The sequence below is a fragment of the Pseudomonas sp. Z003-0.4C(8344-21) genome (genome assembly GCF_900104975.1).
Taxonomy (GTDB): Bacteria; Pseudomonadota; Gammaproteobacteria; order Pseudomonadales; family Pseudomonadaceae; genus Aquipseudomonas; species Aquipseudomonas granadensis.
The window spans coordinates 4328013-4442687 of the sequence record NZ_LT629756.1 but is presented as its reverse complement, the minus strand read 5'-3'; the positions used below and the strand labels follow the sequence as shown (position 1 = coordinate 4442687).

Here is a 114675-nt window from a genome sequence, read left to right as displayed (position 1 = left end):
TGAACGGACGGCAAAGTCCGAGAATCACACCGAGCACACCAGCGAGAATAAAGTGCAGGCCCATCAACAACATACGAAACACGAGCAGCATTTTCAGGCCCATCGGGACAAAAGGTGGCGCAGTGTACGGATGTGCACTGTTTTCGGCAATTGCCACTATAGAGTGCGGAGATAGGCGATGTTTAAGCGCATGTTTCAGTGGTGGCTGTCAGGCGCGTCCTAGAGCCACTCGGAAATATTCAACAACGGGCGTAAGAAAAAGCCCGACACGACGGTCGGGCTTTTCTTGTGCTCTGCATTCGCCGAGGGTCAGCCCAGATGCTGCTGATCCATCGCGATGGCGTTATCGAGGGTTTCCAGCAGCGCCTTGCGGACTTTCAGCTTGGTGTTCTTGTGCGCCGTCATGTTGATCTTCTTCAACTGACGCGCGGCGGCGAGGGCCGCCCCTTGCAACTCCTCGGCAGAGACCACCTTGTCGAGGAAACCGGCGTCCACCGCGCTTTGCGGATCGAACATCTCGCCGTTGATCACCGAACGGTGGAACGCCGAGCGACGCAGGCGATCACGCGCCAGCTCAATACCCGCATGGTGCATGGTCATGCCAATCTGCACTTCGTTCAGACCAATACTGAACGGGCCATCGACGCCAATCCGGTAATCGGCCGACAACAGAATGAACGCGCCTTTCGCCACCGCATGCCCTGGGCAAGCGACGATGACCGGGAACGGGTGAGCGAGCAGGCGACGCGCCAATGTCGAACCGGCCGTCACCAGCGACACCGCTTCCTTCGGCCCGGCGGTCATGACTTTCAGATCATAACCACCCGACAAAATACCCGGCTGTCCGGTGATGATCACCACGGCCCGATCAGCCACCGCTTGATCCAGCGCCGCGTTGAACGCCGCAATCACATCCGGCGAGATGGCGTTGACCTTGCCGTTGTTCAGGGTCAGGGTCGCGATACCGTCTTCGAGGTGGTAGGCAATCAGCTCACTCATGACGCTATTCCTTATTAGAAAGATGGGCAGACGTTACCCACCGCCGCAGGCCAGGTAAAGCGCCGTGACTGACCCGGCAGTCACCGATTCCCGTCTCTACCTGCGCAACGAGGCGTTTGCTTCTATAAGGAAGCACGGAGCCCACCGGAGATTGGCCGGTTTGGCATGGCCTGCTGATAGCCGGAAATGTTTTCTCGCTTAACCGCATGAAAATTCTGAAAAAAAATTTGCCATCGCAAAAGCTTTCGACTACATTAGCGCGCCTCGACAGACAGAACATGTTTGAAGAGATACGGTGAAGTGTCCGAGTGGCTTAAGGAGCACGCCTGGAAAGTGTGTATACAGGAAACTGTATCGAGAGTTCGAATCTCTCCTTCACCGCCACATTCAGTAAACACAAACCCCTGATTTTCCTGGAGAAAATCGGGGGTTTGTGGTTTTTGGTGTCTGGAAAAAGGCGACACTTAGCACCTACCAGTTAAGAGTAGAAGCCGTACCTCCTTACTCAACTCACAGATTTTTCCTACAACTCCGATCCGACGCACCCGATATTCTCATTGCGGTGCCAAACAGGGCGCGAGCCAGCAGGAGTCTTCTTTGAGTGTTATGAACCACAACGGCTACGCCGCCCGAATCGAATACAGTGACGAAGACGGCCTCTTTGTCGGCCATATCGCCGGTATCAAAGACGTCGTTGGATTCCATGGTGAGTCGGTCGCAGAACTACGACACGCGTTTCAGGAGGCCGTCACTGATTACGTCGAAACCTGCGCCAAGCTCGGTCGTGCGCCGCAAAAGCCCTATTCGGGAAATCTAAGCCTGCGTCTGGCTCCAGCCCTGCACGCGTCCGTTGCCGTAAAAGCACAGCTGGCGCACAAGAGCATCAATCAATGGGTGGCAGACGTTCTTGATCGTGAAGCGCACGCCTGATGGCAAAATCCGTCCTTCCCCAAAAGTTATACAAAACCCTGTCACCCGTCGAAATCTCCTACACACCTCATTGACCAACCTCAGCGCCCCGCGTTTACTGTATACGCATACAGTAAACTCACTATCAGGTTCGTCACATGAGCGTCACCCTCCTTGGTTCCCTTGCCGACGCCGGCGAAAAGCTTCCGCTGTATTCGTTTCAGATTCCTGCGGGTTTTCCTTCGCCGGCGGCCGATCACATCGAAAAGCACATTTCCCTCGATGAGGTTTTCGAGATTCGTGCGCCGCACGTTTATCTGGCGAAGATCGAAGGGGAGAGCATGCGCGATGCCGGGATATTTTGCGGCGATCTGGTGATTGTCGATCGCAGCCGCACTGCTGAGCATGGCGATATCGTTATCGCTGGGCTCAACTCCGAGCCGGTCTGCAAGCGCCTGCACCTGCGCGACAACACTATTATCTTGCTGTCGGCCAACAGTAAGTACCCGCCGCGCTATGTGATGGAGGGCGACGAGCTGGTTATCTGGGGCGTGGTGACCTACAGCGTGCGCGATCATGGCAAATCGTGACCAGGTCTTTGCGCTGATCGATTGCAATAGCTTCTACGCAAGCTGCGAGCGGGTCTTCCGACCTGATCTGGCGAAGACGCCGATCGTGGTGCTGAGCAATAACGACGGCTGCGTTATTGCGCGTAGTTACGACGCCAAACCTTTTGTGAAAATGGGCGCGCCGTACTTTCAGATTCGCGATGATCTGCGCCGCCACGGCATCCAGGTGTTCAGCAGTAACTACGCGCTGTATGGCGACATGAGCGAACGGGTGATGACGATCATCGAGTCCATGGTGCCCGCCGTCGAGGTGTACAGCATCGATGAAGCCTTCGCTGATCTCAGTGGCATTCCTGGCGATCTGACGGCGTTTGGCAGGTCCATTCGTTCTGCCGTGTTCAAACGCACCGGTATCCCGGTCGGCGTCGGCATCGCGCCGACGAAGACGCTGGCCAAGCTCGCCAACCACACCGCAAAACGCTTGCAGGCGCACACCGGCGGCGTTGTCGATATTTGCGACCCGGTCAAACGTGACTGGGTGCTGCGCAACACCGACGTGGGTGACGTGTGGGGCGTCGGTCGGCGGATGAAGGCTCATCTCGAAAGCATGCAGATCAGAAGCGCGATGGACCTGGCGAAGGCCGATCCGTGGACATTGCGGCGCAAGTTCAGCGTGGTGATCGAGAAGACCGCGCGCGAACTCTGTGGGACATCGTGTCTGGAACTGTCGGAAACGGAGCCGCCGAAGCAGGAAATCTGCAGCAGCCGCATGTTTGGCAAACGCCTGACCACAATCGAACCGATCAAGGAAGCGGTGGCGACCTATGTGCATCGCGCGGCAGAAAAGCTGCGTGCACAGAACTCGTTATGCAAGAAGATTCGCGTGAGCATTCGTACCGGCATGTTCAATCCGGAGGAGGCCAAGTACGCCAATTCCGCGCTGATCGAGCTGCCTTACCCCACGAACGACGTGCGCTTGCTGTGCACGGCGGCGAGCGAAGCGATTGACCAGTTGTTCAGGCCGGGCTTCAAGTACAGCAAGGCAGAGGTGTTGTTGATGGACCTGCGTCAGCCCGGAGAATTTACCCAGGACCTGTTTGCTGAGGCACAACCGCAGGCGGCGGAGAAGGTGATGGGCGTTCTCGATCGGATCAATCAGCGCTGGGGCAGCGGGACGCTGCGCGCGGCAAGCGTGCCGGCGGATCCGGCCTGGGGGATGCGGCGGGAAATGATGAGTTCGAGTTTTACGACGAGGATCGATCAGTTGTGGGTGGTTAAATGCAATTGAGGCCACAAGGATCCCGGTTTGGTGTCGCGTTGCTTCAATCGAGTAGATCGGCCTTACAATCGCGGCTTTCACTTTCGCAGTAAAAGGACGGTTCTCATGATCATTTCCACCACTCATTCCGTCGAGGGGCGGCAGATCACAGCCTATCTGGACATTGTCAGCGCCGAGTCTGTGCAAGGCGTCAACGTTATCCGCGATATGTTCGCGGGCATGCGCGACTTCTTTGGCGGGCGGTCGCAGACCTTGGAACGAGCGTTAAAGGAAGCTCGCATTCAGGCAACCGATGAACTCAAGGATCGTGCGCGGGCATTGCAGGCTGACGCCGTGGTGGGCGTAGATTTTGAGATCAGCATGCCGGCAGGCAAGGGTGGCATGGTGGTGGTGTTTGTCACCGGAACGGCGGTGAAGCTGCGCTGATCATCGCCGTCAGGGCCAAGCCCATTCACATAAGGAATGGGCTTGGCCGCGTCGATCAGCCTTGCGGCTTGAGAATCACCGTACCTTTTGCGTCATAGGTCAGCGGTGTATCAATGGCGACAAGAGGCGGTGAGCCGTCAGGTTGAGCCGATGGGGCTGGCTCGCTGGGGTGATAGACGACGCCCGGCTGCAAGAGCGGTTTATCCGGGTATTTGATGGTGATCTCGCCCGAGGCGATCTTTTCCTTGAGTTTTTCCGCAGCGGCTTTGCCGGCTGCGATCTGCTCGTCCGTGAGTTTGACGACTGGCATGTTCGGGAATCCGTTGATCTGCATGATCTCTCCTTGAGATTCATTTGTAGGAATCAGGGCAACGGCCGTTTAAAGAAAATCTTTAGGGGATGATCGCTGTCGTCATAACGCTTGATCCACTCGTCGGTGATCAGCATTGTTGAACGGCAAGTCCAGTAGTGACCGACTAGTCTCAAAAGCGCTGAGGGTCGATTTTTTCAGGCAAAACTGTTTTGCCGGTATCGGCCTGGTATGCAGGGGAGAGGCTATGACAGGTCCGTATGTCGAAGATGATGGCGCTGAGTTTTCATTTAACAACTGTGTGCGCTGCGGTCAGTCGGAGTATCAGTCGGGTTTTGGCGAAGATCCGGTGAGCATTGGCAAAATCAAATCTGTGGTCCCCAAAGGGCCCAAGGCGAAGTTCCTGCCCAAGGTCACGGCAAGGACCCGAAAGTGACTTTGCCCCGTAACCCCGTCATCGAACGGGGTTTTTTACGATCGCAGAAATGTGCCCATGGCGTTGACATAAATGTGGGTTTTTTTTCACAAACTTTTCACGTTGGTCAACGTAGGGTGAAGCCATCCGTTAGAAAGCAAGTCTCCAGCCCGTCTCCCCAGCGGGCTTTTTTTTGCCTGGCATAAAACCTTTTCTCTGATCGCGGTCCAAACGACGCTGTCGCGTGCGTCTGGACTTTCCCGCGCCGAGCGCATTAAATCCCCGCCCTTCTTGTTCATCCCGTTTATTTGAGGTTTTCGTCATGCGTTTAACACTGCCTGCTCTGGTTCTTGGCCTTCTGGTTGCTCAAGGGGCGATGGCTGCCGGCGACGGCACCGCTGCGCTGGGCGGTGGCCTGGGTGGCGCGCTGGGTAACGTAGTCGGTCAGAAAATGGGCGGCAGCACGGGTGCCGCAATCGGCGCTGGCGTCGCGGGCGCAGCGGGCAGCGCAGTCGCCGCACGCAAGGGCAGCCGCACCAAAGCGGCGATCGGCGGCGGTGTCGGTGCAGCCGGTGGTTCGGTGATCGGCAATAGCCTGGGCGGCCGGAACGGTGCCACTATTGGCGCAGGTCTGGGTGGTGCCGCCGGCGGCGCAGTGGGCAGCAACCTGGGCAAAGGTCACAAGCGCCACTGAGCCTGCTGGCTGGTCAGAAGAAGCCCGACTTGATGTCGGGCTTTTTCATGGCTGAACGTTTCGCCAGAAATCATCTCCAATCTGCATACGCCCCGCTTGGGCGGAACGTCCCGATTCGGGAACTGCGAGGTTCAAATGCGATTGTCATTATCTGCACTGTTTTTCGGTTTGTTCGTGGCGCAGGGCGCAATGGCGGCCGGAGACGGCAGCGCTGCCGTGGGCGGTGGTCTCGGCGGTGTGCTGGGTAATGTGGTTGGCGGACAACTCGGCGGCAGCACGGGCGCAGCGGTCGGCGCGGGTGTTGGCGGCGCGGCCGGCAGCGCTGTCGGCGCGGACAAACGCAATCGCACCGAGGCCGCGATTGGTGGCGGTCTTGGCGCCGCAGGCGGCTCGGTCGTCGGCAACAGCCTCGGCGGTTCTACCGGCTCTGCTATTGGCGCCGGTTTAGGCGGCGCAGCGGGCGGTGCGGTCGGTAACAACCTGGGCGACGACGACGGTGGTTCTCATTCCGGCGGCCATAAGCACAAGAACAAACACAAAAATAAACATCGCTGATTGATCAACGGAAACCCGGCCTGGCGCCGGGTTTTTCGTGTCTGGCAGTTGGAAAGAGGAACGATTGGCGGCAGGGCGTTTCGAACGTCATACATCCACGCGATCAAAGAGGTTCGCCATGACTCCTGAAACCGAAGGCAAAGAAGAGAAGGGCCCGAATGGACAGCCGTTTATCAATGATCCGGGGAACGAGGATCCGGGGTCGTTGATGGATGATGCGACGGTGCCGTTGAATGATTCGGATGAGGCGGATATGGAGTATGAGGAGGATGGGGATGAGCAGTGAGGGGATGTTAAGAGTTTGAGTTATGGTTTAAGGGCCTGACTCAGCAGGCCCTTCAGAAAATCAGCTCTTCAGAACGAGACGTCGATTCTTTGTGCTCTGATTTTTACATACTGACCATTGAGGTGCGGAAAATCGAAGTGGATATCTTGATCCGCAAATTCGACGAACGACTTGAGCGTGTCGCCTTCTAAGCGCCCGTGGATCTCGCATGAGAAACCGTCGTCAAGCATCTCGACACGTGTTTCGCTGCCATCACATTTTGAGATGTCTATTTCGTCCGGCAACACCATTTCGAACTCGGCTGAGTAGGTCTCACCTACTTCGATGACTGACGGGCAGTGGCCTGCGAAACATCTCACAGTCACACCGTTGACGCTGAGCAGTAGCATTTCCTCAATGATTGGGTCGATTTCGACAATATGCGCGGGATATTTCTTAGTCATCTGCGAGCCATGCTGTTCTTTCTTTCAGAGATTGAAATGATCAGTGAGGTTTTTAACAATTGAACTTTGGCATAAACGCCAGAGACAGCAGGTGCTTAAGTCTCGTTTTCAGAGTTTTCAGGCGGGGCGATTAGTACATAGAGGTCATCGGCGGGCGACATTTTTTCGATTCTGCCTGAAGCTATATAAGACTTGAACTCACTCTCAAGAAAGTTTCTGTCAGTGTATTTTTTGTACTCTTCAGGCCTGTCGGTGGCGTACATATAAATACGCCACACGTCAAAGCCGTCGGTCCTGTTATTTGGGCCGTAATCGAAATCTACTAACTCTGTGGGAAAGTGGATGGCACAGCCTACACCGTGCAACTCATACTCAACGCTATCGTTAATTCCCCCGCAGCGCTCTATTTGGCCACTTCGCCAGAGTCTAAGAATGTTTTTTGTACCAAATTTTTTCTGTAGAAGCGTTGTTCCTTTCTCAACTTTGCTGAGGAAGTCTTTTATCAAATCTTCTAAAGACTTATCATTATTGTTACTCATGGTCTTTTATGATTATCCAGTCGATCGGTATCGAGTCTTTTCGGCTGACATGTTTCGTTCGCTCTTGTCTCAAAAATAGTTTTGCCAATATTTCTAATGATTTTTATGTTGCGAAGTTTGGTGTTTGTCTCGTAGGCAGATGCGGAAGTCGGCATGATTATATGTGTTTTATTTTTTTTCGGTTTCTTTCAGGTGGCCAATATATATAAGTTGCTAACGAAAGAGATTTTCTTAATCTTTTTTTGAGTTATATGTTCGGCGAATTCTTTTTTGATTGTTTCTTTGTCGCAATATTTTCTATATTTAGATGGTCTTTCACAGGCAAAAATGTATAAACGCCAAATGTCAAACCCATTGATTTCACCATTAGGTCCATAGTCAAAATCTACGGTTCCTGTCGATAGATTGATACGGCAGCCAATGCCGTGCAATTCATATTTAACGCCTCGAGTGACTCTTCCGCGACGCTTTATCGCCTTGGTATGCCAAAGCCTTCGAATGTCTCGAGTGCCAAATTTTTTTTCAAGTAGCAGCGTGCTTGTCTCTACCATAGAAATAAAGTCATGTATCAGAGTATCCAAAGTTTCATTTTGTTCACTCATCCTTTTCTCCGGGTTTAAAAAATATCTAGTCCAATGATTTGATTAGCTAGCTGGATTGCATTTTTTTGTTTAAAAAATGCTTCGTGCTCTGTGGGGGTGGTAATAGTTTTTAGCCTTGGTGATATTGCCCTTGGTCTTGCTCATGTGTTTCTTTTACACTGCCGATCTATTTCTAGAAAGCGTCTTTACGTAGTGTTGGTTAAGGCTCGGCTTGCGTCTTTCTTAAAATTTATATGGGCGCCATTTGTCAATTTTGTCGTGAAAATTATATCTTTCTCCCCTAAGACCCTATCCACTGTAAGAAAAATTCTCTCTGTAGTTCAGGTGAGTTTGTTAGGTTTTCATTTTCGTATTCAAATATCGATACCACGTCTTTCAGTGATGGTTCTGCTCCATTTGTCAATTCATAAGCTTTTAATCCAAGAGACATTTGTGATGACAAGCTCGAGGGGTGAACATTCAACTTTGAGCCTTTGCAAAAGAAAGTTACTAGAGGGTTGTCCTTGCGGATTAAGCCGAAACAGTGATAAAAATTTTTGCCGGTGTATGTTTTTGGCGATAATCCGTCCAGGCTTAGAGTTATGCTCATTTTCTCGCTGTCGCAAAACAGAACTACATCTTTGATTGTATGTTCTTTTTCTACGATAATTTTGAACTCCGAAATCATTTGTCAATTTTCCTATATGGATTCGGGATGGAGTAACCAAAGTCACGCCCATCATCAATAATTATCGTGGCGCCTAGAATATCTTCATTTTTGATAACTTTTGGAACGGCGAATTCCTGTTCTCGGGAAAATTTGTACCGGTTTCCTAATTCTTGCTTCAAATCATAACCCTCTACTCTCTTCAAGGTATAAAGAAACCCGGTTTTTGTAAAAAAGCTGGTAGCAAACTCTTTTCCCACGTCTCTAGAGGGGGAGGTGCTGATATAGCCGCTTGGAGGAAAATCGCTATCAATGGAGTGGAGGAATAAGTCCTCGCTGTCTCCCTTGCTTTTGAATCCGTTCACAAAAACATCGGACGGGTCTCTTGAGTCTCCTCGGTACAGGTATTCCTGCTTTTTCTTAGGCGTTGGTGCATCAGGCTCCCCCTCATCAACCTTAACCCCAGCAATCCCACCCGGCACCTCACAACCCGGCGTTCCCGGCGGCGGGCAGTTGGAGTTCAACCCCAACGGATCCACCCACCCCGTCGGATTCGGCACGTACTGGTACTGATTCAACCCACCGGCCAGCTTGATCGGGTCCGGTGTCAGGTATCGCCCTAAACGTGGGTCGTAATACCGGTGACGGTTGTAATGCAGGCCACTCTCGGCATCGAAGTACTGTCCCTGAAACCGCAGTGGCTGGTTCAGGTAGTCGTCGCCCGCCAGGGTCAGCGCGGCGGTTTTGCCGTAGGCGTCGTATTGGGCGGACCAGACGATGTCGCCGCCGTAGTCGGTGAGTTCTTGCGGCGTGCCGAGGTGGTCGAGCTGGTAGTAGAACGGGCAGGCTTTTTTCGGGCCTTTGCCGTCGAGCAGCGCCAGTGGGCGGAAGGTGCCGGGTTCGTAGACGTAGCTGCGGTATTCGTTCTCGCTGCTTTCGGCGACGATCTGGTCGCCTTGCCAGAAGAACTCGGTGGTCTGGCCGTCGACGGTTTTGCGGATGCGCCGGCCGAAGGCGTCGTATTGATAGGTGGCGGTTTGACCGTCGGGGCGGGTCAGGCCGATCAGGCGGTGCTGGCTGTCGTAGCGGTATTCGGTGACGAGTGTTTGGGCTTTGCCGCGGCGTTCGCGGATCAGGTTGCCGAAGGCGTCGTAGTCGTAATGCCGGTCGCCCTGCATCAGCAGGCGGTTACCTTGAATCCGGCTCGGGCCGGGGCGGTCCTGCATGAGCAGGTTGCCGGCCGGGTCGTGGGCGAAGGATTCCGGCAGTTCGTCGCGCGAGTGGCGGACGCGGATCAGTCGGTCGAGGGCGTCGTAGCCGTAGGTGCGTTGGCCGTGGCGGCTGTCGGCGATGTGGGCAAGGTTGCCGTTGGCGCTGTAGGCATAATCGCGGCGGTACACCGAATCGCGTTGATGGCCTACGGCGTGAGCCAGTAACCTTCCCTGTTCGTCGTAGGCATATTCGCTGAGCAGCAGGCCTTGCTGGCGCTGCACTTCGCGGCCGAACTGGTAGACGTGGCGGGTCAGCGGCGTGCCGTTGAGGTCGATCGCCGTCAGCGCGCCGCCCTTGGCGTAGTGGTAATCGAGTTTGCTGTTGTCCGGCAGGCGCAGACGTTTGAGCTGGCCGCAGGCGTCATAGGCGTAACGCAGGGTGCCCCAGCCCTGGTGCTCGGTGATCAGCCGATCCTGGCGGTCGTATTCGAAGGCCAGCGGGTGGTTGTGGCCGTCATCGACGGCTGTCAGACGGCCGAGGCGGTCGTAGGAATATTTAACCTTGATGCCGTCAGGCAGGGTCTTGACCAGTAGGCGTCCGGCCGCATCGCGCTCATAAGCAGTCAGCAAACATGAGCCGTCATCACCAAACTCGGTCTTCTCCAGCAGATGCCCATTCAGGTCGTAGGCATACGCGGTCCGGCGTCCATCAAACCCGGTTTCCTGTCGGATCAATCCGCTCGGCGTGTAGTCCAGCCGGTACCTTTCCCCGGACTCGTTCTCGATCTCGGTGAGCAGCAGTTGCGCATGGTCGTAGCGGTACTGCACCTGCGTGCCGTCGGGGTTGATCCGCCGTGAAACCAGATGCAGGTCATCGTCGTACTCGTAACGGGTAATGCGTCCGAGCTCGTCGCGTTCGGCGGTCACCTGGCCGTAGGCGCCGTAGCTGTAAGCGCGGGTGTTGCCGGTAGGAAAAGTTGTCTGGATCAGTCGGCCAACGGCGTCCCACTGCTGACGGGTGACGGCGCCGTGTTCATCGGCGGTCGTCGTCCTTCGCCCCAATGCGTCGTAGGAAAAACGCCGTACACCACCGTCGGGCAGGGTTTCTTCGGTCAACTGGCCGAGCGGATTCCACACCAGCTTATGGCGACTGCTGTCCGGGTAGCGGATCGACAGCAGTTGCCCGCGCACGTTGTAGTAGTAATGGGTGACCTGACCGTCAGGATCGACCGCTTCGGTGATATCGCCCTCGGCGTTGCGCCGATAGATCCACACGGCATCGCCGCGAGTGCGCCGATAAAGAAAACCGTTGCGGTACTCGTAGGACGTTGGCGCGTCGTCCGGCGGAATCAGCGCGATCAGCCGTCCGACTTCGTCGTAGCGGTATTCGGTGACGGCGCCGAGCGGGTCCTGTTCGGCGATCAAGCGGCCTTCAGCGTCATAGGCCTTGAGGTGTTCGCCGCCGTCCGCCTCGACCTTGCGCACCAGCCGTGCGCGGTCGTCGTGGACGTAGGTTTCTTCGGTGCCGTCGACGTACTGCACCGCGACGCTGCCGTCGTCCGCCCAGATGTAACGGGTGTTCATCTGCGAGAACGAAGCCCAATGGCGGACGCAGCGTGCAGCCTTGCCGGAGCGTTCCCACTCCCAGAAAAAACTCGCGCCGCCGGCCAGTTGCCGCTGCAGGATGACGTGAGCGTCGTCGTAGTCGTAACGCTCGCTGTCGCCGACGGCGTTGGTGGCTTCGATCAGATTTTGATAAGCGTCGAAGCGGTAGCTGACGAGGGTTTGCTCAGTCACCCATTCCGCATGCTGAAAAACCTGATAATCCAGGCCAACCAACTGCGCGCGGTCATAACGCAGCGACAAAGCCCGACCGGCACCGTTTTCTAAACGGCTGATACGGTCATGACGATCGCGAACAACACACAAGCGGTTGCCATACACATCACTGATCGCCGTCAGCCGCCCGGCGCGAAAGTGATAAAACCGCGCCGCCTCGCCGGCCAGCGCCAGAATCAGCTCTTCCGGTTCGTCGCCAAGAAAAATCGCCGCCCGCGACAGACTGTTGTGAATCGCCGGCCGGGTCGCACTGGGCAACGGAAACCGCGTACGCCGGTTTTCGTGATCGACCCAGACCACTTCATCAGCGCAAAACTCCAGCCGATGCGCCAGCGAATGGCTCCAGCCAAACCCCAATCCAACATCGATTTCAGCCGCACTGCTGCGATACAAACGGCTGAACTCAAACGGCAGCACACCATCAAGCACCGCATCCGTCAGCGTCAGCAGCTCTTCGCCGGTAGCCATCGACACCGGACAGCCATTGGTACAGGTCAGCGGCACGCAATCGGCGCTGTCGCCGTTGGGGTTTTTCGCCTGGTCGGGGGAGTCGTCGCGAGGTTCGTGGCGCTCCATCCGCGTCGAGCCGCCAGTCTTGCCCCGCGCAAGCGGCGCCGGATTCGGCACGGTCAGTACCTGCGAATCGGCCTGACGAATCTTCAGCGGAACGGAGGGCGCCGGTTTCAGCGCCACCTCACGCGCATGCAACATCAACGGTTTCAACGCGCTGGCATGCTTGTTCAGTCCCGGCGTCGACGTCAGCTCCGTCAGACGCAGCGCCGAGGCCGACAGCCATTGCCGCGCCCGTGGCGACTTGACCTTGTCCAGCACCTTGCTGCTCAAACGCAGCGACACACCGGCACCGCCGGCCACGCGCATCAGCAGAAAACTGACCAGCAGTTCGACGCGCACCTCGGCCACCACTTCGGCGAGGTACTGCGGCGGCAGCATCTTCAGCCAACTGGTAAACGCGGCCAGATGAATGAACAGCAGCGGCTCGTCGCTAAGCATCAACAGCGCGTTGGCGATGGCCTCGCTGGAGGCTGCGAGCAACGCCTCCAGCTCAACGTCGCTCAGGTACTCAAGGAGTTTTTCGCTATTAACCTGCAAGTCGGCGAGGAGGGCGAAGACCTGTTTAATGTCGTCCCAAAAGCCATTGAGCGCATTCTCGAAACCGCGCCAGTCGGCCCGTTGCAACTGCCCGTAACGCTCAAGAAACCCGGCGCTGGAAAACTCCGTCCACTGCGGCTGAAACCCGGCCCACTCGCCGCGCAACCAGCCTTCCAGGTCCCCGATAACCGCTTCATAAGAGGCATACAACGCCCGCACCTGCGCAGTGGAAACATCGGGAAAGAAGGTGATGCGATAACGCTGGCCCCGCTCGCAGTCGGTGACTTGCAGAATGCCGCTGGGGCCAATGGTATGGCGCAGCGGTTCGCCGAACGTCTGGACGCCGTCAACCTCACTGAGCAGCGGTTCAAGCGTCACCGGTGTATTGCCGATCGGCACAAAACGCGCGGCTTCGAACAGGTGCACCAGGGTCAAAGGACCGCTGGCCGGGCACATCACTACCGACGAACTGAGCGGCTGGCGCGAGGTGATCGGCGCACTGAGGCGCACGTCGTTGCCGACGCTAAACACCTGCTCGATGTCGAGCGCAGTGCCGGCCCAGAACTGCTCGGCCCAGGCGTCGTAGTTGTTCAGGCACAGGCGGAATTCGCCGATCAAGGCTTCGAAATCCGGTTGCTCGGGATTGAGCGCGGCCACCACCAGCAAACCGATGCTGTTGTTCAGGGCCAGGAGCCGATCAGGTTCAAACATTCGCAGTCGCTCGCGCACATCAAAAAGGGTGCGAGGACTTTGCGGGGGATCAAACGAGAAAGAAGTCGGGGAAGTAGGCAGTGTCTGTAGGATGTTTCGCTAATTTTTCGCGAGTGTTTCAGCGCCTCGCGGACATTGGCCGTTGCTCAATGTCTGTCGGGCTCGCTATGCTGCTGAACCCTTTAATCCGATCCGAGCAGCGGCGTCTTCGCCGCCTGGGATGTCATTGATAACGGATCCGAGATGAATGCACCGCTGAAGGCGTTAGGCCCGATCAAGGCCGTGATTTTCGATATGGACGGTTTGCTGCTGGACACCGAGGGTATCTACACCGAAGTCACTTCGCTGATTGTCGGGCGCTACGGGCGCACCTTCGACTGGAGCATCAAACAGAACATCATCGGCCGTGGCGCCAATGACCTGGCGAACTACGTGGTGCAGGCGCTGGAGCTGCCGATCACCGCTGAAGAGTTCCTGCAGATCCGCGAGCCGTTGATGCGTGAGCGTTTCCCCAAGGCGCAAGCGATGCCGGGCGCAGAGGAATTGGTCCGCCATCTCAAGGCGCACAATATTCCGATCGCCGTGGGCACCAGTTCCTCGCGTCAGTCGTTCGGCCAGAAAACCACGCTGCACCGCGACTGGTTCGCATTGTTCGATTTCATTGTCACCGCCGACGATCCGGAAGTCGGCGCGGCGAAACCGGCGCCGGATATCTTCCTCACCGCCGCCCGACGTCTGGGCGTCGCGCCGCAGGATTGTCTGGTGTTCGAGGATTCGCCGTTCGGCGTGACCGCCGCGAAAGCCGCCGGGATGACCGCCATCGCGATCCCCGATGCCGCGATGCCCGATGAAAAATACGCACACGCCGATGGGATTCTTCGTACCTTGAAAGGCTTCACCCCGAGCGCTTTCGGTTTGCCGATGCTGGAATGGGCCTGAACACCTGAAACAAAAAACGCCGCCGCTCTATGAAAGGAGCGGCGGCGTTTTACTGTCACTTAACAGTGCGATCAGGCGCCGAAACCACCGTCGATGGTCAGGCTGGCGCCAGTGATGTAACCGGCTTCCGGCCCCGCCAGATAAGCGACGAAACCGGCGATTTCTGCGGCAGTGCCGTAACGCCCAACGGCCATCAACGGGATCAGGCTGTCGGCGAAGTCACCGTGCGCCGGGTTCATGTCGGTGTCGACCGGGCCGGGCTGTACATTGTTGATGGTAATGCCGCGCGGGCCGAGGTCGCGAGCCAGGCCTTTGGTCAGACCGACCAGCGCCGATTTGCTCATGGCATACACACCGCCACCGCCGAAGGGCATGCGGTCGGCGTTGGTGCTGCCGATGTTGATGATCCGCGCGCCTTCGCCCATGTGCTTCGCTGCTTCCTGCGAAGCAATGAACACGCTGCGCACGTTGATCGCCAGCGTCCGGTCGAAATCTTCCAGACTGAAGTCTTCCAGTGGCGCAATGGCCAGCACGCCGGCGTTGTTGACCAGAATGTCGAGGCGCCCAAAGGCTTCGACGGTAGCGCTGACGGCATGGCGGATGGCCTCGGCGTCGGCGCTGTCAGCCTTGATCGCCAGGGCTTTGCCGCCGTTGGCGGTGATGCTGTTCTGCAGTTCTTCGGCCTTGGCGGCGGAGCTGACGTAAGTGAAGGCAACAGCAGCGCCTTCAGCAGCCAGGCGGTTGACGATGGCTGCACCGATGCCGCGCGAACCGCCTTGGATCAGAGCGACTTTGCCGCTGAGGTGTTGAGTGGTCATGTTCGATCTCCAAATGTTCAAGGCGGGATGCCTTGGTGTTGGTGCCGAGTATCGGCGTCGCATCGACCACCGTGTAGACCCTGATTGCTATAGTCTGTGTAAACCAGAAGTTTATAGTGGTGATCATGGAAACGTTCAGCAGTATCGAATGCTTCGTGCGCAGTGCCGAGGTTGGCAGCTTCGCCGAAGCCGCGCGCCGCTTGAGTCTGACCCCGGCGGCAGTCGGCAAGAGCGTGGCGAAACTGGAGGCGCGGCTCGGCGTACGGCTGTTCCAGCGTAGTACACGCAGCCTGACGCTGACCGAGGCCGGGCAACTGTTTTTGAGCGAAGTCAGCGCCAGCCTGACAACGATCCAGAATGCTGTGGCGAATCTGGCCAGCGCCGGGGGGCAACCGGCCGGGACGTTGAAAGTCAGCATGGGCACGGTGTTCGGGCGCCTGTATATCGTGCCGTTGCTCGGTGAGTTTCTGCAGCGTTACCCGGCGATCAACCCGGACTGGCATTTCGATAATCGACAGGTCGATCTGATCGGCCAGGGCTTCGATGCGGCGATCGGCGGTGGTTTCGAACTGCCCCAGGGCGTGGTCGCACGCAAACTGACACCGGCCCATCGGGTGCTAGTCGCGTCACAGGACTATCTGTCGGCGCACCCGGCGATCACTCATCCGGACGACCTCAAACCGCACGACGGCATCCTGATTCGCTCGCCGCAAACCGGGCGCGTGCGTTCCTGGCAACTGACCCACCGCGACCGGCAACACAGTCCGCTGACGCTGCAGGCGCGGATGACCATGAGCGATTCCGAAGCGGCGTGTGCGACGGCGATGCAAGGGTTGGGGATTGCGCTGGTGAGCATGCCGTTTGCGGTCGGGTATCTGCAGGCGGGGACGTTACAGCGGGTGCTGCCGGACTGGTTTGTCGACGACGGCAATATTTCGATTTACTACGCCGAGCATAAATTGTTGCCGGGCAAGACTCGGGCGTTTGTCGATTTTGTGATTGAGCAGTTTGCGGAGCGGGGATTGGCGGGGCGGTTCAGTGCCATTTGAGCAGGGATTGAGACCGAGATGCGGCCATCGCGAGCAGGCTCACTCCTACATTTGGAATGCGTTCCCCTGTAGGAGTGAGCCTGCTCGCGATGAACGATAACGCGGTCTATCGGGCAAACCGCCCCGGCCAGCCTACAATGTTCTTCGGCCGCGGCGTCGCATAAGTGCGCACCTTGGACGTCGACAAACGCAAGCGCACCAACGCTTCGGCAATCGTCACCGCCGCTGTCACGCCATCCACCACCGGCACTCCAGTCCGCCGACGAATCTGCTCATCCAGGCCGGCCATGCCCCCGCAACCCAGGCAAATCACCTCGGCCTTATCCTGGGTCACCGCCAGTTCAGCCTGATGCACGATGGCTTCCAGCGCACGCTGCGGCTCGTGTTCCAGCTCCAGCACGGCCAGACCACTGGCCCGTACCGACGCGCAACGATCCCACAGACCGGACAGTTTCAGACGATCCTCGATCAGCGGCACGGTGCGGTCCAGTGTGGTCACCACCGAATACGCGTGGCCGAGAAACATTGCCGTGCTCGCCGCCGCATCGGTGATGTCCACCACTGGCACGTTGAGCAGTTCCTGCAAGCCTTCGCGGCCGTGTTCGCCGTAGCCGGCTTGAATCACCGCGTCGAACGGCTGGTCGTAGGACATCACCCGGTCCATTACGGCGATGGCGGCGAGGTAGCTTTCGAAGTTGCCTTCAATCGAATCGGCGCCGAAATGCGGGGTCAAGCCGACGATTTCGGTGCCGGGAGCAGCGACAGCCTGGGCCGAGCGGGCGATGGCTTCGGTGATGGATTCGGTGGTGTTGACGTTGACCACGAGAATACGCATGGGGACATCCTTATTGCGGGCAGTAGTGCGGCCCGAAAACCGGGCCGCGAAGGGATTAATGGCAGACGTTGTCGACGGCGATGGATTCGCCACTGACGTCGGCGTAGTGCGGCTGACGTTGGGCGATGATCAGATAAAGCATCCCGGCGATCCCGGCGCCGATCAGCCAGGAAAACGGTGAGACGCTGTGGAAACCTGGCACCAGCGCCAGGACGATGGCGATCAGCGCCGCAGGAATGAACGCCGCCACGGCGCGGAAATTGACGCCACGGCTGTAGTAATAAGCGCCATCGGCTGCTTCGCTGTAGAGCTGCGGCACGTTGATCCGGCCTTTGCGGATCAGCCAGTAGTCGACCATGATCACCCCGTACAACGGGCCCAGCAGGGCGCCGAGACCGGAGAGGAAATACACGATCACCAGCGGGCTGTTGTAGAGATTCCACGGCAGGATCAGCACCGCGATGGTCGCGCTGATCAACCCGGCGCGGCGGAAGGTCAGGTACTTCGGCGCCAGATTGCTCAGTACGAAGGCCGGCGCGACGAAGTTGGCCATGATGTTCACCGCTACGGTGACGATCAGAAACGCCAGGCAACCGAGCACCAGGAAAAATGTGTTGGGAATCGAGGCGATGATTTCGGTCGGGCTTTCGATGATCCGCCCGTTGATCTGAAATTGCGCGCCGCAGAGCAGGACCGTAATCGCGGCGAACAGCAGAATATTCACCGGCAAACCCCAGAAATTTCCCACCTTGATGGTCTTGCGGCACGGCGAAGATCGGGCGAAATCGCAGAAATTCAGAATCAACGTGCCGTAGATCGCCAGCCACAACGCGCCGCCGGCAAAGATATTGCGCCACATTTCGGCACCGGTCAGCGGTTCGCGGATCGACCAGGCGATGGTTGCGTTGGCCTGGAGGTACATCCAGGCGGCGAGGGCAGCGACGGTCAGCAGAATCACCGGACCGGCAAACGCTTCGTATCGACGCACCATCTCCATGCCGTAAGCAAGAATCGCCAGTTGCACCAGCCAGATCGCCACGAAACACACCCAGCCCAGACTCGACAGGCCAAGGATCGAGTCGTGATCGTACTCGGCGAAACCGGGATGCACGGCGGTCAGCAAAACGCGGAATACCACCGAGGCGAGGTACGTCTGAATACCGAACCAGGCAATGGCGATAACTGCCCTGATCAATGCAGGAATTTGCGCCCCGTGAATGCCGAAACTGATCCGGCTGATCACCGGAAACGGCACCCCGGTTTTCTGCCCCATGTAACCGGACAGGTTCATGAAGAAATACACCAGCGCCGCGCCGATCCCCAACGACAGCAGAATCTGCCAGCCGCCCAGACCCAACGCGTACAGGCCGATGGCGAACGAGTAGTTGGCGATGTTGTGCACGTCATTCGTCCACAGCGCGAAAATGCTGTATTTGCCCCAGCGCCGGCCTTCGACCTTGGTCGGCGCCAGGTCGCTGTTGTGCAGACGCGGGCTCAGTTGCAGCGGCTCGCTCAGTCCGTCGTCGGGCAACGGTTGATCAAGCGTGGAGGAGGGCAGATTCAGCGCGATGTTATTGGAGAGACTTGTACGCATTCCGGCAGGCTCCTGATGTTCAGGCCGCGATGACTGTGCATGAGCCGGCGGGCTCGACATATCTTCGTCGCGACGGTGACAACATCACTGGTTACGGGGCATCTGCAGCCTGTACGGGATAGGGCGCTTCAGGCTTGCGGATCGAAAGTGGATTCATGCTTTGCAGTTTTGTATACAAAACATGTATGCACTAAAGCGAGATCTGTGCCAGCTGCGGGTCTATGGGAAGCGTTGCTGATTTCGAAAAGTTATCGACGGACGATAAGTGGCTGAAAACCGGGCGGTAAAAACTGACCGATTGCACAGGTAATTATTTTCTGCCGAAGTTTTTGCGCTGGGAGGTGGCGGTGAGGATTTGAGCGGGGATGTAACTTTTCAGGGCGTGAAAACGAAAAGTGCACACATAAAAGGCACCGATGGTGACATTTGTGTGTACACATTTTTCGAGTCGCTGGGGATTTAATGTAGAAGTGAGCCTGCTCGCGATAGCGGTGTGTCAGTTCTAAATATTTGGCAGACACACCGCTATCGCGAGCAGGCTCACTCCTACAAGGGAGATCAGTGTGGCTGAGGACTACGCCTTGCTCTTGCTGATGATATTCCCCGCATGCAACCCGCATTCTTTCTGCGTCGCTTCTTCCCACCACCAGCGACCTTCGCGCTCGTGCTGGTTGGGCAGGACCGGGCGGGTGCAGGGTTCGCAGCCGATGCTGATGAAGCCGCGTTCGTGCAGGCTGTTGTAGGGCAGCTCGAGCATGCGAATGTAGCCCCAGATTTCCTCGCTGGTCATCTGCGCCAGGGGATTGAACTTGTACAAGGTGCGCTCCGGCGTGGAGAACGCGGTGTCGATTTCCAGCACCGCCACAGCACTGCGCGTGCCCGGGCTCTGGTCGCGGCGCTGGCCGGTGGCCCAGGCCTTGACGCCAGCGAGCTTGCGCCGCAGCGGCTCGATCTTGCGGATGCCGCAGCATTCGCCGTGGCCGTCGCGGTAGAAGCTGAACAAGCCTTTTTCCTTCACGAACGGTTCAAGTTTCGCGTGGTCCGGCGAGACGATTTCGATGTCGATCTTGTAGTGCTCGCGCACCTGCTCGATGAAACGGTAGGTTTCCGGGTGCAGGCGACCGGTATCGAGGCTGAACACCTTGACGTTCTTGTTGAGCTTCCAGGCCATGTCCACCAGCACCACATCCTCGGCGCCGCTGAAAGATATCCACAGCTCATCACCGAACTCGGCAAAGGCGAGTTTGAGGATGTCTTGTGCGGATTTGTTGGCATAGGTCGTGGCGAGTTCCACGACGTCGAACGTTGGGCTCATCAGGGCGGCTTCCTACAGGTCGGTGGCGCTGGGCGCTCTATATGGCACCGATGGTAACAAAAAGCAGCAAGGCTCGGGGGCGTGCCGTGCGTTGCGCGTCGGCAGTCGAGTCGCTAGAGTTCGGCCTCGCTCGACTCAATAATCACTACAAACGGGAGTGTCTTGTGGAAATTGCTTGCCTGGATCTTGAAGGGGTACTGGTACCGGAAATCTGGATCGCGTTTGCTGAGAAAACCGGCATCGACTCGCTCAAGGCCACCACCCGGGACATTCCCGACTACGACGTGCTGATGAAGCAGCGTTTGCGCATCCTCGATGAGCACGGCCTGAAACTGTCGGACATCCAGGAAGTGATCGCCACGCTCAAGCCGCTGGGCGGCGCGGTGGAATTCGTCGACTGGCTGCGCGAGCGTTTTCAGGTGGTGATTCTGTCGGACACGTTCTACGAGTTCTCTCAGCCGTTGATGCGCCAGCTGGGCTTTCCGACGCTGCTTTGCCATCGCTTGATTACTGACGAGAGTGGCCGGGTGACCAGCTATCAGTTGCGTCAGAAAGATCCCAAGCGCCAGTCGGTGCTGGCGTTCAAGAGCTTGTACTACCGGGTGATCGCAGCGGGGGATTCGTACAACGACACGAGCATGCTGGGCGAGGCGGATGCCGGGATTCTGTTTCATGCGCCGGAGAATGTGATCCGCGAATTTCCGCAATTTCCGGCGGTGCATACATTTGCCGAGCTGAAGCAGGAATTTCTCAAGGCCTCCAACCGCGACCTTAGCCTGTAAACCCAACCACCTGACGATCGTTCCCACGCTCTGCGTGGGAATGCCTCAATGGACGCTCCGCGTCCGGTTGGGACGCGGAGCGTCCCGGGCTGCATTCCCACGCAGAGCGTGGGAACGATCAAAATGTATTCCAAATGTGGGAGCGAGCCTGCTCGCGATGCTTTTAAAGGTTCTGCAGGGTATCGAGGAGGATCCGGACCTTGGTAATCGACTCCTGATACTCTGCCTGCCAGTCCGAATCGGCGACGATCCCGCCGCCGCCCCAGCAGCACACCTGTCCATCCTTGACCAACAGACTGCGAATGGCGATGGAGCTGTCCATCTCGCCGCGCACGTCCAGATACAGCAACGACCCGCAATACAGGCCGCGCCGCGTCGGCTCCAGTTCGTCGATGATCTGCATCGCACGAATCTTCGGGGCGCCAGTGATCGAGCCGCCGGGGAAGCTGCCGGCGATCAGGTCCAGTGCGTCGCGATCCTCTGCCAGTTCACCGGTCACGCTGCTGACCAGATGATGCACATTCGGATAGCTTTCCAGGCTGAACAACTCCGGCACTCGCACCGAGCCGATGCGGCAGGTGCGACCGAGATCGTTACGCAGCAGGTCGACGATCATCAGGTTTTCCGCACGATCCTTGGGGCTGGCCAGCAGTTCGGCAGCGTTTGCGGCGTCTTCGGCAGGCGTCAGGCCGCGGGGGCGAGTGCCTTTGATCGGGCGGGTTTCGACCTGACGCTGGCTGACTTTGACGAAACGTTCCGGTGACAGGCTCAACACCGCGCCGCCATCGGCCAAGCTCTGGAAACCGGAGAACGGTGTCGGGCAGGCTTCGCGCAATTTGCAGTAAGCCAGCCATGGATCACCCTGGCACGACGCGCGAAAGCGCTGGGCGAAGTTGACCTGGTAGCAGTCGCCGGCCTGGATGTACTGCTGAATGCGCTCGAACGCCTGACGGTAATCGTCGGCCGAGAGGTCGGCGGTCATCGGCTGGTTGAGTTTGAACGGGATCAACGCGCTCACCACCGGCTGGGTGAACAATCTGATCAGGCGCTGCTGTTCACTGTCGGCAAGGGACGGGTGAAAGACCAATTGGCTGGTTTGAGCCTGGTGATCGCTGATCAACGCCCAGTCGTACAATCCGAAGCGCGCATCCGGCAACTGCAGATCATCCTGGGCCTGATTTGGCAGGTGTTCCAGATGCCGACCGAAGTCGTAGCTCAGGTAACCGATCAGACCGCCGGCGAATGGCAACTCGCAACCCGCTGGCAAATCAGCCTCGCCCAAGCGGTCGAGGTTATCGCGCAGGCGCTGCAGAAAATGCGCACCGCTTTCATCCGGCAACACCGCCAATTGTTCCAGCGGCCAGGCGCTGAGCAAATCGAAGCGGCCACGCTCGGCACTCGGCCGGCCGCTGTCGAGCAGCACGGCACCGGGCGCGTTGCGGATGGCCGCGAAGTAGTCGGCGGGATTGGCACGGTAGGGTAGCGGGTGTACGGAGCAGGTCAACATGGGCGGGGCAGATCGGCCGTGGAGGCGGGGTGGGGATTGTAGTCCTCTGCGCTGCCAGATCAAAGTCAAAAGCCTCCCCCTCACCCCAGCCCTCTCCCCCAAGGGGGCGAGGAGGAAAGGGAGCCGATCTCCATGGCTTTCAAGGCCTGAGTTCGACTGGATATTTCAGGTCGGTGAAACGCTTGCAAACAACTCGGTCAATCCCCTCTCCCTCCGGGAGAGGGCTAGGCGGGCGGCGTTCCGATGAGGGGCTTTTGCTCTTGGCTTTTAGGCTTGTCAGCCCTCGACCGCCGGAATATGCCCAAACATTTCCTGGGTAAACGCCACCCGCTCTTCAACCGACTCCATCACACCACGCGCCTTCAGCTCTTCCAGCCGCGCTTCCACTGCATGGGTGCGCAAGGTCAGTCCGCAGTCATTGGCAATCTGGATGTTCAGCCCCGGCCGTGCATTCAGCTCAAGAATCAGCGGGCCTTTTTCCTGGTCCAGCACCATGTCGACACCGATGTAACCCAGCCCGCACAGCTCATAGCAGCCGGCAGCGAGTTTCATGAAACCGTCCCAGTAGGGCAGTTGCACACCATCCACCGCGTTGGTGGTGTCGGGGTGTTTGGTGATGATGTTGTTCAGCCAGGTGCCGCGCAGGGTCAGGCCGGTCGCCAAATCGACACCGACGCCGATCGCGCCTTGGTGCAGGTTGGCCTTGCCGCCGGACTGGCGGGTTGGCAGGCGCAGCATGGCCATCACCGGGTAGCCCATCAGCACGATGATGCGGATGTCCGGCACGCCTTCGTAACTGATGCTTTTGAAGATCTGGTCCGGCGTGACGCGGTATTCGATCAGCGCGCGGTCACGGTGGCCGCCCAGCGAGTACAGGCCGGTGAGGATGCTCGAAATGTGGTGCTCGAGCTCTTCGTGGGCAAGTATCTTGCCCGACACCGTACGATACCGGCCCTCGAAACGGTCGGCGATGACGATGATGCCGTCGCCACCCGCGCCCTGGGCCGGTTTGATCACGAAGTCGCTGCGCCCGCCGATGATCTCGTCGAGCTTGTCGATTTCCTTCTCGGTGGAGATCACCCCGTACAGCTCCGGCACATGGATGCCGGCGGCGATGGCGCGCTCCTTGGTGAGGATCTTGTCGTCGACGATCGGGTAGAGGCTGCGCTTGTTGTACTTGAGCACGTAGTCGGCGTTACGCCGATTGATGCCCATGATGCCGCGTGCCTCGAGGGCCTTCCAGGTTTTCCAGAAACCGAACATCAGGCGTCAGCCTTCTTCAGGAAAGCCTTGAAACGCACCAGCTCGGTCAGGCGGTAGCCGCGATAGCGACCCATCGCCAGCATGAAGCCGACCAGAATCAGCAGGATCGCCGGGAAGGTAAACACGAAGTACACCAGCTCCGGCACGGTCATGATCAGGTGCGCCAGGGAGGCGGCGAACAGCGTGCCGATCGCCACTTTCAGCGCATGGTTGGCACCGCGTTCTTCCCAGGTGATCGACAGACGTTCAATGGTCATGGTCAAAATCACCATTGGGAACAGCGCCACCGACAGGCCCCGTTCCAGACCCAGTTTATGGCTGAACAGACTGATCGCCGCGATCAACACCACGACAAACGTCAGCACCACCGACAGGCGCGGCAGCATTTGCAGCTTCAGGTGTTCCAGATACGAGCGCAGCGACAGCCCCAGCGCGGTAATCACCGTGAACAGCAGAATGCCGAAGCCCAGTTGCGTTTCGCGGAAGGCGAGGGCGATCAGTACCGGCGTGAACGTGCCGAGGGTCTGCAGGCCGATCAGGTTGCGCAGGATCAGGATTACCAGCACGCCGATCGGGATCATCACCATGATCATGAACGTCTGCTGGGTCTGCAGCGGCAAGCCGTACAGCGAGTATTCGAGGAAGTTGGCGTCGGTGTTTTCGTCGGTCAGCTTGGCCAGGCGAATCGCGTTCATCTCGCTGTTGTTCAGGCTGAAGGTCACGTTGGCTTTCTTGCCGCCGTCGACGGTGATCAGGTTTTCGTCGCCGGTCCACCACAGCAGGCGGTCGGTCGGCAGGCCTTGCTCGCCGGTTTCCGGGTTGAAGTACAGCCAGTCATTGCCGTTGAAACTGCGCAGCCACAATTCAGGCATTTGCGGCTGGTCGGCGACGAGGCGGATGGTGTGGACTTTTTCCACCGGCACGTGGGCGATGGACAGCAGCAGTTCGACGATTTTGGCTTTGTGCGCGGTCGACGGGTCGCCGGCCAGCAGCAGCTTCACATTGTCGTCATTGAGATTGTTGACGCGTTTGATCGCCTCGCCAATAAAGGTTTCAACGTCCGCCGAGTGCTGGCGGATCGGCGCGAGCAGGGCTTCGGCAGCGATCTTTTCCGGGCCTTCGATGACCATGCTGTCGCGGAACGTCGGGCCTTTGACCTTGGATTTTTCCGCGGTGTAACGCTTGGTCAGGACCAGGCGGTAATACAGCGTTTGATTGCCTTTGGCGCGGCGGGCCGACCAGGTCACCTTGCGGTTGCCGTCGACGCGGTTCACCGCCACCCCGTAATTATTGGAGATGAAGCTCTCGTTGAGGCTGACGTAATCGCGGCTCAGCGGCGGCACGAACATCTGGATCTTTACCGGGTCCTTGGTGCTGGCGACGAACTCGACCTTGGCGTCGATGTTCCACAAGTCGTCGGTGGCGTCTTCGGTCACCGGAATGCCGAGCACGAAAATCTGATAGGCCGTAACCGAAACGCCCAGCAGCACCAGAACGGCGATCAGGATTTTCAGGTGGAAGGTTAGAGAACGCATGGAAATTACTCGGCGGTATGAGCGGCGATGGTGCAGGCGGGTTTGCCGGCAGCGTATTTAAGACTGGGGTCGACCAGCGCGTCGAAGCGTTTCAGCGCCTCGGAGCCGATCAAAAGCGGATATTGGAACGCACTTCGGTCGGTCAGGTTCACTTCGATGCTGCGCATCGCCGTACCCATGCAGATATCCAGCTCGATCACCGGACGGGCGGTGTATTTCTTGCCTTCTTCCGGGTCGTAGTCGCCGGCGCGGCGCTTGATCTTGCTGACCCGCGCCAGCGGCCGTTCGATCGGGTGCGAGTGCGCGGCATCGATCGCCAGGTAGAAACGTACCCAGGACTCACCGTTGCGTTTGAAGCGTTTGATGTCGCGGGCACTCAGCGAGGCGGTTTTCGCGCCGGTGTCGAGTTTGGCCGCGACTTCGAGATTGATGCCGTCAAGCGAAGCGTATTCGTTGAGGCCGTACACGGTTTTTTCCCCCGCGGCGGCGAGGCCGGGCAGGCAGAAAAGGGCAAAAAAGGCGGGATAAGGCTTGAGTCTCATAAATCCTGGTGCGCAGCGTTCCGTGGTCGGTTCAGGCCTTTGGCAGTAGTTGCCCAAGACCTTTCGTGTGCCTGGCAGCTTTTTATGACAAGCCGTACAAATGGCCAGCAAATGCGGGCGGCATTCTAGCACGGTGGTTTTATGGCGCCAGCGCCACAGCCGGTCTATAACCCCTGACGGGTTCCCCTTGTGGGAGCGAGCCTGCTCGCGAATGCGGTGGGTCATTCGAAACATCTTTGATTGACACACCGCATTCGCGAGCAGGCTCGCTCCGACGGGTATCAAAGCGTTCTATTAATCTGGTTATTAGACGATTGTCGACAATCTGTATTTATCCTTTGACGTATGGCGTTCGATTGGCTAGTTTTTGCCGCATTGGATTTAAAGGTGTCGACAATCATGCTGGATCAACTCGATCCCCCGGTCATCAGCGGCGACGATTCGGAAACGCTCTCGGAGAATGTCTTCCGGCGTATTCAGGCGGCTATCGTCAAGGGCGAGATCGCCCCGGGCAGCAAGATCTCCGAACCGGAGCTGGCGCGCACCTACGGCATCAGTCGCGGGCCGTTGCGTGAGGCCATCCATCGTCTGGAAGGCCAGCGCCTGCTGGTGCGCGTGCCGCATGTCGGCGCGCGGGTGGTGTCGCTCAGCCACGCCGAACTGCTTGAACTCTACGAAATCCGCGAATCCCTTGAAGGCATGGCCTGCCGGCTGGCCGCCGAGCGCATGAGCGTCGAAGAAATCGACGAGCTGCGCCGGGTGCTGGAAACCCACGAGCGCGACGCGGCGTTTCAGGCCGGTGTCGGCTACTACCAGCAGGAAGGTGATTTCGACTTCCACTACCGGATCATCCAGGGCAGCGGCAACCGCACACTGACGCAAATGCTCTGCGGCGAGCTGTACCAACTGGTGCGCATGTACCGCATCCAGTTTTCCACCACGCCGAACCGCCCGCGCCAGGCCTTTGCCGAACACCACCGGATTCTCGATGCCATCGCCGACCGTGACGGCGAGCTCGCCGAATTGTTGATGCGCCGTCACATCGGCGCCTCGAAACGCAACATTGCCCGTCATTACCAGGACGGCGCCCATAACCAGACAGCCACTGAACGAGGTGAGTCATGAGTTCCAACCCGAACACTCCCGGCCAGCGTTTCCGCGATGCGGTCGCCAGCGAGCACCCTTTGCAAGTGGTCGGCACGATCAACGCCAACCACGCGCTGCTGGCCAAGCGCGCCGGTTTCAAGGCGATCTACCTGTCCGGTGGCGGGGTGGCCGCAGGTTCGCTCGGCGTGCCGGATCTGGGCATCACCGGTCTGGATGACGTGCTGACCGATGTGCGGCGCATCACCGACGTCTGCGATCTACCGTTGCTGGTGGATGTGGACACCGGTTTCGGTTCCTCGGCGTTCAACGTCGCGCGCACGGTCAAGTCGATGAGCAAGTTCGGCGCGGCGGCGATCCACATCGAGGATCAGGTCGGCGCCAAGCGCTGCGGTCATCGTCCCAATAAAGAAATCGTCAGCCAGCAAGAAATGGTCGACCGCATCAAAGCCGCGGTCGATGCGCGCACCGACGACAGCTTCGTGATCATGGCGCGCACCGATGCGCTGGCGGTGGAAGGGCTGGAATCGGCACTTGATCGCGCCGCCGCGTGCATCGAGGCCGGTGCCGACATGATTTTCCCCGAAGCCATCACCGAACTGGACATGTACAAGCTGTTCGCCAGCCGCGTGAAAGCGCCGATTCTGGCCAACATCACCGAATTCGGCGCGACGCCGCTGTACACCACTGAGCAACTGGCCGGCGCCGACGTATCGCTGGTGCTCTATCCGCTGTCGGCGTTCCGCGCGATGAACAAGGCTGCGGAAAACGTCTACACCGCGATCCGCCGCGACGGCACGCAACAGAATGTCATCGACACCATGCAGACTCGCATGGAGCTTTACGATCGCATCGATTACCACGCCTTCGAACAGAAGCTCGATGCGCTGTTTGCACAAAAGAAAGGCTGATCAAAACCCTGTGGGGGTCTGCTCCCACCTGTTTCCCCTACAAATTCAAGAAAACTGGAGACAACAATGGCCGAAGCAAAAGTACTCAGTGGCGCCGGGCTCCGTGGCCAGGTGGCCGGGCAGACCGCGCTGTCCACCGTGGGCCAGGCTGGTGCCGGGCTGACCTATCGCGGCTACGACGTGCGTGAACTGGCCGCCGACGCGCAATTCGAGGAAGTCGCCTATCTGCTGCTGTACGGCGAACTGCCGACCCAGGCGCAACTCGCTGATTACCAGCAAAAGCTCAGCAAACTGCGCGACCTGCCGCAAGCCTTGAAGGAAGTGCTCGAACGCATCCCGGCCGACGCCCACCCGATGGACGTGATGCGCACCGGTTGCTCGTTCCTCGGCAACATCGAACCGGAGAAGGACTTCTCCGAGCAGCGCGACAAGACTGACCGTCTGCTCGCCGCGTTCCCGGCGATCATGTGCTACTGGTATCGCTTCAGCCACGACGGCAAACGCATCGATTGCGTCAGCGACGAGCCGACCATTGGCGGCCACTTCCTGCACCTGCTGCACGGCAAGAAGCCAAGCGAGTTGCACGTCAAAGTGATGAACGTCTCGCTGATCCTCTACGCCGAGCACGAATTCAACGCCTCGACCTTCACCGCCCGCGTGTGCGCCTCGACCCTGTCCGATCTGTATTCCTGCGTCACCGCGGCGATCGGTTCGCTGCGCGGCCCATTGCATGGCGGCGCCAACGAAGCAGCGATGGAAATGATCGAGCGCTTCTCGTCGCCGGAAGAGGCGATCAAAGGCACCCTAGGCATGCTCGAGCGCAAGGACAAGATCATGGGCTTCGGCCACGCGATCTATAAGGACAGCGATCCGCGTAACGAGGTGATCAAGGGCTGGTCGAAAAAACTTGCTGACGAAGTCGGCGACAAGGTGTTGTTCCCGGTCTCGGAAGCCATCGACAAGACCATGTGGGAGCAGAAGAAACTGTTTCCGAACGCCGATTTCTACCATGCCTCGGCGTACCACTTCATGGGCATTCCGACCAAGCTGTTCACACCGATCTTCGTCTGCTCGCGCCTGACCGGCTGGGCCGCGCACGTGTTCGAACAACGCGCCAACAACCGCATCATCCGCCCAAGCGCCGAGTACACCGGCGTCGAACAGCGCAAGTTCGTGCCAATCGAACGTCGCTGAATGGTGAGCTGACCCGAGAACACCGCAACCCCCTGTAGGAGTGAGCCTGCTCGCGATAGCGGTTTTTCAGTTGATATCAATGTTGACTGACACACCGCTATCGCGAGCAGGCTCACTCCTACAAGGGACGGTGTGAACCCTGAGTCTGGTGTTTGCCCACCCTTTGAAACCACCGTGACCCGAGTCCTGACCCGATGAACACACAATTTCGTAAAACCCTGCCCGGCAGTCCTCTGGATTATTTCGATGCCCGCGCGGCTGTCGAAGCGATCCAGCCCGGCAGCTACGACACGCTGCCGTACACCTCGCGCGTGCTCGCGGAAAACCTCGTGCGGCGCTGCGATCCGCGCACGCTGACCGATTCGCTCAAGCAACTGATCGAACGCAAGCGCGACCTCGACTTCCCATGGTTTCCGGCGCGGGTGGTCTGCCATGACATTCTCGGCCAGACCGCACTGGTCGATCTCGCCGGTCTGCGCGACGCCATTGCTTTGCAGGGTGGTGACCCGGCGCAGGTCAACCCGGTGGTGCCGACGCAACTGATCGTCGACCACTCGCTGGCCGTCGAGGCGGGCGGTTTCGATGCTCAGGCGTTCGAAAAGAACCGCGCCATCGAAGACCGTCGCAACGAGGACCGTTTCCACTTCATCAACTGGACCAAAAAGGCCTTCAAGAACGTTGATGTGATCCCGCCGGGCAACGGCATCATGCACCAGATCAACCTGGAGAAAATGTCCCCAGTGATTCAGGTGCGTGACGGCGTGGCGTTTCCCGACACCTGCGTTGGCACCGACAGCCACACCCCGCACGTCGATGCCCTGGGCGTGATCGCCATCGGCGTCGGCGGCCTCGAAGCCGAGAGCGTGATGCTCGGCCGCGCCTCGTGGATGCGTCTGCCGGAAAGCGTCGGCGTCGAGCTGACTGGCAAGCTACAGCCGGGCATCACCGCCACCGACATGGTCCTGGCGCTGACCGAATACCTGCGCAAACAGAAAGTCGTCGGTGCCTGGCTGGAGTTCTTCGGCGAAGGCGCCGCGGCGCTGACCCTCGGCGACCGCGCGACCATCTCCAACATGGCCCCGGAATATGGCGCCACTGCAGCGATGTTCTACATCGACCAGCAGACCATCGATTACCTGAAACTCACTGGCCGCGAAGACCAGCAGGTTCAGTTGGTCGAGCAATACGCCAAGCTGACCGGCCTGTGGGCCGACAGCCTGAAAGGTGCGCAATACGAGCGCGGTTTGACCTTTGACCTGTCGTCGGTGGTGCGCAACATGGCCGGGCCGAGCAACCCGCACGCGCGCGTTGCGGTGTCGGACCTGGCCGCCAAGGGCATTTCCGGGCAGTGGGATGAGGTGCCGGGGCAAATGCCCGACGGCGCGGTGATCATCGCCGCCATCACCAGTTGCACCAACACCAGCAACCCGCGCAACGTCATCGCTGCGGGCCTGCTCGCACGCAACGCCAACCAGCTCGGCCTGACCCGCAAGCCGTGGGTGAAATCCTCGTTGGCGCCGGGCTCTAAAACCGTGGCGCTGTACCTCGACGAAGCAGGGCTGACCACTGAACTGGAGCAGCTCGGTTTCGGCGTGGTCGCCTTTGCCTGCACCACCTGCAACGGCATGTCTGGCGCGCTCGATCCGGTGATTCAGCAAGAGATCATCGACCGCGATCTGTATGCGACCGCCGTGCTTTCCGGCAACCGTAACTTCGACGGGCGCATTCACCCGTACGCCAAGCAGGCATTCCTCGCTTCGCCGCCGCTGGTGGTCGCTTACGCCATCGCCGGGACCATCCGTTTCGATATCGAAAAGGATGTGCTGGGCGTGGTCGACGGCCGAGAAATCCGCCTGCAAGACATCTGGCCGAGCGATGAAGAAATCGATGCGGTGGTGAAATCTTCGGTCAAGCCGGAGCAGTTCCGTCAGGTCTACATCCCGATGTTCGCCGTCCACGAAGACACCGGCCCGAAAGTCGCGCCGCTGTACGAATGGCGCGAGATGAGCACCTACATTCGCCGTCCGCCGTACTGGGAAGGCGCACTGGCCGGCGCGCGTCCGCTTAAAGGCATGCGCCCGCTGGCGGTGCTACCGGACAACATCACCACCGATCACCTGTCGCCGTCCAACGCGATCATGCTCGACAGCGCCGCCGGCGAATACCTGGCGAAAATGGGCCTGCCGGAAGAGGACTTCAACTCTTACGCCACTCACCGTGGCGACCACTTGACCGCGCAGCGCGCAACGTTTGCCAACCCTAAACTGTTCAACGAAATGGTCGTGGAAAACGGCCAGGTCAAACAGGGTTCGCTGGCCCGCGTCGAGCCGGAAGGCAACGTGATGCGCATGTGGGAAGCCATCGAAACCTACATGCAGCGCAAGCAGCCGCTGATCATCATCGCCGGTGCCGATTACGGTCAGGGCTCGTCCCGTGACTGGGCGGCAAAAGGCGTGCGGCTGGCCGGTGTCGAGGCGATTGCCGCCGAAGGCTTCGAGCGCATCCACCGCACCAACCTGGTGGGCATGGGTGTGCTGCCACTGGAGTTCAAACCGGGCACCAATCGTCACACGCTGGCGATTGATGGCAGCGAAACCTACGACGTGATCGGCGAGCGCAAACCGCGCGCGGATCTGACGCTGGTGATCAATCGCAAAAACGGCGAGCGGGTGGAAGTGCCGGTGACCTGCCGTTTGGATACCGCTGAAGAAGTGTCGATCTACGAGGCCGGCGGCGTGTTGCAGCGTTTCGCGCAGGACTTCCTTGAAGAGTCGGCGGTTGCCGTTTAAATCAACTTATATGGGCATGGGATTTCCAATCCCGTGCCTTCGGTAAGGAGCAATATGGCTCACGCACCACAGATCAAGATCCCCGCGACCTACATGCGCGGCGGCACCAGCAAAGGCGTGTTCTTCAGCCTCAAGGATCTGCCCGAAGCCGCGCAGGTTCCAGGCCCGGCCCGCGATGCTCTATTGCTGCGGGTAATCGGCAGCCCCGACCCGTACGACAAGCAGATCGACGGCATGGGTGGCGCCACGTCCAGCACCAGCAAAACCGTGATCCTGTCGAAAAGCACCCGCGCCGATCACGATGTCGACTACCTGTTCGGTCAGGTTTCCATCGACAAGCCGTTTGTGGACTGGAGCGGCAACTGCGGCAACCTCTCGGCGGCGGTCGGTTCGTTCGCCATCAGCAACGGCCTGGTCGACGCCAGCCGCGTCCCGCAAAACGGTGTCGCGGTGGTGCGCGTGTGGCAGGCCAACATCGGCAAAACGATCATTGCCCATGTGCCGATCACCGATGGCGAAGTGCAGGAAACCGGTGACTTCGAACTCGACGGCGTGACCTTTCCCGCTGCTGAAGTGCAGGTGGAGTTCATAGACCCGGCGGCGGAAGAAGAGGGCGGCGGCGGTTCGATGTTCCCTACCGGCCATCTGGTCGACGAGCTGGAAGTGCCGGGCGTTGGTACGTTCAAGGCGACGCTGATCAATGCCGGCATTCCGACGATTTTCGTCAACGCCGAAGACATCGGCTACACCGGCACCGAACTGCAAGGCGCAATCAACAGTGATCCGAAAGCGCTGCTGATGTTCGAGACGATTCGCGCGTATGGCGCGCTGCGCATGGGCCTGATCGCCAACATCGAGGAAGCGGCTAAGCGTCAGCACACACCGAAGGTGGCGTTTGTCGCCAGGCCAGCGGATTACGTCGCGTCCAGCGGCAAGGCCGTTACCGCTGACGACGTTGATCTGCTGGTGCGCGCGCTGTCGATGGGCAAGCTGCACCACGCAATGATGGGCACGGCCGCTGTGGCGATCGGCACGGCGGCGGCAATTCCCGGCACGCTGGTCAACCTTGCCGCTGGCGGTACCGAGCGCAACGCCGTGCGCTTTGGCCATCCGTCCGGCACGTTGCGCGTCGGCGCCGAGGCCAGTCTGGAAAACGGCGAGTGGGTGGTGAAGAAAGCCATCATGAGCCGCAGTGCGCGGGTTCTGATGGAAGGCTGCGTGCGCGTGCCCGGAGATTCTTTCTGACCCGGCACAATACCCTGTAGGAGTGAGCCTGCTCGCGATAGCGTCATACCAGCGAGTATTTATGTCGACTGATACACCGCTATCGCGAGCAGGCTCACTCCTACAGTTTTGCATTCCAACAATAAAAATCGTTAGCCCTGAACCGAGGTCCCATCAACGAACCACTTCAAGAGTGAATCGAACATGAGCGCCAACGTCGACCTGAACAACCGCCCCGAATACGACGATGTCCTGCAGGCCATCGCCGATTACGTCCTGACCTTCAAAACCCCCTCCGCCGAAGCCCTCGACACCGCCCGCAACTGCCTGATGGACACGTTGGGCTGCGGCCTGCTGGCGCTGCGGTTTCCCGAATGCACCAAACTCCTTGGCCCGATCGTCGAGGGCACGGTTGTGCCTTTCGGTGCGCGAGTGCCCGGCACCAGCTACCGCCTCGATCCGGTGAAAGCCGCGTGGGACATCGGCTGCATCGTTCGCTGGCTGGATTACAACGACACCTGGCTCGCCGCCGAGTGGGGCCATCCGTCGGACAACCTCGGCGCCATTCTGGCGGTCGCCGATCACTTGTCGCAGAAACGCATCGCCAACGGAGACGTACCGCTGACCATTCGCGACGTGCTCGAAGCGATGATCATGGCTCATGAAATTCAAGGCGTGATCGCTCTGGAAAACTCTTTCAATCGCGTCGGCCTCGACCACGTGATGCTGGTCAAGGTCGCCTCGACCGCCGTCAGCGCCCGACTCATGGGTGCCCATCGCGAGCAATTGCTGTCAGCGCTGTCGCATGCTTTTGCCGATGGTCAGGCATTGCGCACCTACCGTCACGCGCCCAACGCCGGTTCGCGCAAATCCTGGGCGGCGGGCGATGCGGCGAGTCGTGGTGTGCGTCTGGCGGATATCGCCATGCGCGGCGAGATGGGTATTCCCGGTGTCTTGAGCGCAAAACAGTGGGGCTTTTACGACGTGTCGTTCAGCCACACCAACAATGATCTGGCGCTGAAACCCGATGACAAGCGCGCCTTCAGTTTTTCCCGACCGTTCGGCAGTTATGTGATGGAAAACGTGCTGTTCAAGATCAGTTTTCCTGCCGAGTTCCACGCACAAACTGCCTGCGAAGCGGCGGTGGCCCTGCACCCGCAGGTGCGCAATCGTCTGCACGAAATCGACCGGATCGTCATCACCACCCATGAGTCGGCGATTCGTATCATCTCCAAGGTCGGACCGCTGGCCAATGCCGCCGACCGTGATCATTGCCTGCAGTACATGACCGCGGTGCCGCTGGCGTTCGGCAATCTGGTCGCCGAGCAGTACGAAGACGATTTTCATCAAGCGCATCCGATCATCGACGTGCTGCGCGAGAAAATGGTCATTGTTGAAGAGCCGCGTTTCAGTCGCGAATACCTCGAGCCCGACAAGCGCTCGATTGCCAATGCCGTGCAGGTGTTTTTCAAGGACGGCAGCAGCACCGACAACGTGCTGGTGGAATACCCGATCGGCCATCGGCGCCGCCGGGCTGAAGGCATTCCGTTGCTGGAGGACAAGTTCAGGGCCAACCTGGCGACGCGCTATGTCGGGCAGCGTTGCGCGGAAATTGTTGCCTTGTGCAAGGATCAGGCGCGGCTGGAAAGCACGCCGGTGAATCGATTCATCGACCTGTTTGTGATCTGAACGACCGCGTTATCGTTCATCGCGGGCAAGCCCGCTCCCACAGGGTTTTGTGATGAACACAAAAATTGTGAACGCCTTCAGAACCTGTGGGAGCGGGCTTGCCCGCGAAGGCGTCAGATCAGGCACCGCAAACTACTTGAACCGCCGCTCAACCCCTTTCTCCACCAGAATTTTCGCGGAAATTTCTTCCACGGAAAAATGCGTGGAATTGATGTGCGGGATGTTTTCGCGGCGGAACAGGTTTTCGACCTCGCGCACTTCGAATTCGCACTGGGCGTAGCTCGAATAGCGGCTGTTGGGCTTGCGCTCGTTGCGGATGGCGGTGAGGCGGTCCGGGTCGATGGTCAGGCCGAACAGCTTGTGCTGATGGGCCCGCAGGGCGGTCGGCAGGGTCAGGCGCTCCATGTCGTCTTCGGTCAACGGATAGTTGGCCGCGCGGATGCCGAACTGCATTGCCATGTACAAACACGTCGGCGTTTTGCCGCATCGCGACACGCCGACTAGTATCAGATCGGCTTTGTCGTAATAGTGGGTGCGAGCGCCGTCGTCGTTGTCGAGGGCGAAGTTCACCGCCTCGATGCGCTCCATGTAGTTGGAGTTGTGCCCGATCGAATGCGATTTGCCGACGGTGTACGACGAATGCTCGGTCAGCTCCTGTTCGAGCGGGGCGAGGAAGGTCGAGAAAATGTCGATCATGAAACCATTGGACGTTGCGAGAATCTCACGAATGTCCTGATTGACGATGGTGTCGAAGATGATCGGCCGAAAGCCGTCGGTTTCAGCGGCTTTGTTGATTTGTTGTACCATGGCCCGCGCTTTTTCAACGCTGTCGATGTACGGCCGCGTGAACTTGCTGAAGGTAATGTTTTCGAACTGCGCCAGAAGACTTTGACCCAGGGTTTCGGCAGTGATGCCGGTGCCATCGGAGATGAAGAAAGCGGATCGTTTCATTTGCACCTAGGGCCTTAAGTTAATTGACGCTCTTGGATATGATAGGCGCGATTTGTCGGCCGCGATTGGCCCGCATTCTCACTTATTTTCCAGGTCCAGGCCATACAGCCGGCCAAGGCTCCCCCGGGCCGCCGGCTTCTGAGCTTTTCCAACACAGTTAGTGGAGAGATCACCTTGGTAGAGTACGTAGTTTCCCTCGATAAGCTCGGCAAACACGATGTTGAGCATGTGGGGGGCAAGAACGCATCCCTGGGCGAGATGATCAGTAACCTGGCAGGCGCCGGTGTTTCGGTCCCCGGCGGCTTCGCCACGACGGCTCAGGCCTATCGTGACTTCCTCGAACTGAGCGGCCTCAACGAGCAGATCCACAAGGCCCTCGACGCGCTCGACGTCGACGACGTCAATGCCCTGGCCAAGACCGGCGCGCAGATCCGTCAATGGATCATGGACGCCGAATTCCCTGAAAAACTCAACGCCGAGATCCGCACCGCGTTCGCCGCATTGTCGGCCGGTAATCCTGATGTCGCTGTGGCCGTGCGTTCCTCCGCCACCGCCGAAGACCTGCCGGACGCGTCCTTCGCCGGTCAGCAGGAAACCTTCCTGAACATCCGTGGTGTGGAAAACGTCATCCGCGCCGCCAAAGAGGTGTTCGCTTCGCTGTTCAACGACCGGGCGATTTCCTACCGCGTGCATCAGGGCTTCGACCACAAACTGGTCGCCCTGTCGGCGGGCGTGCAGCGCATGGTGCGTTCGGAAACCGGCACCGCTGGCGTGATGTTCACTCTCGATACCGAATCCGGCTTCCGTGACGTGGTGTTCATCACCGGCGCCTACGGCCTGGGCGAAACCGTCGTACAAGGCGCGGTCAACCCGGATGAGTTCTACGTACATAAAGGCACGCTGGAGGCCGGTCGTCCGGCGATCCTGCGTCGCAACCTGGGCAGCAAAGCCATCAAGATGATCTATGGCGACGAGGCCAAGGCCGGTCGTTCGGTCAAGACCGTCGATGTCGACAAGGCTGAACGCGCACGTTTCTGCCTGACCGACGCTGAAGTCAGCGAACTGGCCAAGCAGGCGATGATCATCGAGAAGCACTACGGCTGCCCGATGGACATCGAGTGGGCCAAGGACGGTGACGACGGCAAGCTGTACATCGTGCAGGCGCGTCCGGAAACCGTGAAAAGCCGCACCCAGGCCAACGTCATGGAACGTTACCTGCTGAAAGAAACCGGCACCGTGCTGGTAGAAGGTCGCGCCATCGGCCAGCGCATCGGCGCCGGCAAGGTGCGGATCATCAAAGACGTTTCCGAGATGGACAAGGTCCAGCCGGGCGACGTGCTGGTCTCCGACATGACCGACCCGGACTGGGAACCGGTGATGAAGCGCGCCAGCGCCATCGTTACCAACCGTGGCGGGCGTACCTGCCACGCGGCGATCATTGCTCGCGAGCTGGGCATTCCGGCCGTGGTCGGTTGCGGCAACGCCACCCAACTGCTGAAGGATGGCCAGGGCGTGACCGTGTCCTGCGCCGAAGGCGACACCGGTTACATCTTCGAAGGCGAACTGGGCTTCGACATCAAGAAGAACTCCGTCGACGCCATGCCGGAGCTGCCGTTCAAGATCATGATGAACGTCGGCAACCCGGACCGCGCCTTCGACTTCGCGCAACTGCCGAACGCGGGTGTGGGCCTGGCCCGTCTGGAATTCATCATCAACCGCATGATCGGCGTGCACCCGAAAGCGCTGCTGAACTACGACGGTCTGCCGCAGGAAATCAAGGAGAGCGTCGACAAGCGCATCGCCGGTTACGACGATCCAGTCGGTTTCTATGTTGAAAAACTGGTTGAAGGCATCAGTACTCTGGCTGCGGCGTTCGCACCGAAGAAAGTCATCGTGCGCCTGTCGGACTTCAAGTCCAACGAATACGCCAACCTGATCGGCGGCAAGCTCTACGAGCCGGAAGAAGAAAACCCGATGCTGGGCTTCCGCGGTGCTTCGCGTTACATCAGCGAATCGTTCCGTGACTGCTTCGAACTCGAATGCCGCGCGCTGAAACGTGTGCGCAACGAGATGGGCCTGACCAACGTCGAAATCATGGTGCCGTTCGTCCGTACGCTTGGCGAAGCCAGCCAGGTAGTGGACCTGCTCGCCGAAAACGGCCTGGCCCGTGGCGACAACGGTTTGCGCGTGATCATGATGTGCGAATTGCCATCCAACGCGATTCTGGCCGATGAATTCCTTGAGTTCTTCGACGGCTTCTCGATCGGTTCCAACGACCTGACTCAGTTGACCCTGGGCCTGGACCGCGACTCCGGTATCATCGCGCACCTGTTCGACGAGCGAAATCCGGCGGTCAAGAAGTTGCTGGCCAATGCCATCCAGGCTTGCAACAAGGCCGGCAAGTACATCGGTATCTGCGGTCAGGGCCCTTCGGACCACCCGGACCTGGCCAAATGGCTGATGGAGCAGGGCATCGAAAGCGTGTCGCTGAACCCGGACACCGTGCTGGAAACCTGGTTCTTCCTCGCTGAAGGTCAGGCCCAGGCTTGATGGATATGTAACGGCCCGCTCTCCTGTAGGAGTGAGCCTGCTCGCGATAGCGTCATGACAGTCAAGATTGATTCGAATGACACACCGCCATCGCGAGCAGGCTCACTCCTACAAGGGGGAGGGGCCTTTTTGATTGAAGTAGGGCGGGCTCTTGTAGATGCCGCCCTTTTTTGTGCAAGAGCATTATGCAAAGCAGCAGCAACCTGTTTCCTGTCGCCCTGATCAGCGCCGAACGGCGCGGTGATCTGAGCGAAGACGTGTATCGACTCAAACCCGGCAACAGCCCCGACTGGTCCGTGGAAATCGCCGTCACCCGCCTGGGCATGGCCGATGACTCGGTGTCGCGTGGCGTGCCGGTGATTCTGCTGCACGGCAGTTTTTCCAATCGACGTTTCTGGTTTTCCCCCAAAGGTCTGGGCCTGGGCGCGTACCTGACCCGGCTGGGTTTCGACGTGTGGATTCCAGAGATGCGCGGCCACGGTCTGTCGCAGCGTAACGAGGACTATCGGCGCAACCGGGTCGCCGACTACGCGCGTTACGATCTGCCGGCGATTGCCGCGTTCGTGCGTGAGCAGAGCGGGCAGATTCCGCACTGGATCGGCCATTCGCTGGGCGGCATCACACTGGCTGCGGCGCTGGGTGGCGAATATCTGGGCGAACCGGCGGTCGCGTCGGCGGCGTTTTTCGGCACGCAGGTCAGCCGCACGTACTGGCCACTGAAGATTCCGCCGCTGGAGTGGGGCAGTCGCTTCATTCTCAAGCGTTTCGCGCAGTTGTCCGGATCACGCCTGCGGCGCGGCCCGGAAGACGAACCGATCGGCCTGGCCATCGAAAGCATGCGCTGGTACGGCTTGTTCGGCCGCTTTGGCGACAAGGACAAGGATTGGTGGGCGGGGCTTGCCGACGTTCGGGTGCCGGTGTTGGCGGTGACGGCGGCGGGCGATCATCAGGACCCGGCATGGGCCTGTCGCAAGCTGTTCGAGCAGATCGGCTCCGAGCCCAAGCAGTTCGTTAATCTGGGGCGCGAGCAAGGCTTCAGCAACAATTTCGGCCATGTCGAAATGCTGGTGAGCAAAGCGGCGCAGACCGAAGTGTGGCCGATGGTGGCGCGCTGGCTGAACGATCAGCAGACGCCATTGCTGGCGCAGACGGCAGATCTGGCCGCTGCGGTGTAAGGGGCGTTCCGTTCGGCCGGGCTAGCGGCTAAGATATGACGCATTGTGCGGTTCTGGTCATATTTTGTGGCTGTTTAGCGATTACGTTTCAGGCTGTGTTCAGGTTCGCTCAGCGACCATGGCGTGGGCTAAGGTAAACAGCGACTGGCCGGACTCGTCTCATCAGAATGCGGCATCCTTGATCGTCTTGCTTTTTACAGGAGTTTTTCGATGAACCATTACCTTACGCCTGACCTGTGCGACGCCTACCCGGAGCTGGTGCAGGTGCTGGAACCGATGTTCAGCAATTTCGGCGGCCGTGATTCCTTCGGCGGCGAAATCGTGACCATCAAATGCTTCGAAGACAACTCGCTGGTCAAGGAACAGGCTGAACTCGACGGCACCGGCAAAGTGCTGGTGGTCGACGGCGGTGGCTCGCTGCGCCGTGCGCTGCTGGGCGACATGATTGCCGAAAAAGCTGCAAAAAACGGTTGGGAAGGCATGGTGATCTACGGTTGCATCCGTGACGTCGATGTCTTGGCTCAAACCGATCTCGGCGTGCAGGCGCTGGCCAGCCACCCGATGAAGACCGAAAAGCGCGGCATCGGCGACCTCAACGTCGCGGTGACCTTCGCCGGCGTGACTTTCCATCCGGGCCACTATGTCTATGCGGACAACAACGGCGTGATCGTTTCGCCGAGTCCGCTGCAGATGCCTGAATAAGCTTTTCGACAAGGGATGCGGATGTTCGAGGAAGAAAACGCGCAGTGGGGGCTGGTGCATGCCCTAGTGCTGGACGGTAAGGGCGGCGCGCGTTCGATAGCCCGGACGGAACTTGACGATCTGCAGCTGCAGGCGCACGAAAGCCTGTGGCTGCATTGGGATCGCAGCCATCCGCAGACCCAGACCTGGCTGCGCAAATCCAGCGGACTCAACGAGTTCACCTGCGACCTGCTGCTGGAAGAGAACACCCGACCACGTCTGTTGCCGCTGCCCGAGTCCGAATTGCTGCTGTTTTTGCGCGGGGTCAATCTCAATCCGGGTGCCGAGCCGGAAGACATGGTTTCGGTGCGGATTTTCGCTTCCGCTCAACGGGTGATTTCCCTGCGTTTGCGGCCATTGCGGGCCACCGATGAATTGCTCGCGCAATTGGCCGAGGGCAAAGGCCCCAGGACGGCTTCCGAACTGATCCTTTATCTGGCGCAGTTCCTCACCAATAAAGTGCAGGATCTGGTCACTTGCCTCTCGGAAATCGCCGATGAGGAAGAAGAAAAAATGGATGCCGACGAACGGTATACCCCTGAGCATGGCTCGGTTTTGCACATCCGTCGCCGGGCGGCCGGGCTCAAGCGTTTTCTCGCGCCGCAACGGGATATTTTCGGCCAGCTGACGCGGATAAAACTGCCATGGTTCGTCGATGACGATGCCGATTACTGGAACGAACTAAACAACAGCCTGACCCGCTATCTGGAAGAGCTGGAATTGACCCGGGAGCGCGTGGGGCTTGTGCTGGAGGCCGAAGACCGGCGGTTGAGCGTGCGTATGAATCGCACGATGTATCGCTTTGGGATCATCACCTGCATCTTTTTGCCGATGAGTTTTTTCACCGGCCTGCTGGGTATCAATGTCGGCGGCATTCCGTTTGCCGAAAGCCCTTATGGGTTCCTGATCGCCTGCTTGACGGTGCTCGCCATGGCACTGGGCCAGTGGTGGTTGTTCCGTCGTTTGCGCTGGGTATGAAGAGGCCGCATGTGACCCGACCAAATCTGCCCGCGTCTTTCACAGACATCACGAGAGGTGCGTATGCACGATCCGTTTGAACAGTCTTTGCGCGACATGCTCAACGCCTCGCCGTCCAGCCGCGACGACGATGCCTGTCTGGGCCGCGTACTCAAAACCGCCAACCGCCAGGTCGGCGCCGGTGACCTGTTCAGCCTGCTGGGCCGCTGGCTGCCCGCGCTGATGATCGCCCTGAACAATGGCTCGGCGCATGTTTCGCCGGTTTCCCGTCTTCGTAAACCTGCTGTTCGCACTGCTGATAAGGCTGATTGAATATGGAACTTGATCTCTGGACTCAGAGCCTCGTCACTGCAATGACTGCGTTGTGGACCAAAGTCGCTAATTTCATTCCGAACCTGTTCGGCGCACTGGTTGTGCTGCTGCTGGGTTTCGTCGTGGCCAAGCTGCTCGACACCTTGCTCTCCAAATTGCTGGCCAAACTGGGCCTCGATCGCCTGATGGGCGGCACCGGTCTGACCAAGCTGATGTCGCGTGCCGGGCTGCAAGTGCCGATCTCGACCCTGATCGGTAAAATCGTTTATTGGTTCGTTCTGCTGATCTTCCTGGTTTCTGCAGCAGAATCCCTTGGCCTTGAACGAGTTTCAGCTACGCTGGACATGCTGGCGCTGTATCTGCCAAAAGTTTTCGGCGCCGCGCTGGTGTTGCTGGTTGGTGTGTTGCTCGCGCAATTGGCCAACGGCCTGGTACGCGGAGCGGCGGAAGGTGTAGGTCTGGACTACGCTTCCGGGCTGGGGCGTATCGCGCAGGGGCTGGTGATCATCATCAGTATCTCGGTGGCGATCAGTCAGCTCGAGGTCAAGACCGACCTGCTGAACCATGTGATTGTCATCGTATTGATTACCGTTGGTCTGGCAGTTGCGCTGGCCATGGGTTTGGGAAGCCGGGAAATAGCCGGGCAGATTCTTGCGGGAATCTATGTGCGTGAGTTGTACGAGGTTGGGCAACAAGTGCGTGTTGGCGAGGTCGAAGGCCAGATCGAAGAGATCGGCACGGTTAAAACCACATTGCTGACCGATGAGGGTGAGCTAGTCTCTCTCTCCAATCGGATCCTGCTGGAACAGCATGTGAGTAGCCGCTAAACCGGCAAACCCTGCTAATGTATGCCGCCGCAAAATGCCAGCCAAGGCTGGCTGCGGTGGACATTGACCTGACTGTCGGCACGACTTGTTTTGAATAAAGCCCAAACGCTATCCACGCGCTACGACCCCCGCGAGCTCTCTGACGAGGAGTTGGTCGCGCGCTCGCACACCGAGCTTTTTCACGTAACGCGCGCTTACGAAGAATTGATGCGGCGTTACCAGCGAACATTATTTAATGTCTGTGCGAGATATCTTGGGAACGATCGCGACGCAGACGATGTCTGTCAGGAAGTGATGCTGAAGGTGCTGTATGGCCTGAAGAACTTCGAGGGGAAATCGAAGTTCAAAACCTGGCTTTACAGCATCACTTACAACGAATGCATCACGCAGTATCGGAAGGAACGGCGTAAGCGTCGCTTGATGGACGCTCTCAGCCTGGACCCTCTTGAAGAAGCGTCTGAAGAAAAGGCGCCGAAACCGGAGGAGAAGGGTGGGCTTGATCGCTGGCTGGTGTATGTGAATCCGATTGACCGCGAAATTCTGGTGCTACGATTTGTCGCAGAGCTGGAGTTTCAGGAGATCGCAGACATCATGCACATGGGTTTGAGTGCGACAAAAATGCGTTACAAACGCGCTCTAGATAAATTGCGTGAGAAATTTGCAGGCATTGCTGAAACTTAGTTCAGCGCAAATATCTCTTACGTGTAGGCAAGTTCTGATAGACTTGCCGCCGAGTTGTCCCCCGGTTTGCGGGACTGCTTCACAATCACCAGATGGGGATTTAACGGATGAAACTGAAAAACACCTTGGGCTTGGCCATTGGTTCTCTGATTGCCGCCACTTCGTTCGGCGCTCTGGCACAAGGCCAAGGCGCAGTTGAAATCGAAGGCTTCGCCAAGAAAGAACAATTCGACAGCGCTCGTAACTTCAAGAACAACGGCAACCTGTTCGGCGGTTCGATCGGTTACTTCCTGACCGACGACGTAGAACTGCGTCTGGGCTACGACGAAGTGCACAACGTACGTGCCGACGATGGCAAGAACGTCAAAGGCGCTAACACCGCTCTGGACGCTCTGTACCACTTCAACAACCCAGGCGACATGATTCGTCCATACGTTTCGGCCGGTTTCTCTGACCAGAGCATCGACCAGAACGGTTCGAACGGTCGTAACCGTTCCACCTTCGCCAACGTTGGCGGCGGTGCCAAGCTGTACTTCACCGAGAACTTCTACGCCCGTGCTGGCGTTGAAGCTCAATACAACATCGACCAGGGCGACACCGAGTGGGCTCCTAGCGTCGGTATCGGTGTGAACTTCGGTGGCGGCTCCAAGCCTGCTGCTGCTCCAGTTCCAGCACCTGCTGAAGTCTGCTCCGACAGCGACAACGATGGCGTTTGCGACAACGTTGACAAGTGCCCGGACACCCCAGCCAACGTAACTGTTGACGCTGATGGCTGCCCAGCAGTTGCTGAAGTTGTTCGTGTTGAGCTGGACGTGAAATTCGACTTCGACAAGTCGGTCGTCAAGCCAAACAGCTACGGCGACATCAAGAACCTGGCTGACTTCATGAAGCAGTACCCATCCACCACCACTACTGTTGAAGGTCACACTGACTCCGTCGGTCCTGACGCTTACAACCAGAAACTGTCCGAGCGTCGTGCAAACGCCGTTAAGCAAGTTCTGACCAACCAGTACGGTGTTGAATCGTCCCGCGTTCAGTCTGTTGGCTACGGCGAATCCCGCCCAGTTGCTGACAACAAAACTGACGCTGGCCGTGCTGTTAACCGTCGCGTAGAAGCGCAGGTTGAAGCTCAAGCTAAGTAATTAGCTGCCGCTCTGAGAAAAGCCCGGCTTAGGCCGGGCTTTTCTTTGTCTGCGATTTGCTGAGACGATGTATCTTCAGGCCATCGCCACCGAAGGCAGATCATTCTGCGCGGACTGAGTTGCGGCTGCGACGGCCCCGATCACCAGGATTGCAGGGCTTTTCAGCTCGAACAGTCGGGCATCTTCGCTCATGGTGTTCAAGTCACTGCGGCATTCGCGCTGCTGCGGCAGTGAAGCATTTTCGATCATCGCCACCGGCGTATCCGCCGCCATCCCTCCGGCCAGCAGTTGCTCGCGAATCTCGCCCAGTTTGGCCACACCCATGTAGATCACCAGCGTCGTCCCGCTCTGTGCCAGTGCCTGCCAGTTCAGTTGGCTGTCGTCCTGAGTGTGCGCGGTCACCAGCGTTACGCCTCTTGCGATGCCGCGCAAGGTTAGGGAAATATCGCATTGCGTGGCGCCGGCCAGGCCCGCGGTGATGCCGTTGACCAGTTCCACTTCGACGCCGCGCTCGCGCAGCCACTGCGCTTCTTCACCGCCACGGCCGAAAATGCACGGATCGCCACCCTTGAGCCGCACCACGCATTTGCCGTGGCGCGCGTAACGCAGCATCAGCCGGTGAATGAACGCCTGCGGGGTCGAGCGACAGCCGCCACGTTTGCCCACGCTGATGATCCGCGCGTCCCGGCAGTGTTCCAGCACCGCTTCGTTGACCAGGTCGTCGATCAGCACCACATCGGCCGCGCGCAACGCGCGTACCGCTTTGAGGGTCAGCAATTCCGGATCACCAGGACCTGCACCCACCAGCCAGACTTTTGCATTCATGGTGTTTTCCTCATCAGATGACCGCGGCCGGCTGCACATCGGCGGCCAGCAAGCGTTTGATTTCCGGGACGCACGAGCCGCATTGCGTGCCGCAGCCCAATTGATTTTTCAGACCCTGCAGATCCAGACCCTGGCGAATGCCAGCGCAGACGGCGTTGAGGCTGACGTTCTTGCAGTTGCACACAGTCTTGTTGGCCGCCATCTGCACGCCGGCATTGCCCGGCGGCGCACTCATCGGCGCCAGCAGCCAACGGCGCAATTGTTCGTCGGCACGACCCTCTAGCCACAAACCTTGCAGCCAGTGCTGCGCGAGGGTTTCGCCGGCCAGACGAATCGCGGTAATCCGACCGTTCTCGATGCGCACGCGTTTGCCAATCGCGCGGCGTGGGTCGTCGTAGGCGAGGACCGGTCCGTCAATCAGTGACAGGCACTGGTCAATTTGCGCGAGCAATGGCGCATCCGGCGCCGCTTGGCTGGCAGCGCGTATCAGCAGCGCCGGACGTTCGCGTCCGACAAGGCTGAGGCTGACGTAGGAAAACGCCTCGCAGAGCGGCCGTAGCGTCTCGAAATGCCGCTGCACATCGCCCTCGATCAGGGCGAACAGTTGCCACGGCAGATTGACCGGCTCCAGGCGCACGCCGCTGTGTTTCAGTTCCGGTTGTTTCGACAGTGGATCGAAGGCCGGCTGAGTCAGGTTGTTCACGCCGCCCTTGAGATAACGATCGCCCCAGTGCATCGGCAAAAACGCCTGACCGGGACGCACGCTGTCATCGCTGCCGACCGCGACAATCACCGCGCCACGACGGCTTTTCAGATTGACCAGATCGCCCGGTTGCAGACGGTGCCGGCGCATCTCCTCGGGATGCAGGCTCAACACCGCTTCGCTGACATGGCCGAACAGTTGCGCAGCGGTGCCGGTGCGGCTCATGCCGTGCCACTGATCGCGCAGACGCCCGGTGAGCAGGGTCAGCGGGAAGCGTGCATCGCGTTGCTCCCTGGCGGCACGATACGGCTCGGCGATGAATTGCGCGCGACCGCTGGCGGTAGGAAAAACCCCGTCGGTGTACAAGCGTGAGGTGCCTTGGCGGGCACCGATCGGGAAGGGCCACTGTTGGGGGCCGATCTGGTCAATCAGCGCATGGCTGATGCCGGACAGGTCGAGATCGCGGTCGCGGGTCAGGCCTTTGAATTCATCGAACAATTGCGCAGGCTCAGCGAAGGCAAACAGACTCGGCTGCTGCGCACGCAGACGGTGCTCCAGCCGCTGTGCGAAATCCACGGTGATCGCCCAGTCCGGCCGTGCTTCACCCGGTGGGAGAATCGCCTGGCGAACGTGGGAAATGCGCCGCTCGGAGTTGGTCACCGAGCCTTCTTTCTCGCCCCAGCTGGCGGCGGGCAGCAGCAGGTCAGCGAAGGCGGCGGTTTCGGTGGTGCGAAACGCTTCCTGCAACACCACGAACGGGCAGGCCTCAAGGGCCGCGCGCACCGCGCTTTGGTCCGGCATTGATTGCGCCGGGTTGGTACAGGCAATCCACAGCGCCTTGATCTTGCCGCTGCGCAGGATTTCGAACAGTTCGATGGCGCTGAGGCCGGGCGTTTCCGGCAAACTTTCCACGCCCCAGTACTCCGCCACTTCGGCCCGATGCTGCGGGTTGGCCGCATCGCGGTGGCCGGGCAGCAGATTCGACAGACTGCCGGTTTCGCGCCCGCCCATGGCATTCGGCTGACCGGTCAGGGAGAAAGGTCCTGCGCCCGGCCGGCCGATTTGCCCGGTGGCCAGATGCAGATTGATCAGCGCACTATTTTTCGCGCTGCCGGCGGTGGACTGATTCAAGCCCATGCACCACAGCGACAGAAAGCTCGGCGACGTGCCGACCCATTCGGCGCACTGCTGCAACTGCTCGACGCTGATCCCGCACAGTTGCGAGACCATTTGCGGGGTGTAGTCGCGGACCAGATTCTTCAGCTCGGCCAGACCTTCGGTGTGGGCCTTGATGAAATCGCGGTCGACCCAGTCTTCCCACAGCAGCAGGTGCAAAATCCCATGAAACAACGCGACATCGGTACCCGGCAGAATCGCCAGGTGCAGATCAGCCAGATCGCAGGTGTCGGTACGCCGCGGATCGATGACGATGACTTTCATCTGCGGACGCCGCGCTTTGGCGTCTTCCAGGCGACGGAAAAGCACCGGATGGGCGTAGGCCATGTTGCTGCCGACGATCATCACGCAATCGCTCAGCTCCAGATCTTCATAACTGCACGGCGGCGCGTCGGCACCGAGGCTGCGTTTGTAGCCCACCACGGCCGAAGACATGCACAGGCGTGAATTACTGTCGATGTTGTTGGTGCCGACCAGTGCCCGCGCGAGTTTGTTGAAGGCGTAGTAATCCTCGGTGAGCAACTGGCCGGAGATATAGAACGCCACGCTGTCCGGGCCGTGCTCGGCGATGGTTTCGGCGAAAACATTGGCGGCGTGTTCCAGCGCGGTGTCCCAGTCTGTGCGGCTGCGCGCCAGACCTTTGCCCAGGCGCAGCTCTGGGTAGAGCGCGCGGGCGGCGAGGTCGCCGGTCAGGTGCAGGGTCGAGCCTTTGCTGCACAGTTTGCCGAAGTTGGCCGGGTGCGCCGGATCGCCGCTGACGCCGAGGATGCGCTCGCCGTCATGTTCGATCAGTACGCCGCAGCCGACCCCGCAATAGCAGCAGGTCGAGGCGGTCGTCTGGCGGTTCATCAGATGGCGTCCCGCAGGGCCAATTGCACCCGACCGTTTTCGACCCGCGCCGGATGGTGATGGGCGCAGCCAACGTCCGGCGCCTGGGCTTCACCGGATTCGAGATCGATCTGCCAGTTGTGCAGCGGGCAGGCCACGCGTTTGCCGTAGATCAGGCCTTGCGACAACGGGCCGCCCTTGTGCGGGCAGCGGTCGTCGAGGGCGAAAACCTCGTCGTCGCTGGTACGAAAAATCGCGATGTCACCTTTCGGCCCGGCAATGATTCGCGAACCGAGGGCATTGATCTCGTCGAGGGCACAGATATCGAGCCAGTTCATGCCGGCACCTCCAGGTTTTTCACGGGGATCACATCGAATTCTTTCTTCAGTTGCGGCTGCGCCAGACGCTCTTTCCATGGGTCCTGTTCGAACGACAGAGAGAATTGCAGGCGCTCGTTCAAGGCTTTGCGGCGCTCGGCGTCCTCGAGCACGTTCTTCTTGATGTGCTCCATGCCGACCCGTTGCAGGTAGTGCACGGTGCGTTCCAGGTAGAAGGCTTCTTCGCGATACAGCTGCAGGAACGCGCCGTTGTATTCGCGCACTTCATCGGCGGTTTTCAGTTTGACGAAGAACTCGGCGACTTCGGTTTTGATCCCGCCGTTGCCGCCGATGTACATCTCCCAACCGGAATCGACGCCGATGATGCCGACGTCCTTGATGCCCGCTTCCGAGCAATTGCGCGGGCAGCCGGAGACCGCGAGTTTGACCTTGTGCGGCGACCACATGTTGAACAGGTCGTGCTCGAGGTCGATGCCCAGTTGCGTTGAATTCTGCGTGCCGAAGCGGCAGAACTCGCTGCCAACGCAAGTCTTCACGGTGCGGATGGATTTGCCGTAGGCGTGGCCGGATGGCATGTCGAGGTCCTTCCACACGCCGGGCAGGTCCTGCTTTTTGATCCCCAGCAAATCGATGCGCTGGCCGCCGGTGACCTTGACCATCGGCACCTGATATTTGTCGGCGACGTCAGCGATGCGCCGCAGCTCCGAAGGATTGGTCACGCCGCCCCACATCCGTGGCACCACCGAATAAGTGCCGTCCTTTTGAATGTTGGCGTGGGCGCGTTCGTTGATCAGGCGCGATTGCGGATCGTCCTTGGCTTCGCCCGGCCAGGTGGAAATCAGATAGTAGTTGAGCGCCGGGCGGCAGGTCGCACAGCCGTTGGGCGTGCGCCAGTTCAGGTAGCTCATGGTGTCGGCGATGGTCAGCAGGTGCTCCTGGCGAATCGCCTGACGAATCTGCCCGTGGTTGAGGTCGCTGCAACCGCAAATGGCTTTTTCGCTTTTCGGTTTGACGTCCGCCGCGCCGCCGACGGTATTGATGAGGATCTGCTCGACCAGGCCGGCGCAGGAACCGCAGGAGCTGGCAGCCTTGGTGTGTTTCTTCACTTCGTCGACGCTGAACAGGCCGTGTTCCTGAATCGCCTTGACGATGGTGCCTTTGCACACGCCGTTGCAACCGCAGACTTCGGCGCTGTCGGCCATGACCATGGCTTTGTCCTGGCCTTGATGTCCTACGTCGCCTAAAGCGTTTTCGCCGAACATCAAGTGGTCGCGGATCTCACCGATGGCGTGATTCTCACGAATCTGCCGGAAATACCAACCGCCATCTGCCGTATCGCCGTACAGACAGGCGCCGACCAGCACGTCATCCTTGATTACCAGTTTTTTGTACACGCCGCCGATCGGGTCGGAGAGGGTGATGGTCTCGGTGCCTTCGCCGCCCATGAAGTCGCCAGCGGAGAACAGGTCGATGCCGGTGACTTTGAGTTTGGTCGAGGTCACCGAGCCCTGATAGCGAGCGAAGCCCAGTTGCGCGAGGTGGTTGGCGCAGACCTTGGCCTGTTCGAACAGCGGCGCGACCAGACCGTAGGCGATGCCGCGGTGGCTGGCGCATTCGCCGATCGCATAGATACGCGGGTCGTAGGTTTGCAGGGTGTCGTTGACCAGAATCCCGCGGTTGCACGGGATGCCGGCCTTTTCCGCCAGTTCGGTGTTGGGGCGAATGCCGGCCGCCATGACCACCAGATCGGCGGGGATGATGTCGCCGTTCTTGAACTGCACCGAGCCGACCCGGCCATTGCCGGCGTCGTGCAAGGCCTGGGTCTGTTCGCACAGGCGAAAGTGCAGCCCGCGCGATTCCAGCGCCGATTGCAGAAGCTGGCCGCTGGTCTTGTCCAGTTGCCGCTCCAGCAGCCATTCACCGAGATGCACCACGGTGACGTGCATGCCGCGCAGCATCAGGCCGTTGGCCGCTTCGAGGCCGAGCAGGCCGCCGCCGATGACCACGGCGTGCTTATGGGTTTTGGCGGTGTCGATCATCGCCTGGGTATCGGCAATGTCGCGGTAACCGATCACGCCCTGCAGGGTGTTGCCGGGGATCGGCAGGATGAACGGCGTCGAGCCGGTGGCGATCAGCAGGCGATCATACTCGGCTTCGCTGCCGTCCTCGGCGATCACCCGGCGCTTGACCCGGTCGATCTCCACCACTTTGCGGTTGAGCAGCAGCTTGATGTTGTTTTCCAGGTACCAGTCGAGGTCGTTGAGCACGATCTCTTCGAAGGTCTGCTCACCGGCGAGCACCGGCGACAGCAGGATGCGGTTGTAGTTGGTGTGCGGTTCGGCGCCGAAGACCGTGATGTCGTACAGCTCGTTGCTCAGTTTCAGCAGTTCTTCGAGGGTGCGAACCCCGGCCATGCCATTGCCGATCATCACCAGTTTGAGTTTTTTCATCAGGTTCTCCGGGGAGCTGCGGCGGGCCTCTGGTGGGCCGTCGGGCCGTGCTCGACAAATTTTGCGCAAACAAAAAAAGGCGTCCCGCTAGTTGCCTAGCGAGGACGCCTTTGTCCTGGTCCCGTTCTCTCGGGGAGCCCAGCCTTCGTCGTTGAAGGTTGGGCTTTATGTGTGTGTTGAGACGAGTAATGCAGTGGTTGTGCCAACTTGGGAAATGGCCGGTTTATTGGGGATCGGTTGAAAATGAAGGGTGGTTTTTGCACCGATTGGAGGCGTGTTGCTCGTTCGTGGCGCATTCAACTGGAGGATCTGCGGTGGCGGAACTGGCGTCATCGCGAGCAGGCTCACTCCTACAGGGGAACGCATTTCAAATTGTAGGAGTGAGCCTGCTCGCGATAGTCGCGGCGCGGTTCAACTGTGGAACAGCAATACAAGCAGCACCACATTCCCCAACAACGCCACCAGCGCTATGGTCCGCCAGACCTTCAACGGCTCCCGCTCCAGCAAAGGTCTGGGCCGCACACTCAAACTGCGCCGCTCGCCCTGTTCCAGCAGCAGCAACCATTCTTCCGCCGTTTCAAAGCGCTGCTGCGGATCGGCCGCGACGCCGCGCTCCAGACTCTGCGCCAGCCATTCCGGCAGATCCGGGCGAAACCGACTGGCGCTTACCGGCACGCCAAATCGCGGCCGCTGAAACGCTTCGATCTCGCCGTAGGGAAAATGCCCGGTGAGCAGGTAATACAGGGTCACGCCGACCGAATAGAGATCCTGCTGCACGCTTGGCAAATCCCCGCGAAAGGCTTCCGGGGCAATGAAGCTGGGGGTTCCCGGCAACGTCGACGGCGCGTCCTGCGACAGACCGGGGCAGTAGGCGAGGCCAAAGTCCAGCAGACGCAATTCGCCGTCATCGCCCCAATGCAGGTTTTCCGGTTTGATGTCGCGGTGCAGAATCTGCCGTCGGTGCAGCAGGCCGACCGCGCGCAGCAAGCGCTCGGCGATGTCCTGCCACTGCGCCAGCGGCAACTGGCCGTGTTGTTGAAACAATTGGGCGAGGGTCGTTCCCGGGTATTCGCGCATCACGTAATACAGATGCTGGCGCTGCGGGCAGGCATGCACTTCAGGGAAGTGCCGACCGGCGACGCGCCGCAGAAACCATTCTTCGGACAGCAGCGCTTGCCCGGCCTGCGGGTCGTCCGCCAGGCGCGCCGGCAGGGTTTTCAACAGCCACGACTGGCCCTGGCCATCGGCGACCCGATACAGCAGCGATTGCTGGCTCTGCGCAACAATGCCTTGCACCTGCCAGCCTTCGAATGACTGACCCGGTTTGAGTGGCGGCGGCAACGGCCATTGCTGCAGATGAATCAAGGCATCGCCAATGCTCGACTCACCGAGCGCATCGACGCGCACCAGCAAGGCGCTGGCGTTGTCCTGACTGCCGGCCAGATGTGCAGCGTTGATCAGCGTTTGTGCGGCGTTCGTCAGATCCGGTTGATCACGCAGAATCGCGGCGATTGCGGTATCGCCCAGCGTCGACCAGACGCCATCGCTGAGCAGCACGAAGCTTTCGCCTTCCTGCAGTTCACCATCGAGAAAATCCAGCACCAGGTGCTGGTCCAGTCCCAGCGCGCGCTTGAGGACATGTTGCATACCCGGCTGGTCCCAGACGTGATCCTCGGAGATGCGCTGCAACGTGTCGGCGTGCCAGCGATACACCCGGCAATCGCCGACATGGGCGAGGGTGAAGCGCCGCCCGCGCAGCACCAGCGCACTGACCGTAGTCAGCAGCGGTTGCCCGCCGCCATTGGCCTGCAGCCAGCGGTTTTGCGCGAGCAACAGACGATCCAGCGCTTGCGCCACGCTCCAGGTTTCCGGCGTGGCGTAGTAGTCCAGCGCCAGCGCCTGCAAGGTCGAACGCGCGGCGAGGCCGCCATCGGCGCACTGGCTGACGCCGTCGGCGATGGCGAACAGATAACCTTTGCTCGCTGCCAGCGCTGGCGCCGGCGTCACCGCACGCAGCGCGTCCTGATTCTCCGCGCGCGGGCCGGTGGCGCTGGCTTCGGCAAAGCTCAGTTGCAGAGCCATCGACGCCTCAGACCCGCGCCGCCGTTACCGCTGCCGAGCCCCAGGTGGTCCTCCAGCGACGCTTGACGCCATGCAGGCCAAACCATGCCAGTACGCCGAGGCTGGCGAACAACCACAGCGCCAGTTGATAGCTGCCGGTGCTCTGTTTGATCGCGCCCATGCCGGCCGCCAAAGCAAAACCGCCGATGCCGCCGGCCATGCCGATCAACCCGGTCATCACACCGATTTCCAGACGAAAGCGTTGCGGCACCAGTTGAAACACCGCACCGTTGCCGGCGCCCAGACCGAGCATGGTGCAGACGAAAAGCGCCAGCGCCGCGTAGGAACTCGGCAGGTTGAAGCCGACGGCAGCGATGCAGATGGCGGCGACGGTGTACATCGCCAGCAAGGTGCGGATGCCACCGAAGCGATCGGCCAGCGCACCACCCAGTGGGCGCATCAGGCTGCCGCCGAACACGCAGGCGGCGGTGTAGTAACCGGCGGTCACCGGGCTCAAACCGTATTGATCGTTGAAGTAGCCGGGCAGGGCGCTGGCCAGGCCGATGAAGCCGCCGAAGGTCACGCTGTAGAAAAACATGAACCACCAGCTGTCGCGGTCGCCAAGGGCTTTGAAGTAATCGGCCATGGCTTTTGGTTTCGGCCGCTGCGGGGCGTTTTTCGCGAGCAAGGCGAACAGCACCAACGTCAGGATCAGCGGGATCAGCGCAAAGCCAAAGACATTGCTCCAACCGAACGCGGCGGCAATCACTGGCGCGAGCAGCGCGGCGAATACTGTCCCGGAGTTGCCCGCACCGGCAATGCCCATGGCTTTGCCTTGATGCTCTGGCGGGTACCATTGCGAGGCCAGCGGCAGGGCCACGGCAAACGACGCGCCGGCCATGCCGAGGAAGAGGCCGAGGATCAGCGCCTGCTCGTAACTGTGAATACCGAGTTTCCACGCACCGAACAACGCGCAGATGACGATGACCTGACCGATCAGCCCGGCAGTCTTCGGCGACAGCCGATCGGCCAGCATGCCCATGGCGAAGCGCAGTACCGCGCCGGCGAGAATCGGCGTGGCGACGACCAGGCCGCGTTGTTGGGTGGTCAGTTGCAGGTCGGTGGCAATCTGCACCGCCAGCGGGCCGAGCAGGTACCAGACCATGAAGCTCAGGTCGAAATACAGAAAGGCCGCGAACAGGGTCGGGGTGTGGCCGGATTTCCAGAAGCTTGAATTCATCGCGCACCTCAGCTGATAAGAGTCTCGGGAGTCATGCACAGCAGGTGGAGCGCCTGCACGGCCGCACCACCGGCCCCGGTCTGTGGGGCCAAAACGCAAAAACGCCGCTACCGGATTCGCAAAAGGGCGAATGGGGTGAGCGACGTCTTTGTCGTGGGTGGGGCAACCGCCGTTGGTTACCTGAGGGAATGCTTAGCGAGATTTGTGCCAAGTGTGTTTAAAAGCAAAAGCCCCTCATCGGAACGCCGCCCGCCTAGCCCTCTCCCGGAGGGAGAGGGGACTGATCGGGGGATGGCCGAGTGATTCATCAATCCGAACGATTTTCAGTGAATCCATAATCGACCCGGTCTTTCAGGTCGGTGGAAAGCGCAAGACAATGCGGTCAGTCCCCTCTCCCTCCGGGAGAGGGCTAGGCGGGCGGCGTTCCGATGAGGGGCTCTTGATTTGCAACGAAGATTTCAGCCCAGCAACTCGCTCATCGCAATAATCTGCTCTGCCACCTGTATCAGCTTCTGCTGCCGGCTCATGGCCTGGCGTCGCATCAGCGTGTAGGCCTCTTCTTCGTTGCAGTCTTTCATCTTCATCAGCAGCCCTTTGGCCAGTTCGATTCGCTTGCGCTCGGCCAGTTGCTGGTCCCGCGCCTGCAACTGCGCGCGCAACGCCTGGTCGCTTTCAAAGCGTGCCATCGCCACGTCGAGAATGGGCTGCAGGCGCTGAGCGTGGATGCCCTCGACGATGTAGGCGCTGACCCCGGACTTGATCGCCTGGCGCATCACCGTCGGGTCATGCTCGTCGGTAAACATCACGATCGGCCGTGGCTGGTCGCGGCTGACCAGCACCACTTGCTCCATCACATCGCGGCTCGGTGACTCGGTATCGATCAGGATCACGTCCGGGCGCACCGTTTCGACGCGTGCGGGCAGGTCGATGGTCAGGCCGGACTCGTCGATCACCTCGAAACCGGCCTCGGTCAATGCAGCCTTGAGACGGCCGACTTTTTTCGCGGTGTCGTTGATCAGCAGAATACGCAACATGTTCGCGGCCTCCGGTCAGCGCTGGGCAAGCAGGGGAGCGTCGTCGTTCAGCGCGTGCAGCTTGAAGCTGCGCGCGTAGCCGGCCGGATCGCTGCCGTCCCAGACCTTGCCATCAAGCAACTGGCTGCTGCGCATGTCGGTGCCCCAGGTGGCCACGCCAACCGCCGTTGCGGCATCGCGATACAGCTGCAGTTGCTGAACCTGACGGGCCACGGCGAGGTAGTCCGGGTCGCTCCGCAACAAGCCCCATCGGCGGAACTGGGTCATGAACCACATGCCATCGGAGAGGTACGGCAAGTTGACTTCGCCATTACCATGAAAGCGCAGCGCGTGCGGGTCTTGCCAGCGATTGCCGAGGCCGTCGGCATAGTCGCCGAGAAAACGCGGTTCGATGCACGCCACCGGCGCATCGAGGTATTCCGTCGCGCTGAGCAGGTGCGCGGTGCTGCGGCGATTTTCCGGGCTGGCTTCGATGAAGCGGCTGGCCTCGAGAATCGCCATCACCAATGCCCGCGCGGTATTCGGGTACTGCTCGACGAATTCACGGGTGCAACCGAGGACTTTTTCCGGGTGATCGGGCCAGATGGTCTGGCTGGTGGCGAGGGTGAAACCGAGGTCCTGCTGCACCGCGCTGGCGGCCCACGGCTCGCCGACGCAAAAACCGTCGATGCGCCCGGCTTGCAGATGCGCGACCATTTGCGGCGGCGGCACCACCACACTGTCGACATCCTGCAACGGATGGATGCCCTGACTCGCCAGCCAGTAATACAGCCACATCGCATGGGTGCCGGTGGGGAAGGTCTGGGCGAAGGTCAGTTTTGCGCGGCTTTGGTGCACGTGGCGGTCGAGCGCTTCAGGACTGTTCACGCCGAGGTTTTGCAGACCGCGCGAGAGGTTCAGGCTCTGGCCGTTCTGGTTGAGGCCCATCAGCACGGCCATGTCGGTCGGCGCGACGCCGCCGATGCCCAGGTGCACGGCGTAGATCAGCCCGTACAGGCTGTGCGCGGCGTCGAGTTCGCCGCTGACCAGTTTGTCGCGCAGGTTGGCCCAGGAGGCCTGGCGCTTGAGGTTCAGGGTCAGGCCGTAAGGCTGGGCAAAGCCCTGCGTGGCCGCGACGACGACCGAGGCGCAGTCGCTCAGGGCCATGAAGCCGAGGTTGATCGCGCTCTTTTCCGGCGCATCGCTGCCATTGACCCAGGCCAGCGGCCCGACCGTCAGTTCATTCATACATCGCCACCTCGAAAAAAAAGCGCCGCCGCGGACTTTGCCCAGGCAAATCCCGTAGACGACGCCATTGTCCGCGCTCGCCGGTCGTCATTGGCCGGCGAGTTGATAACCCGGGAAGTGCAAGGCATATGCCACCGGCGCGATTTGCGCGTGCGCCTCGCGCCGCAGGGCCATGCCCGGCTATAATCGCCGCCTCTTTTCGCCGCCCGAGTCATCGCCGCCCATGTACACCCTGGCCCGTCAGCTGTTGTTCAAACTTTCCCCGGAAACCTCCCACGATCTGTCGCTGGATCTGATCGGCGCGGGTGGACGGTTGGGCCTCAACGGCTTGCTCTGCAAAGCGCCGGCGCAGGTGCCAGTGACTGTCATGGGCCTGGAGTTTCCCAACCCGGTGGGGCTGGCGGCCGGTCTGGACAAGAACGGCGCGGCCATCGATGGTTTCGCACAACTGGGTTTTGGCTTTGTCGAAATCGGCACCGTGACCCCGCGTCCACAACCGGGCAACCCGAAACCACGGATTTTCCGCCTGCCGGAAGCCGAGGCGATCATCAACCGCATGGGCTTCAATAACCTCGGCGTCGACAACCTGCTGGCGCGCGTCGCCGCAGCGAAATACCAGGGCGTGCTGGGCATCAACATCGGCAAGAACTTCGACACCCCGGTCGAGCGTGCAGTCGACGATTACCTGATCTGCCTCGACAAGGTTTACGCCCACGCCAGCTATGTGACGGTCAACGTCAGCTCGCCAAACACCCCGGGCCTGCGCAGCCTGCAGTTCGGTGATTCGCTCAAGCAGTTGCTCGCGGACCTGGCCACGCGCCGCGCCGAACTGGCGCTGCGCCACGGCAAGCATGTGCCGCTGGCAATCAAGATCGCCCCGGACATGACCGACGAAGAAACCGTGCAGGTGGCGCAGGCGCTGATCGAAACCGGCATGGACGCGGTGATCGCCACCAACACCACCCTCAGCCGGGTGGGCGTTGAAGGCATGGAGCATGGCGACGAGGCGGGCGGTCTGTCCGGCGCACCGGTACGCGAGAAGAGCACCCACACCGTGAAGGTGCTGGCGGGTGAGCTGGCCGGGCGTTTGCCGATCATCGCCGCCGGTGGGATCACCGAAGGCAAGCACGCGGCCGAGAAGATCGAGGCCGGTGCCAGCCTGGTGCAGATTTATTCGGGCTTCATCTATAAAGGCCCGGCGCTGATTCGCGAAGCGGTCGACGCCATCGCCGCGTTGCGCTGAGCCATCTGACACACCCGTCCCCCCTGTAGGAGTGAGCCTGCTCGCGATAGCGTTCTTTCAGTCACTTGATGAGTGACCGGTAGACCGCTATCGCGAGCAGGCTCACTCCTACAGGTTTTCATGTGAGGCACAAGCCGCTTTTCAGGCAATAAAAAGGGCTCCTCGAAGGAGCCCCTGGGCCGTAGCCCGCCGTCCGGGAGGGACGTGCGTGGTTAATTCGTTACATATTCAGATTGTCGTGTCGGAATAAATGCCCTGTGTCAGCCGACGGCGTGAAGTTCGTTGAGTCTGTGGATTCCCGCAGTGCCGGTCATACCGTCCCAGTTGTCGCCGCGTCCTTCTCGCCAGCCGTTGATCCAGGCTTGACGTACCGACGGTAGAGTAAATGGGCAAAGCTCACGGGATTTGCCACCAACGCCATATTGATATCCGCGCAAAAACGCTCTTTCCAACGGATCACGCTTAAGTCTTCTCATAGGGTGTTTCCCTCACTTGTTGACTGTAGTGTCGCGTTGACCTCAATTGAGGTCTGGCAGAAAAAACCTGCCATGGTGCGGCTCGCTGCCGGCGTGGCGAGCCAAGGTGTTGACGCCGTTGCGACGTCAACCTGTATGCAGTTCTAACCAATGAGTCACAGCGAGGGAATGACCGTTTTGTCATAAGCACGTAACGGAAAGGATGCTATGGCAATAAGTAACCGAGTATTAATTGAACGTTTGTTGAGCAAACCCCGGTATGATCGGCGCCGCGCTGGATGATGGGGTTAATTCTTTAGTGAGAATGACCCACGTTTGCGCTCAGGTACTAAGCGACGAAGGGTCACTTCAAGACATTTTGTTGCCTCAACTTTTTTATCTGTCCCGGCATCTAAGCTCTTTTAACCCGAGCAGCGGGGATGGAACGGCACACCTTCGTGCCACGCGGGCGCTCTTTCAGAAAAGCGCCTGATTGAAAACCGGATCGGCAATGCGTTGCCGGTCCACTAGCCAAAGGCTTTGGAAATCACCATGTCCGACCGTTTCGAACTCTTCCTCACTTGCCCCAAAGGCCTTGAAGGCCTGCTCATCGAGGAAGCCGTCGGGCTTGGCCTTGAAGAAGCGCGCGAGCACACTTCCGCCGTGCGTGGCATGGCGACCATGGAAACCGCCTATCGCCTGTGCCTCTGGTCGCGTCTGGCCAACCGCGTGTTGCTGGTGCTCAAGCGCTTCCCGATGAAAGACGCTGAAGACCTGTACCACGGCGTGCTCGACATTGACTGGCAAGACCACATGCTCAGCGACGGCACCCTGGCCGTCGAATTCAGCGGCCACGGCTCGGGCATCGACAACACCCACTTCGGCGCCTTGAAAGTCAAAGATGCGATCGTCGACAAACTGCGCACGCCGCAGGGCGACCGCCCGTCAATCGACAAGCTCAATCCGGACCTGCGCATTCACCTGCGTCTGGATCGCGGCGAAGCGATCCTCTCCCTCGACCTCTCCGGCCACAGCCTGCACCAGCGCGGCTATCGCTTGCAGCAGGGCGCGGCGCCGCTGAAGGAAAACCTCGCGGCCGCAATCCTCATTCGTTCCGGCTGGCCGCGCATTGCTGCCGAGGGCGGCGCACTGGCTGACCCGATGTGCGGTGTTGGTACGTTCCTCGTCGAAGCGGCAATGATCGCCGCCGACATGGCACCCAACCTGCGCCGTGAGCAGTGGGGCTTCACCGCTTGGCTCGGCCACGTTCCGGCGTTGTGGAAAAAACTCCACGAAGAAGCTGTTGAACGCGCTGCGGCCGGTCTGGCCAAGCCACCGCTATGGATTCGCGGTTACGAAGCCGATCCGCGTTTGATCCAGCCAGGGCGCAACAACGTTGAACGCGCCGGTCTCAGTGAGTGGATCAAGATTTATCAGGGCGAAGTCGCGACGTTCGAACCGCGTCCGGACCAGAACCAGAAAGGCCTGGTCATTTGCAACCCGCCGTACGGCGAGCGTTTGGGTGACGAAGCCAGTCTGTTGTACCTCTACCAGAACCTCGGCGAGCGGCTGCGTCAGGCCTGCCTGAACTGGGAGGCGGCGGTGTTCACCGGTGCCCCGGACCTGGGCAAGCGCATGGGCATTCGCAGCCACAAACAGTACTCGTTCTGGAACGGCGCGTTGCCGTGCAAGCTGCTGCTGATCAAGGTCCTGCCGGACCAGTTCGTCACTGGCGAGCGGCGCACCCCGGAACAGCGCCAGGCCGAGCGCGAACAAGCGGCCTACGATCAAACCCCGGACGAGCCGCAGGAACGCAAGTTCAACAAGAACGGCAACCCGATCAAGCCGACCCCAGCCCCGGCACCGGTGATCGAACAGCCGCGCTTGAGCGAAGGCGGGCAGATGTTCGCCAACCGCCTGCAGAAAAACCTCAAGGCCATGGGCAAGTGGGTCAAGCGCGAAGGCATCGATTGCTACCGTGTCTACGATGCCGACATGCCTGAGTATGCGATGGCAATCGATCTGTACCACGACTGGGTGCACGTTCAGGAATACGCCGCGCCGAAATCCATCGATCCGGAAAAGGCCTCGGCGCGCATGTTCGACGCGCTGGCAGCAATTCCGCAGGCGCTGAACGTCGACAAGAGCCGCGTGGTGGTCAAGCGTCGCGAACGTCAAAGCGGCACCAAACAGTACGAGCGTCAGGCCGCACAGGGCAAGTTTGTCGAGGTCAATGAAGGCGGGGTGAAGTTGCTGGTCAACCTCACCGACTACCTCGACACCGGTCTGTTCCTCGACCACCGGCCGATGCGCATGCGCATTCAGAAAGAGGCCGCCGGCAAGCGCTTCCTCAATCTGTTCTGCTACACCGCGACCGCCAGCGTGCACGCGGCCAAGGGCGGGGCGCGCAGCACCACCAGCGTCGACCTGTCGAAAACCTATCTGGACTGGGCACGCCGCAACCTGTCGCTGAACGGTTTCTCGGACAAGAACCGTCTGGAGCAGGGCGACGTGATGGCCTGGCTGGAAAGCAGCCGTGACGAGTACGACCTGATCTTCATCGACCCGCCGACCTTCTCCAACTCCAAACGCATGGAAGGCATCTTCGACGTGCAGCGTGATCAGGTGCAGTTGATCGACTTGGCCATGGCGCGTCTGGCATCCGGTGGCGTGCTGTATTTCTCCAACAACTTCCGCAAGTTCCAGTTGGAGGACAACCTCGCCGAGCGTTACGCGGTCGAGGAAATCAGTGCGCAGACCATTGATCCGGATTTCGCCCGCAATACCAGGATCCACCGCGCCTGGAAAATCACGGCTCGTTGACACCTGCCGGGATTGGATCCTCAGAGCCTTGATTTTAAAAGGCTCCGTGGATCCGCCCGCGCTAGCTAAATTAGTGGCTAATAGCTATAACTCACACACGGTCAATGGGGTTTTCCCGTAATGCTCGCGCAGTGAGTGGTCTTTATGTCGTTGCACCCCGTGCGCCCGAAGATACTGGGCTTTATCAGTGAAGACGTCTCGGCCTGGCTGGTCGCGATGCTGGTATTGCTCGCCGGCGGAATTCTCACGGGGTTGCTCGCCTGGGCCAGTTACAACCAGTTTCAGCAACAACTGCGTCAGCGCTTTCAGTTGCTCGCCAACGAGCGCTACAGCCGTATCGAAGAGCGCTTTCAGGATCAGGAACAACGCCTCGATAGCCTGCGGCGGTTCTTCGCCAATTCCGAATCAGTCTCCCGCGCCGAATTCGACGGTTACTCCCGACCGTTATTGCTGCGCACCCAAGCCTATACCTATGCCCCCAGAATCAGCGGCGCCGAACGTGCGCTGTTCGAGCAGAGTGTGCGTGTTGAAGGCCTGAGCACGTTCAACATCCGCGAACTGGACGCAAACGGCGAACTGCAACTGGCCGCGCCGCGCGATGAATACGTGCCGGTGCTGTACACCCAGACGCAGAGTCGCCTGCCGGCGCCGCTGGGCTATGACTTGCTCGCTCAGCCATTGCGCCGCGAAACCCTGCAACGTGCCGACCGGCTGCGCAGCCTGGTGGTGTCGCAACCGATGCATCTGGTCGGGATAGAACCGTCGTATGCGCGCGGGGTGTTGCTGCTGGCACCGGTGATTCGCCCAGACGAGGCACAGCCGTTCGGCTATGTGATGGCGGTGATCAGCATGCGCCAGTTGCTCGCCGACGGCTTGCCGGATGCGCTGCATGATTATCTCTCGGTGCGCATTATCGATCTGTCGACCCATGACCAGCACGAGGTGTTGTTCGAGTCGAGCAATCAAGCGGCGCCGAGCGATCTGGCGGCCACGCGACTGGTGCGCATGGCCGACCACGACTATCAGGTCGATATCCTGCCGAGCGAAGGGTTCATGCAGGCTAATCATTCGTCGGTCAGCAGCGTGGTTGTGCTGGGCAGCTTGCTCAGTCTTTTGCTCAGCGCGCTGCTTTATGTGCTGGTCAGCCAGCGCCAGCGCGCCTTGCGTCTGGTTGAACTGCGCACCCAGGAGCTGCATGCCAGCGAACAGGAACTGCGCGGCACCCACGGCCAGCTGCGCGGCGTGCTCAACGCAGCGACCCAGGTGGCAATCATCGCCACGGACTTGCGCGGTGTGATCAATACCTTCAACCCCGGCGCCGAGCAGATGCTCGGCTACAGCAGTAGCGAAGTCGTCGGGCGCATGACCCTGGAAAACCTGCACCTGCCCCGCGAACTGGCCGCCCGCGCGGCCGAGCTGAGTACGCGCTACGGCAAAAGCATTCCGACCTGTCATGCAATGTTGGTCGAGGGTGGCGAAGTCGGTGGCCATGAAGCCCGCGAATGGACGCTGGTGCGCAGCGACGGCAGTCACCTGCCGGTCAACATGCTCGCCACCCCGGTGCTTGATGAACAAGGTTTGTGGGTCGGGCATCTAGCGATCTGCATCGACATCACCGAGCGCAAACGCGTGCACGAAGTGCTGGCGGCGCGCGATGTGCTGCTAAAGAAGCTCAGCGCCCATGTGCCCGGAGGCATCTACCAGTTCAAGATGGAATTTGATGGGCGCTTCAGCGTGATCTATGCCAGCGACGGTATCCGCGAGATCTACGAGCTGGAGCCGGACGTGCTGCTGTTCAACGCCGAGGCGATTTTCACCCGCATTCATCCACAGGACGTGACCCGTGTGCGCTCCTCGATTCGCGCCTCGGCCGAAAGCCTCAGTCCGTGGCGCGAGGAATACCGCGTACAACTGCCCGAGCGCGGCCTGCGCTGGGTGCGAGGTGAAGCGACGCCGGAGGAGCAGCCGGGTGGGGGCGTGTTGTGGCACGGCTACATCTCGGACATCTCCGACCTCAAACGCGTAGAAGAAGAACTGCGCGCGTTGTCGATCACCGACTCGCTGACCGGCATTCACAACCGCCGCTACTTCCAGGAGCGCCTGACCACTGAAATGGCGCGGGTCGAGCGCGGCGGTGGCGAATTGTCGGTGATCATGCTCGACATCGACCACTTCAAACGGATCAACGACCACTACGGCCACGCCGTCGGCGACCGGGTGTTGCAAGCGGTGTGCGAACGGATTGGCCATCGCCTGCGCCGCACCGATGTGTTCTGCCGCTTGGGTGGCGAAGAATTCATGGTGTTGTGCCCGGACATTGATGGTGAACACGCTTACATGCTGGCCATGGAGCTGTGGGAAGGCCTGCGCAGTGCGCCGGTGGATGTGGTTGGCGTGGTCACGGCGAGTTTCGGCATTGCCAGCTGGCGACCGGGGGAGGGCGCGGATGCGTTGCTGCTGCGCGCTGACTCGGGCGTGTATGCAGCGAAGCAGAACGGTCGGGATCGGGTTGAGCGGCAGTCCGTTTGATAGGGAAGCCAACACAATAACCTGTGGGAGCTAGCTAGCCTGCTAGCGATTGCATTGTGTCAGTCACTGTCTCAGGTGACTGACCCTCCGCTATCGCCAGCAGGCTGGCTCCCACAGGGGTTATGTGTTGGTCAGAGGACCGAAGCGGTCTGCGGCAGTTTCGGCTGTTTGTACAGGTCCAGCAGCACCTGATCGAGCACCGACGATGCGCCGAACGGTGCCTTGTCATTCAGGATCGCCACCACCGCCCAGGTGTTGCCATTCACATCCCGGCTGAACCCGGCAATCGCCCGCACGGTGTTCAACGTACCGGTCTTGATGTGCGCTTCACCGCGCATGGCGGTGGTCTTCAGGCGTTTGCGCATGGTGCCGTCGGTACCGGCGATCGGCATCGAGCTGATGTATTCGGCGGCATACGGGCTGTGCCATGCGGCTTGCAGCATGCTCGCCATTTCACGGGCGCTGACGCGTTCGGCGCGGGACAGGCCGGAGCCGTTCTCCATCACCAGATGCGGCGCGGTGATGCCCTTCTTCGCCAGCCACTGGCGTACTACACGTTGCGCGGCTTTGGCGTCGTCACCATCGGCTTCGTTGCGGAAACGCTGACCGAGGCTGAGGAACAACTGCTGGGCCATGGTGTTGTTACTGTATTTGTTGATGTCGCGGATGATCTCGGCGAGGTCCGGCGAGTAGGCGCGCGCCAGCAGCTTGGCATTGCTCGGCGTTGAAGCGAGACGATCCTGGCCCTGAATGCTGCCGCCCAGTTCTTTCCAGATCGCGCGCACGGCACCAGCGGTGTAGGTGGCGTGGTCGAGCAGCGACAGGTAGGTCTGCGAGCTGCAGCCTTCGCCCAACTGCCCGGCGACGGTCACGTTGACGCTGCCGTCAGCCTGCGGCACCGGGTTGTAACGCACGCCGCCGGTGCACTGCTTGGACGGCAGCGCCTTGACGGTGTTCTGGATATGGATGCTGGCGATCGGCGGTTCAACCGAAATCAGCACACGGCCACCGTCGTTGCGCGCGACGAAGCGCAGCGCCTTGAGGTTGACCAGCAACGAGTCCGGCTTGACCAGGAACGGCTTGTTGTCGTCATTGCCATCGTCGTTGAATTCCGGCAGTTGCGGCTGAATGAAGAAGTTGCGGTCGAGCACCAGATCCCCGGTGATCTGGGTCACGCCGTTGGCGCGCAGGTCGCGCATCAGCAGCCAGAGCTTTTCCATGTTCAGCTTTGGATCGCCGCCACCCTTGAGGTAGAGGTTGCCGTTGAGAATGCCGCCGCTCAGGTCGCCGTCGGTGTAGAACTCGGTTTTCCACTGGTGGTTGGGGCCGAGCATTTCCAGCGCCGCATAAGTGGTCACCAGTTTCATCGTCGAAGCCGGGTTCACCGACACGTCGGCGTTGAACACGGTCGGCGTGCCCGGGCCTTCCAGCGGCACCATCACCAGCGACAGGGCGCTGGGCTGCAATTTGCTGGCCTTGAGGGCTTTTTCGACGTTGGGGGTAAGGGCGGTGTTGATGGTGGCAGCGGAAACAGGCAGGGCCAGCGGCAGAAGAAGGCCGGCGAGAAGCAATGGACGCAACGATTTGATCATATGAAATAAAACCCTACAGCCGAGGGGGAAATAAACGAGGGCATGGATGAAAAAGCCCTCAGTGGTCATGAAAGTGTCGGCATTATGCCCCAAGCTGTAACAGCTTGTGCCTTGTCGGGGCGTTGCAAATCGTTATTTTTTACAGGCGGTCGGCCACAGAGGCCAGAGAGTCGGGCAAACGCCGGCTTAAACTGGTAAAGTGCCGGCCGTTATTACTTAAGAGGATTGTTCCAATGGCGACTAACCGTTCCCAGCGTCTGCGCAAAAAACTGTGCGTTGATGAATTTCAAGAGCTGGGTTTCGAACTGAACCTGGACTTCAAAGAAGACTTGTCCGAAGAAGCCATTGACGCTTTCCTCGAAGCATTCATCAAAGAAGCCATGGAAGCCAACGGTCTGGGTTATGTCGGCGGCGATGACTTCGGTCTGGTATGCCTGCAGAAGCGTGGTTCGGTCAACGAAGAGCAGCGCGCTGCCGTTGAAGCCTGGCTGAAAAACCGCTCCGAGCTGACCAAGTACGAAGTCAGCCCGTTGCTGGACGTGTGGTATCCGGAAAAGCCGATCAACGCGGCCAAGTGATACTGAAAAGAACGGCGGCCTGAGGGTCGCCGTTTTTTTTCGTCTGGGGTTTGGGGGTTCGGTTCGGGATCTGCGGTGGAGCTGCCCCTCACCCCAGCCCTCTCCCCTTGGAGAGGGAGCCGATTTATGGGCTTTGCAAAATTTGAGTTCGACTCGGTATCCCATCTCGGCGTATGTCTTCCAGACACCTCGGTCAGTCCCCTCTCCCCCGGGGAGAGGGCTAGGGTGAGGGGCTTTTGACCTTAAGCTTTGCGCCAGTTCAAGATCACCAGCGTCAGCACCCCCGCCACAATCCCCCAAAACGCCGACCCAATCGAAAACAACGTCAGCCCCGACGCCGTGACCATAAAGGTAATCAACGCCGCCTCACGTTCTTTCACCTCGGTCATGGCAATGCTCAGGCCGTTGATGATCGAAGCAAACAGCGCCAATGCAGCAATCGACAGCACCAGCTCTTTCGGCAGCGCGGCAAACAGCGCCGCCAACGTCGCGCCGAACACCCCGGCGATCCCGTAGAAAATCCCGCACCAGACGGCAGCGGTATAACGTTTGTTGCGATCTTCGTGGGCGTGCGGGCCGGTGCAGATGGCGGCGCTGATGGCGGCAAGGTTGATGCCGTGCGAGCCGAACGGGGCCAGCAGCAGCGAGGCGATGCCGGTGGTGGTGATCAGCGGCGAGGCCGGGACGTTGTAGCCGTCGGCGCGCAGGACGGCGACGCCGGGCATGTTCTGTGAGGTCATGGCCACCACGAACAGCGGAATGCCAATGCTGATGGTGGCGGCCAGTGAAAAGTGCGGTGTGGTCCAGACCGGGGTGGCGACCTCCAGGTGGAAGCCGCTGAAGTCGAGCAGGCCCATGGCGCCTGACAGCGCGGTGCCGACCAACAGGGCGGCGAGTACCGCATAGCGTGGCGACAGCCGTTTGATCAGCAGATAGGTGAAGAACATCCCCAGCACCAGCCCGGTACGGTGCTGCGCGGCGACTAAGATTTCGCTGCCGATCTTGAACAGGATGCCGGCCAGCAATGCCGCGGCCAGTGAGGCGGGGATCTTCTTCACCAGCCGTTCGAAGCTGCCGGTCAAGCCGCAGAGGGTCACCAGCACTGCGCAGGTGATGTAGGCACCGATCGCCTCGCCGTAGCTCACACCGCCGAGGCTGGTAATCAACAGTGCGGCGCCGGGCGTCGACCAGGCGATGGTGATCGGCGTGCGATAGCGCAGCGACAGGCCGATCGAGCACACCGCCATGCCGATCGAGATCGCCCAGATCCACGAGGAAATCTGCCCGCTGGTCAGGCCCGCCGCTTGCCCGGCCTGGAACATCAGCACCAGGGAGCTGGTGTAACCGGTCATCATCGCAATGAAGCCGGCGACGATGGCGGACGGTGTGGTGTCGGCGAGGGGACGCAGGCGGGCGTGGGTGGCGTCAGTCATGACGGTGGTGTTCCTTATACCAATGGAGATCCCCGCCACAACACAGATCCTGTAGGAGTGAGCCTGCTCGCGATAGCGTTGTGTCATTCAACCATTAATTGACTGACCTACCGCTATCGCGAGCAGGCGAAGGCCTACAGGGGGCATGGGCGAAGGCGAATTCTGCGATCAAGCCTAAACTCAAACCTGAGGGATCGTTGCAATACAGCCGAAGTCGCAAACAGCCGTACAGTCGTGTTGCCACCATTCATTGTGTACAATCGCGCTGTTTTTTACGCGATACTTGCCAGCGACCTACTGTGCCGTATTACAGTCACGGTCTATTCGCCGCAGTTCTTCCGACCCGAGTGCCCATGAACGAACAGTTGCAACCCCTCAAGAAACAACCGCGAGCAGGCAAAGCCGGGCGCAGCGGAACCCAGGACGATATTGTCTACGCGCATATCTTCGAGGCGATCCTCGAGCAGCGTCTGGCGCCCGGCACCAAGTTGAGCGAAGAAGCGCTGGGGGAAATCTTCGGGGTCAGTCGCACCATCATTCGCCGCGCGCTGTCGCGTCTGGCCCATGAAGGCGTGGTGTTGTTGCGGCCCAACCGTGGCGCGGTGGTCGCCAGCCCGAGCGTTGAAGAAGCGCGTCAGGTGTTTCTCGCGCGCCGTCTGGTCGAGCGTGCGATCACTGAACTGGCCGTGCAGCACGCCACGGCCGAGCAGATCGCCGAATTGCGGCAAATGGTCAATGACGAACGCGACAGCTTCTCGCGTGGCGATCGCGGTGCCGGTATTCGTCTCTCGGGCGAATTTCACCTGAAACTGGCGGAAGCGGCGATGAACGCGCCGTTGATCAGTTTCCAGCGCAGCCTGGTCTCGCAGACTTCGCTGATCATTGCCCAGTATGAAAGCGGCAACCGTTCGCACTGTTCGTACGACGAACACACCCAGTTGATCGACGCGATCGAGAAACGCGACGGTGAACTGGCGGTGAACCTGATGATGCATCACATGGATCACATCGACAGCAAGCTCAACCTCGACGAGGAAGGCGCGTCGGATGACCTGCATGCGGTGTTCTCGCATTTGTTGCAGACCAAGAAGCCGGGGCGCTCGAGCGCCAAGCTCTGAGCTGACACCGAGTTGCCCCAATCGCTGGCAAGCCAGCTCCCACAGGTTTCTCGGTGTATCGCAGATTTGGTGAACCCCACAAAACCCTGTGGGAGCTGGCTTGCCAGCGATAGCAATCTGACAGGTATAAAAAATCCCCCGGGCGTAAACACCACCGGGGGATTTTTTATGCCTTGGGAAAGCTTAACGCTGATGCACCAACGCACCCGCCGCATACGTCTGCTGCACCGTGCGGTCATCGCCCAATGTCATCAAAACAAACAACGTTTCGGCAATGTTATTGGACTGCTTCAACCGGTAGCTCAGCAGCGGCGTAGCGTTGTAATCCAGCACCAGGAAATCCGCATCGGAGCCCGGTTGCAGGTTGCCGATTTTATCCTCCAGACGCAGCGCCCGCGCACCGCCCAGCGTCGCCAGATACAGCGACTTGAACGGGCTCAGCCGCGCGCCCTGCAGTTGCATCACCTTGTACGCTTCGTTGAGCGTCTGCAGCAGCGAGAAACTGGTGCCGCCGCCAACGTCCGTACCGAGGCCGACATTGAGCTTGTGCTTTTCCGCCATCGGCAGGTTGAACAGGCCGCTGCCGAGGAACAGGTTCGACGTCGGGCAGAACGAGATCGCCGAGCCGGTTTCCGCCAGCCGCGCGCATTCTTCATCGCACAGGTGCACGCCATGGGCGAACACCGAGCGTTCGCCGAGCAGCTGATAGTGATCGTAAACGTCGAGGTAGCCTTTGCGTTCCGGGAACAGCTCCTTGACCCACTCGATTTCCTTGAGGTTCTCGCTGATGTGGGTCTGCATGTACAAGTCCGGGTATTCGGTCAGCAGTTGCCCGGCGAGGGTCAGTTGTTCCGGGGTGCTGGTCGGCGCGAAGCGTGGCGTCACCGCATAGTGCAGGCGGCCCTTGCCGTGCCAGCGTTCGATCAGCGCCTTGCTCTCGACATAGCTCGATTCGGCGGTGTCGACCAGATAATCCGGGGCGTTGCGGTCCATCATCACTTTGCCGGCGATCATTCGCAGGTCGAGCTTTTCGGCCGCTTCAAAAAACGAGTTCACCGATTGCGGGTGCACGCTGCCAAACACCAGTGCGGTGGTGGTGCCGTTGCGCAGCAGTTCCTTGATGAAAATGTCCGCGACCTCGTCGGCGTGGACCTTGTCGCCGAACTGGCTTTCGCAGGGGAAGGTGTAGGTGTTGAGCCAGTCGAGCAATTGCTCGCCGTAGGAGCCGACCATGCCGGTTTGCGGCAGGTGAATGTGGGTGTCGATAAAGCCCGGGGTGATCAGCGCGTCCTGATGATGCTCGATTTCAATGTCCGCCGGCAGGGTCGGCAGCAGGTCGCTGGCGTGGCCGAGGGCACTGATCTTGCCGCCATCGACCACCAGCAGGCCGTCCTCGAAATATTCGTAGGAGGCTTCGATGCCGACTTCGGCGGGGTCGGCAATGCTGTGCAGGATGGCGGCGCGGTAGGCTTTGCGAGTCAGAGGCATGAGGGTTCTCTAATCAGTTTGAGGCTTTGAGTTTGGCGGACTGGCTGCGGCGCGAGGCGGGCAGCAATCGGGCAATCGGTTCGGCGCTGGCGCTGTGCTGGCCGAAGTTGGCGTTGTAGGTGGCGATGATTTCGCCGGCGATGGAGATGGCAATTTCCACTGGCAGTTTGCCTTTGACTTCGCTGATGCCCATCGGGCAGCGCATGCGTTGCACCACGCTGGGGTCGAAACCGCGATCACGCAGGCGATGTTCGAACTTGACGCGTTTGGTCTTCGAGCCGATCAGGCCGAACCAGGCGAAGTCGTTGCGTTTGAGAATGGCGGCGGTGAGTTCCAGATCAAGCTGATGGTTGTGAGTCATGACGATGCAATAGCTGCCGGCGGGCAGATCATCGATTTCATCCACAGGCTCTTCGCTGACGATTTTACGCACGCCGTGGGGGATGTGCTCAGGGAATTCTGCTTCGCGCGAATCGATCCAGCGCACCCGGCAGGGCAGGCTGGCGAGCAGCGGCACCAAGGCGCGACCGACGTGGCCGGCGCCGAATACAGCGATTTGCGCCTGCACCTGGCCCATCGGTTCGAACAGCAACACCGTCGCGCCGCCGCAGCACTGGCCGAGGCTGGCGCCGAGGCTGAAACGCTCCAGATGGGTGTCCTGCTTGCCGCTGGCGAGCATGTCGCGGGCGATCTGCATGGCCTTGTATTCCAGGTGCCCGCCACCGATGGTGTCGAACATCCGGTGGGCGCTGACGACCATTTTTGAGCCGGCATTGCGTGGCGTCGAGCCGAGCTCTTCGATGATCGTCACCAGCACACAGGGTTCGCCCTGGTTCTGCAGGTCGGCGAGGGCGTCGATCCAGTTGTACATTGTTCACCCCTACAACATCGTTGTCTGTTCGGGCCTCATCGCTGGCAAGCCAGCTCCCACAGTGATTTGTGGTGACCACAAAATCTGGACTCAGCTCAAATCCTGTGGGAGCTGGCTTGCCAGCGATTGGCCGCGCCTCGGTCCTAGAGCGGAGCCAGCTCGGTTTCAGCCGCAACGGCTTTCACCGCTTTGAGCTGGCGCATCTGCTCACACCCCCACAACACCCGCTCCGGGGTCGCCGGTGCGTCGATCTTTGGCTGATGCTTGTAGTCACCCAGGCTCGCCACCGCATCCTTGATCGCGCACCAGGCGGCAATCCCGAGCATGAACGGCGGTTCACCGACAGCCTTGGAATGGAACACCGTGTCTTCCGGGTTCTTGCGGTTTTCCACCAGCTTCACCCGCAGGTCCAGCGGCATATCCGCCACTGCGGGGATCTTGTAACTGGCCGGGCCGTTGGTCATCAGCTTGCCCTTGTTGTTCCAGACCAGCTCTTCCATGGTCAGCCAGCCCATGCCCTGGACGAAACCGCCCTCGACCTGACCGATGTCGATCGACGGGTTCAGCGAGGCGCCGACGTCGTGAAGAATGTCGGTGCGCAGCATCTTGTACTCGCCGGTCAGGGTGTCGACGATCACTTCGCAGCACGCCGCGCCGAAGGCGAAGTAGTAGAACGGACGACCACGGGCCTGACTGCGGTCGTAGTAGATTTTCGGGGTCTTGTAGAAGCCGGTGCTCGACAGCGACACCTGATTGAAATACGCCTGCTGGATCAGCGCTTCGAAGGTCAGAATGTGCTCGCGCACGCGCACATGGCCGTTGCGGAACTCGACGTCTTCTTCGCTGACCTTGAAGTGCCGCGCAGCGAATTCGACCAGACGTTGCTTGATGGTTTCTGCCGCGTTCTGCGCCGCTTTACCGTTGAGGTCGGCACCGCTGGAGGCAGCGGTCGGCGAGGTGTTCGGCACCTTGTCGGTGTTGGTCGCGGTGATTTGCACGCGGTCGATTTCGACCTGGAACACTTCAGCCACAACCTGGGCGACTTTGGTGTTCAGGCCCTGGCCCATTTCCGTGCCACCGTGGTTCAGGTGGATGCTGCCGTCGGTGTAGATGTGGATCAGCGCACCGGCCTGGTTCAAGAAACTCGCGGTAAAAGAAATACCGAATTTCACCGGGGTCAGCGCCAGACCCTTTTTCAGGATCGGGCTGTTGGCGTTGTAGCGACGGATCGCTTCGCGGCGCTCGGCGTACTGGCTGCTTGCTTCCAGTTCGGCGGTCATTTCCTCGAGCATGTTGTGCTCGACGGTCTGGTAGTAGTGGGTGACGTTGCGTTCGGTCTTGCCGTAATAGTTGGCCTTGCGCACCGCCAGCGGGTCGAGGTTGAGATGGCGGGCAATCGCGTCCATCACTTCTTCGATGGCGACCATGCCTTGCGGGCCACCGAAACCGCGATAAGCGGTGTTCGACGCGGTGTTGGTCTTGCAGCGATGACCGTTGATGGTCGCATCGCCGAGGTAATAGGAGTTGTCCGAGTGGAACATCGCGCGGTCAACGATGGACGCCGACAGATCCGGCGAGCAGCCACAGTTGCCGGCCAGGTCCATGTTGATCCCGTGCAGGCGGCCGCTGCTGTCGAAGCCGACGTCATACTCGACGTAGAACGGGTGGCGCTTGCCAGTCATCAGCATGTCTTCGACACGCGGCAGGCGCATCTTGGTCGGCTGGCCGGTGAGGTGCGCGACCACGGCGCACAGGCACGCGGGGCTCGCGGCCTGGGTTTCCTTGCCGCCGAAACCACCGCCCATGCGGCGCATGTCGACGACGATTTTGTTCATCGACACATCGAGCACTTCGGCGACCAGTTTCTGCACTTCGGTGGGGTTCTGTGTCGAGCAGTAGACGATCATGCCGCCGTCTTCGGTGGGCATCACCGAGGAGATCTGCGTCTCCAGATAAAAGTGTTCCTGTCCGCCGATGTGCAGCGTGCCTTGGATGCGATGTTCGGCGCTGGCCAGAGCGGACGCTGAATCGCCACGCTGGTGGGTGTGGCTGTCGAGCACGAAGTGGCGTTTGCGCAAGGCGTCGACCACGTCGAGCACTGGCTCCAGGTCTTCGTATTCGATGATCGCGGCCATCGCCGCTTTACGTGCGGTTTCCAGGTCTTTCGCCGCGACGGCGAGCACCGGTTGTCCGACGAACTGCACATCGTCGATCGCCAGCAACGGATCGCCCGGCAGCAACGGGCCGATGTCTTTCAGGCCCGGCACGTCTTCGTGGGTGATGACGATGCGCACGCCGTCGAAGGCGTAGCACGGCTGGGTGTCGATGCTGAGGATTTTCGCGTGGGCGCGGTCCGACAGACGGGCGTACAGGTGCAACTGGTTCGGAAATTCCAGACGATCATCGATGTACTGCGCTTCACCGGACACATGCTTGGCGGCGCTGTCGTGCTTGACGCTGCGGCCGACGCCGGTGGTCAGGTCCCTGGCGAACAGTTCAGCCAGTTCAGCTTGAGTTTTCTCTACGCCGTGATGGTTAGACATAAGCGGTCACCCGAGTCTCGATGTGCGGTGTTTGCAGTTCGATGAAGTATTTGCGCAACAGGTTCTGCGCGCTGAGCAGGCGATATTCCTTGCTGGCGCGGAAATCGCTCAGCGGCGTGAAGTCCTCGGCCAGTGCAGCGCAGGCGCGTTCGATTACGGCGTTATTGAACGGCTGACCGAGCAGCACGGCCTCGCAATGCGCGGCGCGTTTCGGGATCGCCGCCATGCCGCCGAAGGCTACGCGGGCGTCGGCGATCACGCCGTTTTCCACGCGCAGATTGAACGCGGCGCAGACCGCGGAAATGTCGTCGTCCAGACGCTTCGACACTTTATAGGCACGGAACAACTGCTCGGCGCTGGCGCGCGGGACGATGATTTTCTCGATGAACTCACTTTCCTGACGGGCCGTGACGCGGTAATCGATGAAGTAATCTTCCAGGTTCAGCGTGCGGCGGGTTTCGCCTTTGCACAGCACGATCTGCGCGCCGAGGGCGATCAGCAGCGGTGGCGAATCACCGATCGGCGAGGCGTTGCCGATGTTGCCGCCGAGCGTGCCCTGATTGCGGATCTGCAGGGAAGCGAAGCGCTGCAGCAGTTCGCCGAAGTCCGGGTATTGGGCCTTCAGCGCTTCGTAGCAGTCGGAGAGGGCGGTGGCGGCGCCGATTTCAATGCGGTCTTCGAAGGTTTCGATGCGCTTCATTTCCGCGACGTTGCCGACGTAGATCATCACCGGCAAGGTGCGGTGAAATTGCGTCACTTCCAAGGCCAGGTCGGTCCCGCCGGCGAGCAGGCGCGCTTGTGGATAAGCGTCGTAGAGGTCGGCCAGATCGGCCACGGTCAGCGGCACCAGGCAGCGCTTGTCGCCGCTGTTGAGTTCGCCGATATCGGTCGGGGCGATGGCTTTGAGGCGGGCAATGGTTTCGGCTTCGCGGGCGTCGAACTGGTCGGGCTGTTTGCCGCAGCACGATTGCTCTGCCGCCGCCAGAATTGGCCGGTAGCCGGTGCAGCGGCAGAGGTTGCCGGCCAGCGCTTCGTGGGCCTTGGCGTGATCCGGGGCGTCGCTGTTCTTTTGCAGGGCGAACAGCGACATGACGAAACCGGGGGTGCAGAAGCCGCACTGCGAGCCGTGGCACTCGACCATCGCTTGCTGGACGCTGTGCAGCTCGCCCTTGTGTTTGAGGTCTTCAACGCTGATCAGTTGTTTGCCATGCAGCGACGAGACGAAGGTCAGGCAGGAATTGAGGCTGCGATAGCGAATGTGCTCACGCCCGGCGTCATCCGTCTGCAACTCGCCGACCACCACGGTGCACGCGCCGCAGTCACCGCTGGCGCAACCTTCTTTGGTGCCAGGCTTGCCGACATGTTCGCGCAGGTAATTGAGCACAGTCAGATTCGGGTCCAGGGCGTGCTCGCTACGGAGTTCCTGGTTAAGTAAAAACTGGATCACGGAAGGCCTCGCAGACTCATTATTGTTGTTAACCGACGTGAACCGAATTTAGCAGGTCTGACTTTTCGGTCAATGGTTTTCTGACTTAAAGGTCAGGAAAATCGGTTTCGCCGATCAACAACGTGTCTATTCAGTATTGACCCTCATCGGTCACTGCGCTTTTTTGCGGGAATCGTGCCAAAAACCGCCTAGTGGGCACTCCGCCATGACCCTCCATTTGCGCTACACTGCGCCGCTTGTGCAGATCGATAGAGTTTGAAGGACAACCATGACGTTCAAGGCGCCGGACAGCCTCGCCGAGCAAATCGCTCACCACCTCGCCGAGCGCATCATTCGTGGCGAAATGAAACCGGGAGAGCGCATCCAGGAACAGAAGGTCACGCTGGCGCTCAACGTCAGTCGCGGTTCGGTCCGCGAAGCCTTGCTGATCCTCGAACGCCGCCACCTGATCGCGATCCTGCCGCGGCGTGGCGCCCACGTCACTGAACTCACTGCGCACAAGGTGCAGAGCCTGTGCACGCTGATGAGCGAGCTGTACATCCTGCTCGGCAATTCCGTAGCCAACGGCTGGCAAGTGCAGTCGGACATGGCGCCGTTCGTGCAGATCCAGCAGCGCCTGACCGGGCATTACGAACGCGGCGATATCCGCAGCTTTGTCGATGACAGCTTCGCGGTGATGCGCGCCGCCTATCCGTTCGCCAACAACCCGTATCTGCAGGAAACCGTCGAGAACCTGCAGCCGGCGATGAGCCGCGCGTACTTTCTCGCCCTCGAACAGCGCAAGGCGGAAATGAGCGAGTTCCTCGAACTGTTCGAACGCCTGCTCGCCGCCGTGCTCGCCCGTGATTTGCCGCAGATCCGCATCGTGCTGACGGCGTACGCCCAGCGCAGCTGCGATCTGGTGGTGTCTGCGCTGACGGTTGCTTAAGCGTGCGGCTCAAGTGCATCAAACTGGCGGGATTCAAATCCTTCGTCGATCCGACCACGGTGAACTTCCCCAGCAACATGGCGGCAGTGGTCGGGCCGAACGGTTGCGGCAAGTCGAACATCATCGACGCCGTACGCTGGGTGATGGGCGAAAGTTCGGCGAAAAACCTTCGCGGCGAGTCGATGACCGACGTCATCTTCAACGGCTCGACCAGCCGCAAGCCGGTGAGCCAGGCGAGCATCGAACTGGTGTTCGACAACTCCGATGGCACGCTGCTGGGTGAATACGCGGCGTACGCGGAAATCTCCATTCGCCGCAAAGTCACCCGCGACAGCCAGACCACTTATTACCTGAACGGCACTAAATGCCGGCGTCGCGACATCACCGATATCTTCCTCGGCACCGGCCTCGGCCCGCGCAGCTACTCGATCATCGAGCAGGGGATGATCTCCAAGCTGATCGAGTCCAAGCCCGAAGACCTGCGCAACTTCATCGAAGAGGCCGCCGGTATTTCCAAGTACAAGGAGCGTCGGCGCGAGACTGAAAACCGCATTCGTCGCACCCACGAAAACCTCGCGCGCCTGACCGACCTGCGCGAAGAACTGGAGCGCCAGCTCGAACGCCTGCACCGGCAGGCCGAAGCGGCGAAGAAGTATCAGGAATTCAAGGCCGAGGAGCGTCAGCTCAAGGCACAACTGTCGGCGCTGCGCTGGCAGGATCTCAACGAGCAGGTCGGCCAGCGCGAGTCGATCATCGGCACCCAGGAAATCAGTTTCGAGGCGCTGGTTGCCGAGCAGCGTAATGCTGACGCCGCCATCGAGCGCCTGCGCGACGGCCACCACGATCTGTCCGAGCGCTTCAATCTGGTGCAGGGGCGGTTCTATTCGGTCGGCGGCGACATCGCCCGGGTCGAGCAGAGCATCCAGCACGGCCAGCAACGCCTGCGCCAGTTGCAAGACGACCTGAAAGAAGCCGAACGCGCGCGCCTGGAAACCGAATCGCACCTGGGCCACGACCGCACGCTGCTGCTGACCCTCGGCGAAGAGCTCGACATGCTCACCCCTGAGCAGGAAGTCACCAGCGCTGCCGCCGAAGAAGCCGCCGCCGCACTGGAAGATTCCGAAAGCGTGATGCACGGCTGGCAGGAGCAGTGGGACGCGTTCAACCTGACCTCCGCCGAACCGCGGCGTCAAGCCGAAGTGCAGCAGTCGCGCATTCAGCAACTCGAAGCGAGCATGGAGCGCTTGGCCGATCGGCAGAAACGCCTTGGCGAAGAACGTGCGCTGCTGTCCGCCGACCCGGAAGACGCGGCGATCATGGCGCTCAACGAGCAACTCGCCGAGTCCGAAGCGACTCTCGAAGATTTGCAGACCAGCGAAGAAGCGCAGGTCGAAAAACTCGAACAGCTGCGCCAGGAATTGCAGCAAGCACTGACCGCCCAGCAACAGGCACAGGGCGATCTGCAGCGACTCAACGGTCGCCTCGCATCCCTTGAAGCCTTGCAACAGGCAGCGCTTGATCCGGGCACCGGCACCGCTGAATGGTTGAAGGAACACAACCTCACCGAGCGCCCGCGTCTGGCCGAAGGCCTCAAGGTCGAGGCCGGTTGGGAGCTGGCGGTGGAAACCGTGCTCGGTGCCGATCTGCAAGCGGTGCTGGTTGACGACTTCAGCGGCTTCGATCTGTCCGGTTTCAGCCAGGGCGATCTGCGCCTGCTCAGCCCGGCCAGCGACGGCGTGCGCGTGGCTGGCAGTCTGCTGGATAAAGTCGAGGCGCAGATCGATCTGTCGCCGTGGCTCGGTCAGGTCAGACCGGTCGACAGCCTTGAGCAAGCCTTGGTCATGCGCGGGCAGTTGGGCGCTGGCGAAAGCCTGATCAGTCGTGATGGCTATTGGGTCGGTCGGCACTTTTTGCGCGTGCGCCGGGCCAGCGAAGCGGAAAGCGGCATGCTCGCTCGTGGTCAGGAAATCGAAGCGTTGCACCTCGAACGGGAAGAGAAAGAGGCCACGGTCGAGGCCATGGAAGCGCGCCTGCAAACCCTGCGTGCGCAACAGCGTCAACAGGAAAACGGTCGTGAGCATCTGCGCCGTTTGCTGCAGGACGAAGCCCGTCAGCAAGGTGAATTGAAAGCGCAGTTGTCCGCCGGCAAAGCCAAGGCCGAGCAACTGACCTTGCGTCGCACGCGCCTCGATGAAGAGCTGGTCGAGCTCGCCGAGCAGCGCGAGCTTGAACACGAGCAGGTCGGCGAAGCGCGCATGCAATTGCAGGAAGCGCTGGATGCCATGGCACTCGATACCGAGCAGCGCGAGTTGCTGCTGGCGCAACGCGACAGCCTGCGCGAGCGCCTCGACCGGGTGCGTCAGGAGGCCCGCCAGCACAAGGATCACGCGCACCAATTGGCCGTGCGTCTCGGCTCGTTGCGCGCGCAGCACGACTCCACGCGCCAGGCGCTGGAGCGTCTGGAAATGCAGGCCGAGCGCCTGACCGAAAAGCGCGAACAGTTGAGTCTGAATCTGGAGGAGGGCGAGGCGCCGCTGGAAGAGCTGCGCCTGAAACTCGAAGAACTGCTCGACAAGCGCATGACCGTCGACGAAGAACTCAAGACCGCACAGATCGCCCTCGAAGACGCCGACCGCGAACTGCGCGACGCGGAAAAACGCCGTACCCAGGCCGAACAGCAATCCCAACTGATTCGCGGCCAGCTCGAACAGCAGCGCATGGAATGGCAAGCCCTGACCGTGCGCCGCAAGGCCTTGCAGGATCAGTTGCTCGAAGACGGCTACGATCTCAACGGTGTGCTCGCGACATTGACCGCACAGGCCAGTGAACGCGAAGCCGAAGAAGAACTCGAACGCATCAACGCGCGGATTCAGCGCCTGGGTGCGATCAACCTCGCGGCCATCGACGAATACACGCAACAATCGGAGCGTAAACGTTATCTGGATGCGCAGGATGCCGATCTGGTCGAAGCGCTGGAGACTCTGGAAAACGTCATTCGCAAGATCGACAAGGAAACCCGCAACCGTTTCAAGGATACCTTTGATCAGATCAATGGCGGTTTACAGGCGCTTTTCCCAAAAGTTTTCGGTGGCGGGCGCGCGTATTTGGAACTGACGGGCGAAGATCTACTCGATACAGGGGTGACGATCATGGCGCAGCCGCCCGGAAAGAAGAACAGCACCATCCATTTGCTCTCCGGTGGCGAAAAAGCCCTGACGGCACTGGCACTGGTTTTTGCCATCTTCAAGTTGAATCCGGCGCCGTTCTGCATGCTTGATGAGGTCGACGCACCGCTGGATGACGCTAACGTTGGACGCTACGCACGCCTGGTCAAAGAGATGTCGCAGACCGTGCAGTTCATCTATATCACCCACAACAAGATCGCCATGGAAATGGCCGAACAGTTGATGGGCGTGACGATGCATGAGCCGGGTTGTTCGCGGCTGGTGGCGGTGGATGTCGAGGAGGCGATGGCGATGGTGGACGCCTGATAGGGCGTGCGTCGGAAAGGTAAACGAGGGTTGTAGGACTTTTTTACCGAGGCGAATGAGCTGGCGATTCGACATATTCGCGCAAGCCAATGAGACAGACGGTGTAAAGTTGCCTTTGGTCGTGCTAGTTTAATGTCAATTTTTCGTATACGTGGGCAAAACGCCTGTCAGAACATAGAGTTGGCGCCACGTTTTAAAGCGGTTTGCACAATGTAAACCCCTTATTTTTCAGCATTTTTTATAGAGGCACGGGATTACATGGAAATCGGTCTGCGCGAGTGGCTGATCGTCATCGGCATCATTGTGATAGCCGGTATTCTTTTCGATGGCTGGCGCCGTATGCGCGGCGGCAAGGGAAAACTGAAATTCCGTCTTGACCGAAGTCTGTCCAACCTGCCGGACGAGGACAGCAGCGCCGAGCTGCTGGGCCCGGCCCGCGTACTGGACACGCACAAGGAACCGCAACTGGACGAGCACGATCTGCCGTCGGTGAGCATGCCCGCTCGTGAGGCCCGCGAGCCGCGCGAATCCGGCTCGAAACGTGGCAAGCGTGGCAGCAACGGCCCGGCACAGGGCGATCTGAACCTTGATCTCGATCTGGACGGTGGCCCGAGCTTCAACAGTCGTGACGACGATTTCGCTGAAGACAGCAAGCCTTCGCCGACGGTGGCCGACAAGGATCAGCCGCAAGCCGAAGAAGTCCTGGTAATCAGCGTGATCTGTCGCGACCCGGCCGGCTTCAAAGGCCCGGCGCTGTTGCAGAACATCCTCGAAAGCGGTCTGCGTTTCGGCGAGATGGATATTTTCCATCGTCACGAAAGCATGGCCGGCAACGGCGAAGTGCTGTTCTCCATGGCCAACGCGGTCAAGCCGGGCATTTTCGATCTGGACGACATCGACCATTTCAGCACCCCGGCGGTGAGCTTCTTCCTCGGCCTGCCAGGCCCGCGTCATCCCAAGCAGGCCTTCGACGTGATGGTGGCCGCAGCCCGCAAGCTGTCGCAGGAACTCAATGGCGAGCTGAAAGATGACCAGCGCAGCGTGCTGACCGCGCAGACCATCGAGCATTACCGCCAGCGCATCGTCGAATTCGAGCGCCGCGCGCTGACCCAGAAGCGTTGATACAAAAGGTTGTTCCTGTTTAACGGGACGATCGGCAGAATGATTGAGCAGCCTCGGCTGCTCTTTTGCTTTATGAGAGAACACCATGACCGCCGCGAAAAACCGCATCCTCGAGCTGCGCGCTGAACTCGACCAGCACAACTACCGCTACCACGTTCTCGACGAGCCGAGCATTCCGGACGCCGAGTACGACCGGTTGTTCCACGAGCTCAAGGCGCTGGAAGCGGCCAACCCGGAATTGATCACCAGCGACTCGCCGACCCAGCGCGTCGGCAGCGTGGCGCTCACCGCGTTCACTCAGGTGCGGCATGAAGTGCCGATGCTCAGCCTCGGCAACGCCTTCGAAGAAACCGACATGCGCGAGTTCGATCGCCGCGTGACCGAAGGTCTGGACTTGCCTGTGGGCGATCTGTTCGGCGGCGGGGCGGCCGTGGAATACAGCTGCGAGCCAAAACTCGATGGCCTGGCGGTCAGCCTGCTGTATCAGGACGGCGTGCTGGTGCGGGGCGCCACGCGCGGCGACGGCACCACCGGTGAAGACATCAGCGTCAACGTGCGCACCGTGCGCAACATCCCGCTCAAGCTGCACGGCGAAGGCTGGCCGGCAACGCTGGAAGTGCGCGGTGAAGTGTTCATGTCCAAGGCTGGCTTCGAGCGGCTCAATGCCTCGCAACTGGAAATCGGCGGCAAGACCTTTGCCAACCCGCGCAACGCCGCGGCCGGTAGCCTGCGCCAGCTCGATTCGAAGATCACCGCCAACCGGCCGCTGGAATTCTGCTGCTACGGCATCGGCCAGGTCTCGCACGATATTTCCGACACTCACATCGGCAACCTCAAGCAGTTGCAGAAGTGGGGCATGCCGATCAGCCACGAACTGAAACTGGCCAAGGGCATCGATGAATGCCTGGATTACTACCGCGACATCGGCGCGCGCCGCGACTCGCTGGCCTATGAAATCGATGGTGTGGTGTTCAAGGTCAACAGCATTGCCGACCAGCGCGAACTGGGCTTCCGCGCCCGCGAGCCGCGCTGGGCGATCGCGCACAAATTCCCGGCCATGGAAGAACTCACCGAACTGCTCGACGTGGAATTCCAGGTCGGCCGCACCGGCGCAGTAACGCCAGTGGCGCGCTTGAAACCGGTGAAAGTCGCCGGCGTTACCGTCGCCAATGCCACGCTGCACAACATGGACGAAGTCGCGCGGCTGGGTCTGATGATCGGCGACACGGTGATCATTCGCCGCGCCGGTGATGTGATTCCGCAGGTGGTGCAAGTGGTCACCGAGCGTCGCCCGGAGCACGCACGAGCAGTGGAGATTCCGCAGAGCTGCCCGGTCTGCGGTTCCCATGTCGAGCGCACGCAACTGATCAAGCGCAGCAAGGGCAAGGAAACCGTCAGCGAGGGCGCGGTGTATCGCTGCGTCGGCCGCCTGGCCTGTGGCGCGCAACTCAAGCAGGCGATCATTCATTTCGTCTCGCGCCGGGCGATGGACATCGAAGGGCTGGGCGACAAGAGCGTCGAACAATTGGTCGACGAGGGTCTGGTCAATTCCCCGGCCGATCTGTACGCGCTGAAGTTCGACGATATCGTCGATCTGGAAGGCTTCGCCGAGGTGTCCAGCAACAAACTGTTGAAGGCCATCGAGGACAGCAAACAGCCGGGCCTGGCGCGCTTTATCTACGCACTCGGCATCCCCGATGTTGGCGAGGAGACGGCGAAGGTGCTGGCACGCTCGTTGGGGTCGTTGGAGCGGGTGCAGCAGGCTTTGCCGCAAGTGCTGACCTACCTGCCGGACGTCGGCCTGGAAGTGGCGCACGAGATCCACAGCTTCTTTGAAGATGCGCATAACCAGCAGGTCATCAGCGAGTTGCTTGGCCACGGTTTGCAGATTCAGGATCAGGGCGAACTGGGCGCCGAGTTCGCCGCGAGCACGACGCTGGGTGGGTTTCTCGATAAGCTGCATATTCCTTCGGTGGGCCCGGGTGGCGCGCAGAAACTCGCCGACAAGTTCGGTTCGCTGGAAGCCGTGATGACCGCCGACTGGCTGGACATGCGCCAGGCGTTGCCGGAGAAGCAGGCGAATTCGGTGCGCGAGTTTTTTGCCTTGCCCGAGCATCGGCAACTGGCCGAGGCGTCGGAAAAACAGCTGCGTGATTTCGGCATGCACTGGCAGAGCGAGAAGAAAGTTGTCGAAGGCTTGCCGTTGTCCGGGGAGACCTGGGTGCTGACCGGCAAGGTCGAATTGATGAGCCGCGATGTCGCCAAGGAGCATCTGGAAAGCCTCGGCGCTAAAGTCGCAGGCTCGGTGTCGGCCAAGACCCATTGCGTGGTCGCCGGCCCTGGTGCTGGCTCGAAACTGACCAAGGCCAATGAGCTGGGCGTGAAGGTCATGGATGAGGAGGCGTTTGTCGCTTTCCTCAAAACCCATGGCGTCGCTGTAGCCTGACCTCTGCATGAAACTGGTGAGCTGATCGTTCCCACGCTCCGCGTGGGAATGCCGCCCCGGACGCTCCGCGTCCGCTGTGACGCAGAGCGTCACGGGATGCGTTACCACGCGGAGCGTGGGAACGATCAGCTGTAGGCAGTGTGGCAATGGGAACGATGTTGCCTTCAGGATGATCTAGTCTTGGCCAGTCCCAGGGAGAGATCGCCATGCACCGCTTCTTCGAGCAGCTCAGTTCCCGCATCATCGCGCCGTTCATGGCCGGGTCTTCACGCAACAGCAAAATCTGGCCGTGCCGCTGCGGCCAGTCGCTGTTCTTTCGCAACAGTCAGTGCCTGGCCTGCAACGCCTTGCTTGGCTATCAACCCGAAGAAAGCCGCCTGACCTCGCTGCAACCGGGGCCGCAGGCCGGCACGTGGACGCTGGACGCCGATCCCGACGCCGGACTGTTTCGCCGCTGCGCCAACCTTGATACAGCCGCCGCATGCAACTGGCTGCTGCGGGCCAACGATCACGACAGCCTGTGCATCGCCTGCAGTCTCAATCGCACCATTCCCGACCTGTCCGTCCCGGAAAACCCGGAGCGCTGGCGCAAAGTCGAAATCGCCAAACGCCGCCTCGTCGCGCAGCTGATCACCCTCGGCCTGCCGGTTATCCCCAAAAGTGTCTATGAAGAAACCGGGCTGGCCTTCGATTTCATCGGTATTGACCTTGAAGGCAACGCGCCGATGACCGGGCACGCCAACGGCCTGATCACCCTCGACATCAAGGAAGCCGACGACGCCCACCGCGAGCAGGTGAGGGCGCAGATGCACGAACCTTATCGCACGCTGCTCGGGCATTTTCGCCACGAAGTCGGCCACTACTACTGGGATCGCCTGATCGCCGACGGCCCGTGGCTCGACGCGTTCCGAAGCCTGTTCGGCGACGAACGCGCCAGTTACGCCGAAGCGCTCGACCGGCATTACCAGCAGGGCGCCCCGCTGGACTGGCCGCAGCATTACGTCAGCGCCTACGCGACCATGCACCCGTGGGAAGACTGGGCGGAAACCTGGGCGCATTACCTGCACATGATGGACGCCGTGGACACCGCGCTGGGCTTTGGCATGAGCGCGCGAGAAATGGACTTCGACTACCAGCCGTTTCCACCCAGCACGCTTTACGATCCCGAGCATCCCGGAGGCGCGGCGTTCCTGTCATTCGTCAACGCGTGGATCGAACTGGCCGGCATGCTCAACGAATTGTCCCGCAGCATGGGTCAGCCGGATTTTTACCCGTTCGTCCTGCCGGCGCCGGCGATTGCCAAGCTGCACTTTATTCATCTGGTCATTCAGCAGGCCGGCGGCAGGGCCGACGAGGTGCTTCAGGCGCAATAGCAAGTGCTTGAGCCCCTTGATATTTTTAATCTGCAACCAGGGTTGTAACTTCGTCTCAGACAGGTACAATGGCGCGGCTCGCCGACAGGCAAGCGTCGTTATGGTGACCCCATCGGTCCCCCCGCAACGATTACCCGTGAACCTGGTCAGAGCCGGAAGGCAGCAGCCACAGCGGGAACATTGTGTGCCGGGGTGTGGCTGGTGGGGTTGCCACCTTAACGAACAATCGAACGCTTCAACCGCAACTGCATGGGTTTCGCCCACTGCGGTTTTTTTGTGTCTGTGATTTATCAGTTCGACACAAATCCCTGTAGGAGGGAGCCTGCTCGCGATAGCGGTGTCTCGGTCGACATAGATGTGTCTGACACACTGCTATCGCGAGCAGGCTCACTCCTACAGGGGTTATCGGGTGGATTCGGGATGACCGGTATACAGCCGGATAATCTCCTCAATCTCCCCCGATATCTTCATCCGCAGCAACGTGCGTAATATCCGTTGCACCGGCACGCTCGGATCGTTCCTCACGTAACAGCCCACCTCCTGCTCCTGCAGCACCGCTACGGCTTGCAGTTGTTCCGCCGGCAACAGGCGTTGATTGAACCAGTCCAGTGCCCACTGGTTGCTCACGGCGTAGCGATAACGCCCGGCCAGCAGTTTTTCCAGCACTTGTTCCTGATTGCGCGCGTCCTCGCGTTGCAGTTGATCGGCCTCGAACAGTGATTGCAGGGTCGGGTAGGTGTAACCGCGCACCGTGCCAATGGTCTGGCGGGGCAGGCGCGCGGGATCGATGGCCAGAGCCTGGTCCTTGCGGCTGATCAGCAGGTCGCGCTGGAACAGCAGCGGCACGCTCCACAGGTAATCGCCGGACTGATTCGGCAGCCACGACTGGGCGGCATAGCAGCGCACATCGATCTCGCCATTTTCCATGGCGCTTTGCACGCGCGCGCGCGGCAGCACGACGAATTCGGCCGGCGCGCCGACCTGCGTCGCCAGGCTGAGCATCAGGTCGAAGAGGATGCCTTGGGTCGGGCGGTTGCGTTCGAGTTGCACCATCGGCATCGCCCAGCTGTCGGACACCGCAAAGCGCAGCGGCGGTTCGGCTGCCGTCGCACTCAGGCTGATCCCCAGCAATGCCCCCATGGCCCACCGCATAAATGCTCCGGTCGTTGCCCATCCCGAGCCGATAAAAGCCTCTGCTGATGGAGCTTAGCCATTTTAGGCGCGGACACCGGATGCAATTTTGCCCTTGCTCCGCTAGCATTAGCCGCTTCAGCTTCCTTCGTTGCGACGGTTTTCGATGAGTTATCAGGTTCTTGCACGTAAATGGCGTCCGCGCTCGTTCCGCGAAATGGTCGGCCAGACCCATGTGCTCAAGGCTCTGATCAATGCCTTGGACAGCCAGCGGCTGCACCATGCGTACCTGTTTACCGGGACGCGCGGGGTCGGCAAGACCACCATTGCGCGGATCATTGCCAAATGCCTGAACTGTGAAACAGGTATTACCTCCAGCCCGTGCGGCGAGTGCTCGGTATGCCGGGAAATCGATGAGGGCCGTTTCGTCGACCTGATCGAGATCGACGCCGCCAGCCGCACCAAGGTCGAAGACACTCGCGAACTGCTCGACAACGTGCAGTACGCGCCGAGCCGTGGGCGCTTCAAGGTCTACCTGATCGACGAAGTGCACATGCTCTCCAGCCATTCCTTCAATGCGCTGTTGAAAACCCTCGAAGAGCCGCCGCCGTACGTCAAGTTCATCCTGGCGACCACCGATCCGCAGAAACTTCCGGCAACGATTCTCTCGCGCTGCCTGCAGTTCTCGCTGAAGAACATGACGCCCGAGCGCGTGGTCGAGCATTTGACCCACGTCCTCAGCGCCGAGAACGTGCCGTTCGAAGACGATGCATTGTGGCTGCTCGGTCGCGCCGCTGACGGTTCGATGCGTGACGCCATGAGCCTGACCGATCAGGCCATTGCTTTCGGTGAGGGCAAGGTCCTCGCCACCGACGTGCGCGCGATGCTCGGCACCCTGGATCACGGCCAGGTCTTTGACGTCCTGCATTCGTTGATCGAAGGCGATGCCAAGGCCTTGCTTGAGGCCGTGCGGCATCTGGCCGAGCAGGGCCCGGACTGGAACGGTGTGCTTTCGGAAATTCTCAACGTGTTGCACCGTGTCGCCATCGCCCAGGCGTTGCCCGAAGGCGTCGACAACGGCCATGGCGACCGTGACCGCGTATTGGCGCTGGCCCAGGCTTTGCCGGCCGAAGACGTGCAGTTCTACTACCAGATGGGCCTGATCGGTCGCCGCGACTTGCCGCTGGCGCCGGACCCGCGCGGTGGTTTCGAGATGGTCTTGCTGAGGATGCTGGCGTTCCGACCGGCCGACACGGCGGACGCCCCGAGGCAACCGCTAAAGCCAGTGGGGATCAGCCAGGCCACAGTTGATTCCGCAAACGCCGTGGCTGCCGCGCCCAAGCCTGCGCCGGTGGTCGCCGCGCCAGTTGCACCAGCGCCCACGCCAGCGCAGACGCCAGTGGCTGCACCGGCACCGGCCGCCGCGCCCGCGCCGGTTGCAGCGGCTGAACCGGACCCCGTGGCAGAGCCTGAGCCCCTGGCCATCGAAGCAGTGGTTGATCTGCCGTGGAACGACCCGGTAGAAGCCGAGGCTGAACCGGCGCCGGTGCAGCAGCCGGCTGTCGAGCCGGTGCTGGAAACCGCCGCCGAGCAACCCGAGTTGCCGCCGATGCCGCTGCCGACCCCGGACAGCGTCGTCCCGGACGCGCCGGAGTGGGCCGCTGCGCCGATTCCCGAGCCGTCGGTTGCTGACGTCGATGCCGCCACGCCGGGCATTGATCTGGATGACGAGCCGCCGCTGGACGAGGACTACATCGAGCCGGACATGGATTCGGCCTACAGCTACCTCGACGAGCTGGCCAGCGAACACGCCGCCGACCCCGAACCGGAACCCGAGCCTGAGCCGGCTGCGGCCCCGGCCACGGGTCTGGCTGCGCAATGGCTGGAGCTGTTCCCTAAACTGCCGATCTCCGGCATGACCGGCAGCATCGCCGCCAACTGCACGCTGATCGCGGTGGACGGCGACCACTGGCTGATGCACCTCGATCCGGCGCACAGCGCGCTGTTCAACGCCACTCAGCAACGGCGTCTCAACGATGCGCTGAACCAGTTCCACGGACGCACGCTGAGCCTGACCATCGAGCTGATCAAGCCTGAGCAGGAAACCCCGGCCCAGGCGGCCTCACGGCGCCGTGCCAACCGTCAGCGCGAGGCGGAGGAGTCGATCCACGGCGATCCGTTCATCCAGCAGATGGTTCAGCAGTTCGGCGCGGTGGTGCGACACGATACTATTGAACCTGTCGACGCCTTGGTCACCCAAGGCTAATAACTGAGGGTGCCCGGCCAACATCGCCGGGCGCTGTTTTGATCCAAGTACATTCGAGGTGATTACCATGATGAAAGGTGGCATGGCCGGCCTGATGAAGCAGGCGCAGCAGATGCAGGAAAAAATGGCCAAGATGCAGGAAGAACTGGCCAACGCCGAAGTCATCGGCAAGGCCGGCGGCGATATGGTCACCGTGGTGATGACCGGCCGTCATGACGTCAAGAGCGTGACCATTGACCCGAGCCTGGTCGAAGGCATGAGCGAAGACGACAAGGAAATGCTAGAAGCCGTGGTCGCTTCCGCCGTCAACGACGCGGTGCGCAAGATCGAAGCCAACAGCCAGGAAAAAATGGGCAGCATGACCGCCGGCATGAACCTGCCAGCGGGTATGAAACTGCCATTCTGATTCGCCAACCGGCGGCAAATGAGCTACACAAAATGCCAGGCATTGCGCCTGGCATTTTTGTTTCTGCCTTTGGAGGTGGGGCGCCAGTTGCACCGCCATCGCGAGCAGGCTCACTCCTACATTTGAAATGCGTACCCCTGTGGGACCTAGCCTGCTAGCGATTGAAGTCACCACGGTCTTTGCTGAATAAACATCGAACGGCCTCATGGCACAACGGTCTGCTCCCTATACCCGCTGAATTCACCATTCACAGGAGACGCTGACATGTCCGACCCTCTCACCCTCAACCAACGCTTCGTCCTCGCCTCGCGGCCGACCGGTGCGCCGACGCCGGAGAACTTTCGTCTGGAGCGCGAAGCGTTGCCGGATCTCGAAGACGGTCAGGTGCTGCTGAAAACCCTGTACCTGTCGCTCGATCCGTACATGCGCGGGCGCATGAGCGATGCTCCGTCCTACGCCGCGCCGGTGCAGATTGGCGAAGTGATGACCGGCGGCGCGGTCAGCCGGGTCGAGGATTCGCGTCATCCGAAATTTCACAAGGGCGATCTGGTGGTCGGCGCGACCGGTTGGCAAAGCCACAGCATCAGCGACGGCCGTAACATCATCCCGATCCCCGCTGGCCTGCCGAGTCCGTCGATGGCCCTCGGTGTGCTCGGCATGCCGGGGATGACTGCGTACATGGGTCTGATGGACATCGGCCAGCCGAGAGAAGGCGAGACCCTGGTGGTCGCCGCTGCTTCCGGTGCGGTCGGTTCGGTGGTCGGCCAGGTGGCGAAGATCAAAGGCCTGCGCGTGGTCGGTGTGGCCGGCGGTGCCGAAAAGTGCCAATACGTGGTCGATGAACTCGGTTTCGACGCGTGCATCGACCACAAGGCTGACGATTTCGCCGAGCAATTGGCCAAGGCGTGCCCCGAGGGCATCGATATTTATTTCGAGAACGTCGGCGGCCATGTTTTCGATGCAGTGATGCCATTGCTCAATCCCAAGGCGCGCATCCCGTTGTGCGGCCTGATTGCCGGATATAACGCTTCGGAAGCACCAAAAGGCCCGGATCGCCTGCCAATGTTGCAACGCACGTTGCTGACCAAGCGCGTGCGCATTCAGGGCTTTATCGTCTTCGACGACTACGGTGACCGCCAGCCGGAATTCATCAGCCACATGGTGCCATGGGTGCGCGATGGCAAGGTCAAATTCCGCGAGGACGTGGTCGAAGGTCTGGAGCAGGCGCCCGAGGCGTTTATCGGTCTGCTGGAAGGGCGCAACTTCGGCAAACTGGTGGTGAAGGTCGCCGAGGACTGAGCATTTGACGCTGGCCGGAGGCGCGGGTATAAACCGCGGCTCGTTGTTTTGTCGGACTTTTCCCCATGAGCTTCAGCCCTTTGATTCGCCAACTGATCGACGCACTGCGCACCTTGCCAGGCGTCGGTCAGAAAACCGCCCAGCGCATGGCGTTGCAGATGCTCGAGCGCGATCGCAGCGGCGGCGTGCGTCTGGCCCAGGCGCTGAGTCAGGCCATGGAAGGCGTTGGTCACTGCCGGCAATGCCGCACGCTGACCGAAGACGATCTGTGCCCGCAATGCGCCGATAACCGCCGCGACGACACGCTGTTGTGCGTGGTGGAAGGGCCAATGGATGTTTACGCGGTCGAGCAGACCGGTTTCCGTGGGCGTTATTTCGTACTCAAGGGGCATTTGTCGCCGCTCGACGGGCTCGGGCCTGAGGCCATCGGCATTCCGCAGTTGATGGCGCGGATCGAAGAGGCGGGCACCTTTACCGAAGTGATCCTTGCGACCAACCCGACGGTGGAAGGTGAAGCGACCGCGCATTACATCGCGCAACTGTTGCAGCACAAAGGCCTGATCGCCTCGCGCATCGCTCACGGCGTGCCGTTGGGTGGTGAACTGGAACTGGTCGATGGCGGCACGCTGGCGCATTCGTTTGCCGGGCGTAAGCCCATCTCACTGTAAGTTCTTTACTGTCTGTTCTGGCCTCATCGCTGGCAAGCCAGCTCCCACAGTTTTCTTTGTTGAACACAATATTTGTGAACGCCCGAGATCCCTGTGGGAGCTGGCTTGCCAGCGATGGCCGCACCTCGGTCCGTCAGATTCACACAATTGAGTTGAAAACCAAGCAAGCGCTCGGTTAAGTTCGGCGAACCCCTTCGCGGAGTTTGCCCATGCCTGCTTTCCAGGAATACTTCGACCCCAGCCATCAATTGGTCCGCGACAGCGTCCGGCGTTTCGTCGAACGCGAGATCCTGCCGGAGGTTGACCAGTGGGAAGAAGCCGAAAGCTTCCCGCGTGAGCTGTACCTGAAGGCCGGCGCGGCGGGCATCCTCGGCATCGGTTATCCCGAAGCCCTCGGTGGCAGCCATGCGGGCGATCTGTTTGCCAAGGTCGCCGCCAGTGAGGAATTGATGCGCTGCGGCTCTGGCGGGGTGGTGGCGGGGCTGGGTTCGCTGGACATCGGCTTGCCGCCGATCGTCAAATGGGCGCGGCCTGAAGTGCGTGATCGCGTGGTGCCGCAGGTGCTTGGCGGCGAGAAGATCAGCGCCTTGGCGGTGACCGAACCCGGCGGCGGTTCCGACGTTGCCAACCTGCAGACCCGCGCCGTGCGCGACGGCGATTGCTATCGCGTCAGCGGCAGCAAAACCTTCATCACCAGTGGCGTTCGCGCCGATTTCTACACCGTCGCAGTGCGCACCGGTGCGCCGGGTTTCGGCGGCATCAGCCTGCTGCTGATCGAGAAGGGCACACCGGGCTTCACCGTCGGCCGCTCGTTGAAGAAAATGGGCTGGTGGGCGTCGGACACCGCTGAGTTGTTCTTCGACGATTGCCGTGTGCCAGTGGACAATCTGATCGGCGCCGAGAACATGGGCTTCGCCTGCATCATGGGCAATTTCCAGAGCGAACGTCTGGCGCTGGCGCTGATGGCCAACATGACCTCGCAACTTGCACTGGAACAGAGCCTGAAATGGGCGCATGAACGTGAGGCCTTCGGCAAACCGATCGGCAAGTTTCAAGTGATCAAGCATCGCCTCGCCGAAATGGCCACGGCGCTGGAAGTATCGCGGGAATTCACTTATCGGCAAGCGGCGAAGATGGCCGCGGGGCGGAGCGTGATCAAGGAAATTTCCATGGCGAAGAACTTTGCCACGGACACCTCAGACCGGATCACCACCGAAGCGGTGCAGATTCTCGGCGGGCTCGGTTACATGCGTGAAAGTCTGGTGGAGCGGCTGTATCGGGATAACCGCATACTGTCGATTGGCGGCGGGACGCGGGAAGTGATGAACGAGATCATCAGCAAGCAGATGGGGCTTTGAGTTGATCGTTCCCACGCTCTGCGTGGGAATGCAGCCCGGGACGCTCCGCGTCCCTATCACAAGCTGCTGGCCTCATCGCTGGCAAGCCAGCTCCCACATGTTTTGGGGCATACACAATATTTGTGAACGACCGAAATCCCTGTGGGAGCTGGCTTGCCAGCGATAGCGTCAGTACAGGCGCTACTTATTTATCGGTCAAGGCAAACTGCGTCAGGCAGAACGTCGGAATGCCCATGTCCTGCAGACGCTGCGAGCCTTGCAGCTCCGGCAAGTCGATGATCGCTGCGGCTTCATGCACCCGTGCGCCCATTCGGCGGATCAGGTTGGCGGCCGCGATCAGTGTGCCGCCGGTGGCGATCAGGTCATCGAGCATCACCACCGAATCGCCTTCGCACAGGCTGTCGGCATGCACTTCCAGTAACGCCTCGCCGTATTCGGTGGCGTAGCCTTCGGCGAGCACGTCCGCCGGCAGTTTGCCTTGCTTGCGGAACAGCACCAGCGGCTTGTTCAGTTGATAGGCCAATACCGAGCCGATCAGGAAACCACGGGCATCCATCGCACCGATATGGGTGAAGTCGGCTTCGACATAGCGGTGGGCGAAGCTGTCCATCACCAGGCGCAGCGCGGTCGGCGACTGGAACAGCGGGGTGATGTCGCGAAAGATCACGCCCGGCTTCGGGAAGTCGATCACAGGGCGGATAAGGGATTTGATGTCGAAGGAGTCGAAGACCATCGTCGAGGTGTCCTGGCAGGGCTGCAAACGGCGCAGTATACCCGCGGCTGAAACGATTCGCTCAACCGCGGGTCGTGATCAGCCTACTCAGCCTTCGATCGAACCGCCGGCCAGCGCGCACAGCTGGATCGGGTCGAGGATGTGAATTTCCTTGCCCTCGGCGGCGATCAGCTCGTTCTGCTGGAAACGCGTGAACACCCGCGATACGGTTTCCACCGCCAGGCCCAGATAGTTGCCGATTTCATTGCGCGACATGCTCAGGCGGAACTGGTTGGCCGAAAAGCCGCGGGCGCGGAAACGTGCGGACAGGTTGACCAGAAACGTGGCGATGCGCTCGTCGGCGGTTTTCTTCGACAGCAGCAACATCATTTGCTGGTCGTCACGGATCTCACGGCTCATTACGCGCATCAACTGCCGGCGCAGCTGGGGCAGTTGCAGGGCCAGTTCGTCGAGACGTTCGAAAGGGATTTCGCAGACCGAGGTGGTTTCCAGTGCCTGGGCCGATACCGGATGTTTCTCGGTATCCATGCCGGACAGGCCGACCAGTTCGCTCGGCAGGTGGAAGCCGGTCAATTGCTCTTCGCCGCTGTCGCTGAGGCTGAAGGTCTTGAGGGCGCCGGAGCGTACTGCATAAACGGAATCGAACGTGTCGCCCTGGCGGAACAGGAATTCACCCTTTTTCAACGGGCGACCGCGTTTAACGATTTCGTCCAGCGCATCCATGTCTTCCAGATTCAGCGAGAGTGGCAGACACAGCGGGGCCAGGCTGCAATCCTTGCAATGGGCCTGGGTGTGAGCGCGCAGTTTGACTGGCTCGGACATTTCTTCAATCCTTGTGGGAAAACACACATAAGACGTAAGGGTAACTCACCGAGGGACCTTCAGGCCAGCGTATGAAGGCGTTGTCCCACAGACATAAAGCCAGCGCAAAAGCGGCCGATAAACACGTATCAGACCGCATGAAAGGAAGGATCCGATGACTGCCATTGGCACGCTAAGCCCCGGTAACAGCGGTGTTCCGGCATTGCCGGAGGTTGCCGGCAACGACGTCGCCAACGAGCGTGACGCTGACGCGTTGACCACCGCAACCCCGACCTTGGTCGAGGGCGTCAAAGTGTCGCTGTCCGGTGCGTCGATCGCCAAGGCCGCCAGCGTCGGCGGTGAAAACAGCGATATCGACAACAGCGGCCTGCCGGAGAACATCCAGCAGTTGCTGAAAATGATCCGCAAGTTGCAAAAACAGATCGCCGAAAAAAAGGCGCAGATGAACAAGGTCATGGCCGACAAGACCCTGTCCAACGAAGAACGGATCAACAAGCTCGCCGCCCTGCGCGGGGCCATCGCTGCGCTGAACAGCGGCGTGGTCACCGCCAATCTGGCCCTGTCCAAAGTCATGGGTCAGTCGGCAATGACCCCGGACCAGAACCTCAAGGTCGGCGCCTTGCTCACCAAAAACTAGATCACTCGCGAAAAGCGCTGGCGGTTCTGCTGTTGCAGGTACGCATCGAACACCATGCACACCGAGCGCACCAGCAGGCGCCCGGCTGGCAGCACGTTGATCCGCTCGCGATCCAGTTCAATCAGGCCATCAGTGGCCATGCCCTGTAGTTGTGGCCACAGCTCAGCGAAATAGCCCTGAAAGTCGATGTTGAAACGCTGCTCGATGTCGGCGAATTCCAGGCTGAAGTTGCAAATCAGTTGCTGAATCACGTCGCGGCGCAAGCGATCGTCGGCGTTGCACACCAGGCCACGGCTGGTCGCCAGTTGTGCGCTCGCCAGGGTGTTTTGGTATTGGTTGAGATCGCTAGCGTTCTGGCAGTACAGGTCACCGATCTGGCTGATCGCCGAAACGCCCAGGCCAATCAGGTCGCAATGACCGTGGGTGGTGTAGCCCTGGAAGTTGCGTTGCAGGGTCTGTTCTTCCTGGGCAATCGCCAGTTCATCATCGGGCAGGGCGAAGTGGTCCATGCCGATATACCGGTAGCCGGCAGCGGTGAGCTGCGCAATGGTGCGTTCGAGCATTTCCAGCTTTTGCGCCGGCGCTGGCAGTTCGTGGCCATTGATCCGCCGCTGCGGCATGAAGCGTTCCGGCAGGTGCGCGTAGTTGAACACCGAGAGCCGATCCGGCTGCAGGCTGATCACTTCCTCGACGGTACGCGCGAAGTTATCCGGGGTCTGTCTGGGCAGGCCGTAGATCAAGTCGATATTGATCGAGCGAAATTGCAGGGTGCGCGCGGCATCGATCACTGCGCGGGTTTCCTCCAGACTTTGCAGGCGATTGACGGCGCGCTGCACGGCCGGATCGAGATCTTGCAGGCCGATACTGACGCGGTTGAAACCCAATTCGCGCAACAAGCCCATGGTCGACCAGTCGGCCTCGCGTGGGTCGATTTCAATACCGTAATCGCCGGAGTCATCATCCAGAAGATTGAAATGCTTGCGCAGGTGCGCCATCAGCTGCCGCAGTTCGTCGTGGCTGAGAAAGGTCGGCGTGCCACCGCCAAAGTGCAGTTGCTCGACTTTCTGGGCCGGGTCAAGGTGACAGGCGATCAGCTGGATTTCCTGCTCCAGCCGTTGCAGGTACGGCGCGGCGCGTCCGCGGTCCTTGGTGATGACCTTGTTGCACGCGCAGTAGTAGCAGATGTTCGCGCAGAACGGCACGTGCACGTACAGCGACAATGGGCGCAGGGCTTTGCGGCTGTCGCGCAGGGCATGGAACAGATCGAAGGTGCCGACCTGTCCGTGAAATTGCACGGCAGTCGGATACGAGGTGTAGCGCGGCCCCGCCAGGTCATAGCGGCGGATCAAATCGGTGTCCCAACGAATGGCGTCGAGCATGCGGGCATTCCCCCGGATAGGCTGGCAGTGCGGGCGAGTCTAGGGGAGGGGGCGGCGGGGCATCTTGATTTGCATCAACAGGGGGGATTTGTAATGTTTGTGCGGGCCTCTTCTCGAGCAAGCTCGCTCCCACAAGGGATTTGCAGTGTTCACGCGATCAGTGAGCGAGCCTGCTCGCGAAGGCCACACCGCCGATCAATGGCCCATGAGCCAATGCTGATGCGGGCCGGGAAGGGTCCAGATACCGAACAGAATGACCAACAACCCGCCCGCCATACGCACACTGCGCTTGCGCAAGATCGCGGTAACCCGTTCCGCCGCCAGTCCGGTGGCCAGCAACACTGGCCAGGTGCCCAAGCCAAACGCGAGCATCAGCAAGGCGCTATCCAGTGCATTGCCTTGGCTCGCCGACCACAGCAGGGTGCTGTAAACCAGCCCGCACGGCAGCCAGCCCCATAGCGCGCCGAGCAATAATGCACGCGGCAGACTCGACACCGGCAGCAAGCGATTGGCGACCGGCTGAATGTAACGCCACAACCCACGCCCAAGCGACTCAATGCGCGTCAGCCCGCTCCACCAGCCGGCCAGATACAAGCCCATGGCGATCAACAGCAACCCGGCCAGTACGCGCATGAACAGCGCTGCCGGACTGTTGGCGACCGCCCAGCCGGCGAGGCCGATGAGCAACCCGGCCGTGGCGTAACTGAGAATTCGCCCGAGGTTGTACGCCAGCAGCAAACGAAAGCGTCGGCTGCGTTGCTCCTTGGGAATCGCCAGGGTCAGTGCGCCCATCAGGCCGCCGCACATCCCCAGGCAGTGGCCGCCGCCGAGCAAGCCAAGAATCAGGGCGGAAACCAGCAACGGCGCCAGCTCAAGCATGTGGTGGCGCCTTGTCGTCCGCTTTGCCGCTCTTGGCTTCGTCCACGGCAGCGGTGTGGTTCGGGTCCTGATCGTCGAACAGAATGCTGTGCGCCGGGCCGTCGAGGTCGTCGTACTGGCCGCTGTCCACCGCCCAGAAGAAGATATACACGGCGATGGCCACGATCAGCAGTGCAGCGGGGATCATCACGTAGAGAGCTGGCATCGGTACTCCAGGCCCGCGCGGCTCAGGCCGGCAGCGGACGGGTTTGTGCACGGGTGCTGGTGTGCGGCGAACCCGGCAGGCGAGTCAGGCGCAGGGCGTTGAGCACCACGGTCAGCGAACTGATCGACATGCCGACCGCGGCCCATACCGGAGTGATCCAGCCGAGGGCGGCGAACGGCAACATGAGGCCATTGTACAGCGCCGCCCACAGCAGGTTCTCGATGATCACCCGACGGGTACGGCGTGCCAATGTGAACGCTTGCACCAGCGCGTCGAGGCGGTTCGACAGCAACACCGCGTCGGCACTGGTTTTCGCCAGATCGGTGGCCGAGCCCATGGCCACACTGATGTCGGCCGCCGCCAGCACCGGCACGTCGTTGACGCCGTCGCCGAGCATCAGCACCTTGCGTCCTTCCTTGTGCAGTTGTTGCAGCACTTGCAACTTGTCGTCCGGGCGCAAACTGCCGCGCGCCTCGTCAATGCCCAGTTCGGCGGCGACGCTGGCGACCATCGGCGAGCTGTCGCCGGACAGCAGCAGCGTGCGCCAGCCGCGCGCCTTGCACGCGGCTAGCAGGGCGGGGGCATCGTCGCGCAAGCGATCGTCGAGCACCAGCCACGCCAACGGGCCGCTTTCATCGCCAAGCAGTAACCATTGGCCTGGCTCATTCGGCATTGCCGGCACACTCGCACCGCTCAGCTCACACACGAAATCTGCCTGACCAATGCGCAAGCGCTGCCCGCCCACCGAACCTTCGAGGCCCAGTCCCGGCGTGCTGTGCACTTCATCAGCGGCCAAGGGCGCACGGCCGAAGGCGCGGGCGATCGGGTGTTCGGAGCGGTTTTCCAGCGCAGCGGCGAGGCTCAGGCATTGCTCGCTGTCGAGCGCGCCGAGAGGGCGGATCGAGCGCAGCACCAGGCGACCTTCGGTGAGGGTGCCGGTTTTGTCGAAGATCACCGTGTCGATCTGGTTCAAGCCTTCCAGCACATGCCCGCGGGTCAGCAGCAAGCCGAGTTTGTGCAAGGTGCCGGTGGCGGCGGTGAGGGCGGTCGGCGTCGCCAGCGACAGTGCGCAAGGGCAGGTCGCGACCAGCATCGCAAGAACGATCCAGAATGCCCGCGACGCGTCCAGTTGCCACCACAGCAGGCCGATGACAGCAGCGGCGATCAGCGACAGCAGGAGGAACCATTGCGCGGCGCGGTCGGCGATTTCTGCCAGTCGCGGTTTCTCGGCCTGGGCGCGGTCGAGCAGGCGCACGATCGCTGACAGGCGCGTGTCGTGTCCCAAAGCCTGTACTTCCACGGTCAATGCGCCTTCGACATTCAGCGTACCGGCGGTTACGGCATCGCCCAGTGTGCGCGGTTGCGGCAGGTACTCGCCGGTCAGCAGCGACTCGTCGATGCTCGACTGGCCGTCGATGATCTTGCCATCCGCCGGCAGGACCGAACCGGGCTGCACCAGAATCCGCTCGCCGACGCGCAGTTCGCTGAGCAGAATGCGCTCGCTCTGGCCGTTGGCATCCAGGCGCAAACACGAGGCCGGCAGCAGGTTGACCAGTTGCGCGGTGGCGGCCGCGGTGCGCTCGCGGGCGCGGCGTTCCAGGTAGCGACCGGCGAGCAGAAACAGCGCAAACATGCCGACCGCATCGAAATACAACTCGCCGACGCCAGTGATCGCCGTCCAGATCCCGGCGACGTATGCACTGCCGATCGCCAGCGAAACCGAAACGTCCATGGTCAGGTGGCGCGTGCGCAGATCGCGCATCGCCCCTTTGAAAAACGGCGCGCAACTGTAGAACACGATTGGCGTGGTCAGAAACAGCGCGACCCAGCGCAGGATCGTGTGCAGCTCGGGGCTGAGGTCGATGTTGAATTCCGGCCAGGTCGCCATGGTCGCCATCATCGCCTGAAACCACAGCAGCCCGGCGACGCCGAGCTGGCGCAGGGCGCGGCGGTTTTCGCTGGCCAGTTGTTCGCTGGCGCGGTCGGCCTGATAGGGGTGGGCGGCGTAGCCGATGTGCCGCAGTTCGGCGAGGATCTGGCTCAGCGGTAGCTGCGCGTCGGCCCAGCGCACATGCAGGCGATGGTTGGACAGGTTCAATCGCGCTTCGGCGACGGCGGGCAGGGTGCGCAGGTGTTTCTCGATCAGCCAGCCGCAAGCGGCGCAACTGATGCCTTCCATCAACAGCGTGGTTTCGGCCAGCTCACCTTCGTGGCGCACGAACGGTTGCTGGACGTCAGCGCGGTCGTACAGCGCCAGTTCGTCGGTCAATTGCACCGGCAGTGCTTCGGGGTTGGCCGAGGCTTCGCTGCGGTGTTGGTAATAGCTGTCGAGGCCACCCGCGACGATGGCTTCGGCCACGGCCTGACAGCCCGGGCAACAGAATTCGCGCGGTTGCCCGAGGACGACGGCGGTGAAGCGGCTGCCGGAGGGGACGGGCAGGGCGCAGTGGTAGCAGGGGGTTGGGCTGGTCATGGTGCGCGTTCCGATGATCGTTCCCACGCTCCGCGTGGGAATGCCTCCCCGGACGCTCCGCGTCCGCTTCGGCTGGGACGCAGAGCGTCCCCGGCTGCGTTCCCACGCTGGAGCGTGGGAACGATCAAAGCGGTGTCAGTCGCCGACATTGTTACGGTCATCCGAAAGGCCCCGAAGCGCTGAAGATCAGTCCCCTCTCCCTCTGGGCGGTCCGACGTTTCGGGAGGGTTAGGGTGAGGGGCTTTTGACCTTGATTCACTTCTTCAGGTCTTCGGCACCCTGCAACGGCTCATCGCCCAGCAGCAGTTCCTTGTCATGGCTGACCAGTTCTTCCTCGAACATGCGCCACACATGTTCATCCTGACTACCCAGCAACTCGACAAACCGCCGACCTTCAACCTTGTCGTTCAACTGACCGATGTAACGCCCGGTCTCGCTCTCGCTGCGGGTCAGGACAATCTTGCGATCCTTTTCCGGCTGCGTTGGCGAAATCAGATTCAACTCCAGCGTGTTCGGCTGACTGTCGCCACTCAAGCGCAAATCGACTTCACCGGTGACATCGTCCAACTGCACCGCCGCGCGCATCTTCAGGGTTTGCGCCAGCAGTTCACGGTCCAGCGAACGGTTGATGCCTTTGCCGGCCTCGTAATAGTTGTCGTTGACCAGGTTGTCCGGGTTGTTCACCGCAATCGTCACCATCGACAAGGTCAGCGCCACCGAGCAGGCCAGAATGCCGATGATGATCCACGGCCAGAGATGCTTGTACCAGGGACTTGCAGCGTTTGCGGCAGACATAATGCAGTTCTCTCAACGAATTTGCGGGCCGATGAATCGGCTCTTGGCTTCAATGTGGACGCTGTTGTCATCGGCATCCTTAAGGATGAATTTCACCTCGTTGGTGCTCGACGGCAGTTGTTCCGGGGCGCTGGACAACTCGACCGGCATGCTGACGATATCGCCGGCAGCCACCTTGATTTCGCGCTTGCCTTGCAGGCGCAGGTCCGGCAGACCTTCGGCGTGCAGTACGTAGGTGTGGTCGCGCTGATCCTTGTTCATGATCTTCAGGCTGTAGACGTTTTCGATCCGGCCTTCGGCGTTTTCGCGGTACAGCACGCGGTCCTTGCTGACGTCGAAACCGACCAGCGAACGCATGAAGAACGCCGTGACCAGCAGGCTGATCATCGCCAGCAGCACCACGGCATACCCGATCAGACGTGGCCGCAGTTTATGGGTTTTCTGCCCGGACAGGTTGTGTTCGGTGGTGTAGCTGATCAGCCCGCGCGGGTAATCCATCTTGTCCATGATGCTGTCGCAGGCATCGATGCACGCGGCGCAGCCGATGCACTCGATTTGCAGGCCGTCGCGAATGTCGATGCCGGTCGGGCAGACCTGCACGCACATCGTGCAGTCGATGCAATCGCCCAGGCCCAGCGCCTTGTAATCGATGCCTTTCTTGCGCGGGCCACGGCTTTCGCCACGGCGCGGGTCGTAGGAAACGATCAGCGTGTCCTTGTCGAACATCACACTCTGAAAGCGCGCATACGGGCACATGTAGATGCACACCTGCTCGCGCAACCAACCCGCGTTGCCGTAAGTGGCGAGGGTGAAGAAACCGACCCAGAAGTACGACCAGCCATCGGCCTGGCCAGTGAAGAACTCGATGACCAGTTCGCGGATCGGCGAGAAGTAACCGACAAAGGTCATGCCAGTGACAAAACCGATCAGCAACCACAGCGCGTGCTTGGCCGCTTTGCGCAGGAACTTGTTGGCGCTCATCGGCGCCTTGTCGAGTTTGATCCGCTGGTTGCGGTCGCCTTCGGTGACCTTTTCGCACCACATGAAAATCCACGTCCACACACTCTGCGGGCAGGTGTAACCGCACCAGACCCGTCCGGCATACACGGTGATGAAGAACAGGCCGAACGCGGCAATGATCAACAGGCCCGACAGCAAGATGAAATCCTGGGGCCAGAACGTCGCGCCAAAAATGAAGAACTTGCGCTCCGGCAGATTCCACCAAACGGCCTGATGACCGCCCCAGTTCAGCCACACCGTGCCGAAATACAACAGGAACAGCGCCGCACCGCCGAGCATCCGCAGATTGCGGAACAGGCCGGTGAAGGCGCGGGTGTAGATTTTTTCTCGTGAGGCGTAAAGATCGACGCTGTTGTTCGGGTTTTTGCTCGGTGGTGTGACGTTGTGTACCGGAATCTGGTTGCTCATCATTGCATCCCACGGCAGTGGAAAAATGCCCCGGTCGATACGTGCCAACCAAGGTCAAAAAGGGCTGTTGCAGTGGCGCGATGATACGCCTGTCGCTCTGGCTCAAGGGTGCGACCTTTGGTCGCGTTGGGGAAAAAACCTGAATGGTGTAGCGAATGCAGCAAAGCATGACGCAGATCAATTGACTAGTTGAGTATGGACGGATTTGCTGCACTGACTAATCTCGGTTTTCAAAGGGCTTGGCAGTGCTCAGCGGCTGACCCTGATATTACAGCTCAATGCAACGATGATTTATGACGGCGCGCGTGGTTTTGAACTCGCTGTCAGTTGCCTCGAGCATGACCAGCAGGTCGATGATACTGGGAGGGGACTGTTGGTTTCCGGCGCGTCCCGGACCAGGCAGTCTGCCGCCGCCGAGGCCGTCCAGACCGCCACCGTTACCTGGATTTTCAGAGGCGTTTTGGGTATTTGCATGCGCGCGCGGCGCCTGCGTTTTCGCTGACCTGAATTGATGATCAGGGCAGGGTTGGAAGCGTTTGGGCATTGTCCTTTCGTGCATGTCGGTTTCATCCTTGGAGATCAGTCCGATGCGGTTTATCGGCGTGAAAAAAACCTACAGGGCACCGCTGCACCGGTCCATAAACCAAATGTCTCAAAGCGTGAATGCCAGCATGAAAAAGGCCCCGCCAATCGAAACTGGCGGGGCCTTTTTTGTATCGAGCGTCGGCCTTATTCCGCGTTCGCCTCCGGTGCTTTTTCACCGTGGGACAGGCTGTAAACATACGCTGCGAGCAGGTGCACCTTGTCGTTGCCTTGCAGTTGCTCCTGCGCCGGCATCTGGCCCTGGCGGCCGTAACGGATAGTCTGCTGCAGTTGCGCGAAGCTTGAGCCGTAGATGAATGCGCCCGGATGGGTCAGGTCAGGCGCGCCCATGGCCGGGGTGCCTTTGCCGGCCGGGCCGTGGCAGGCCACGCAGTTGGCCGCGAACAGCTTCTGCCCGTTGACCGGGTCGGCCTTGGTGCCTTCCGGCAATTTGCGCCCATCGAGATTGGTCACGACAAACGCTGCCACGTCGGCCACGCCTTGCTCACCGATCACTTCCGCCCAGGCCGGCATCACCGCGTGGCGACCGCCCATGATGGTGGTCTTGATGGTTTCCGGTTCGCCGCCCCAGCGCCAGTCGGCGTCGGTCAGGTTAGGGAAACCGTAGGCCCCCTTGGCGTCGGAACCGTGGCACACCGAGCAGTTGGAGGCGAACAACCGGCCGCCCATCTTCAGTGCCTGCGGGTCCTTGGCGACTTCTTCGATCGGCATCGCCGCGAACTTGGCGAAGATCGGGCCGAAGCGGGCGTCCGAACGGGCCATTTCCTTTTCCCATTCGTGTACGCCAGTCCAGCCGGTCTGGCCGTTGGCGAACGCGGTCTGCTTCTCGTTATCCAGATAGTTGTAACCCGGCAACAGGCCTTTCCAGTTGCCCAGGCCCGGATACAGCACCAGATAACCCAGGGCGAAAATGATCGTGCCGACGAACAGCATGAACCACCATTTCGGCAGCGGGTTGTCGTACTCCTCGATCCCGTCGAAGGAGTGGCCCACCGTCTCGTCCGTCTGTTCGCTGCGCTGGCCCTTGCGGGTCGACAGCAACAGCCAGGTCAGGGCGAAGATCGTACCGAGACTGAGGACTGTGACGTACAGACTCCAGAACGTAGTCATTCTTTGTTACTCCTAGAAGCTTGCTCGACGTGCTTGATGGCTTCGGGATCATCCGCAAAAGGCAACAAGGTCGCGTCGTCAAACTCCGACTTGCGCTTGGGGCTGAACACCCACAACGCCAGACCGATGAAGGCCACCATCACGACAACGGTGCCCAGGCCGCGAATCATCCCGATATCCATCAGATTCACCGTTTGCTTTTGATGATGGTGCCCAGGCCCTGCAGATAGGCCACCAGCGCGTCCATTTCGGTTTTGCCCTTCACCGCATCCTGTGCGCCGGCGATGTCTTCGTCGGTGTAAGGGACGCCGAGGGTGCGCAACACTTCCATTTTCTTCGCGGTTTCCTTGCCGTCGAGCTTGTTCTCCACGAGGAAGGGGTACGCCGGCATTTTCGACTCGGGCACCACGTTGCGCGGGTTGTACAAGTGCGCACGTTGCCAGTCATCGGAGTAACGACCGCCGACTCGGGCCAGATCCGGGCCGGTACGTTTGGAACCCCACAGGAACGGGTGGTCCCAGACGCTTTCACCGGCAACCGAATAGTGGCCATAGCGTTCGGTTTCAGCGCGGAACGGACGGATCATCTGCGAGTGGCAGCCGACACAACCGTTGGCGATGTAGACGTCGCGGCCTTCCAGTTCCAGCGCCGAGCGTGGCTTCATGCCCTCGACCGGCTTGTTGGTGACGTCCTGGAAGAACAGCGGAACAATTTGGGTCAGGCCACCGACGCTGACGGCGATGACCATGAAGAAGGCCAGCAGGCCAATATTCTTCTCGACAGCTTCATGCTTCATCAGTGAGCTCCAACGACGGCAATCTTGGCGGCGGCTTCGGCTTCAACCGGATCCGACGCGCGTACGGTGCGGTACACGTTGTAAGCCATCAGCAGCATGCCGCTGGCAAAGAACGCCCCGCCCAGCGCACGGACGATGAAGCCCGGGTGGCTGGCCTGCAGCGCTTCGACGAACGAATAGGTGAGGGTGCCGTCATCGTTGATTGCACGCCACATCAGGCCCTGGGTGATGCCGTTGACCCACATCGAGGCGATGTACAGCACGGTGCCAATGGTGGCGAGCCAGAAGTGCGCGTTGATCAGGCCGGTGCTGTGCATCTGCGCACGGCCGAACAGTTTTGGAACCATGTGGTAGATCGCGCCGATCGAGATCATGGCTACCCAGCCGAGAGCACCGGCGTGTACATGGCCGATGGTCCAGTCGGTGTAGTGCGACAGCGAGTTGACCGTCTTGATCGCCATCATCGGCCCTTCGAAGGTCGACATGCCGTAGAACGCCAGCGAGACCACGAGGAAACGCAGGATCGGGTCGGTGCGCAATTTATGCCAGGCGCCCGAGAGGGTCATCATGCCGTTGATCATGCCGCCCCAGCTTGGCGCCAGGAGAATGATCGACATCGCCATGCCCAGCGACTGCGCCCAGTCCGGCAGGGCGGTGTAGTGCAGGTGGTGCGGGCCGGCCCAGATATACAGGGTGATCAACGCCCAGAAGTGCACGATCGACAGGCGATAGGAGTAGATCGGGCGTTCGGCCTGTTTCGGCACGAAGTAGTACATCATCCCGAGGAAACCGGTGGTCAGGAAGAAACCCACCGCGTTGTGCCCGTACCACCACTGGATCATCGCATCGGTGGCGCCCGAGTAGGCCGAGTACGATTTGAACAGGCTGACCGGCAGCGACATGTGGTTGACGATGTGCAGCATCGCGGTCACGACAATGAACGCGCCGTAGAACCAGTTACCGACATAGATGTGCTTGGTCTTGCGCTTGGTGATGGTGCCGAAGAACACCAGACCGTAGGTGACCCAGACAATCGCCAGCAGAATCGCAATCGGCCATTCCAGCTCGGCGTATTCCTTGGTGGTGGTGTAACCCAGCGGCAAGGTCACGATGGCGCCGACGATCACCGCTTGCCAGCCCCAGAAGGTGAAGGCTGCGAGGCTGTCGGAAATCAGTCGCGTCTGGCAGGTTCGCTGCACGACATAGTAGGAAGTGGCGAACAGTGCACAACCACCGAAGGCAAAAATCACCAGGTTTGTGTGCAACGGGCGCAAGCGTCCAAAGCTCGTCCACGGCAGACCGAAGTTCAGTTCCGGCCAGACCAGTTGCGAGGCGATGAAAACACCGAGCCCCATGCCAAGGATCCCCCAGACCACCGTCATGATGGCGAACTGGCGGACTACCTTATAGTTATAAGCAGTCGGACTGATTGCTGTGCTCATTCTAAGGTTCCACGGTTTGGGTATTTTTATAGGGATAAAATCGGCCGCAAGTATGTATAAAGCAGGGGGTCATTGCAACGCGCCATGACCTGGGTCAATGCTTTCCAACGCTGATTCTGCGGCCTTTCCATGTGCCGCGTAGGGTCAAAAATGACCTCTGCCAAAATGTCGCGGTGAGTGAAAAAAATGCTGGGTTTGGATCGCCGTCAACGATGCCTGCTCAAAGGTCTTGATCGGGTTTCAGAAGGCAATAGGCGTAACAGCCGTTAACTGCCTGCCTTTGCGGCAAATCCACAAGCCGCTTCATCGGACGCATCGCTCGGTGGGCAGTTGAAACCGTCACGCGCCGGTCTGCTTTCGAACAAGCGTAGACCCGAATCAGGCGAACCGAAAGGTGAGGTGGGAAGGGGTGCGACAATGCGTCGCAAGGGGGAAGGAAACTGCCGCGACGGAAAAGTCGCGGCGGTTGTGTACGCAGGAGTTATTTAATTTTGTCCTCAGTTGCAAGCTGAGTTGTATTCAATTCATGGCTAAGGCTGTACACATAAGCGGCAAGCAACTGCACTTTATCGTTGCCCAGCAACTCGTTCTGCGCTGGCATGTGTCCTTGGCGACCGTGGCGAATGGTCTGCTCCAATTGCGTCAGGCTGGTGCCGTAAATGAAGCCGGCCGGATGGGTCAGGTTCGGCGCGCCCATCGCCGCAGTCCCCTGGCCGGTGGCGCCATGACAGGCGACGCAAGTAGTGCTGAACGCTTGCTGCCCGGCCTGCAGATCCGCCTTGCTGTCGGCGGGTAGCGGCAGGCCGGCCAGTTCGTGGCGCACATAGGCGGCAACGTTTTTCACCCCGGCCTCACCGAGCACTTCGCCCCAGGCCGGCATCGCCGCCATCCGCCCACCCATGATCGTGGTCTTGATGGTTTCGGCGTCGCCGCCCCAGCGCCAGTCACTGTCGGCGAGATCAGGGAAGCCGAACGCGCCCTTGGCATCCGAGCCGTGGCACACCGAGCAGTTGGAGGCAAACAGACGGCCGCCCATCTTCAGCGCCTGCGGGTCCTTGGCCACTTCTTCCAGCGGCATTGCAGCGAACCTGGCAAAGATCGGCCCGAAGCGGGCGTCGGCCTTGTTCATTTCCTTTTCCCACTCATGCACGCCGGTCCAGCCATCCTCGTAACCGGGCAGGATGCCTTTCCAGTTACCCAGGCCCGGGTACAGAATCAGATAGCCCACCGAGAACACCAGCGTGCCGGCGAACAGCATGAACCACCACTGCGGCAGCGGGTTGTCGTACTCCTCGATGCCGTCGAAGCTGTGGCCCATGGTTTGGTCGACGCTGCCTTTGGTCTCGCCCCGACGGGTGCCGATCAGCAGCCAGGTCAGGCCGATCAGGCTGCCAATGGTCAGTACGCAGATCCACGTACTCCAGAAGGTGGTCATGGCCGGGTACTCCTTGTTTCAGAGGCGGGGGTTGTGTCGGGCAGTGGTTCGTCGGCGAACGGCAGCAGTCGTGCTTCGGCAAATTCCGCGGTGCGCTTGCGGTTGAACACCCACAAAGTCAGCCCTACGAAGGCGACGAACACCACGACCGTGCCGAGGCCGCGTATCAGGCCAGTGCTCATTTCAATGACCATGGCTCACCTCTTGCTCTTGATCGCAGTGCCGAGCACTTGCAGGTAGGCGACGAGGGCGTCCATTTCGGTTTTTCCCTTGAGGCTGGCGACCGCGCCACTGATATCGTCGTCGGTGTACGGCACGCCGAGGGTGCGCATGGTCTTCAGCTTGGTTTCGGTGTGGCTGCTGTCGACCGCTTGCGTGACCAGCCACGGGTAGGCCGGCATCTTCGATTCCGGTACCACGTTGCGCGGGTTGTACAAGTGCGCGCGGTGCCAGTCATCCGAGTAGCGTGCGCCGACCCGCGCCAGGTCCGGCCCGGTACGTTTCGAACCCCACAGGAACGGGTGATCCCAGACGCTTTCGCCGGCCACTGAATAGTGCCCGTAGCGTTCGGTTTCGGCGCGGAACGGGCGGATCATCTGCGAGTGGCAACCGACGCAGCCTTCGCGGATATAGATGTCGCGCCCTTCCAGTTGCAGCGCGGTGTAGGGCTTCATACCTTCCACCGGTTTGTTGGTGACGTCCTGGAAGAACAGCGGGACGATCTGGGTCAGGCCGCCGATGCTCACGGCGAACACCATCAGCAGCATCAGCAGGCCGACGTTCTTTTCAATCGTTTCGTGTTTCATGGCGGACTCCTCAGGCCATCTGCGCGGCAGCGACGACGTCGGCGGGTTGCGAGGCCCGCACGGTGCGCCAGGTGTTGTAAGCCATCAGCAACATGCCGCTCAGGAAAATCGCCCCGCCGATCAGCCGCACGACAAAGCCGGGATGGCTGGCCACCAGGGTTTCGACGAAGGAGTAGGTCAGCGTGCCGTCCTCGTTGACCGCGCGCCACATCAAGCCCTGGGCGATGCCGTTGACCCACATCGAAGCGATGTACAGCACGGTGCCGATGGTCGCGAGCCAGAAGTGCGCATTGATCAGGCCGATGCTGTGCATCTGCGCTTTGCCGAAGATTTTCGGGATCATGTGGTACAGCGCGCCGATCGAAATCATTGCCACCCAGCCGAGGGCGCCGGCGTGAACGTGGCCGATGGTCCAGTCGGTGTAGTGGGAGAGGGCGTTGACAGTCTTGATGGCCATCATCGGCCCTTCGAAGGTCGACATGCCGTAGAACGCCAGCGACACCACGAGGAAGCGCAGGATCGGGTCGCTGCGCAACTTATGCCAGGCGCCCGATAGGGTCATCATGCCGTTGATCATGCCGCCCCAGCTCGGTGCCAGCAGAATCAGCGACATCACCATGCCCAGCGACTGCGCCCAATCCGGCAGCGCGGTGTAGTGCAAGTGGTGCGGGCCGGCCCAGATGTACAGGGTGATCAACGCCCAGAAGTGCACGATCGACAAGCGATACGAATACACCGGGCGCTCGGCTTGCTTCGGCACGAAGTAATACATCATGCCGAGGAAGCCTGCGGTGAGGAAAAAGCCTACAGCGTTGTGGCCGTACCACCACTGCACCATGGCGTCGGTGGCGCTTGCGTACAGCGAATAGGACTTGGTGAAACTCACCGGCAGCTCAAGGTTGTTGACGATGTGCAGAATCGCCACGGTGATGATGAAACCGCCGAAGAACCAGTTGCCGACATAAATGTGCCTGGTCTTGCGCTGCATGATCGTGCCGAAGAACACGATGGCGTAGGCGACCCAGACGATGGTGATCAAGATGTCGATCGGCCACTCCAGCTCGGCGTATTCCTTGGAACTGGTGTAACCCAGCGGTAGGCTGATCGCCGCCAGCAGGATCACCAATTGCCAGCCCCAGAAGCAGAACGCGGCGATCTTTGGTGCAAACAGTTGTGTCTGGCAGGTGCGTTGCACCGAATAAAACGAGCTGGCAAACAGCGCGCAGCCACCGAAGGCGAAGATTACCGCGTTGGTGTGCAGCGGGCGCAGACGGCCGAAACTGGTCCAGGGCAAATCGAAGTTGAGTTGCGGCCAGACCAATTGCGCCGCGAGAAAAACCCCGAGGCCCATGCCGACGATGCCCCACACCACCGTCATAATGGCGAATTGGCGGACCACCTTGTAGTTGTAGGCGGTACTGATAGAAGTGTTCATGGTTCCCCATCCACGGTTCAGCCGAAGTGAGCGCGCGCAAACCGCGCGAATCCTTCGCCTGGAGTTATAGGCAGACTAAAAGCGAGGCAAGCATGGACAAACAGCACAAGGCCAGTATTGACGGGGATCAATGGGCGCAGTGTGTGCGTGATCATGGGTGGCTTTGGGATGCCGCTGTTGGTGAGGCTTCGGCGACGTTGATCCTGGCGCATGGGGCGGGGGCGCCGATGGATAGCGACTGGATGAATGACATGGCGGGGCGCCTTGCCGGGCTTGGGGTCAACGTGTTGCGGTTTGAGTTTCCGTATATGGCGCAGCGGCGGGTTGACGGTGTGAAGCGGCCGCCCAATCCTGCGGCGAAACTGTTGGAGTGCTGGCGGGAGGTGTTTGCGGTTGTGCGGCGTCATGTTGCTGGGGTTTTGGCTATGGGCGGGAAATCGATGGGCGGGCGGATGGCCAGTTTGCTGGCGGATGAGTTGGGTGGGGATGCGTTGGTGTGTCTGGGGTATCCGTTTTATGCGGCGGGGAAACCGGAGAAGCCGCGGGTTGAGCATTTGGCTTCGTTGCGTACGCGGGCGTTGATTGTGCAGGGGGAGCGGGATGCGCTGGGCAATCGGGAGGCTGTTGCGGCTTACAGCTTGTCTCCGAGTATTGAGGTGTTTTGGTTGGCCTCCGGGGACCATGATTTGAAGCCGCTCAAGGCTTCTGGCTTTACGCATTCGGATCATTTGGCGAGTGCTGCGCAGAAGGTGGCTGAATTTCTCCGCAATTGATTTTGAGCCGGGCCGGGATTTTGGGTTGCATGTAGATCTGCTCCCTTTCCCCCTCGCTCCCCTTGGGGGAGAGGGTTGGGAGAGGGTTGGGGTGAGGGGGTTCGCTTTTGATCTTGCTTTCGAGGGCATATTCGTTGCTGCGGTAACGGCTGCTTACGGTTTCGCCTGACGGCGACTTACTTTTTTACAAGCGCCAAAAAAAGTAAGCAAAAAACGCTTGCTCCTACGTACGGCCCTCGCAGGCTCGGGTCCCTTCGCTCCGGGATCGATCCGGGCGCAGCGGCTACGGTTTGCTTCGCTGCACCTACTTCCGCTGTGTCTGGCTGCGCCAGACGGTCGCTGCGCTCCCACGCCCGGATCAATCCCTCCACTCAGCCTTCCGACGTCGCCGGTGAGTCAAGATCAAAAGCACGCGAGCTAACGCTCATTGTTGAGTGGTGCGGCTTCGCCGCGGGCAGTTGCACTGCTTTGCTTTTGTGAGCGAGCTTGCTCGCGAAGGCGGTCTGACAGCCGACCTGTTTCTTACGGATGTACCCAATCCAACTGTAGGAGTGAGCCTGCTCGCGATGACGCCCTGACAACCGACGATTATCTACCGGCTGGACTCAATCCCTGTGGGAGCTGGCTTGCCAGCGATGGCGACCTCCGAGCCGACCAATCCCCCACTGATGTACCCAATCCAACTGTAGGAGTGAGCCTGCTCGCGATGACGCCCTGACAACCAACGATTATCTACCGGCTGGACTCAATCCCCGTGGGAGCTGGCCTGCCAGCGATGGCGACCTCCGAGCCGACCAATCCTTCACTGATGTACCCGGTCCAAATGTGTACAAGCGAGCCTGCTCGCGAAAGCTCTCGCTCAAACGACATCAAACCAACCAGCCTGTCAGAGGTGATCCCAGCACTTAAACATCGTCGGATGCCCGCGTTTAAACTACACGAGCCGTTACGCCATCCCGGCTACAACTCCTTGCGCCGTTGCCTACGCGTACGCCAGAATCCGCCGGCTTACACGGCTATGGGGCGGGCTATATCGTTTGTCGGTCACTGCAAATCAGTGATCGGGTTTGGTAGCCCGTCTGTAATAGCCGTGTGGCGACACCTGATTGAAGCTTCTCTATCGAGGCTCGATTTATGGTGGTCATGCGTGGGGCTCATTCGTGAGCGCCGGGTTCCTATTGCAGCCGGTCTACCAACCCGCGTATGGCCACCACCCACTCGTTTGGTAGCGAGCGTGATGGCTTCCTAAACTGCGATAGGAGTTTCATCCATGTTCAAAATCACACCCAACCCACCCGTCACCGACCAAATCCCCCACGACCCAGCGCTGACCCCGCAAAGGGTCAAAGAAGCCACCGACCGCGCCCTCGATTACTACCTCAAACCCGAAGACCTGGCGGCTGCGTCAAACTCGCCGAAAAACCGCCCGGTCTATCTCGTCGACCCGACGCTGGATGACGAAACCCTGCTGGTAGAGGCGAGTGCGTCGCTTTCATATGCTCATGCGATGGCCGGCAACATCGCCCACTCGATAGGCGGCCCGGAGCGCAAACCGTTGCTGGCGCTGCAACAGGTGATCATGCTCAACGAACTGTTGGTCAATCGACTGCTGGATAAGCTGAAGTTGCCTCAATAATTTCGCTGGCTGTAATGGCCTCCTCGCGAGCAGGCTTGCTCCCACAGGGGATTGTCGTCGTACAGGAAAATGTGATGCCGATCAGTTCCAAAGTGGGAGCCTGCTCGCGATGGCGGCTTGCCAGACTCCGTCGGTGACCTGGTTGTCGGCATTGAGGAAATAGCGGGCCAGCAGCGTGGGGAATTGCGTGTGGCGCAGCTCAGCGCAGCGCCATTATCCTTACTCGTTCAAATCCTTGACCAGATAGTCGCCGACAATCTGCGAAACACCGGTCAACGCGGTGCGTACCAGTTCCGGTTCGGTGCGATAGCGCAACGGCTCGTAACCGTAGGTGTTGGCGCCGTTAAACGCGGTGATCGGTTCGTTGCGCTGCCAGATCAATTCGTCGCCCCGCTTCATCACGCCGTTGACCGCGATGGTCGGGTAAACCACGCTGCTGAATCCTTGGGTCAGGGCGAACCCCCAGTTGAATACGGTCAGTTCAATCTGCGCGTCCGCCGGTTCGTTGTCGCCGACGATTTTGAAGCGGCCGCTGGCGGCGAGTTTTTCTTCGAAACTCTTCTTTACCAGGTCGCCGAGGTTGATATTGGCGGTTTCCATGTTGTACAGGATCGCATCGACGGTCGACATGGAAGCCAGGTCGCCGGCCTTCAAACCAGCGGCAAAACCGGCACCGCCGAGTGCCGCCGTACCGATTTTGCCAGCGCCCGCCGCCAGACCTACGCCGGTGCCGACGCCTGCGCCAATGGCGGCGCCCCATGCTTGTTCGCGGCCCATGTAGCTCATTTCCCGCGGTTTCCATGACACCGGGAGGATTTTCACGGTGTGGATCTGGGTGCGGTATTCGGGCTTGAATTTCTGGTTGGCGCATCCGGCCAGGAACAGAACGGCGAACATCAGGACAGCGAACTTCTTCATGAAGGACTCACAACAAGGAACGGATTTGCCGAGGTTGTCGTCCGCATGCAGGAATTCTGAAGGGGTGATGCATATTAATGTGCCACTATCGCCCTCGAGATCGCTCGGAAGTGACTGGACATGGAGTGATGATCCTGGGAGGCATAAAAGGCCTCATCGCGAGCGGGCTCACTCCTACAGGGGATCGGTGTCAGGCACCTGATCTGTGGTCGCCGCGAGTCCAATGTAGGAGTGAGCCTGCTCGCGATGGCGGCTTGCCAGACCTCACAAATTCCAGATCGAAAAAAAGAAAAAACCCGGAAGCTCACGCCATCCGGGTTTTTTCATTCCAGCCTTGATCAGCGGTTGAACCGCTCCACCAACGAATACTGGGTATTGGCCGTCTTGGTCAGTTCTTCACTCAGCAACGCCGAGTTATGCGCCTGTTCCGAGGTCTGGTCCGCCAGTTCCGAGATGTTGCTGATGTTGCGGCTGATCTCTTCAGCCACCGCACTTTGCTCTTCGGTCGCGGCGGCGATCTGGGTGGTCATGTCGGTGATGTTGGCGACTGCTTCGCTGATGCCGACCAGTGCCTGATCCGCTTCCAGCACCCGCGCGACACCTTCTTCGGCCTGGCGGTGCCCGGCTTCCATGGTTTGCACGGCGCTGGAGGCGGTCTGCTGCAGCTTGGCGATCAGCGCATGAATCTGGCCGGTCGATTCGCTGGTGCGTTGCGCCAGTTGGCGTACTTCGTCAGCCACCACGGCGAAGCCGCGACCCATCTCGCCAGCGCGCGCCGCCTCGATGGCGGCGTTGAGGGCGAGCAGGTTGGTCTGGTCGGCGATGCCTTTGATCACATCAACCACACCGCCGATTTCGTCGCTGTCCTTGGCCAGTTGCGTCACGGTGAGGCCGGTTTCGCCGACGACCACCGACAGGCGCTGGATGGCTTCGCGGGTTTCGCCGGCGATGTCGCGGCCGCGGCCGGTCAGACGATTGGCTTCCTGGGTGGCGTCAGCGGTGCGTTGTACGTGGCTGGCGACTTCCTGGGTGGTGGCGGCCATCTGGTTGACGGCGGTGGCGACCTGTTCGGTTTCTACGCGCTGGCGCTCCAGGCCCGTCGAGCTGTTGTGCGCCAGGGCGTCGGACTGTTTGGCCTGGTCGGTCAAGTGTTCGGCGGTGTCCTGCAGGCGGGTCAGGCAGGTTTTCAGGCGCGCTTCCTGGCTGAGGATCGACATTTCCAGACGCGCTTGTGCGCCACGGCTGTCGGTGTACATTTGCGCGATCAGCGGGTCGGAGGTGGTCTGTTCGGCCAGGCGCAGCAGGCGTTTGAGCCCGCGTTGCTGCCATTGCAGGCCCATCAGGCCCAGCGGCACCGACAGCGCGGCGGCGAGGGCGAAGCCCCACTGCGAAGTCAGGGTCGCGCCGATCATGAAGCTCAACTGGCTGACCAGAATGAACGGCAGCCAGTCCTGCAGGATCGGCAGCCATTTATCGGTGGATGGAATCGCCGACTTGCCCTGGTTGATGCGTTGGTAGAGCGCTTCGGCGCGGCGGATCTGTTCGGCGGTGGGCTTGACGCGCACCGACTCGTAACCGATCACCTGACTGCCATCAAACACCGGTGTGACGTAGGCGTTAACCCAATAGTGATCACCGGATTTGCAGCGATTCTTGACAATGCCCATCCATGGCAAGCCTTGTTTCAATGTGCCCCACATGTGCGAGAACACCGCCGACGGCACGTCAGGGTGACGGACCAGATTGTGCGGCGCACGGATCAGCTCCTCACGCGAAAACCCGCTGATTTCGACGAAAGCGTCGTTGCAGTAGGTGATCACGCCCTTGGCGTCGGTTGTGGAAATCAACCGTTGCTGTGCCGGAAAAGTCCGTTCGCGTTGTGTGATGGGCTGGTTATTACGCATGTTGTTCAATCCGCAAGGCTTTGAAAGGTTGTCGGCGCTGACAGGTTTTTATTGAAGTTTTTTTTCAGATTTAAGTACGGCGTCGCAAAACAGCGCTTGCATCAATTGGCCAGCATCGGATACGCATTGGCAATCCGCGACTGGTTTCTCGAAGGATTTTTTACACGGGGGCGGGGCGAGTGCATCGAAGTGCGGCGATAACCGGGTGCAGCCCCAGTTACGATCAACCGCGGTCCCCTGTAGGAGTGAGCCTGCTCGCGATGGCGGTATGTCAGCCACATTTATATTGACTGACACACCGCCATCGCGAGCAGGCTCACTCCTACCGGGAATGGTGTCGGATGAAGAATCAGCGCACGTTGAGTTTCGCTGCTGCGCGCTCGGTAATTTCCGTGCGCAACTTCAACGAAGGCGCGGCGCGCAGGCGGGCCTCATCGATGATCGCACTCGGTGCACTGTCCGGGCTGCCCGCGTTGAACGGCGGCGCCGGCGCGTATTCCAGCTGCAACTGCACCAGTTGCGCCGTGTCCTCATCCACCAGTTCCGCGGCCAGCACCAGGGCAAAATCGATCCCCGCTGTGATCCCGCCACCGGTAAACAGATTGCCATCACGCACCACCCGATCCTTAACCGCAATCGCGCCCAGTGTCGGCAGCAGATCGTGATACGCCCAGTGCGTGGTCGCGCGTTTCCCTTGCAGCAGGCCTGCCGCGCCGAGCACCAGCGAACCGGTGCAAACGGAAGTCACGTAACGCGCCTGAGCGGCCTGGCGCTTGATGAAATTCAAGGTTTGCTCATCTTCCATCAACGGCCCGACGCCGCCACCGCCAGGCACGCAGATCACATCCAGATCCGGGCAATCCTCGAACGTGGTGGTCGGTTTCAACAGCAGGCCGGTGCTGGCGGTGACCGGCATCAGATCCTTCCAGACGAGATGCACCTGCACGCCCGGCAGCGAGGCGAGTACGTCGTAAGGGCCGGTCAGGTCGAGTTGCTGAACCTGTGGAAACAACAGAAAACCGATCTGCAAAGTCATCGTGCTTACTCTCATGAAAAGGGCTGGACGGCCTCACTGTAGGCGCGTAGGTTCTGGCGCATACGCCAATCACCCCACGAATTACGCCAAAATGCCCAAAGCCATTCACGTGCTCGCGTTTGCCAACATGCAGATCCTCGACGTCACCGGGCCGTTGCAGGTGTTTGCCTCGGCCAATGACCTGGCCCGCCAGCGCGGGGTGCCAATCCCCTATGCGCCAACGGTGATTGCCAGCGGCGGCGGGGCGGTGATGTCGTCGGCGGGGTTGGCAGTGTTGGCCGAACCCTTGCCGAGCGAGCCCAGCGATACCTTGATCATCGCCGGTGGCTGGGGCATCTATCCCGCCGCTGAAGATCTGGAACTGGTCGACTGGGTGCGCCAGCACGGCAATCAGTGCCGGCGCGTGGCCTCGGTGTGTACCGGTGCGTTTCTGCTGGCGGCCAGCGGCTGGCTCGACGGCCGCCGCGTGGTAACCCACTGGACCCGCTGCGAGCAACTGGCGCAGCAGCATCCGAATCTGCACGTCGAGGCCAACCCGATCTTTATCAATGACGGCCCGGTCTGGACCTCGGCGGGGGTCACCGCCGGCATTGATCTGGCATTGGCGATGGTCGAAGAAGACCTCGGCCGCGACATCGCCCTCGACGTCGCCCGGCATCTGGTGGTGTTCCTCAAGCGTCCCGGCGGACAATCGCAATTCAGCGTGACGCTGTCGTTGCAAAATCAGGGCAATCGCTTCGATGAACTGCATGCCTGGATCGCCGAACACCTCACCTGCGATCTTGGCATTGCGACCCTGGCCGAACAGGCCGGCATGAGCGAACGCAGTTTCGTCCGTCACTACCGCGCCGACACCGGCCAGACTCCGGCGCGGGCGATTGAACTGATCCGCGTGGAAACTGCCAGGCGCTTGCTCTGCGACACCGGCCTGCCGGTCAAACGCATCGCCG

97 protein-coding genes, 1 tRNA gene and 1 other RNA gene (2 of these 99 running past the window's edge) are annotated in these 114675 nt (G+C 60.4%); 46 read left to right on the top strand and 53 right to left on the bottom strand.

Translation table 11 applies throughout. The annotated features are described in order from the left end of the window. Window positions 1–91 carry the beginning of a lysophospholipid acyltransferase family protein gene (locus BLU24_RS19985; protein ID WP_093106864.1) on the bottom strand. 632 nt of this gene lie to the left of the window's left edge, so only the first 91 of its 723 coding nucleotides appear in the window; its start codon is at window positions 89–91; its stop codon lies beyond the left edge, outside the window. Between the two features lie 218 nt (window positions 92–309). Further along, window positions 310–999: a crotonase/enoyl-CoA hydratase family protein gene (locus BLU24_RS19980; protein ID WP_090282522.1), complete on the bottom strand. Its 690-nt coding sequence runs from the start codon at window positions 997–999 to the stop codon at window positions 310–312. 294 nt (window positions 1000–1293) lie between these two features. Here BLU24_RS19980 and BLU24_RS19975 point away from each other — a divergent pair. The 5 genes from BLU24_RS19975 (at window position 1294) to BLU24_RS19955 (ending at window position 4182) form a co-directional block, all read left to right on the top strand. After that, window positions 1294–1383 (top strand) — tRNA-Ser (locus BLU24_RS19975). Window positions 1384–1605: 222 nt separating this feature from the next. Beyond that, window positions 1606–1929 carry a type II toxin-antitoxin system HicB family antitoxin gene (locus BLU24_RS19970; protein WP_418951651.1) on the top strand — a complete coding sequence of 108 codons (324 nt, stop codon included), beginning with the start codon at window positions 1606–1608 and terminating at the stop codon, window positions 1927–1929. Window positions 1930–2066: 137 nt separating this feature from the next. Beyond that, window positions 2067–2498 carry a LexA family protein gene (locus tag BLU24_RS19965; protein ID WP_090282525.1) on the top strand — a complete coding sequence of 144 codons (432 nt, stop codon included), beginning with the start codon at window positions 2067–2069 and terminating at the stop codon, window positions 2496–2498. Beyond that, complete coding sequence (locus tag BLU24_RS19960) at window positions 2485–3765, top strand: Y-family DNA polymerase (RefSeq protein ID WP_093103136.1); 1281 nt, start codon at window positions 2485–2487, stop codon at window positions 3763–3765. The genes BLU24_RS19965 and BLU24_RS19960 overlap by 14 nt, the downstream gene beginning before the upstream one ends. Before the next feature lie 96 nt (window positions 3766–3861). Further along, window positions 3862–4182, top strand: coding sequence for a YbjQ family protein (locus BLU24_RS19955; protein WP_016773801.1), 321 nt, complete (start codon window positions 3862–3864; stop codon window positions 4180–4182). 55 nt (window positions 4183–4237) lie between these two features. Here the strand turns inward: BLU24_RS19955 and BLU24_RS19950 are convergent, their stop codons facing one another. Then, a complete protein-coding gene (locus BLU24_RS19950; RefSeq protein ID WP_093103133.1) occupies window positions 4238–4516 on the bottom strand; it encodes a hypothetical protein in 279 nt (92 codons plus the stop codon). Between the two features lie 223 nt (window positions 4517–4739). On the opposite strand from BLU24_RS19950, the gene BLU24_RS28050 reads away from it, so the two are divergent. The 4 genes from BLU24_RS28050 to BLU24_RS27825 all read left to right on the top strand — a co-directional run bounded on the left by BLU24_RS28050 (window position 4740) and on the right by BLU24_RS27825 (window position 6442). Continuing rightward, window positions 4740–4928, top strand: a complete 189-nt coding sequence (locus tag BLU24_RS28050) for a hypothetical protein (RefSeq protein ID WP_093103130.1) — start codon at window positions 4740–4742, stop codon at window positions 4926–4928. 301 nt (window positions 4929–5229) lie between these two features. Next, entirely contained in the window at window positions 5230–5601 is a 372-nt protein-coding gene (locus tag BLU24_RS19940) for a hypothetical protein (protein ID WP_016773803.1), read from the top strand. A 135-nt stretch (window positions 5602–5736) separates the two neighbouring features. Continuing rightward, window positions 5737–6156, top strand: coding sequence for a YMGG-like glycine zipper-containing protein (locus tag BLU24_RS19935; protein ID WP_090282530.1), 420 nt, complete (start codon window positions 5737–5739; stop codon window positions 6154–6156). 118 nt (window positions 6157–6274) lie between these two features. Then, window positions 6275–6442 carry a hypothetical protein gene (locus BLU24_RS27825; protein WP_172833288.1) on the top strand — a complete coding sequence of 56 codons (168 nt, stop codon included), beginning with the start codon at window positions 6275–6277 and terminating at the stop codon, window positions 6440–6442. Between the two features lie 68 nt (window positions 6443–6510). On the opposite strand, the gene BLU24_RS19930 is transcribed toward BLU24_RS27825, so the two are convergent. The 5 genes from BLU24_RS19930 to BLU24_RS19910 form a co-directional block, all read right to left on the bottom strand. After that, on the bottom strand, window positions 6511–6885 hold the full coding sequence (locus BLU24_RS19930; protein WP_093103128.1) for a hypothetical protein: 375 nt from the start codon (window positions 6883–6885) through the stop codon (window positions 6511–6513). 95 nt (window positions 6886–6980) lie between these two features. Beyond that, a complete protein-coding gene (locus BLU24_RS19925; protein WP_093103125.1) occupies window positions 6981–7424 on the bottom strand; it encodes a DUF6896 domain-containing protein in 444 nt (147 codons plus the stop codon). A 188-nt stretch (window positions 7425–7612) separates the two neighbouring features. Continuing rightward, window positions 7613–8026, bottom strand: coding sequence for a DUF6896 domain-containing protein (locus BLU24_RS19920; RefSeq protein ID WP_093103123.1), 414 nt, complete (start codon window positions 8024–8026; stop codon window positions 7613–7615). A gap of 280 nt (window positions 8027–8306) precedes the next feature. Beyond that, window positions 8307–8693 carry a hypothetical protein gene (locus BLU24_RS19915; protein WP_093103117.1) on the bottom strand — a complete coding sequence of 129 codons (387 nt, stop codon included), beginning with the start codon at window positions 8691–8693 and terminating at the stop codon, window positions 8307–8309. Next, the gene (locus tag BLU24_RS19910; protein WP_093103114.1) at window positions 8690–13543 is read right to left on the bottom strand and encodes an RHS repeat-associated core domain-containing protein; all 4854 of its coding nucleotides are present in this window, start codon (window positions 13541–13543) and stop codon (window positions 8690–8692) included. Before BLU24_RS19910 ends, BLU24_RS19915 begins: the two co-directional genes overlap by 4 nt. Window positions 13544–13786: 243 nt before the next feature. Here BLU24_RS19910 and BLU24_RS19905 point away from each other — a divergent pair, with 243 nt between their 5' ends. Beyond that, window positions 13787–14482, top strand: coding sequence for an HAD-IA family hydrolase (locus BLU24_RS19905; protein ID WP_093103111.1), 696 nt, complete (start codon window positions 13787–13789; stop codon window positions 14480–14482). A gap of 71 nt (window positions 14483–14553) precedes the next feature. Here BLU24_RS19905 and BLU24_RS19900 read toward each other — a convergent pair whose 3' ends face one another. Then, window positions 14554–15300, bottom strand: a complete 747-nt coding sequence (locus BLU24_RS19900) for a 3-oxoacyl-ACP reductase family protein (protein WP_090282533.1) — start codon at window positions 15298–15300, stop codon at window positions 14554–14556. Window positions 15301–15425: 125 nt separating this feature from the next. Between BLU24_RS19900 and BLU24_RS19895 the strand changes: the two genes are divergently transcribed. Beyond that, window positions 15426–16349: a LysR family transcriptional regulator gene (locus BLU24_RS19895; RefSeq protein WP_090288461.1), complete on the top strand. Its 924-nt coding sequence runs from the start codon at window positions 15426–15428 to the stop codon at window positions 16347–16349. 106 nt (window positions 16350–16455) lie between these two features. Here the strand turns inward: BLU24_RS19895 and BLU24_RS19890 are convergent, their stop codons facing one another. The 3 genes from BLU24_RS19890 to BLU24_RS19880 form a co-directional block, all read right to left on the bottom strand. Continuing rightward, on the bottom strand, window positions 16456–17184 hold the full coding sequence (locus BLU24_RS19890; protein WP_090282534.1) for an aspartate/glutamate racemase family protein: 729 nt from the start codon (window positions 17182–17184) through the stop codon (window positions 16456–16458). Window positions 17185–17239: 55 nt separating this feature from the next. Then, entirely contained in the window at window positions 17240–18778 is a 1539-nt protein-coding gene (locus tag BLU24_RS19885) for an NCS1 family nucleobase:cation symporter-1 (RefSeq protein ID WP_093103108.1), read from the bottom strand. A 574-nt stretch (window positions 18779–19352) separates the two neighbouring features. Beyond that, a complete protein-coding gene (locus tag BLU24_RS19880; RefSeq protein ID WP_093103105.1) occupies window positions 19353–20093 on the bottom strand; it encodes a phosphoadenylyl-sulfate reductase in 741 nt (246 codons plus the stop codon). Window positions 20094–20257: 164 nt separating this feature from the next. Between BLU24_RS19880 and thrH the strand changes: the two genes are divergently transcribed. After that, complete coding sequence (thrH, locus tag BLU24_RS19875; RefSeq protein WP_093103103.1) at window positions 20258–20875, top strand: bifunctional phosphoserine phosphatase/homoserine phosphotransferase ThrH; 618 nt, start codon at window positions 20258–20260, stop codon at window positions 20873–20875. 163 nt (window positions 20876–21038) lie between these two features. Here the strand turns inward: thrH and pabB are convergent, their stop codons facing one another. From pabB to rloA, 4 genes are all read right to left on the bottom strand, one after another. Next, the gene (gene pabB, locus BLU24_RS19870; protein WP_093103100.1) at window positions 21039–22382 is read right to left on the bottom strand and encodes an aminodeoxychorismate synthase component I; all 1344 of its coding nucleotides are present in this window, start codon (window positions 22380–22382) and stop codon (window positions 21039–21041) included. Between the two features lie 276 nt (window positions 22383–22658). Further along, entirely contained in the window at window positions 22659–23645 is a 987-nt protein-coding gene (locus BLU24_RS19865) for an alpha-L-glutamate ligase-like protein (protein ID WP_093103097.1), read from the bottom strand. Next, on the bottom strand, window positions 23645–25180 hold the full coding sequence (rloB, locus tag BLU24_RS19860) for an osmotic stress tolerance membrane protein RloB (protein WP_090282539.1): 1536 nt from the start codon (window positions 25178–25180) through the stop codon (window positions 23645–23647). The genes BLU24_RS19865 and rloB overlap by 1 nt, the downstream gene beginning before the upstream one ends. A gap of 5 nt (window positions 25181–25185) precedes the next feature. After that, on the bottom strand, window positions 25186–25722 hold the full coding sequence (gene rloA / locus BLU24_RS19855; protein WP_093103094.1) for a retropepsin-like aspartic peptidase RloA: 537 nt from the start codon (window positions 25720–25722) through the stop codon (window positions 25186–25188). Between the two features lie 402 nt (window positions 25723–26124). On the opposite strand from rloA, the gene BLU24_RS19850 reads away from it, so the two are divergent. The 6 genes from BLU24_RS19850 to prpD all read left to right on the top strand — a co-directional run bounded on the left by BLU24_RS19850 (window position 26125) and on the right by prpD (window position 34633). Next, window positions 26125–26847: a GntR family transcriptional regulator gene (locus tag BLU24_RS19850; protein ID WP_172833342.1), complete on the top strand. Its 723-nt coding sequence runs from the start codon at window positions 26125–26127 to the stop codon at window positions 26845–26847. Next, window positions 26844–27737, top strand: coding sequence for a methylisocitrate lyase (gene prpB, locus BLU24_RS19845; protein WP_093103088.1), 894 nt, complete (start codon window positions 26844–26846; stop codon window positions 27735–27737). Before BLU24_RS19850 ends, prpB begins: the two co-directional genes overlap by 4 nt. 66 nt (window positions 27738–27803) lie before the next feature. Further along, window positions 27804–28931, top strand: a complete 1128-nt coding sequence (prpC, locus tag BLU24_RS19840; protein ID WP_093103085.1) for a bifunctional 2-methylcitrate synthase/citrate synthase — start codon at window positions 27804–27806, stop codon at window positions 28929–28931. Window positions 28932–29125: 194 nt separating this feature from the next. After that, complete coding sequence (acnD, locus tag BLU24_RS19835; RefSeq protein WP_093103082.1) at window positions 29126–31720, top strand: Fe/S-dependent 2-methylisocitrate dehydratase AcnD; 2595 nt, start codon at window positions 29126–29128, stop codon at window positions 31718–31720. A gap of 54 nt (window positions 31721–31774) precedes the next feature. Beyond that, on the top strand, window positions 31775–32965 hold the full coding sequence (prpF, locus tag BLU24_RS19830) for a 2-methylaconitate cis-trans isomerase PrpF (RefSeq protein WP_093103079.1): 1191 nt from the start codon (window positions 31775–31777) through the stop codon (window positions 32963–32965). 183 nt (window positions 32966–33148) lie between these two features. After that, on the top strand, window positions 33149–34633 hold the full coding sequence (gene prpD / locus BLU24_RS19825) for a 2-methylcitrate dehydratase (protein ID WP_093103076.1): 1485 nt from the start codon (window positions 33149–33151) through the stop codon (window positions 34631–34633). Between the two features lie 132 nt (window positions 34634–34765). Here prpD and ppsR read toward each other — a convergent pair whose 3' ends face one another. Then, the gene (ppsR, locus tag BLU24_RS19820; protein ID WP_016773826.1) at window positions 34766–35584 is read right to left on the bottom strand and encodes a posphoenolpyruvate synthetase regulatory kinase/phosphorylase PpsR; all 819 of its coding nucleotides are present in this window, start codon (window positions 35582–35584) and stop codon (window positions 34766–34768) included. Window positions 35585–35758: 174 nt separating this feature from the next. Here ppsR and ppsA point away from each other — a divergent pair, with 174 nt between their 5' ends. The 8 genes from ppsA (at window position 35759) to BLU24_RS19780 (ending at window position 43990) form a co-directional block, all read left to right on the top strand. Further along, window positions 35759–38134 (top strand): phosphoenolpyruvate synthase, encoded by a 2376-nt coding sequence (gene ppsA, locus BLU24_RS19815; RefSeq protein WP_093103072.1) that lies wholly within the window; start codon window positions 35759–35761, stop codon window positions 38132–38134. A gap of 185 nt (window positions 38135–38319) precedes the next feature. Beyond that, a complete protein-coding gene (locus BLU24_RS19810; protein WP_093103069.1) occupies window positions 38320–39309 on the top strand; it encodes an alpha/beta fold hydrolase in 990 nt (329 codons plus the stop codon). Window positions 39310–39519: 210 nt separating this feature from the next. Beyond that, complete coding sequence (gene rraA / locus BLU24_RS19805) at window positions 39520–40011, top strand: ribonuclease E activity regulator RraA (RefSeq protein WP_090282549.1); 492 nt, start codon at window positions 39520–39522, stop codon at window positions 40009–40011. Between the two features lie 21 nt (window positions 40012–40032). Further along, window positions 40033–41028 (top strand): zinc transporter ZntB, encoded by a 996-nt coding sequence (locus tag BLU24_RS19800; protein ID WP_093103066.1) that lies wholly within the window; start codon window positions 40033–40035, stop codon window positions 41026–41028. A 63-nt stretch (window positions 41029–41091) separates the two neighbouring features. Then, complete coding sequence (locus BLU24_RS19795) at window positions 41092–41340, top strand: CrfX protein (protein ID WP_090282551.1); 249 nt, start codon at window positions 41092–41094, stop codon at window positions 41338–41340. 2 nt (window positions 41341–41342) lie between these two features. Then, complete coding sequence (locus tag BLU24_RS19790) at window positions 41343–42167, top strand: mechanosensitive ion channel family protein (protein ID WP_016773831.1); 825 nt, start codon at window positions 41343–41345, stop codon at window positions 42165–42167. 90 nt (window positions 42168–42257) lie between these two features. Then, window positions 42258–42848, top strand: coding sequence for an RNA polymerase sigma factor SigX (gene sigX / locus BLU24_RS19785; protein ID WP_011333251.1), 591 nt, complete (start codon window positions 42258–42260; stop codon window positions 42846–42848). Between the two features lie 107 nt (window positions 42849–42955). Further along, window positions 42956–43990 (top strand): OmpA family protein, encoded by a 1035-nt coding sequence (locus BLU24_RS19780; RefSeq protein ID WP_016773833.1) that lies wholly within the window; start codon window positions 42956–42958, stop codon window positions 43988–43990. Between the two features lie 75 nt (window positions 43991–44065). Here the strand turns inward: BLU24_RS19780 and cobA are convergent, their stop codons facing one another. From cobA to BLU24_RS19735, 8 genes are all read right to left on the bottom strand, one after another. After that, window positions 44066–44815: a uroporphyrinogen-III C-methyltransferase gene (cobA, locus tag BLU24_RS19775; protein ID WP_093103063.1), complete on the bottom strand. Its 750-nt coding sequence runs from the start codon at window positions 44813–44815 to the stop codon at window positions 44066–44068. A 13-nt stretch (window positions 44816–44828) separates the two neighbouring features. Next, entirely contained in the window at window positions 44829–47543 is a 2715-nt protein-coding gene (locus BLU24_RS19770; protein ID WP_093103060.1) for a nitrate reductase, read from the bottom strand. Further along, entirely contained in the window at window positions 47543–47860 is a 318-nt protein-coding gene (gene nirD / locus BLU24_RS19765) for a nitrite reductase small subunit NirD (RefSeq protein WP_090282554.1), read from the bottom strand. The genes BLU24_RS19770 and nirD overlap by 1 nt, the downstream gene beginning before the upstream one ends. Next, on the bottom strand, window positions 47857–50310 hold the full coding sequence (gene nirB / locus BLU24_RS19760; protein ID WP_093103057.1) for a nitrite reductase large subunit NirB: 2454 nt from the start codon (window positions 50308–50310) through the stop codon (window positions 47857–47859). Before nirB ends, nirD begins: the two co-directional genes overlap by 4 nt. A 411-nt stretch (window positions 50311–50721) precedes the next feature. Beyond that, on the bottom strand, window positions 50722–52392 hold the full coding sequence (locus BLU24_RS19755) for a bifunctional protein-serine/threonine kinase/phosphatase (RefSeq protein ID WP_093103054.1): 1671 nt from the start codon (window positions 52390–52392) through the stop codon (window positions 50722–50724). 7 nt (window positions 52393–52399) lie between these two features. Continuing rightward, the gene (locus BLU24_RS19750; protein ID WP_090282557.1) at window positions 52400–53611 is read right to left on the bottom strand and encodes a nitrate/nitrite transporter; all 1212 of its coding nucleotides are present in this window, start codon (window positions 53609–53611) and stop codon (window positions 52400–52402) included. A 458-nt stretch (window positions 53612–54069) separates the two neighbouring features. After that, a complete protein-coding gene (locus tag BLU24_RS19740) occupies window positions 54070–54645 on the bottom strand; it encodes an ANTAR domain-containing response regulator (protein ID WP_093103051.1) in 576 nt (191 codons plus the stop codon). A gap of 15 nt (window positions 54646–54660) precedes the next feature. Beyond that, window positions 54661–55872 (bottom strand): CmpA/NrtA family ABC transporter substrate-binding protein, encoded by a 1212-nt coding sequence (locus BLU24_RS19735; RefSeq protein ID WP_093103048.1) that lies wholly within the window; start codon window positions 55870–55872, stop codon window positions 54661–54663. A 223-nt stretch (window positions 55873–56095) separates the two neighbouring features. On the opposite strand from BLU24_RS19735, the gene BLU24_RS19730 reads away from it, so the two are divergent. Beyond that, a complete protein-coding gene (locus BLU24_RS19730) occupies window positions 56096–57115 on the top strand; it encodes a quinone-dependent dihydroorotate dehydrogenase (RefSeq protein ID WP_093103045.1) in 1020 nt (339 codons plus the stop codon). A 260-nt stretch (window positions 57116–57375) separates the two neighbouring features. Here BLU24_RS19730 and rmf read toward each other — a convergent pair whose 3' ends face one another. After that, the gene (rmf, locus tag BLU24_RS19725) at window positions 57376–57591 is read right to left on the bottom strand and encodes a ribosome modulation factor (protein ID WP_003223300.1); all 216 of its coding nucleotides are present in this window, start codon (window positions 57589–57591) and stop codon (window positions 57376–57378) included. A 531-nt stretch (window positions 57592–58122) separates the two neighbouring features. Between rmf and rlmKL the strand changes: the two genes are divergently transcribed. Together rlmKL and BLU24_RS19715 are read left to right on the top strand one after the other, a co-directional pair. After that, window positions 58123–60393: a bifunctional 23S rRNA (guanine(2069)-N(7))-methyltransferase RlmK/23S rRNA (guanine(2445)-N(2))-methyltransferase RlmL gene (rlmKL, locus tag BLU24_RS19720; RefSeq protein ID WP_093103042.1), complete on the top strand. Its 2271-nt coding sequence runs from the start codon at window positions 58123–58125 to the stop codon at window positions 60391–60393. 144 nt (window positions 60394–60537) lie between these two features. After that, complete coding sequence (locus BLU24_RS19715) at window positions 60538–62922, top strand: sensor domain-containing diguanylate cyclase (protein ID WP_093103039.1); 2385 nt, start codon at window positions 60538–60540, stop codon at window positions 62920–62922. Between the two features lie 131 nt (window positions 62923–63053). On the opposite strand, the gene dacB is transcribed toward BLU24_RS19715, so the two are convergent. Further along, window positions 63054–64514, bottom strand: coding sequence for a D-alanyl-D-alanine carboxypeptidase/D-alanyl-D-alanine endopeptidase (gene dacB / locus BLU24_RS19710; protein WP_090282563.1), 1461 nt, complete (start codon window positions 64512–64514; stop codon window positions 63054–63056). Between the two features lie 233 nt (window positions 64515–64747). Here dacB and BLU24_RS19705 point away from each other — a divergent pair, with 233 nt between their 5' ends. Continuing rightward, on the top strand, window positions 64748–65092 hold the full coding sequence (locus BLU24_RS19705; RefSeq protein ID WP_016773843.1) for a YggL family protein: 345 nt from the start codon (window positions 64748–64750) through the stop codon (window positions 65090–65092). Window positions 65093–65334: 242 nt separating this feature from the next. Here BLU24_RS19705 and BLU24_RS19700 read toward each other — a convergent pair whose 3' ends face one another. After that, window positions 65335–66525 carry a benzoate/H(+) symporter BenE family transporter gene (locus tag BLU24_RS19700; protein WP_093103036.1) on the bottom strand — a complete coding sequence of 397 codons (1191 nt, stop codon included), beginning with the start codon at window positions 66523–66525 and terminating at the stop codon, window positions 65335–65337. Window positions 66526–66878: 353 nt separating this feature from the next. Between BLU24_RS19700 and BLU24_RS19695 the strand changes: the two genes are divergently transcribed. Continuing rightward, window positions 66879–67643, top strand: coding sequence for a GntR family transcriptional regulator (locus tag BLU24_RS19695; RefSeq protein WP_039763010.1), 765 nt, complete (start codon window positions 66879–66881; stop codon window positions 67641–67643). 183 nt (window positions 67644–67826) lie between these two features. Here BLU24_RS19695 and guaD read toward each other — a convergent pair whose 3' ends face one another. The 4 genes from guaD to xdhA all read right to left on the bottom strand — a co-directional run bounded on the left by guaD (window position 67827) and on the right by xdhA (window position 73992). After that, complete coding sequence (guaD, locus tag BLU24_RS19690; protein WP_093103033.1) at window positions 67827–69131, bottom strand: guanine deaminase; 1305 nt, start codon at window positions 69129–69131, stop codon at window positions 67827–67829. 13 nt (window positions 69132–69144) lie between these two features. Continuing rightward, a complete protein-coding gene (gene xdhC, locus BLU24_RS19685; protein WP_093103030.1) occupies window positions 69145–70002 on the bottom strand; it encodes a xanthine dehydrogenase accessory protein XdhC in 858 nt (285 codons plus the stop codon). 143 nt (window positions 70003–70145) lie between these two features. Next, window positions 70146–72545, bottom strand: coding sequence for a xanthine dehydrogenase molybdopterin binding subunit (gene xdhB, locus BLU24_RS19680; protein ID WP_093103027.1), 2400 nt, complete (start codon window positions 72543–72545; stop codon window positions 70146–70148). Further along, window positions 72538–73992, bottom strand: coding sequence for a xanthine dehydrogenase small subunit (xdhA, locus tag BLU24_RS19675; RefSeq protein WP_093103024.1), 1455 nt, complete (start codon window positions 73990–73992; stop codon window positions 72538–72540). The genes xdhB and xdhA overlap by 8 nt, the downstream gene beginning before the upstream one ends. Window positions 73993–74260: 268 nt before the next feature. Here xdhA and BLU24_RS19670 point away from each other — a divergent pair, with 268 nt between their 5' ends. From BLU24_RS19670 to ffs, 6 genes are all read left to right on the top strand, one after another. After that, a complete protein-coding gene (locus BLU24_RS19670; RefSeq protein WP_093103020.1) occupies window positions 74261–74920 on the top strand; it encodes a GntR family transcriptional regulator in 660 nt (219 codons plus the stop codon). Window positions 74921–74922: 2 nt separating this feature from the next. Further along, entirely contained in the window at window positions 74923–78411 is a 3489-nt protein-coding gene (smc, locus tag BLU24_RS19665; RefSeq protein WP_093103016.1) for a chromosome segregation protein SMC, read from the top strand. Between the two features lie 258 nt (window positions 78412–78669). Continuing rightward, window positions 78670–79533 carry a cell division protein ZipA gene (gene zipA / locus BLU24_RS19660; protein ID WP_093103014.1) on the top strand — a complete coding sequence of 288 codons (864 nt, stop codon included), beginning with the start codon at window positions 78670–78672 and terminating at the stop codon, window positions 79531–79533. A gap of 85 nt (window positions 79534–79618) precedes the next feature. After that, window positions 79619–81979, top strand: a complete 2361-nt coding sequence (gene ligA / locus BLU24_RS19655; protein ID WP_093103012.1) for an NAD-dependent DNA ligase LigA — start codon at window positions 79619–79621, stop codon at window positions 81977–81979. 206 nt (window positions 81980–82185) lie between these two features. Then, window positions 82186–83352 (top strand): zinc-binding metallopeptidase family protein, encoded by a 1167-nt coding sequence (locus BLU24_RS19645; protein ID WP_093103009.1) that lies wholly within the window; start codon window positions 82186–82188, stop codon window positions 83350–83352. Between the two features lie 110 nt (window positions 83353–83462). Beyond that, window positions 83463–83559: signal recognition particle sRNA small type (ffs, locus tag BLU24_RS19640), an RNA gene on the top strand. A 195-nt stretch (window positions 83560–83754) separates the two neighbouring features. Here ffs and BLU24_RS19635 read toward each other — a convergent pair. Then, a complete protein-coding gene (locus BLU24_RS19635) occupies window positions 83755–84504 on the bottom strand; it encodes a substrate-binding periplasmic protein (RefSeq protein ID WP_093103006.1) in 750 nt (249 codons plus the stop codon). A 145-nt stretch (window positions 84505–84649) separates the two neighbouring features. On the opposite strand from BLU24_RS19635, the gene dnaX reads away from it, so the two are divergent. The 5 genes from dnaX to BLU24_RS19610 all read left to right on the top strand — a co-directional run bounded on the left by dnaX (window position 84650) and on the right by BLU24_RS19610 (window position 90480). Continuing rightward, complete coding sequence (dnaX, locus tag BLU24_RS19630) at window positions 84650–86749, top strand: DNA polymerase III subunit gamma/tau (RefSeq protein WP_093103003.1); 2100 nt, start codon at window positions 84650–84652, stop codon at window positions 86747–86749. A 67-nt stretch (window positions 86750–86816) separates the two neighbouring features. Next, the gene (locus BLU24_RS19625; protein ID WP_093103000.1) at window positions 86817–87155 is read left to right on the top strand and encodes a YbaB/EbfC family nucleoid-associated protein; all 339 of its coding nucleotides are present in this window, start codon (window positions 86817–86819) and stop codon (window positions 87153–87155) included. 264 nt (window positions 87156–87419) lie between these two features. Next, on the top strand, window positions 87420–88454 hold the full coding sequence (locus BLU24_RS19620; protein ID WP_093102997.1) for an NADP-dependent oxidoreductase: 1035 nt from the start codon (window positions 87420–87422) through the stop codon (window positions 88452–88454). Between the two features lie 65 nt (window positions 88455–88519). Beyond that, a complete protein-coding gene (recR, locus tag BLU24_RS19615; protein WP_090282578.1) occupies window positions 88520–89122 on the top strand; it encodes a recombination mediator RecR in 603 nt (200 codons plus the stop codon). Between the two features lie 209 nt (window positions 89123–89331). Continuing rightward, the gene (locus BLU24_RS19610) at window positions 89332–90480 is read left to right on the top strand and encodes an acyl-CoA dehydrogenase family protein (RefSeq protein WP_093102994.1); all 1149 of its coding nucleotides are present in this window, start codon (window positions 89332–89334) and stop codon (window positions 90478–90480) included. Window positions 90481–90664: 184 nt separating this feature from the next. On the opposite strand, the gene BLU24_RS19605 is transcribed toward BLU24_RS19610, so the two are convergent. Together BLU24_RS19605 and fnr are read right to left on the bottom strand one after the other, a co-directional pair. Then, window positions 90665–91213 carry an adenine phosphoribosyltransferase gene (locus tag BLU24_RS19605; RefSeq protein WP_093102991.1) on the bottom strand — a complete coding sequence of 183 codons (549 nt, stop codon included), beginning with the start codon at window positions 91211–91213 and terminating at the stop codon, window positions 90665–90667. Window positions 91214–91300: 87 nt separating this feature from the next. Continuing rightward, the gene (fnr, locus tag BLU24_RS19600; protein WP_090282580.1) at window positions 91301–92035 is read right to left on the bottom strand and encodes a fumarate/nitrate reduction transcriptional regulator Fnr; all 735 of its coding nucleotides are present in this window, start codon (window positions 92033–92035) and stop codon (window positions 91301–91303) included. Window positions 92036–92189: 154 nt separating this feature from the next. Between fnr and BLU24_RS19595 the strand changes: the two genes are divergently transcribed. Further along, entirely contained in the window at window positions 92190–92672 is a 483-nt protein-coding gene (locus BLU24_RS19595; RefSeq protein WP_093102989.1) for a hypothetical protein, read from the top strand. On the opposite strand, the gene hemN is transcribed toward BLU24_RS19595, so the two are convergent. From hemN to ccoN (BLU24_RS19520), 15 genes are all read right to left on the bottom strand, one after another. Beyond that, window positions 92669–94051 (bottom strand): oxygen-independent coproporphyrinogen III oxidase, encoded by a 1383-nt coding sequence (hemN, locus tag BLU24_RS19590; protein WP_093102986.1) that lies wholly within the window; start codon window positions 94049–94051, stop codon window positions 92669–92671. The genes BLU24_RS19595 and hemN overlap by 4 nt on opposite strands. A 195-nt stretch (window positions 94052–94246) precedes the next feature. Then, window positions 94247–94930, bottom strand: a complete 684-nt coding sequence (locus tag BLU24_RS19585) for a sulfite exporter TauE/SafE family protein (protein WP_016984739.1) — start codon at window positions 94928–94930, stop codon at window positions 94247–94249. After that, the gene (ccoS, locus tag BLU24_RS19580) at window positions 94923–95135 is read right to left on the bottom strand and encodes a cbb3-type cytochrome oxidase assembly protein CcoS (protein WP_093102983.1); all 213 of its coding nucleotides are present in this window, start codon (window positions 95133–95135) and stop codon (window positions 94923–94925) included. Before ccoS ends, BLU24_RS19585 begins: the two co-directional genes overlap by 8 nt. Window positions 95136–95157: 22 nt before the next feature. Next, complete coding sequence (locus BLU24_RS19575) at window positions 95158–97608, bottom strand: heavy metal translocating P-type ATPase (RefSeq protein WP_093102980.1); 2451 nt, start codon at window positions 97606–97608, stop codon at window positions 95158–95160. Between the two features lie 255 nt (window positions 97609–97863). Beyond that, window positions 97864–98403, bottom strand: coding sequence for a FixH family protein (locus BLU24_RS19570; protein ID WP_093102978.1), 540 nt, complete (start codon window positions 98401–98403; stop codon window positions 97864–97866). A gap of 12 nt (window positions 98404–98415) precedes the next feature. Beyond that, window positions 98416–99831 (bottom strand): cytochrome c oxidase accessory protein CcoG, encoded by a 1416-nt coding sequence (ccoG, locus tag BLU24_RS19565; RefSeq protein ID WP_093102975.1) that lies wholly within the window; start codon window positions 99829–99831, stop codon window positions 98416–98418. A gap of 268 nt (window positions 99832–100099) precedes the next feature. Then, on the bottom strand, window positions 100100–100375 hold the full coding sequence (locus BLU24_RS19560; protein ID WP_157720863.1) for a hypothetical protein: 276 nt from the start codon (window positions 100373–100375) through the stop codon (window positions 100100–100102). Between the two features lie 185 nt (window positions 100376–100560). Beyond that, complete coding sequence (gene ccoP, locus BLU24_RS19555; RefSeq protein ID WP_093102969.1) at window positions 100561–101544, bottom strand: cytochrome-c oxidase, cbb3-type subunit III; 984 nt, start codon at window positions 101542–101544, stop codon at window positions 100561–100563. Continuing rightward, a complete protein-coding gene (locus BLU24_RS19550) occupies window positions 101541–101726 on the bottom strand; it encodes a CcoQ/FixQ family Cbb3-type cytochrome c oxidase assembly chaperone (protein WP_003183474.1) in 186 nt (61 codons plus the stop codon). Before BLU24_RS19550 ends, ccoP (BLU24_RS19555) begins: the two co-directional genes overlap by 4 nt. A gap of 5 nt (window positions 101727–101731) precedes the next feature. Beyond that, window positions 101732–102340 (bottom strand): cytochrome-c oxidase, cbb3-type subunit II, encoded by a 609-nt coding sequence (ccoO, locus tag BLU24_RS19545; protein ID WP_007917161.1) that lies wholly within the window; start codon window positions 102338–102340, stop codon window positions 101732–101734. Continuing rightward, window positions 102340–103782 carry a cytochrome-c oxidase, cbb3-type subunit I gene (gene ccoN, locus BLU24_RS19540; RefSeq protein ID WP_093102966.1) on the bottom strand — a complete coding sequence of 481 codons (1443 nt, stop codon included), beginning with the start codon at window positions 103780–103782 and terminating at the stop codon, window positions 102340–102342. The genes ccoO (BLU24_RS19545) and ccoN (BLU24_RS19540) overlap by 1 nt, the downstream gene beginning before the upstream one ends. Before the next feature lie 481 nt (window positions 103783–104263). After that, window positions 104264–105217: a cytochrome-c oxidase, cbb3-type subunit III gene (gene ccoP, locus BLU24_RS19535; RefSeq protein ID WP_093102964.1), complete on the bottom strand. Its 954-nt coding sequence runs from the start codon at window positions 105215–105217 to the stop codon at window positions 104264–104266. Continuing rightward, complete coding sequence (locus BLU24_RS19530) at window positions 105214–105411, bottom strand: cbb3-type cytochrome oxidase subunit 3 (protein WP_093102961.1); 198 nt, start codon at window positions 105409–105411, stop codon at window positions 105214–105216. Before BLU24_RS19530 ends, ccoP (BLU24_RS19535) begins: the two co-directional genes overlap by 4 nt. Window positions 105412–105414: 3 nt before the next feature. Further along, entirely contained in the window at window positions 105415–106023 is a 609-nt protein-coding gene (gene ccoO / locus BLU24_RS19525) for a cytochrome-c oxidase, cbb3-type subunit II (RefSeq protein ID WP_090282591.1), read from the bottom strand. Between the two features lie 10 nt (window positions 106024–106033). Beyond that, the gene (gene ccoN / locus BLU24_RS19520; protein ID WP_093102958.1) at window positions 106034–107458 is read right to left on the bottom strand and encodes a cytochrome-c oxidase, cbb3-type subunit I; all 1425 of its coding nucleotides are present in this window, start codon (window positions 107456–107458) and stop codon (window positions 106034–106036) included. Between the two features lie 92 nt (window positions 107459–107550). Here ccoN (BLU24_RS19520) and BLU24_RS19515 point away from each other — a divergent pair, with 92 nt between their 5' ends. Next, complete coding sequence (locus tag BLU24_RS19515) at window positions 107551–108231, top strand: alpha/beta family hydrolase (RefSeq protein ID WP_093102955.1); 681 nt, start codon at window positions 107551–107553, stop codon at window positions 108229–108231. Window positions 108232–109501: 1270 nt separating this feature from the next. Beyond that, window positions 109502–109867, top strand: coding sequence for a DUF6124 family protein (locus BLU24_RS19510; RefSeq protein ID WP_093102952.1), 366 nt, complete (start codon window positions 109502–109504; stop codon window positions 109865–109867). Window positions 109868–110086: 219 nt separating this feature from the next. Here the strand turns inward: BLU24_RS19510 and BLU24_RS19505 are convergent, their stop codons facing one another. From BLU24_RS19505 to inhA, 3 genes are all read right to left on the bottom strand, one after another. Beyond that, window positions 110087–110785, bottom strand: a complete 699-nt coding sequence (locus BLU24_RS19505; RefSeq protein ID WP_093102949.1) for a hypothetical protein — start codon at window positions 110783–110785, stop codon at window positions 110087–110089. Window positions 110786–111123: 338 nt separating this feature from the next. After that, window positions 111124–112689 (bottom strand): methyl-accepting chemotaxis protein, encoded by a 1566-nt coding sequence (locus BLU24_RS19500; protein WP_090282598.1) that lies wholly within the window; start codon window positions 112687–112689, stop codon window positions 111124–111126. Window positions 112690–113038: 349 nt separating this feature from the next. Continuing rightward, window positions 113039–113725, bottom strand: a complete 687-nt coding sequence (gene inhA / locus BLU24_RS19495) for an isonitrile hydratase (RefSeq protein ID WP_093102946.1) — start codon at window positions 113723–113725, stop codon at window positions 113039–113041. A gap of 91 nt (window positions 113726–113816) precedes the next feature. Here inhA and BLU24_RS19490 point away from each other — a divergent pair, with 91 nt between their 5' ends. Further along, window positions 113817–114675, top strand: the 5' portion of a protein-coding gene (locus BLU24_RS19490; protein WP_093102943.1) for a GlxA family transcriptional regulator. The gene runs 125 nt beyond the window's last position; the window shows 859 of its 984 coding nt (coding positions 1–859); it begins with the start codon at window positions 113817–113819; the stop codon falls past the right edge of the window.

What these genes read in the sequence shown, in the direction of transcription:
- BLU24_RS19980 (WP_090282522.1), bottom strand. Translation starts at nt 999, where the DNA reads ATGAGTGAGCTGATTGCCTACCACCTCGAAGACGGTATCGCGACCCTG.
- BLU24_RS19970 (WP_418951651.1), top strand. Translation starts at nt 1,606, where the DNA reads ATGAACCACAACGGCTACGCCGCCCGAATCGAATACAGTGACGAAGAC.
- BLU24_RS19965 (WP_090282525.1), top strand. Translation starts at nt 2,067, where the DNA reads ATGAGCGTCACCCTCCTTGGTTCCCTTGCCGACGCCGGCGAAAAGCTT.
- BLU24_RS19960 (WP_093103136.1), top strand. Translation starts at nt 2,485, where the DNA reads ATGGCAAATCGTGACCAGGTCTTTGCGCTGATCGATTGCAATAGCTTC.
- BLU24_RS19955 (WP_016773801.1), top strand. Translation starts at nt 3,862, where the DNA reads ATGATCATTTCCACCACTCATTCCGTCGAGGGGCGGCAGATCACAGCC.
- BLU24_RS19950 (WP_093103133.1), bottom strand. Translation starts at nt 4,516, where the DNA reads ATGCAGATCAACGGATTCCCGAACATGCCAGTCGTCAAACTCACGGAC.
- BLU24_RS28050 (WP_093103130.1), top strand. Translation starts at nt 4,740, where the DNA reads ATGACAGGTCCGTATGTCGAAGATGATGGCGCTGAGTTTTCATTTAAC.
- BLU24_RS19940 (WP_016773803.1), top strand. Translation starts at nt 5,230, where the DNA reads ATGCGTTTAACACTGCCTGCTCTGGTTCTTGGCCTTCTGGTTGCTCAA.
- BLU24_RS19935 (WP_090282530.1), top strand. Translation starts at nt 5,737, where the DNA reads ATGCGATTGTCATTATCTGCACTGTTTTTCGGTTTGTTCGTGGCGCAG.
- BLU24_RS27825 (WP_172833288.1), top strand. Translation starts at nt 6,275, where the DNA reads ATGACTCCTGAAACCGAAGGCAAAGAAGAGAAGGGCCCGAATGGACAG.
- BLU24_RS19930 (WP_093103128.1), bottom strand. Translation starts at nt 6,885, where the DNA reads ATGACTAAGAAATATCCCGCGCATATTGTCGAAATCGACCCAATCATT.
- BLU24_RS19925 (WP_093103125.1), bottom strand. Translation starts at nt 7,424, where the DNA reads ATGAGTAACAATAATGATAAGTCTTTAGAAGATTTGATAAAAGACTTC.
- BLU24_RS19920 (WP_093103123.1), bottom strand. Translation starts at nt 8,026, where the DNA reads ATGAGTGAACAAAATGAAACTTTGGATACTCTGATACATGACTTTATT.
- BLU24_RS19915 (WP_093103117.1), bottom strand. Translation starts at nt 8,693, where the DNA reads ATGATTTCGGAGTTCAAAATTATCGTAGAAAAAGAACATACAATCAAA.
- BLU24_RS19910 (WP_093103114.1), bottom strand. Translation starts at nt 13,543, where the DNA reads ATGTTTGAACCTGATCGGCTCCTGGCCCTGAACAACAGCATCGGTTTG.
- BLU24_RS19905 (WP_093103111.1), top strand. Translation starts at nt 13,787, where the DNA reads ATGAATGCACCGCTGAAGGCGTTAGGCCCGATCAAGGCCGTGATTTTC.
- BLU24_RS19900 (WP_090282533.1), bottom strand. Translation starts at nt 15,300, where the DNA reads ATGACCACTCAACACCTCAGCGGCAAAGTCGCTCTGATCCAAGGCGGT.
- BLU24_RS19895 (WP_090288461.1), top strand. Translation starts at nt 15,426, where the DNA reads ATGGAAACGTTCAGCAGTATCGAATGCTTCGTGCGCAGTGCCGAGGTT.
- BLU24_RS19890 (WP_090282534.1), bottom strand. Translation starts at nt 17,184, where the DNA reads ATGCGTATTCTCGTGGTCAACGTCAACACCACCGAATCCATCACCGAA.
- BLU24_RS19885 (WP_093103108.1), bottom strand. Translation starts at nt 18,778, where the DNA reads ATGCGTACAAGTCTCTCCAATAACATCGCGCTGAATCTGCCCTCCTCC.
- BLU24_RS19880 (WP_093103105.1), bottom strand. Translation starts at nt 20,093, where the DNA reads ATGAGCCCAACGTTCGACGTCGTGGAACTCGCCACGACCTATGCCAAC.
- pabB (WP_093103100.1), bottom strand. Translation starts at nt 22,382, where the DNA reads ATGTTGACCTGCTCCGTACACCCGCTACCCTACCGTGCCAATCCCGCC.
- BLU24_RS19865 (WP_093103097.1), bottom strand. Translation starts at nt 23,645, where the DNA reads ATGTTCGGTTTCTGGAAAACCTGGAAGGCCCTCGAGGCACGCGGCATC.
- rloB (WP_090282539.1), bottom strand. Translation starts at nt 25,180, where the DNA reads ATGCGTTCTCTAACCTTCCACCTGAAAATCCTGATCGCCGTTCTGGTG.
- rloA (WP_093103094.1), bottom strand. Translation starts at nt 25,722, where the DNA reads ATGAGACTCAAGCCTTATCCCGCCTTTTTTGCCCTTTTCTGCCTGCCC.
- prpB (WP_093103088.1), top strand. Translation starts at nt 26,844, where the DNA reads ATGAGTTCCAACCCGAACACTCCCGGCCAGCGTTTCCGCGATGCGGTC.
- prpC (WP_093103085.1), top strand. Translation starts at nt 27,804, where the DNA reads ATGGCCGAAGCAAAAGTACTCAGTGGCGCCGGGCTCCGTGGCCAGGTG.
- acnD (WP_093103082.1), top strand. Translation starts at nt 29,126, where the DNA reads ATGAACACACAATTTCGTAAAACCCTGCCCGGCAGTCCTCTGGATTAT.
- prpF (WP_093103079.1), top strand. Translation starts at nt 31,775, where the DNA reads ATGGCTCACGCACCACAGATCAAGATCCCCGCGACCTACATGCGCGGC.
- prpD (WP_093103076.1), top strand. Translation starts at nt 33,149, where the DNA reads ATGAGCGCCAACGTCGACCTGAACAACCGCCCCGAATACGACGATGTC.
- ppsR (WP_016773826.1), bottom strand. Translation starts at nt 35,584, where the DNA reads ATGAAACGATCCGCTTTCTTCATCTCCGATGGCACCGGCATCACTGCC.
- BLU24_RS19810 (WP_093103069.1), top strand. Translation starts at nt 38,320, where the DNA reads ATGCAAAGCAGCAGCAACCTGTTTCCTGTCGCCCTGATCAGCGCCGAA.
- rraA (WP_090282549.1), top strand. Translation starts at nt 39,520, where the DNA reads ATGAACCATTACCTTACGCCTGACCTGTGCGACGCCTACCCGGAGCTG.
- BLU24_RS19800 (WP_093103066.1), top strand. Translation starts at nt 40,033, where the DNA reads ATGTTCGAGGAAGAAAACGCGCAGTGGGGGCTGGTGCATGCCCTAGTG.
- BLU24_RS19795 (WP_090282551.1), top strand. Translation starts at nt 41,092, where the DNA reads ATGCACGATCCGTTTGAACAGTCTTTGCGCGACATGCTCAACGCCTCG.
- BLU24_RS19790 (WP_016773831.1), top strand. Translation starts at nt 41,343, where the DNA reads ATGGAACTTGATCTCTGGACTCAGAGCCTCGTCACTGCAATGACTGCG.
- BLU24_RS19780 (WP_016773833.1), top strand. Translation starts at nt 42,956, where the DNA reads ATGAAACTGAAAAACACCTTGGGCTTGGCCATTGGTTCTCTGATTGCC.
- cobA (WP_093103063.1), bottom strand. Translation starts at nt 44,815, where the DNA reads ATGAATGCAAAAGTCTGGCTGGTGGGTGCAGGTCCTGGTGATCCGGAA.
- BLU24_RS19770 (WP_093103060.1), bottom strand. Translation starts at nt 47,543, where the DNA reads ATGAACCGCCAGACGACCGCCTCGACCTGCTGCTATTGCGGGGTCGGC.
- nirD (WP_090282554.1), bottom strand. Translation starts at nt 47,860, where the DNA reads ATGAACTGGCTCGATATCTGTGCCCTCGACGAGATCAATGCCCTCGGT.
- nirB (WP_093103057.1), bottom strand. Translation starts at nt 50,310, where the DNA reads ATGAAAAAACTCAAACTGGTGATGATCGGCAATGGCATGGCCGGGGTT.
- BLU24_RS19755 (WP_093103054.1), bottom strand. Translation starts at nt 52,392, where the DNA reads ATGGCTCTGCAACTGAGCTTTGCCGAAGCCAGCGCCACCGGCCCGCGC.
- BLU24_RS19750 (WP_090282557.1), bottom strand. Translation starts at nt 53,611, where the DNA reads ATGAATTCAAGCTTCTGGAAATCCGGCCACACCCCGACCCTGTTCGCG.
- BLU24_RS19740 (WP_093103051.1), bottom strand. Translation starts at nt 54,645, where the DNA reads ATGTTGCGTATTCTGCTGATCAACGACACCGCGAAAAAAGTCGGCCGT.
- BLU24_RS19735 (WP_093103048.1), bottom strand. Translation starts at nt 55,872, where the DNA reads ATGAATGAACTGACGGTCGGGCCGCTGGCCTGGGTCAATGGCAGCGAT.
- BLU24_RS19730 (WP_093103045.1), top strand. Translation starts at nt 56,096, where the DNA reads ATGTACACCCTGGCCCGTCAGCTGTTGTTCAAACTTTCCCCGGAAACC.
- rmf (WP_003223300.1), bottom strand. Translation starts at nt 57,591, where the DNA reads ATGAGAAGACTTAAGCGTGATCCGTTGGAAAGAGCGTTTTTGCGCGGA.
- rlmKL (WP_093103042.1), top strand. Translation starts at nt 58,123, where the DNA reads ATGTCCGACCGTTTCGAACTCTTCCTCACTTGCCCCAAAGGCCTTGAA.
- BLU24_RS19715 (WP_093103039.1), top strand. Translation starts at nt 60,538, where the DNA reads ATGTCGTTGCACCCCGTGCGCCCGAAGATACTGGGCTTTATCAGTGAA.
- dacB (WP_090282563.1), bottom strand. Translation starts at nt 64,514, where the DNA reads ATGATCAAATCGTTGCGTCCATTGCTTCTCGCCGGCCTTCTTCTGCCG.
- BLU24_RS19705 (WP_016773843.1), top strand. Translation starts at nt 64,748, where the DNA reads ATGGCGACTAACCGTTCCCAGCGTCTGCGCAAAAAACTGTGCGTTGAT.
- BLU24_RS19700 (WP_093103036.1), bottom strand. Translation starts at nt 66,525, where the DNA reads ATGACTGACGCCACCCACGCCCGCCTGCGTCCCCTCGCCGACACCACA.
- BLU24_RS19695 (WP_039763010.1), top strand. Translation starts at nt 66,879, where the DNA reads ATGAACGAACAGTTGCAACCCCTCAAGAAACAACCGCGAGCAGGCAAA.
- guaD (WP_093103033.1), bottom strand. Translation starts at nt 69,131, where the DNA reads ATGCCTCTGACTCGCAAAGCCTACCGCGCCGCCATCCTGCACAGCATT.
- xdhC (WP_093103030.1), bottom strand. Translation starts at nt 70,002, where the DNA reads ATGTACAACTGGATCGACGCCCTCGCCGACCTGCAGAACCAGGGCGAA.
- xdhB (WP_093103027.1), bottom strand. Translation starts at nt 72,545, where the DNA reads ATGTCTAACCATCACGGCGTAGAGAAAACTCAAGCTGAACTGGCTGAA.
- BLU24_RS19670 (WP_093103020.1), top strand. Translation starts at nt 74,261, where the DNA reads ATGACGTTCAAGGCGCCGGACAGCCTCGCCGAGCAAATCGCTCACCAC.
- zipA (WP_093103014.1), top strand. Translation starts at nt 78,670, where the DNA reads ATGGAAATCGGTCTGCGCGAGTGGCTGATCGTCATCGGCATCATTGTG.
- ligA (WP_093103012.1), top strand. Translation starts at nt 79,619, where the DNA reads ATGACCGCCGCGAAAAACCGCATCCTCGAGCTGCGCGCTGAACTCGAC.
- BLU24_RS19645 (WP_093103009.1), top strand. Translation starts at nt 82,186, where the DNA reads ATGCACCGCTTCTTCGAGCAGCTCAGTTCCCGCATCATCGCGCCGTTC.
- BLU24_RS19635 (WP_093103006.1), bottom strand. Translation starts at nt 84,504, where the DNA reads ATGCGGTGGGCCATGGGGGCATTGCTGGGGATCAGCCTGAGTGCGACG.
- dnaX (WP_093103003.1), top strand. Translation starts at nt 84,650, where the DNA reads ATGAGTTATCAGGTTCTTGCACGTAAATGGCGTCCGCGCTCGTTCCGC.
- BLU24_RS19625 (WP_093103000.1), top strand. Translation starts at nt 86,817, where the DNA reads ATGATGAAAGGTGGCATGGCCGGCCTGATGAAGCAGGCGCAGCAGATG.
- BLU24_RS19620 (WP_093102997.1), top strand. Translation starts at nt 87,420, where the DNA reads ATGTCCGACCCTCTCACCCTCAACCAACGCTTCGTCCTCGCCTCGCGG.
- recR (WP_090282578.1), top strand. Translation starts at nt 88,520, where the DNA reads ATGAGCTTCAGCCCTTTGATTCGCCAACTGATCGACGCACTGCGCACC.
- BLU24_RS19610 (WP_093102994.1), top strand. Translation starts at nt 89,332, where the DNA reads ATGCCTGCTTTCCAGGAATACTTCGACCCCAGCCATCAATTGGTCCGC.
- BLU24_RS19605 (WP_093102991.1), bottom strand. Translation starts at nt 91,213, where the DNA reads ATGGTCTTCGACTCCTTCGACATCAAATCCCTTATCCGCCCTGTGATC.
- fnr (WP_090282580.1), bottom strand. Translation starts at nt 92,035, where the DNA reads ATGTCCGAGCCAGTCAAACTGCGCGCTCACACCCAGGCCCATTGCAAG.
- BLU24_RS19595 (WP_093102989.1), top strand. Translation starts at nt 92,190, where the DNA reads ATGACTGCCATTGGCACGCTAAGCCCCGGTAACAGCGGTGTTCCGGCA.
- hemN (WP_093102986.1), bottom strand. Translation starts at nt 94,051, where the DNA reads ATGCTCGACGCCATTCGTTGGGACACCGATTTGATCCGCCGCTATGAC.
- BLU24_RS19585 (WP_016984739.1), bottom strand. Translation starts at nt 94,930, where the DNA reads ATGCTTGAGCTGGCGCCGTTGCTGGTTTCCGCCCTGATTCTTGGCTTG.
- ccoS (WP_093102983.1), bottom strand. Translation starts at nt 95,135, where the DNA reads ATGCCAGCTCTCTACGTGATGATCCCCGCTGCACTGCTGATCGTGGCC.
- BLU24_RS19575 (WP_093102980.1), bottom strand. Translation starts at nt 97,608, where the DNA reads ATGACCAGCCCAACCCCCTGCTACCACTGCGCCCTGCCCGTCCCCTCC.
- BLU24_RS19570 (WP_093102978.1), bottom strand. Translation starts at nt 98,403, where the DNA reads ATGTCTGCCGCAAACGCTGCAAGTCCCTGGTACAAGCATCTCTGGCCG.
- ccoG (WP_093102975.1), bottom strand. Translation starts at nt 99,831, where the DNA reads ATGAGCAACCAGATTCCGGTACACAACGTCACACCACCGAGCAAAAAC.
- BLU24_RS19560 (WP_157720863.1), bottom strand. Translation starts at nt 100,375, where the DNA reads ATGCCCAAACGCTTCCAACCCTGCCCTGATCATCAATTCAGGTCAGCG.
- ccoP (WP_093102969.1), bottom strand. Translation starts at nt 101,544, where the DNA reads ATGACTACGTTCTGGAGTCTGTACGTCACAGTCCTCAGTCTCGGTACG.
- BLU24_RS19550 (WP_003183474.1), bottom strand. Translation starts at nt 101,726, where the DNA reads ATGGATATCGGGATGATTCGCGGCCTGGGCACCGTTGTCGTGATGGTG.
- ccoO (WP_007917161.1), bottom strand. Translation starts at nt 102,340, where the DNA reads ATGAAGCATGAAGCTGTCGAGAAGAATATTGGCCTGCTGGCCTTCTTC.
- ccoN (WP_093102966.1), bottom strand. Translation starts at nt 103,782, where the DNA reads ATGAGCACAGCAATCAGTCCGACTGCTTATAACTATAAGGTAGTCCGC.
- ccoP (WP_093102964.1), bottom strand. Translation starts at nt 105,217, where the DNA reads ATGACCACCTTCTGGAGTACGTGGATCTGCGTACTGACCATTGGCAGC.
- BLU24_RS19530 (WP_093102961.1), bottom strand. Translation starts at nt 105,411, where the DNA reads ATGGTCATTGAAATGAGCACTGGCCTGATACGCGGCCTCGGCACGGTC.
- ccoO (WP_090282591.1), bottom strand. Translation starts at nt 106,023, where the DNA reads ATGAAACACGAAACGATTGAAAAGAACGTCGGCCTGCTGATGCTGCTG.
- ccoN (WP_093102958.1), bottom strand. Translation starts at nt 107,458, where the DNA reads ATGAACACTTCTATCAGTACCGCCTACAACTACAAGGTGGTCCGCCAA.
- BLU24_RS19515 (WP_093102955.1), top strand. Translation starts at nt 107,551, where the DNA reads ATGGACAAACAGCACAAGGCCAGTATTGACGGGGATCAATGGGCGCAG.
- BLU24_RS19510 (WP_093102952.1), top strand. Translation starts at nt 109,502, where the DNA reads ATGTTCAAAATCACACCCAACCCACCCGTCACCGACCAAATCCCCCAC.
- BLU24_RS19505 (WP_093102949.1), bottom strand. Translation starts at nt 110,785, where the DNA reads ATGAAGAAGTTCGCTGTCCTGATGTTCGCCGTTCTGTTCCTGGCCGGA.
- BLU24_RS19500 (WP_090282598.1), bottom strand. Translation starts at nt 112,689, where the DNA reads ATGCGTAATAACCAGCCCATCACACAACGCGAACGGACTTTTCCGGCA.
- inhA (WP_093102946.1), bottom strand. Translation starts at nt 113,725, where the DNA reads ATGACTTTGCAGATCGGTTTTCTGTTGTTTCCACAGGTTCAGCAACTC.